This window comes from Massilia sp. 9096 (genome assembly GCF_000745265.1).
In the GTDB taxonomy this organism is placed as follows: domain Bacteria; phylum Pseudomonadota; class Gammaproteobacteria; order Burkholderiales; family Burkholderiaceae_D; genus Telluria.
Map to the genome: position 1 here is coordinate 5,308,243 of NZ_JQNN01000001.1, position 115,343 is coordinate 5,423,585.

Sequence of the window (115,343 nt, forward strand, 5' to 3'; positions counted from 1 at the left end):
GCATGGTCAAGAATACCTATGGCACCGGCTGCTTCATGCTGATGCATGCCGGCGACGCGCCGCCGGTCTCGCATAATCGCCTGCTGGCGACGGTCGGCTGGAAAGTCGATGGCCGCACCGACTATGTGTTGGAAGGCAGCGTCTTCATGGGCGGCGCCACCGTCCAGTGGCTGCGTGACGGCCTGGGCATCATCAAGCAGTCGAGCGACGTCGAGGCGCTGGCCCAGTCCGTGCCCGACAGCGGCGAAGTGATGCTGGTGCCGGCCTTCGTCGGCCTGGGCGCGCCGCACTGGGACGCGTATGCGCGCGGCACCCTCGTCGGCATGACGCGCGGGACCACGGCCGCCCACATCGCGCGCGCCGCGGTCGAGGCGATCGCCTACCAGAGCGCCGAACTGCTGAATGCGATGCAGAGGGACGCCGACTGCGCCGTGCACGAGGTGCGCGCCGACGGCGGCGCCGCGCGGAACGACCTGCTGATGCAGTTCCAGGCCGACCTGCTGGGCGTGCCGGTGATCCGGCCGAAGGTGACGGAAACCACGGCGCTCGGCGCGGCATACCTGGCCGGGCTGGCGGTCGGCTTCTGGGGTTCGCAGGAAGAGATCGCGGCCCAGTGGCAGGCCGAGCGGCGCTTCGATCCGGCGATGTCGCCTGACCAGCGCGAGCGGAAGATGGCGCGTTGGGCGCGCGCGGTCGCGCATGCGCGCGCATGGGCCGAGCCCGATACCGCCGCGCAGCGTTGACGGCAGCCGGGCAGCCGTGCGGCTTGGGCGCGCCAAATCATGCACAATCGATGCGGTCGTATTGACGACCGCTTGCCGACACCCGCTGACCCCACCCCTTGACTGACGCCCGAACCTGCATGTCCATCCTCAAGACCTTTTTCTCGATCGCCCACGCCGTGCTGGCGCTCCTGTTCGTCGGCCTGGCCGTGATGCTGACCGTGTACGCCACCCAGACCGCCTGGAGCGCGATCGGCGAGGGGCCGGAAGGCAGCGAGACCGCGATCGAAGCGATCGGGCTGCTGGCCATCGCCGTGGTGTCGCTGCAGATCTCGCAGACCATCACCGAGGAAGAGGTGATCCGCGACGCCCACATCAGCGCGCCGACACGGGTGCGGCGCTACCTGTCGCGCTTCATGGTGGTGGTCGTGGTCGCGCTGTCGATCGAAGGCCTGGTCGGCACCTTCAAAGCGCTGCACGAAGATCCCGAAATGCTGCCGCATGCCGCTTCGGTGCTGGTCGCCGCCGGCATCCTGTTGTCCGGCTGGGGCGTGTTCATCCGCCTGAACCGCAGCGCCGAGGAGCTCGAGCCGGAAGCGATGAAGGCGGCCAAGGCCGAAGACAAGAAGATCGACGAGTAAAGCCGCAGCGCGCGCTTGCAAACGCTTGCACTTGCCTCTACCGAACTGGTTGCCGGCGCGCGCAGGGTCGATTACATTGAGCGCCAGCCCACCTTGACGGACACTGTGATGCGCCTTTCGACCCTGTGCTTTTCCCTGTGCCTGGCCAGCCTCGGCGCCGCTGGCGCGTCGGCTCAGACTCAGACGGGTCAGACGGGTCAGACGGGTCAGACGGCTCGGAAATCCGTCGCCCTCCAGAGTGGCGAGATCGCGTCGATGACGGCGCTGCCGGCCGAGATCCGCGCCGCGCTCGGCGAGATGTCGGACCGCGGCGGCCCGTTCGCGCCCGGCTGCGTCAGCCTGCACGGCGAGCCGCACAGCCGCTTCGCGGGCGCCCGCGTGGGCGCCGACACGGCCCAGGTCAGGATCGAGCGTGGCGGCATCGCCCATTTCGTCGACACGCGCAACTTCAGGAAGGTCGACGGCCACTGGGTGGCGCTGCCGGACGCCGGCCTCCCCACAGCCCCGCCTGCGCCGCTGGCCGCCAGGAACTAGGCCGGCGCCGGCGTTGCCGCCTGCGTCTTGCGGCGGCCGCGCTCGAGGGCGAAGGCGCGAAAACGTTCCTGCTGCGTCGCCGTCAGGCAGCGCAGCGGAATCGGCATCGCTCCGCTCTCCACGATCACCAGATACCCTTGCCGGCAGCGCCGCACCGCCTCGACCTCGTCCCAGCGGCGCACCAGCTGCCCGCTGCGCGTGGGGCGCACGATTCCGGCGGCGTCGATCTCGAACACGCACAGCGGCATGCGCCGTTTCTTCATATAAAAGACCGGGGTGGCGAGCAGGGCGACCCAGAAGCCGGTCAGCGCCGGCACCCAGGCCAGCGCGAGCGCAGACGCCGCCATCGCCAGGCCGCGCAGCCAGCCGGGGCCGGCAAACCAGGCGAGCAGGGCGGCCAGCGCGGCGATCGCGACCGGCCACATCCACATGCTGCGCCGCTCGCGCGCGGACGCATGGCGCAGCAGGAAGGCCAGGTGGTCGCGCACGAAGCCGCGGTATTCGCCGGCGCTGTAGGCAACCTCGAAACGCAGCGGCGCATCGGCTGGCGGCGGCGCCGCCACGGGGTCGTCCGGCAGCTCGACGGTCAGCTCGGTGGCGCTGAACCGGCGCGCTTCCTGCTGGACGATCTGCATCGCCACTTCCTTGCGGCTGGGCGGACGCGGGTGGGTGAAGCCGAGCATGACGGTCTCCTGCGGTTGCGTTGCCACGCTACATGCGATCCTCTTTTGATATTGCAATAGTGAAAATAAGCGTTGATTGTTGTAAATCGTGAACTTTCTTTGTCAAAACACCACTAATTTATGGATTGCAATAATTCGAGAGAATTTAGGTATCTCAGCCGTGGCATGATCCGCGCTTGTTTGTAATGCATTCAACAAGAGAGAGACAAAACAATCATGAAGAAAACAGCAAGTTTTATTTTGGTAAGTGCAGCGCTTGCTGCTTGCGGCGGTGGCGGTGGGGGCGGCAGCCCTGCTGCGAGCGCGCCGGTCGGCACGACGATACCGGCCGCGCCGACGCCGACGCCAGCGCCAGCGCCAGCGCCACCACCACCGGCGCCCGAGGTCAAGGTGCTGTCGGCGTCGATGGCGCGCGTGGCGGCGCAGAACACTGGCGTCAGCTTCAACGTGCAGATCAAACCCAACAATTTCACGCCGGCCGGGACGCTGTTCGTGACCGCGAGCGATCCATCCAACGTGATCGCCTCTCAGGTCAGCGTCGCACCGAATACGGACGGTAGCTACACGCTGTCGCTGGGCAGCGTTGCCGGCGCCGACGCCGGGCACTACACCGGCAACATCACCCTGAAGCTGTGCGCCGATCAGGCCTGTGCCACACCGCAGGCGGTGTCGTCGGTCACCGTGCCCTATGACCTGACGGTGATGGGATCGGGAACCGCCTGGCCGGGCGATAACCTGACGACCTTGGCGGCGTGGACCGACGCGCCGGAGTGGAGCACCTTCCAGGGCAACGCGGCGCACACGGGTTACGTGCCAGTGACGATCAGCCCCGACCAGATCAAATTGCGCTGGAAATCGGCTGCCATCAGCCAGTCCCAGTCGGCGTTTGGATACGGTTCTCCGGCGACTATGGCTATCGGCAACGGCTTGTTCTACGCCGCCGGCCCCGCCGCGCTCAAGGCCCGCAAGGAATTCGACGGCAGCGTGGTCTGGTCGTACGATGTGAGCGGCCTGCAATTCCCGTCGGTGAATCCGCCTGCTTTCGCCAACGGCTCGGTCTACATGGCTGCCGGGCAGCAGTGGTCCACGTACATGTTCGCTTTCGACGCGGCCACCGGCGCGGTGCAATTCAAGTCGCCGATGGGGTCGCAGTGGGAAAACTACCTGGCACCGGTCGCGCTGAATGACGCCGTGTACACCAGCGGAGGCAGCTACGGCGGCCTGTACGGCTTCAAGCCCAGCGGCGAGCAATTGTTTTTCAAGACTTTGGCGCAAGTGTCGATGTGGAGCCCGGCCGTAGACGCGAACTCGGTCTATGTCTACGACGGCACACTGCACGTGCTGGACCGCAAGACCGGCGTGGTGATTACCGAGATCAAGAACCAGAACGTGCAGTATGCCGTCCAGATGAACGGTGCGGTGGTGTTGGGCGCGGACGGCAACGCGTTTGCCGGCAATTACGCCAGCGGATCCACGTATGCCGGCTCCACAGCCAACGAACTGCTCAAATTCAACACGGCCAAGGGCTATATCGACTGGCGAGTCTCGGGCAACTATCCGCTGACGCCAGCCTATTCAAAGGGCTTGGTGTATGTGCCGAACCTGTCGCCGTACCGCATCGAAGCACGCAATGAGGGCGACGGCTCGCTGGCATGGTCGTGGACGCCCGGTCAGGCGGCAGAGACGAGCTGGGGCGGTGAACCGGTCGTCACCAACAACCTGATCTTCGTCAGCACCAACCTGGCCACGTACGCGATCGACATGACTACCCACAAGCCGGTGTGGAGCTATCCGGCTTCGGGCCGCCTGGCCTTGAGTCGCAGCGGTATCCTGTATATCCAGAACATGGAAGCGGTGGTCGCGATCAATCTCAAGTAATCAAAACCCGATCCGCCCCTTGCCCGGGGTGGGTTTCAAACGGATGTCCTGCGCGCGCACGTGCGCGCGCCCGTCCGCGACCGCGTAACCCAGGCCGTCCAGCAGGGTCTTGCGCAGGTCGCGCGGCGACACCCCCGCCAGCTGATCGAGCACCACGTCGCCCAGCAGCGGGTCGAACCCGGCCAGGTTCAGTTCCTTCAGCAGGCCGCCGTACATGCGCTGGGCGATGCCGGCCGCCTGGTCGGGCGTCGGCGACGGCACGTCGTAGATCGCCATCCGGTTCAGCAGCGGATGCGGGATGCCGTCCAGCGAATTGGCGGTCAGGACCCAGAAGATCTGGCTGGCGTCGATGTCGACGTCGATGAATTCGTCGCGAAAGGCCGAGGCGGTCTCGGGTTCCAGCAACTGGTAGAGCGCAGCCAGCGGGTCGGACTGCGACGAGCCGCTGGCTTTTTCGACTTCGTCCAGCACGATCACCGGATTGGCGTACTGGCCGCGCACCAGGCGTTCGGCGACCTTGCCGCACTTGGCTCCGCGCCAGCTGGCCGAGCTGCCGGTGATGACGAAGCCGGCCGACAGGGCGTTCATGCTGATCAGCTCGCAGTCGGTCTGCAGCACGCGCGCCAGGCGCTTGGCGAAATGGGTCTTGCCGACGCCGGGCCCGCCCAGCAGCAGGATCGGCATGACGTTGAACCCTTTGTCCCCGGCGTGGGACAGGCGCAGGTAGCGCTTCAGGTCGTCCAGCACGTCGTCGAAATTGGGACACTCCTCGAACAGCGGGTCGAGGGCATCGACGGAAGAGGGCGTGGTCACGAAACGCTCGGCGCCGGTCTCGAGCATGCGTTCGTAGAACGCCTCGAGCTCGGGCGAGCGTCCGCGGCTCCGGTCGAGCGCGCCCTGGACCTCGTTCAGGTCGTACACGGCGCGGGTCCGGGCAAAGGCAATGCTGTTCACGGTGTTCTCCTACCAGGATCGAAGCATCGCCCTGCCGCCGACTACGGCTCAAGGCTGGGTGATCGCCTCGGCTTCATCCTAAACCCGTCCGCATGAATCTGCAATTTCACAGGTGCACGTGCAAGCCCAGCCGTGCGCGGCCATGCATGGCGCATGATGTTAGTGAGTACTTGCACGCGGCTAAGACGCCGCTTCGCCTGTGCCTCCGAAGCGACCAACCTCCAGTAAAAAGTTGAGATTAAGCAAGGGTAAAACCCATGTGTGCAGATGAGGTAGCACATGCAGTCTAGGGGCTAAGTACCTAATTTTGCTCAACATTTTCACTTTAACGGTTTTTAAGGAAGTGCGCTAAGTCATTGGTTTCATTAGCAATTTGCCTGTTTTCCAATCGTGAATTCGCTTGACCACAGACAACGCTTCACTTAAAGTGGGAAACGGTGGCAAAAAGTGCAGTTTTGTGGGAGACCGATCCGTTTCCCGGCCTCCAAAAATAACCAGACTGATAACTCTCCAACTAGGTAAATACGTGTTTCAGGGCGCGTCAGCGATCAATCTCGATGCAAAAGGGCGGATGTCAATACCGGCCAAGCATCGCGACGCCTTGAGTCAGCAGTGTGAAGGCCGTATGACGCTCACGAAACATCCACATGGTTGCCTGTTGTTCTTTCCGCGCCCGGTGTGGGAACAGCACCGCGAGCAGATCGCGTCCTGGCCGATGTCGGCGCGCGCCTGGCAGCGCATTTTCCTGGGTAACGCGTGCGATGTCGAGATGGACAGTGCAGGCCGGGTGCTGATTTCGCCCGAGCTGCGCAGCGCAGTAGGACTGGAGAAAGAGGTCATGATGCTCGGGATGGGCACCCATTTCGAGATCTGGGACGCCGCCAAACTTGCAGCCGACGAGGCCCAGGCCGTCGCCGGCGGCATGCCCGACGCCCTTTCCAATTTCTCCTTCTAAGGCACCCAATGAACCAGAGTCCGGTGCCTGATTTGCAGCATCGCACGGTGCTGCTCGATGAAGCGGTCGATGCGCTTGCCCTCGAAGGCGCGCGCGCGGCCGGTACGTATGTCGATGGTACGTTCGGCCGCGGCGGCCACAGCCGGCTGATCCTGTCGAAGCTGGCGCCGCAAGGCCGCCTGATCGCATTCGACAAGGATCCGCAGGCGATCGCCACGGCGGAACAGATTGGCGATCCGCGTTTCGCGATCGTGCACGACAGCTTCGCGACGATGCGCGAAGCGCTGGCGGCCCGCGGGATCGCCCAGGTCGACGGCATCCTGCTCGACCTGGGCATCTCCTCGCCCCAGGTGGACGATGCGAGCCGCGGTTTCAGTTTCCGCAACGATGGTCCCCTGGACATGCGGATGGATACGACACGGGGCATCTCGGCGGCCGAGTGGCTGGCCACGGTGCCGGAACTACAACTGGAAAAGGTGATTCGCGATTATGGGGAAGAACGGTTTGCTTTTCAGATTGCAAAGGCGATTGCTGCTCGCCGGTCAATCGAGCCAATTTCAAGCACACGACAGCTTGCCGCAATCGTGGCAAACGCGGTCAAAACCCGGGAGAAAGGCAAGGATCCGGCAACTCGCACCTTTCAGGCTATCCGGATTTTCATCAATAAAGAGCTTGAGGACCTTGAAGCAGGTTTGAGTGCTGCCTACGAACTGCTCGCGCCCGGCGCGCGCATGTCGATCATCAGCTTCCACTCGCTGGAAGACCGCATGGTCAAGCAGTTCCTGGCATCCAAGGCCAAGGTCGAGCAGCCGGATCGCCGGCTGCCGATCCGCGCCGTCGATTTGCCCCAGCCTTTGATGAAGCTGATCAGCAAGACCAAGCCCTCCGACTTCGAAGTCGAGGCCAACGCGCGCGCGCGTTCGGCAGTGCTGCGCGTGGCCGAACGCCTGGAGACCACCCGATGACCGGCAAGCTCAACGCCGTGCTGACCGTGCTGCTGGTGGGCTGCGCGCTGTCGGTCGTGAACGCGCGCTACCAGCGCAACCGCCTCGTCAACGACCTGGAAAAGCTGGCGACCCAGCAGCGCCAGCTCGAAATCGACTGGTCCCAGCTCCAGCTCGACCAGTCCACCTACGGCAAGAACGAGCGCATCGAACAGATCGCGCGCACCCAGCTGAACATGACGCCGCTCAGCCCGGCGCGTACCCAATATCTGACGGAAGGCGGCAAATGAAGGTCGGCACCAACGGTTCCCGCGTCGCCGCCGCTAAAGGCGTCGCGTTCTCCAAGAGCCCCGTGCTGGCGGTGCGCCTGCCGGACTGGCGCTCGCGCGTCGTGCTGTTCGGCCTGTTCTCCGCGTTCGCGGCGCTGGCCGGACGCGCGCTCTGGCTGCAGGGCGTGTCCGACCAGTTCCTGCAGAAGCAGGGCGCGAGCCGCTACGAGCGCACGCTCGAGCTGCCGGCCACGCGCGGCAAGATCCTCGACCGCAACGGCCTGGTGCTGGCGTCCTCGCTGCCGGTCAAGGCGGTGTGGGCGATTCCGGAAGACGTGAAACAGTCGCCGCCCGAGAAGCTGGCCGAACTGGCGCGCCTGCTCGAGATGCCGCAGGCCGATCTGATGAAGAAGCTCGACTCCGACCGCACCTTCGTCTACCTGAAACGCCAGGTCGAGATGGACGTCATCGCCAAGATCGAGAAGCTCGGCATCGACGGCCTCGACACCCGCAAGGAATACAAGCGCTACTACCCGCAGGGCGATGTGATGGCGCACATGGTCGGCTTCACCAACGTCGAGGACATCGGCCAGGAAGGCATCGAGCTGGCGCAGCAGAAGAACCTGGTCGGCCAGACCGGCAGCCGGCGCGTGATCAAGGACCGCCTGGGCCGCATCGTCGAGGACGTCGGCATGTCGCGCGAGCCGCACGACGGCAAGGACATCACGCTGTCGGTCGACAGCAAGCTGCAGTACATCGCCTACCAGAGCATCAAGGACGCGGTCGCGAAGTTCAACGCCAAGGCCGGCGCGGCCGTGGTGCTGGACGTGCACACCGGCGAGGTGCTGGCGCTGGCCAACTGGCCGACCTACAACCCGAACGACCGCTCGCACCTGACCGGCGAGCAGCTGCGCAACCGCGTCATCACCGACACCTTCGAGCCGGGTTCGACCCTCAAGCCGTTCACCGTCTCGCTGGCGATGGACAAGGGCCTGGTCAAGCCGAGCACGATGATCGACACCGGCAACGGCGTGATCATGATCGGCGGCCACGTGGTGCACGACACCAGCGCGCACGGCGTGATCAACGTCAGCGAAGTCATCCAGCACTCCTCGAACATCGGCACCAGCAAGATCGCGCAGATGCTGACCCCGCAGGAGATGTGGGAGATGTTTACCAAGGTCGGCTTCGGCCAGGCCCCGCGCTTCGGCTTCCCGGGCGCCGCTGCCGGCCGCGTGCGTCCGTATAAAGCTTGGAGCCAGATCGGCCAGGCCAACATGTCGTTCGGCCAGGGCATCTCGATGTCGCTGCTGCAGCTGGCGCGCGGCTGGCTGATCTTCGCGCGCAACGGCGATATCATCCCGCTGTCGTTCCAGAAGGTGACCGAGAAGCCGGTCGGCCAGCAGATCATCTCGCCCAAGACCGCCGCGCAGATGCGCACCATGGTCGAATCGGTGGTCAGCCCGGAGGGTACCGCGCCGCAGGCGCAGATCGCCGGCTACCGCGTGGGCGGCAAGACCGGCACCGCGCAGAAGGTGATCGACGGCCGCTATTCGCAGAGCCACTACATCGGCTCCTTCGCCGGCATCGTGCCGATGTCCAATCCGCGCTTCGTGATCGCGGTGATGATCGACGATCCGGTCGGCGCCGGCCACTGGGGCGGCACGGTCGCGGCGCCGACCTTCGCGACACTGGCGGCAAACGCCTTGCGGGCCGAGAACATACCGCCCGATTCGTCGGTCACCGACATCATCATCCCCGAGCATCCGGTCGAGGAGAGTAATTGATGACCGAGACCAGGGACATCTTCCAGTGGATCGAGGCCGCCGCACCGGGCGGCGCTTTTGCATCTTCGCCTGCATCTCGACTGGCCTCCGACTCGCGCCGCGTGGGCCGTGGCGACGTGTTCTTCGCCTATCCGGGCGAGGCGGCCGACGGACGCAAGTTCATCCAGTCCGCCATCGACAGGGGCGCGGCCGCGGTCGTGTACGATCCGCGCGATTTCGCCTGGCCGGAAGCGCTGGACCTGCCGCATCTGGCCGTGCCCGAGCTGAAGAAGAACGCCGGCCCGATCGCGCACGCCTTTTACGGCATGCCGGATGCGGACATGTTCACCGTCGGCGTGACCGGCACCAACGGCAAGACCTCGATCGCGCTGTGGACCGCGCAGGCGCTGGCTTCGATCGGCGACGCGCCGAGCGCCATCATCGGCACGCTCGGCGTCGGGCTGGTGCGTGGACACGCCGAGCCGGAATTCGACGTCACCGGCTACACCACGCCCGACGCGGTGCTGCTGGCCGGGGAGCTGGCCGGGCTGCGCGACGCGGGTGCGCGCGCGCTGGCGATCGAAGTCTCGTCGATCGGGCTGGTCGAGGCGCGCACCGCCGGCATGCATTTCGACGTCGCCGTGTTTTCCAACCTGACGCGCGACCACCTCGACTACCACGGCGACATGGCCAGCTACGAAGCCGCCAAGCGCCAGCTGTTCGACTGGCCGGGCTTGAAGCATGCCGTGGTCAACCTCGACGACGAGGCCGGCCAGCGCATCGTCGCGCACCTGCGCGCAGCACGCGCGGACGTGCGCGTGACCGGGTACACCCTGCGTCCGCAAGCCGAGCAGCCGGCCATCGAGGGCGTGGCGATCCTGCGCGCCAGCGGCATGCGCAGCCGCTTGGGCGGCACCGAATTCCAGCTCGAGACCGAGCAGGGTAGCGCGCAGGCGCGCACCCGCCTGGTCGGCCACTTCAACGTCAGCAATGCGCTGGCGGTGCTGGGCGCGCTGCTGGCCAAGGGCGTGGTTCTCCCCGCCGCGCTGGACGCCATCGCGACCTTGAGCCCGGCCCCGGGCCGCATGCAGCAGGTCGGCGGCCAGGACGCGCCGATGGTCGTGATCGACTACGCCCACACCCCGGACGCGCTGGAAAAGACCCTGGCCGCGCTGCGCCAGGTGGCCCAGGACCGAGGCGGCGAACTGTGGTGCGTGTTCGGCTGCGGCGGCGACCGCGACCCGGGCAAGCGCCCGCAGATGGGCCGCATCGCGCAAATGGCCGGGCACGTGCTGGTCACCAGCGACAACCCGCGCAGCGAAGAGCCGCGCGCGATCATCGACCAGATCGTGGCCGGCATGGATGCCCGGCATCCGGCGTCCACGACCCAGGCCATCGAAGACCGCGCCGCCGCGATCCTGTCGGCGGTCAAGCATGCCGCCAAGCCGGACGTGATCCTGCTGGCGGGGAAGGGGCATGAGCCCTACCAGGAAATCAAAGGCCGGAAGATTCCCTTTTCCGACGCCGACCATGCCGCGCTGGCCTTGAGCGCGCGGCTCACGATGATGAGGACTGCTTAATGATCCGCGGCTCGCTTTCCCATTTGCTCGCGTCGATCGACGGCGCACACATCACGCGCGACGCGTATTTCCAGGGCGTCTCGACCGACACCCGCCAGGTGGTGCCGGGCGCGCTGTTCGTCGCCCTGCGCGGCGACAGCTTCGACGCCCACGACTTTCTCGACCAGCTGGTCGGCAATCCGGTCGCGGCCGTCGTGGTCGAACGCCTGCCCGAAAATTATCCGCTGCCGGCCCTGGTCGTGCCGGACACGCTGGCGGCGCTGGGGCGCATCGGCCATTTCTGGCGCAGCAAATTCGACATCCCCGTGATCGGCGTCACCGGCAGCAACGGCAAGACCACGGTCAAGGAGATGATCTCCGCCATCCTGGCGGCAGCGTTCGGCGAGGAGGCGCGCCTGGCCACCCAGGGCAACCTGAACAACGAGATCGGCGTGCCGCTGACCGTCACCCGCCTCACCGCCGAGCACAAGGCCGCGGTGGTCGAGCTGGGCATGAACCATCCGGGCGAGATCGCGCGCCTGGCCGCCATCGCCGCGCCCACCGTCGCCCTGGTCAACAACGCCCAGCGCGAGCACCAGGAATTCATGCACACCGTGGAAGCGGTGGCGCGCGAGAACGGCTCGGTGCTGCAGGCGCTGCCGGAAAACGGCGTGGCCGTGTTCCCCGGCGACGACGAGTACACCGCGCTGTGGCGTGGGCTGGCCGCCGGCCAGCGCGTGCTCACGTTCGGCCTGACAAACGATTGCGACGTGCGCGCGACGTACACCGGCAATGGCTTCGGCAGCACGCTGGCCGTGAGCGCCAACGGCGCGCAGTTCACGATCGAACTGGCCGCCGCCGGCGAACACAACGTGCGCAACGCGCTGGCGGCTACCGCCTGCGCGCTGGCCGCCGGCATCGGCCAGGACGCCATCGTGCGCGGCCTGGAAGCGTTCGCGCCGGTCAGCGGCCGCCTGCAGCGCAAGCAGGCCGCCAACGGCGCCACCGTGATCGACGACAGCTACAACGCCAACCCGGATTCGGTGCGCGCCGCCATCGACGTGCTGGCCGCCTATCCGGCGCCGCGCGTGCTGGTGCTGGGCGACATGGGCGAAGTCGGCACGCAGGGACCGGAGTTTCACCAGGAAATCGGCGCCTACGCACGACAGCGCGGCATCGAGACCGTGCTGGTCACCGGCGCACTGGCGCGCCACATGGTGGGCAACGGGGCAACACATTACGAGCAGTTCGACGAATTATTGGCAGCACTGGACAAGCAACTGGGCAGCAAATCTGACGCAACTGTGTTGGTGAAGGGCTCGCGTTTCATGAAGATGGAGCGCGTGGTCCGCCACCTGACCGCAACAACCGACACTGGCAAGGATTCGCACTGATATGCTGCTTTGGCTCGCACAATATTTTCAGGACTACATCGGTCCGCTGCGCGTTTTTAACTACATCACCTTCCGGGCGGTGTTCGCGACCATCACCGCGATCACCATGGGCATGGTGTGCGGTCCGGCCGTGATCCGCAAGCTGACCGAGATGAAGGTCGGCCAGGCCGTCCGTACCTACGGCCCGCAGACCCACCTGTCCAAGCACGGCACCCCGACCATGGGCGGCGTGCTGGTGCTGATCGCGATCGGCGTGTCGACGCTGCTGTGGTGCGATCTGTCGAACCGCCTGATCTGGCCGGTGCTGGTGGTCACGCTCGGCTTCGGCGCCATCGGCTGGGTCGACGACTACCGCAAGGTGGTCTACAAGGACCCGGAAGGCATGCGTTCGGGCGAAAAATACTTCTGGATGTCGCTGATCGGCATCACCTCCTCGCTGTACCTGGCGTTCTCGGTCTCGGCCAAGACGCCGTGGGAAGTGTGGCAGCTGTTCTTCGCCTGGGTGCAGTCGGGCTTTTCGATGGAGCTGCCGCCCAAGGCCGACCTGATCGTCCCGTTCTTCAAGACCGTCAGCTATCCGCTCGGCGTGTGGGGCTTCATCGCGCTGACCTATTGCGTGATCGTGGGCGCGTCGAACGCGGTCAACTTCACCGACGGCCTGGACGGCCTGGCGATCATGCCGACCGTGATGGTGGGCGGGGCGCTGGGCCTGTTCGCTTATCTCACCGGTAACGCGACCTATTCGAAATACCTGTTCATCCCGCACATCCCGGGCGCCGGCGAACTGCTGATCTTCTGCGGTGCGCTCGCGGGGGCCGGCCTGGCCTTCCTGTGGTACAACGCGCATCCGGCGCAGATGTTCATGGGCGACGTCGGCGCGCTGGCGCTGGGCGGCGCGCTCGGCACCATCGCCGTCATCGTGCGCCAGGAGATCGTGCTGTTCATCATGGGCGGCGTGTTCGTCGCCGAGACGCTGTCGGTGATCATCCAGGTCGGCTGGTTCAAGTACACCAAGAAGCGCTACGGCCAGGGCCGCCGCGTCTTCCTGATGGCGCCGCTGCACCACCATTTCGAACAGAAGGGCTGGAAAGAAACCAAGGTCGTGGTCCGCTTCTGGATCGTGACCATGATCCTGGTCCTGGTCGGCTTCTCGACCCTCAAACTGCGCTGACGACGATGAGCTACGAAGGCAAAACCGCACTGGTGCTCGGGCTCGGCGAATCGGGCCTGGCGATGGCGCAATGGCTCGCCCGCGCCGGCGCGCGCGTGCGGGTCGCGGATACGCGCGAGACGCCCGCGCGCCTGGACGCGCTGCGCGCGGCCGTGCCGGATGCGGATTTCGTCGGCGGTCCATTCACGGCCGCGCTGATCGATGGCGTCGATTTCGTCGCCGTTAGCCCGGGCCTGGCGCCGAACCGCGAGCTGGCCGAGATCTCGCCTGCCGCGGCCGAGCGCAATATCCGCGTGTGGGGCGAGATCGAGCTGTTTGCCCAGGCGCTCGCGGCGCTGAAGGTAAGCCGGGACTACAGCCCGAAGGTCATCGCCATCACCGGCACCAACGGCAAGACCACGGTGACCAGCCTGACCGGCCTGCTGTGCCGCCGCGCCGGTTTCACGACGCGCGTGGCCGGCAACATCAGCCCGGCGGCGCTGGACGTGCTGCGCGAAGCGCTCGACAGCGATGAGCTGCCCCAGGTCTGGGTGCTCGAGCTGTCCAGCTTCCAGCTGCACACCACCTTCAGCCTGAACGCCGATGCCGCGACCGTCCTGAACATCACCCAGGACCACCTCGACTGGCACGGCAGCATGGCCGCCTACGCCGCGGACAAGGCGCGCATCTTCGGGGCCGACACGGTGCGCATCCTCAATCGCGACGACGCGACCGTGATGGGCATGGGCTCGCCGACCGCGCAGATGAATACATTCGGCACCGGCGAACCCGATGCGCCGGACAGCTTCGGCCTGGTCAGCGAACGCGGCGTGCTGTGGCTGGCCAATGCCAATCCGGCCGAAGAACCCGAGAAAAAACGCCGCCGTGGCTCATCCTCGGGTGAGACGCCCGAACCGGTCGAGCTCACCATCAACCGCCTGATGCCGGCCGACGCGCTGCACATCCGCGGCCTGCACAACGCCTCGAACGCATTGGCCGCGCTGGCCCTGTGCCGCGCCGCCGGCCTGCCGCTGGCGCCGCTGCTGCACGGCCTGCGCGAATACAAGGGCGAGCCGCACCGCGTCGAGCTGGTCACCAGCATCGACGGCGTCGAGTACTACGACGATTCGAAGGGCACCAACGTCGGCGCCACCGTCGCCGCGCTGGAAGGCCTGGGCAAGTCCTTCGGCGAGGCCGACCGCCAGATCCTCCTGATCGCCGGTGGCGACGGCAAGGGCCAGGACTTCAGCCCGCTCGCGGGCCCATGCGCGCGTTACGTGCGCGCGGCCCTGCTGATCGGACACGACGCCGCACAAGTGCGCGCCGCGATCGAGCCGACCGGCGTGCCGTGCTTCGACCTGGACGACCTGCCGCAGGCGGTGCGCCGCGCCGCCGGCCTGGCGCGCTCGGGCGACGTCGTATTGTTGTCGCCGGCCTGCGCCAGCCTCGACATGTTCACCAATTACGCGCACCGCGCACAGGTCTTCGTCGACGCCGTGCGCGACATCGCCCTGGAAAAAGGGCAGGACATCTGATGGGCTTCCAGATTCCGTTCAAGTTCAGCGGTTCGTCCAGCGATGCGACCATCGCGACCCGCGCACGCCCGTCGCGCATGATGGAATACGACCAGCCGCTGGTGTGGGTCGTGATCCTGATGATGCTGTTCGGGATGGTGATGGTGTACTCGGCCTCGATCGCGCTGCCGGATTCGCCCAAGTACGCCAGCCTGGGCGGCAAGAACAGCTACTTCCTGATGCGCCAGGCGGCCTTCATCGTGGTCTCGGTGCTGGCCGGCGCCTTCGTGTTCCGCTTTCCGGTGGCGACCTGGCAGCGCCTCGCGCCGATCCTGTTCATCGGCACGCTGTTCCTGCTGGCCCTGGTGCTGGTGCCCGGCGTGGGCCACTCGGTCAACGGCGCGCGGCGCTGGATCCCCTTGAAGATCATGCAGCTGCAGCCGTCCGAGATCATGAAGGTGGTGGCGGTGCTGTACGCGGCCGACTTCACCGTGCGCAAGCAGCAGTACATGCACAAGCTGACCAAGGGCTTCATGCCGATGGCCTTCGCGATGGGTCTGGTCGGCGGTTTCCTGATGCTGGAACCCGACCTGGGCGCGTTCGGCGTGGTGGTCTGCATCTCGATGGGCATCCTGTTCCTGGGCGGCTTCAACATGATCTGGTTCGGCGGCATCGGCGCGGTGCTGGTGCTGGTGTTCTCGACGATCATCGCGCTGTCGCCGTTCCGCCGTGCGCGCATGTTCGCCTACATGAACCCGTGGGAAGAGGGCAATGCGCTCGACAAGGCCTACCAGCTGACCCACTCGCTGATCGCCTTCGGACGCGGCGAGATCTTCGGCGTCGGCCTGGGCGGCAGCGTCGAGAAGCTGCACTACCTGCCGGAAGCGCACACCGACTTCATCATGGCCGTGATCGGCGAGGAACTCGGGCTGGTCGGCGTGGTGGTGGTGATCGGCCTGTTCTACTGGCTGGTCAAGCGCGCCTTCGACATCGGCCGCCAGGCGATCGCGCTGGAACAGCACTTCGCCGGCCTGGCCGCGAAGGGCGTCGGCATCTGGCTCGGCGTGCAGGTCTTCATCAACATGGGCGTGAACCTCGGCCTGCTGCCGACCAAGGGCCTGACGCTGCCGCTGATGAGCTACGGCGGCTCGGGCATCCTGTTCAACTGCGTGGGTCTCGCGATCCTGCTGCGCATCGATTACGAAAACCGGGTGCGCATGCGCGGAGGCCGCCAATGACGAAACGATTGATGATCATGGCGGCCGGCACCGGCGGCCACATCTTCCCCGGCATCGCGATCGCGCAGACGATGCGCGCGCGCGGCTGGGAAGTGTCGTGGCTGGGCACCCAGCACGGCATGGAAAAGGACATCGTGCCCAGGCACGACATCCCGATGGACCGCATCGACTTTTCCGGCATGCGCGGCAAGGGCCTGGGGCATACGGTCGGCGGCGCGTTCAAGCTGCTCGCCAGCTTCGCCTCCTGCCGCAAGTACCTCGCGCTGCGAAAGCCCGACGTGGTGCTGGGCATGGGCGGCTACGTGACCGTGCCGGGCGGGATGATGGCGCGTGCGCGCGGCGTGCCGCTGGCGCTGGTCAATGCCGACGCCGCGCTGCTGTTGTCGAACAAGACCCTGACGCCGATCGCCCAGCGCGTGCTGTTCGGCTTCCCGGCCGATTTCGGCAAAGCCGCCGGCAAGGCGGTCGTCACCGGCAACCCGGTGCGCGCGGAGATCCTCGACATGCTGGCGCCGGGCCGCCGCTTCGCCACGCGCAGCGGGCCATTGAACATCCTGGTGGTCGGCGGCAGCCTGGGCGCCAAGGTGCTCAACGACGCCGTGCCGGCCGCGCTGGCGCTCATTCCGGAAGGCCTGCGTCCGAACGTGACCCACCAGTCGGGCAAGAAGAACATCGACGCGCTGCGCGCCGCGTACGCGCAAGCCGGCGTACAGGCCAACGTGGTCGACTTCATCGACGACATGGCGGCCGAATACGCCAACGCCGACCTGGTGATCTGCCGCGCCGGCGCGATCACGGTGTCGGAACTGACCGCGGCCGGCGTGGCGAGCGTGCTGGTGCCGTTCGTGGCCAGCACCACCAGCCACCAGCGCGACAACGCGATCTGGATGCAGGAACAGAAGGCGGCGGTGCATTTGCCGCAGGGCGAACTCAATCCGCAGAAGCTGGCCCAGCTGCTGCAATCGACCACGCGCGACGACTGCCTGCGCATGGCCGAGGCGGCGCAGGCGGTGGGCAGGCGCGACGCCAACGAGGCGATCGCGAAAGTTTTGGAAGAATTGGCGGGCCAATGAAACACAAGATCAAACACATTCACTTCGTCGGCATCGGCGGCAGCGGCATGAGCGGCATCGCCGAGGTGCTGCTGAACCTGGGCTATAAAGTGTCGGGCTCGGACCTGGCCTCGAACGCGGCCAGCCAGCGCCTGGCGGAACTGGGCGCCATCGTCAGGATCGGCCACGCGGCCGAGCACATCCTGGGCGCCGACGCCGTGGTCACCTCGACCGCCGTCAACGAAGCCAATCCGGAAGTGGTGGCGGCGCGCGCCGGCAAGGTGCCGGTGGTGCCGCGCGCGATCATGCTGGGCGAACTCATGCGCCTGAAGCGCGGCATCGCGATCGCCGGCACGCACGGCAAGACCACCACCACCAGCCTGGTCGCTTCGGTGCTGGCCCAGGGCGGCATGGATCCGACTTTTGTCATCGGCGGGCGCCTGAACAGCGCCGGCGCCAACGCCAAGCTGGGCACCGGCGAGTACATCGTGGCCGAAGCCGACGAGTCGGACGCCTCGTTCCTGAACCTGTCGCCAATGATCGAGGTCATCACCAACATCGACGCCGACCACATGGACACCTACGAGCACGACTTCGAAAAGCTCAAGGGCGCGTTCGTCAACTTCACCCACCGCCTGCCGTTTTACGGCCGCGTGATGCTGTGCGTGGACGATCCGCACGTGCGCGCGATCCTGCCACAGGTGACCAAGCCGGTGACGACCTACGGCTTTGCCGAGGATGCCGAAGTGCGCGCCCTGAACGCCGGCGCCGACGGCGTCCAGATGCGCTTTACCGTGCGCCAGGAAGGCTATGCCGACACCGAATTCGTGCTGAACCAGCCGGGCATGCACAACGTGCTCAATGCGCTGTCGGCGATCGCGATCGCGCGCGAGATCGGCGTGCCGGACGAGGCGACCGCCATCGGCCTGCGCGAATTCCGCGGCGTCGGCCGCCGCTTCACGCGCTACGGCGAGATCCCGCTCGAGGGCGGCGGCAGCTTCACCCTGGTCGATGACTACGGCCACCACCCGGTCGAAGCCCAGGTGACGCTGGCCGCCGCGCGCGCCGCCTATCCGGGCCGGCGCCTGCTGCTGGCCTTCCAGCCGCACCGCTACACCCGCACGCGCGACCTGTTCGAAGACTTCGTCAAGGTGCTGGGCGCGCCGGACGTGCTGCTGCTGGCCGAAGTCTACGCCGCCGGCGAGACCCCGATCGTGGCCGCCGACGGGCGCGCGCTCGCGCGTGCGCTGCGCGCGGGCAGCCAGATCGAACCGATCTTCGTCGAAGCCATCGCCGACATGCCGGCGACCATCATGAAGGTGGCGCGCGACGGCGACGTCGTGCTCACCATGGGCGCCGGCTCGATCGGCGGGGTGCCGCATCAACTGACACAGTTTCAAAAGGTAGCATCGTGACCGCGACTCAACTCACCTCGCAAGAAATCGCGGACCTGGGCAAGGTCGGCGTCCTGTTCGGCGGCCGTTCGGCCGAGCGCGAGATCTCGATCCTGTCCGGCACCGGCGTGCTCGAGGCCCTGAAATCGAAAGGCGTCGACGCCCACGCCTTCGATCCGGCCGAGCGTTCGCTGGCCGACCTGGCGGCCGAAAAATTCGACCGCGTGTTCATCGCGCTGCACGGCCGCTACGGCGAAGACGGCAGCCTGCAGGGCGCGCTCGAGCAGCTCGGCATCCCGTACACCGGCAGCGGCGTAATGGCGTCCTCGGTCGGCATGGACAAGATCACCACCAAGATCGTCTGGCTGGCGCACGGCGTGTCGACGCCGAAGTACGCGATCATCGATGACGGCACCGACCTCGATAAGGTGGTGGAAGAGCTGGGCCTGCCGCTGATCGTCAAGGCGCCGCTGGAGGGGTCCAGCATCGGCATCACCAAGGTGACCCGCCGCGAAGAGCTGCAGGCGGCGGTCGAGCTGTCGCGCAGGTACGATGCGCGCGTGCTGGCCGAGCAGTTCATCGTGGGCCGCGAGTTCTCGGTGCCGCTGCTGGGCACCGGCCCGACCGCGCGCGCGCTGCCGATCGTCGAGATCGTCGCCCCGGAAGGCAAGTACGACTACCAGAACAAGTACTTCACCGACGACACCAAGTACTACTGCCCGGCGCCGCTGGATGCCGCTGCTACCATTGCCATCCAGCGCGAGGTCGAGAAGGCCTACCGCGCCCTCGGCTGCGAAGGCTGGAGCCGCATCGACGTGCTGCTGCGCGAATCCGACGGCAAGTTCTTCCTGCTGGAAGTGAACACCTCGCCCGGCATGACCGGGCACTCGCTGGTGCCGATGGCCGCGCGCGCCGAAGGCACCAGCTACGAAGACCTGTGCGTGCAGATCCTGCGCAGCGCCAGCCTGAAGATGAAACAGAACAGCAAGGACAAGGCGTAAGCGATGTGGCATGACGTGCGAGCCTTGAACGCAACCGCCGGCGCGCTGACCGCGCTGTCGGTGCTCGCCTGCGTGGCCTCCGGCGTGTGGTGGATTTCCCAGCGCCCGATGTTCACGCTGCGTTCGGTGCGGGTCGAGAGCATGTACGGGCTGGAACTGCAGCACGTGAACGAACTGACGGTGCGCAACGGCGTGCTGGGCAAGATCAAGGGCAACTTCTTCACCTCGGACCTGGACCAGGTGCGCAACACCTTCGAGGCGGTGCCCTGGGTGCGCAAGGCCAGCGTGCGGCGCGAATGGCCGAACCAGCTGATCGTCCAGGTCGAGGAGCACGAGGCGCTCGGCACCTGGGGCGAGGATGGCCGCCTGTTGTCGGTCAAGGGCGACGTGTTCACCGCCAACCTGGCCGAGGCCGACGAGGACCACCCGCTGCCGGCGTTCGAAGGCCCGGCCGGGAGCGAGAAGGAAGTGCTGTCGCGCTTCGCCCAGCTGCGCGGCTGGTTCGCGCCGGTGCGCCTGGTGCCGACCTCGATCAGCCTGTCGAACCGCTATGCCTGGACCGTCAAGCTGGACAACGGCATGAGCGTCGAGCTGGGCCGCGAGCAGGACAAGAATACGCTGCAGGCGCGCGTACAGCGCCTGGTGAGCATTTATCCGCAGCTGGTGGCGCGCCTGCAGGAAGGCCGGATCGACACGATCGACATGCGTTATCCGAACGGCCTGGCGCTGTCGTCGGCCTCGCTGGCGATCCCGGCCGACGCCACCAAGCCGGTGAAGCCGGTCGTGAAAAAGCCCGTGAAAACGACAAAACATACTTAAAAATTCTGAAAGCAGGCGACAGCTAACATGACAAAAGACGCGAAGAACCTGATCGTCGGTCTGGACATCGGCACCTCGAAGGTGGTGGCGGTGGTGGCCGAGGTGATGGCCGATGGGCGCCATGAGGTAATCGGTCTCGGCCAGCACGAGTCGAAGGGTTTGAAGAAGGGCGTTGTCGTCAACATCGAGGCGACCGTCGAGTCGATCCAGCGCGCGCTCGAAGAAGCCGAGCTGATGGCCGATTGCAAGATCCGTAACGTCTACGCGGGCATCGCCGGCAGCCATATCCGCTCGTTCAACTCGAGCGGCATGGTCGCCATCAAGGACAAGGAAGTCACCTCGACCGACGTCGCGCGCGTGATCGAGACCGCCAAGGCCGTCAACATCCCGACCGACCAGCAGCTGCTGCACACGGTGCCGCAGGAGTTCATCGTCGACAACCAGGAAGACGTGCGCGAGCCGATCGGCATGAGCGGCATCCGCCTCGAGGTGCGCGTGCACATCGTGACCGGCGCGGTGTCGGCGGTGCAGAACATCGTCAAGTGCGTGCGCCGCTGCGGCCTCGAAGTGTCGGACCTGATCCTGCAGCCGATGGCCTCGGCCGACTCGGTGCTGACCAACGACGAGAAGGAACTCGGCGTGGTCATCATCGACATCGGCGGCGGCACGACCGACATTGCGGTGTTCTCCGACGGGGCGATCCGCCACACCGCCGTGATCCCGATCGCCGGCGACCAGATCACCAGCGACATCGCGATGGCGCTGCGCACCCCGACCGGCGAAGCCGAAGAGATCAAGATCCGCTACGGCGTGGCCAAGCAGGTGCTGGCCGATCCGGGCGAGACCCTCGAAGTGCCGGGCCTGGGCGACCGCGGTCCGCGTTCGCTGTCGCGCCAGGCGCTGGCCGCCGTGATCGAGCCGCGCGTGGAAGAGCTGTTCGCGATGGTGCACCAGGTGGTGCGCGAGTCCGGCTACGAAGGCGTGCTGTCGTCGGGCATCGTGCTGACCGGCGGCTCGTCGATCATGCCGGGCATGATCGAAATGGCCGAAGACATCTTTTTGAAACCGGCGCGCCTCGGCACGCCGGAGTACCGCGGCCAGCTGGCCGACGTGGTGCGCAGTCCGCGCTACGCGACCGTGCTCGGCCTGCTGCTGGAAGCGAAGAAGCAGTACCTGCGGGGTCACATCGTCACGCGCCAGGATGGCTCGGTGAAGGCGGTGTGGCAACGCATGAAGGAGTGGTTCCTCGGAAATTTCTAAGTCGCCACGAAGGTTGCCGTACGAACTTGCAGTGTGGAAGTGGTTACAACTAAAAAGCAACGCACGGCGATTATTTCGGGTACAAGTAACAAGCAGTAACGGTTTTTCTTGGTTAAAGAACGCAAACATTTTTAAAATAGAGCGCATTTCCAATCTCCAGGTTTGATGGCGAACCATGAGCTCTGCAGCTTGGACGTGCACTTACAGATTAGGAGTTCATCATGGAGTTTGATATGGTCGATAACGCAGCACTGGGTACCGTCATCAAGGTCGTCGGCGTTGGCGGCGCGGGCGGTAACGCGGTGCAGCACATGATCAACAAGGGCGTGGCCGGCGTCGAGTTCATCGCCGCCAACACCGACGCCCAGGCCCTGGCCGCGTCGAGCGCCCACAACATCATCCAGATCGGCGACTCCGGTCTGGGCGCCGGCATGCGTCCGGAAGTCGGCCGCCAGCTGGCCGAGCAGTCGCGCGCGCGCATCGAGGATGCGCTGCGCGGCGCGCACATGGTCTTCATCGCCGCCGGCATGGGCGGCGGCACCGGCACCGGCGCCGCACCGATCGTGGCCGAAGTGGCCAAGAGCCTGGGCGCGCTGACCGTGGCGGTCGTGTCCAAGCCGTTCTCGTACGAAGGCGGCAAGTGCATGGAAGTGGCCGAGACCGGCCTGAACGAACTGACCAAGCACGTCGACTCCCTGATCGTCATCCTCAACGAAAAGCTGGAAGACATCTACGAAGACGAATCGATGCTGGACTGGATGAAGCACGCCGACGACGTGCTGAACAACGCGGTCGCCGGTATCGCCGAGATCATCAACGTGCCGGGCCACATCAACGTCGACTTCAACGACGTCAAGACCATCATGAGCGAGCAGGGCAAGGCGATGATGGGCACCGCGACCGCCGCCGGCGTCGACCGCGCGCGCATCGCCGCCGAGCAGGCCGTGGCCTCGCCGCTGCTGGACGGTATCGACCTGTCGGGCGCCAAGGGCGTGCTGGTGAACGTCACCGCGTCGCGCGGCCTGAAGGGCAAGGAGATCAAGGAAGTCATGGCCGCCGTGCGCGCTTTCGCGGCGCCCGACGCCGCCATTGCCCAGGGCATCGCCTACGACGACGCGATGGGCGACGAGCTGCGCGTGACCGTGGTCGCGACCGGCCTGGGCAAGAACAAGGCCAATATCTCGCTGGTGCAGCCGCAGCAGGTGCTGCGCACCGGCACTTACGGCAGCCCGGTCATGGGCGCCACCTCGGTGACCCCGGGCGTGGCCGTGGGTTCGGTCGCCGGCGCGCCGGGCATGGACGGCATGAAGCAGCCGGCCGTGTGGCGCCGCGAGCAGGCCTCGGAGCAGGTGCGCGCGATGCAGAACAACGGCGTCGAGACGTACGACATTCCGGCCTTCCTGCGTAAACAGGCTGACTGAGCAAGCGGACTGAACGCCGTTAAAACTCCATGATGAAGGGCCCGGGACGACCAAGCGTCCCGGGCCTTTTGTTTTATACTCGTCGATCTCGTTCCAACCACATGGAGTAGCACAACATGACCATCCAGATCGGCGACCGCCTGCCCGACGCCACCCTGTCCGAATTCATCGAGACCGAAACCGAAGGCTGCGCGCTCGGCCCGAACACCTTCCAGGTCGCCGACCTGGTCCGGGGCAAGACCATCGTCGTGTTCGGCCTGCCGGGCGCCTTCACGCCGGGCTGCTCGATCCAGCACCTGCCCGGCTACATCCAGCACGCCGAGGCGCTGAAAGCCAAGGGCGTCGACGAGATCTGGTGCGTGTCGGTCAACGACGCCTTCGTGATGGGCGCCTGGGGCCGCGACCAGAAGGCGACCGGCATCGTGCGCATGATGGCCGACGGCAGCGCCATGCTCACCCGCGCGCTGGGCCTGGAATTCGACCTGACCGCCAGGGGCCTGGGCGTGCGCAGCCAGCGCTACTCGATGCTGGTGGTCGACGGCGTGGTCAAGCAGCTCAACGTCGAGAACGGCGGCGGCGTCGACGTCTCGTCGGCCGAGAAGATGCTGGCCCAGCTGGCATGATGCACGCAACCGCGCACGCAACCACGCGCGCACACGCGCAGGCATGAGCGCGGAGGCGGGCGCGCGCCTCAAGGGCAACCTGCGCAGCATCCAGGCGATGCTGCTGGCGGTGGTCGCTTTCTCCATCATGGACACGATGATGAAGCTGCTGGCCGCCGAATTCCCGCCGATGCAGGTGGCGGCGCTGCGCGGCCTGTCGTCGCTGCCGCTGGTGTGCGCCTACGTCGCCTGGCGCGGCGCGTTCAAGGGGATCCTGCGCGTCCGCTGGCCGCTGCACATCCTGCGCGGCGTGATCGGCATCGCCATGCTGGCGCTGTTCGCCTACGGCGTGAATACGCTGTCGCTGGCAGAGGCCTACACGATCTATTTCGTCGGACCGATCCTGATCACCGCCTTGTCGGCCCCGGTGCTGGGCGAGCGCGTGAACGGCGCGCGCTGGATCGCGATCGCGATCGGCATGGCCGGCGTGCTGGTGGTGCTGCGCCCGAGCGGGGCGGGTTTTCTTTCCGTCGGCGGGCTGGCGGTGCTGGCCTCGGCGATCGGGTATGCGGTGTCGGCGGTCGCCGGGCGGATCCTGGCGCGCAGCGACCGCGCCGAGCACATGGTGTTCTGGGTGATGCTGATGATGGGGCTGGGGGCGGCCGTGCTGGCGGCGCCGTCGTGGGTGCCCTTGCAGGCCCGGCATGTGCCGCTGCTGGCGGCGCTGGCGGTCTCGGGTTTCGTGGCCCAGCTGGCGTTGACCGAAGCCTTCAGCCACGGCGAAGCCTCGGTGGTCGCGCCGTTCGAATACACGGCCCTGGCCTGGGGCGTGGCGATCGACTGGCTGATGTGGAAAACCCTGCCGGACGGCTTCACCTTGCTGGGTGCGGCGATCATCATCGGCAGCGGCTTGTACCTGATTCGCCACGAAACGGTGCACGCGCAAGCCTGACATCCATGAAACGTGGCGTGCCAACCACCCCCAATGGGCCACTGAGGGGGGCTGTCGGCGCACTGGTGCACGCTACGCTATAATCAAACGATGCTAAAACAAAGAACAATCAAACAGCTGGTGCGCACCACAGGTGTCGGCCTGCACTCCGGCACCAAGGTCGAACTGACCCTGCGCCCGGCTGCAATCGGCACCGGCATCGTGTTCCGCCGCGTCGATCTCGACCCGGTGGTCGAGTTCCCCTCGAACGCGGACATCGTCGGCGACACCCGCATGGCGACGGTGCTCACGCATGGCAATGCGCGCGTCTCGACGGTCGAGCACCTGATGTCGGCCTGCGCCGGACTGGGCATCGACAACCTGTACGTCGACGTCACTGCCGAGGAAATCCCGATCATGGACGGCTCGGCCTCGTCCTTTGTTTTTCTGCTGCAGCAGGCCGGCGTGCAGGAGCAGGGAGCGCCCAAGAAGTTCATCCGCGTGCTCAAGCCGGTCGAGATCCGCCAGGGCAGCGGGGCGGGCGAAAAGTGGGCGCGCCTGTCGCCGTACGACGGCTTCAAGCTCGACTTCTTCATCGAATTCAACCACCCGGCGGTGGACGGCACCATGCAGCGCGCCAGCATCGACTTCGGCAAGGTCTCCTACGTGCACGACGTCTCGCGCGCACGCACGTTCGGCTTCATGCAGGACGTCGAAAGCCTGCGCGGCATGGGCCTGGCGCGTGGCGGCTCGCTCGAAAACGCGATCGTGATGGACGAATACCGCATCCTCAACGCGGACGGCCTGCGCTACGAGGACGAGTTCGTGCGCCACAAGATCCTCGACGCGATCGGCGACCTCTACCTGGTCGGTTACCCTCTGCTGGCCGCGTACGAAGCGCACAAGTCGGGCCATGGCCTGAACAACCAGCTGCTGCGCGAACTGCTGGCCCATCCGGACGCCTACGAGATCGTCACCTTCGAAGAGCAGGCGCGTGCGCCGCAGTCGTACGGCGAGCAGATGGAACGGGAGTGGGCGCTGACCTGAAGTTGCGGGGCGGCGTTCGACCCGGCGCCTAGCCGCGCTGCTTCCTCTTTTCCGCCAGCCGCCGGATCGCCGCGATCAGCTGCGCATTCTGCTTCGTCGCCGGCAAGCTCTCGCCGAGCTCCTCGAATGCATCGACCGCCATCGGCGGCAATTTCAGCCCGCCACCGGCTTTTTTCTCGGCCTGCGCCTGCTGGGCCAGTGCGCGTCCGACCTGGATCTTGATGCGTACCGATTCCACCTGCCATCCCTTCTTTTGCAGCCCGGCCTGCAGCTTCGGCAGCTGTTGCTTGAGCTTGGCCGCGACGGCCGAGGAGGGCACGGCCAGCGTCAACACGCCTTCCTGCAACGACAGCACGTCACAGCCGGCATACATCGGCGGCAGGGTCACCTTGACGTCTTTTTGCAGATTGCCCATGCGCAGGGCGGTCGGCAGCAGGCTGGCGATGCGGTCGTTGGCGCGCAGGAAATCGGTGGCGCCGAACGCCGTGCGGCGGTCGCGCGTACCGTAGATATGGAAGGGGTAGGACTTGGGCGATGGGGACGACATGCGGCCAACATACCACATCTGCCCCCCTCTGCGGACCGGCGCCGGCCTCCTGCGCGCCACCCGACGGCCATTTGTGGGAGAAATGTGCGCCCAAGTGCAATTTGATAACATTTTTTGGCCAGGCACGCTTGTGAACTTCCCACCAGTCCCCAAGTGTGGCCGGATCGCATGATAAAATCGGTGGCTTTTTGCCATAGGCGGTCTTCGGTCGATATAATTTTGATATCACCCCTGGCTTTTCGAAGTCCTTTTAAGAACACAGCATGTCATTCCTGACCAAGATTTTCGGCAGCCGTAACCAGAGGTTGCTCAAGCAATACCAAAAAACCGTGCGCGACATCAACGCGCTCGAGCCGCAGATGGAAAAGCTGTCGGACGCCGAACTGAAGGCGAAGACTCCCGAATTCAAGCAACGCATCGCCGGCGGCGCCTCGCTGGACGACATCCTGCCCGAAGCCTTCGCCGTCTGCCGCGAAGCCGCCAAGCGCGTGATGAAGATGCGCCACTTCGACGTGCAGATGATCGGCGGCATGGTCCTGCACTATGGCAAGATCGCCGAAATGGGCACCGGCGAAGGCAAGACGCTGATGGCGACCCTGCCGGTCTACCTGAACGCGCTGTCCGGCAAGGGCGTGCACGTCGTGACCGTCAACGATTACCTGGCCCAGCGCGACGCCGACCAGATGGGCCGCCTGTACGGCTGGCTCGGCCTCACCACCGGCGTGAACCTGTCGCAGATGGACCACGACAGCAAGCAGCAGGCCTACGGTTCCGACATCACCTATGGCACCAACAACGAATATGGCTTCGACTACCTGCGCGACAACATGGTGTACGACGCCAAGGAACGCGTCCAGCGCAGCCTGAACTTCGCCGTGGTCGACGAGGTCGACTCGATCCTGATCGACGAGGCGCGCACCCCGCTGATCATCTCCGGCCAGGCCGAGAACCACACCGAGCTGTACCACAAGATCAACGAAGTCCCGCCGCTGCTGACGCTGCAGATCGGCGAAGAGACCCCGGACGGCAAGGGCCAGGTCGAAGTCCCGGGCGACTACACCAAGGACGAAAAGGCGCACACGGTCCTCCTGACCGAAGCCGGCCACGAAAAGGCCGAGCAGATCCTGACGCAAATGGGCCTGCTGCCGGAAGGCGCCTCGCTGTACGACGCCGCCAACATCACCCTGATCCACCACCTGTACGCGGCGCTGCGCGCGCACGTGCTGTACCACAAGGACCAGCACTACGTGGTGCAGAACGGCGAAGTCACGATCGTCGACGAATTCACCGGCCGCCTGATGACCGGCCGCCGCTGGTCGGAAGGCCTGCACCAGGCCGTCGAAGCCAAGGAAGGCGTGCGCATCCAGAACGAGAACCAGACCCTGGCCTCGATTACCTTCCAGAACTACTTCCGCATGTACAACAAGCTGTCCGGCATGACCGGCACCGCCGACACGGAAGCCTACGAATTCCAGGAAATCTACGGCCTCGAGACGGTCGTGGTGCCGCCGAACCGCCCGTCGCAGCGCAAGGACCGCCAGGACCAGGTGTACAAGTCGGCCGAGGAAAAGTACGGCGCGATGGTCACCGACATCCGCGATTGCTACGAGCGTGGCCAGCCTGTACTGGTCGGCACCACCTCGATCGAGAACTCCGAGCTGCTGTCGGGCATCCTGACCAAGGCCCAGCTGCCGCACAACGTCCTGAACGCCAAGCAGCACGCGCGCGAAGCGGAAATCATCGCCCAGGCCGGCCGTCCGAAGATGATCACCATCGCGACCAACATGGCCGGCCGCGGTACCGACATCGTCCTGGGCGGCAACGTCGAGAAGCAGATCCAGTTCATCGAAGCCGACGAGGCGCTGGCGCCCGAGCAGAAGGCAGCGCAGGCGCAGACCCTGCGCGACGAATGGCAGTCGCTGCACGACCACGTGGTGGCCCAGGGCGGCCTGCACATCATCGGCACCGAGCGCCACGAGTCGCGCCGCGTCGACAACCAGCTGCGCGGCCGTGCCGGCCGCCAGGGCGATCCGGGTTCCTCGCGCTTCTACCTCTCGCTCGACGATCCGCTGCTGCGCATCTTCGCCGGCGACCGCGTGCGCGCGATCATGGACCGCCTCAAGATGCCGGAAGGCGAACCGATCGAAGCCGGCATCGTGACCCGCTCGATCGAATCGGCCCAGCGCAAGGTCGAGGCGCGCAACTTCGACGTGCGCAAGCAGCTGCTCGAATACGACGACGTCGCCAACGACCAGCGCAAGGTGATCTACACCCAGCGTAACGAACTGCTGGAATCGGTCGACATTTCCGAGCTGATCGTATCGCTGCGCATCGGCGTGTTCACCGACGTGGTGCGTACCCACGTGCCGGCCGAGTCGGTCGAAGAGCAGTGGGACATCCCGGCGCTCGAGCGCGTGCTGGCCGACGAGTGGGCGCTGAAGGTCGATCTGGCCCAGATGCTGCAGGAAGATTCGAGCCTGAACGACGACGACATCCTCGAGCGCGTGCTGGCCGCCGCCGAGGCGTCGTACGACGCCAAGGTCGGGATCGTCGGCAAGGAAGCCTTCGCCGGCTTCGAGCGCAACGTCATGCTGCAGAACATCGACACCAACTGGCGCGAGCACCTGGCGGCGCTGGACCACCTGCGCCAGGGCATCCACCTGCGCGGCTATGCCCAGAAGAACCCGAAGCAGGAGTACAAGCGCGAGGCGTTCGAGCTGTTCGCGGCGATGCTGGACGCGATCAAGAACGAAGTGATCCGCACCATCATGACCGTCCGCATCCAGACCCGCGAGGAAGTCGAAGCGGCCGAAGCGGCGATGCAGGCGGCTGCCGCGCACCTGGAAAACGTCAACTACCAGCACGCCGACTTCGACCCGTCGGCCGCGCCGGAAGACCTGATGGCGCCGACCGCGGTGGCGTCGGCCGACGACGCGCCGACCGGTCCGCGCGTGAATCCGGACGACCCGCAGATCGCGTACCACGGCGTGAAGGTCGGCCGCAACGACCCGTGCCCTTGCGGCAGCGGCAAGAAGTTCAAGGCTTGCCACGGCAAGCTGGCGTAAGCCGCTCAGGTTCCTGAGCAATAACGTTTTGCAGCAATAAAAAAGCGCCCCGCGGGGCGCTTTTTTCATGCCGGTTCCAGGATCACGCGGCCTTCGGCCCCGGCATCGCACGCCGCAGCCAGCCGATCATGGCGTCGTCGAGGCCGGCCCCCATGCGCAGCAAGGGTTCGCTGGCGGTCGCGCGGCGGAAGGCGGCGACCGTGGACGGGTCGGTGCCGACCATGTCGTGGAACAGGTCCATCCAGCGGCGCGCCAGTTCGCTGGCTGCCGGGCTGCGCGCTTCGGGGTCGCGCTCCATCGCGGCCTGCACGTCGGTCATCAGCCCGGTCCATTCGTGCCCGCGCGTGGCGCTGTGGCGGCGCATGCGCGCCAGCGTGTCGGCGGCCAGGTACCTGGCCCAGGTGCCGGCCTTGAGCTCGCCGACCGCGGCCAACACGAAATCCATCAGCGGTTTCGGCACGCCCACCTTGTCGTGCTCGACCATGGCCATGGCGTTGATCTTCGCCACCAGCCGGGCATCGCCCCTGGTGTCGCGCTCGAAGGTCTGCAGCCAGCGCAGCGCGAAGGCCTTGGCGGCGTCCGACGCCGGCGCCACCTGCGAGCGCATCAGGCCTTCGCCCTGTTCGACCAGGCCCTGCCAGTCGGCCTTGGCGGCATCGTCGTGGTACATCGGCAGCTGCTCCAGCTCGTCCGGGGTGAAGTATGTTTCGTAGGTCTGCATGTGAGTCATCATTTCCTCCAACGTGGTCAGCCAGGTGGACATGTCCGGCGTAGCGCCGGCGGCCAGGTCGCCGCGCAGGCGCAGCAACTGGTCGCGCATGCGCGCGGTCTCGTGCAACTGGCGCTCGAGCTCGGCCAGCTGGCGGTCGACCACGGCCAGCGGGCTGCCGGCCGGACTGTCCAGGCAAAGGCCGATGTCGGCCAGGCTCATGCCGAACGAGCGCAGGGCCTGGATGCTTTGCAGGCGCGCCACGTCGTTGCGGTCATAGAGCCGGTAGCCGGCATCGGAACGCGCCGAAGGCGAGAGCAGCCCGATGCTGTCGTAGTGATGCAGCGTGCGTACCGTGAGTTTGGCGAGCGCGGCGAGTTCACCGACTTTCAGCATGGGAGGTTCCTGTGTTCAGCGTGTGACCACTCTCGTCCCTCACGCGGCGTGAGGGTCAAGCGGTTTGTCGACCATGAATCAGGTCGGGCGCACCGGATGCGGCAGGCGCTTTTCCTCGTGCCACAGCGTGACGAACAGCGTCATCGCGACCGGGCCGACGAACAGGCCGATCAGGCCGAGCGTCTCGACCCCGCCCAGGATGCCCAGCAGGACCGCGATGAAGGGCAGCTGGGTGGCGCTGCCGATCATCTTCGGGCGCACGAAGTGGTCGGCCACGAACAGCACCACCATGCCCAATACGGCGATGGCGATGGCGGCGCTGGCCGCGCCCTGGTACAGCAGCAGGGCGGCCACCGCGCCAAACGCGACCGGCGCGCCGAACGGGATGATGGCCAGTATCCCGGTGACCGCGGCCCACAGCACGGCCGAGGGCACGCCGGCGATCTGGTAGCCGATGCCGAGCAGGACGCCTTCGGCCATCCCGACCAGCACCAGCCCGTTGACGGTGGCGCGCACCGCGACCGGCACCTTGAGCGAGTACAGCATCCAGCGCGTTTCGCCGATCAGGTGGGCGCCGAGCGCATTGGTCTGGCGCTGCAGCGCGGCGCCGTCCTTGTAGAAGAAGAACAGGCACACGAAGGCGAACACCACGTCGATCGCGCGGTGCATCAGGCCGCTGCCCACGCGCTTGAGCACTTCGCTGGCGTTCTGCATGCGCCCGACCGAGCCGTCCTGCAGCAGGTGCGCCAGGCCGTGCGGCTGGCCGATCGTGGCTTCCCACCATTTGTAGATCGCGTCGCCGCCCATCGGGATGCGGTGCAGCCATTCGGGCGCGGCCAGGCCCTGGGTGTTGGCGGTGGCGACCAGCTCGGCCAGCGCCGGCGCCTGGCGCGCGGCCTGCGTGACGCCCACCGCCAGCGGCGTGACGAAGACGACGGCGGCCAGCACGGTCACTGCCGCGGCCGCCAGGATCGGGTGACCCTTGAACACGGCCAGCGCGCGCCGGTACAGCGGCCAGGTGGCGATGCACAGGATCACCGCCCACAGCAGCGGCAGCAGGAAGCGCTGGGTCACGAACAGGGCGAACAGGATGATCGCCAGCGAGAAGCACGCGCCGAGCAGGTCGCGTTGGGATTCAGTCATCAAGGACTCCAGGTTGTCCAGCCATCTTACCAAAAGCGCATGATCGGAAGATTACGTCTGCATTCAGGCCAATTCTGTAATGGCAATGTTGCAGATTATTAATCAACATCCTCAGGAAGTCATTAACAGCCTGGGCCGAAGCGGGCACGCTGGGTGGCACTGCATGGAAGCCGCTGGCGGTACAATATTGGATTCTTAATCTTTCTCTTTTTTCACTGGGAACGTCATGGCCGTCAATTCTCCGCTGCCCGTCGCAAGCGAACTGAAACCCGTCAACGGTATCGAACTCGGCTTTGCCGAAGCCGGCATCAAGAAGCCGAACCGCAAGGACCTGCTGGTGATGAAGCTCGCCGAGGGTGCGACCGTCGCCGGCGTGTTCACCAAGAACCGCTTCTGCGCGGCGCCGGTCCAGGTCAGCAAGGCCAACCTGGCCGCGGTGGCCGCCGGCGGCAAGCCGATCCGCGCGCTGGTGATCAACACCGGCAACGCCAACGCCGCCACCGGCGAGCCGGGCCTGGCCAATGCGCGCGCCACCTGCGACGAGGTCGCGCGCCTGCTCGGCATCGATGCGCAGCAGGTGCTGCCGTTCTCGACCGGCGTGATCCTGGAGCCGCTGCCGGTGCAGAAGATCGTCGCCGGCCTGCCGGCCGCGATCGCCAACCTGAAGCTCGATAACTGGTTCAACGCGGCCGAGTCGATCATGACCACCGACACCCAGCCCAAGGCCGCCTCGCTGACCACCGCCATCGGCGGCCACGCGGTGACGATGACCGGCATCAGCAAGGGCGCGGGCATGATCAAGCCGAACATGGCGACCATGCTCGGCTACCTGGCCTTCGACGCCAAGGTCGCCCAGCCGGTGCTGGACGAACTGGTGAAGTACGCGGCCGACCGCTCGTTCAACTCGATCACCATCGACGGCGACACCTCGACCAACGACTCCTTCATTCTCGTTGCGACCGGCGCCGGCGGCCTGGTGGTGGACAGCACCAGCGGCCCGGCATACGAAGCGCTGCGCGACGCCGTCACCGGCATCTCGCGCCACCTGGCCCAGCAGATCATCCGCGACGGCGAGGGCGCGACCAAGTTCATCACCATCGCCGTCGAGCAGGGGCGCGACGTCGAGGAATGCCGCAAGATCGCCTACGCGATCGCGCACTCGCCGCTGGTCAAGACCGCCTTCTTCGCCTCCGACCCGAACCTGGGCCGCATCCTGGCGGCGATCGGCTACGCCGGCGTCGACGACCTCGACACCACCAGGCTGGACCTGTACCTGGACGACGTGCTGGTCGCGAAAGCGGGCGGACGCAATCCGGAGTACAAGGAAGAAGACGGCCAGCGCGTGATGAAGAAGGAAGAGATCGTCGTGCGCGTGTTCCTGGGCCGCGGTACGGCCGAGGCCACGGTCTGGACCTGCGACCTGTCGCACGACTACGTCTCGATCAACGCCGACTACCGTTCCTGAGCGGGGCCCGCGATGAACCAGTTGGACCAGTTTCTGCACCGCGCCGAGGCCTTGCTGGCGCGGGTCGAAGCCTTGCTGCCGCCGGCCGCGCCGCGCACGCCCGACTTCAAGCACAGCTTCGCGTTCCGCTGGCGCCGCCGTGCGGGGCCGGGCGGCGGCGCCTACCTGCAGCCGGTGGCGCACGCCGCCAGCATCCGCCTCCAGGACCTGCATCACATCGGCCGCCAGAAGGGCGAGATCGAGCAGAACACGCGCCAGTTCGTCGAGCGCCGCCCGGCCAACAACGTGCTGCTCACGGGCGCGCGCGGGACGGGTAAATCGTCGCTGATCAAGGCCTGCCTGAACGGCTTCGCGCACCAGGGCCTGCGCCTGATCGAAGTCGACAAGGCCGATCTTGCCGACCTGCCCGACATCGTCGATCTGGTGGCGGGGCGCCCGGAGCGCTTCGTGATCTTTTGCGACGACCTGAGTTTCGAGGAAGGCGAGGCCGGCTACAAGGCGCTGAAGGTGGCGCTGGACGGCAGCATCGCCGCGCAGTCGGACAACGTCCTGATCTACGCGACCTCGAACCGGCGTCACCTGATGCCGGAAAAAATGTCGGACAACCTCGGCGCGACCCACAGCGACGACGGCGACCTGCATCCGGGCGAGGCGATCGAAGAGAAGATCTCGTTGTCCGAGCGCTTCGGGCTGTGGCTGTCGTTCTACCCGTTCAAGCAGGACGACTACCTCGACATCGTCGGCCACTGGCTGGAAAGCTTCGGGTGCACGCCCGCCCAGATCGAAGCGGCGCGCGCCGATGCGCTGCGCTGGGCGCTGGGCCGCGGCTCGCGCTCGGGCCGCGTGGCCTGGCAGTTCGCCAAGGATTACGCGGGCAAGCTGCCGCCTTCGCCGGCGCCGGCGCAGGAGCAGGTCGATGTCTGAGCCGGTCAAGAAAGCCGGCATCGTCGACGTCGCGGTCGGCATCCTGATGCGGCCGAACGGCGACGTGCTGCTCGGCCAGCGGCCCGAAGGCAAGCCCTACGCCGGCTACTGGGAATTCCCGGGCGGGAAAGTCGAGCCGGGCGAGGACATCTTCCACGCGCTGCAGCGCGAGTTCGTCGAGGAACTCGGTATCAAGGTGCTCAGCGCCGAGCCCTGGTGCTGCGTCGAACACGTCTACGAGCACGCCCACGTGCGCCTGTACTTCTACATCAGCCGCGAATGGGACGGCGAGCCGCAAAGCCTGGAAGGCCAGGCGTTCGCGTGGCAGGGCGCGTATGCGGTCAGCCCGCTGCTGCCGGCGACGATTCCCTTGCTGGGGTGGCTGGACAAGGTGCGCTACGCGCAGCCGGACGCCTGAGCTGCGAAAGCGGCGACCGTCATGCGCCGCCCAGCCGGCGCTGCAGCAGGCCGATGCCTCGGCACTATTCCTTGGACACCGACTCGGCGTCGACATCGCCCGGCGGCGCACCGGGAATCGTGTACTTCTCTTCGGCCCAGGCGCCCAGGTCGATTTGTTTGCAGCGTTCGGAACAGAACGGGCGATACTTGTTCGCCGGCGTCCATTCGACCTTCTTGCCGCAGGTGGGGCAGGATACGACGGTCATGAATCTCGTTTCTCAAAAATCGGTTCAGAAATTGCAGAGCGTGAGCTCGAAGGGCACGTCTTCTTCCAGCGGCTTCGGTTTCAGGTCGCCGCCTTGCGTGGTGAAGCGCACCCACAGCATGTATTTGTTGGCCGAGATCTCGGGGATCGCGCCCAGGCTGTCGTCCAGCGACAGGCGCAGCATCTGGTAGACCTTGCCTTGCAACATTTGCTGGTAGCTGCCGCCGACGGCGATCATCTTGACCGCGCCGCCGGAATTGCGCAGCAGGCGCAGCACCAGCGACAGCGCGTCGAACAGCGGCCCCATCGGCGCGAACCAGCCCATGACGTCGGCCTGGCGCTGCTCGCTCGGGCGCTGCTGCCACGCATAGTATGAGGGCAAATCGAATTTGCAGGCGCCGCCCGGGATGATCGTGCGGCCGCGGATGCTCATCAGCCATTCATTGTCGCGCACGTTCTGGCCGGTCTTGCCCTGGGCGCCCACCAGCGCGGTGCTGACGGCGTCGAGTTCGGTCAGGACCGCGTCGAGCATCTCGGGGGCGACATTGGGATTGCTGCGGTAGCTCAGCAGGCTCTGCTTCTGGCGCTCGAGTTCCTGCAGCAGATCGGACTTGAGGTCGGCGCGGCCTGCCACTTCCAGCATGTCGAAGATCGTCGCGAGCGCGACATGGTGCTGCAGAGGGTGGTCCTGATTGACAAAGAACTTGAACTTCTCGTACAGGTCTTCCAGCCGCAACAACGTGCGAATCCGCTCGTTGAATGGGTATTCATAGACGATCAAAGTGGCCTTCCTCTCGACGTGGGCTGGTTGTCGACTCTGTGATTCTGAACCATGCTGGCCAAAATTACAAATCTTAGCCCGGTTGGGCCGCCAATCTTGCCGCTTCGTCAAGATAAAACGCGTGCAGGCGTTCCACTTGCGGCAGCAGGGCGTCGATGCCATCGTCGTTGCGGATCACGTCGTCGGCTTCACGCAGGCGGCGCGCGCGCGGCACTTGGGCCGCCATGATGGCGCGCACCTGGGCCTCGGCCATGTGATTACGCGCCATCACGCGCGCCACCTGCATCTCCTCGGGACAATCGATCGCGAGCACGCGCGCGACGCGCTCGCGCCAGGTGCCGGACTCGATCAGCAGCGGCACCACGAAGATGGTATAAGGGCCGCTGGCCAGCAGCGCGGCGGCATTGGTGGCCTCGCGGATGCGCGGATGCAGGATCGCTTCCAGGCGCGCGCGCGCGTCGGGGTCGGCGAACACCAGCGCACGCATGCGGGCGCGGTCGAGCGCGCCCTCGGGCGTGGCGTAGTCCGGGCCGAACGCGTCGACGATCGCCGGCATCGCCGCGCCGTGCGGGGCGGTCAGGGCATGCGCGATCTGGTCGGTGTCGATGACCGCGGCGCCGCGTGCCGCGAACAGGTCGGCGACCGTGGTCTTGCCGCAGCCGATGCCGCCGGTCAGGCCGACCGCGAAGCGGCTGACGGCCGAGCCTTGTGCTTCCATGCGTCTCCTCGTTGGACAGGTCCGGACTCAGCCCAGCAGCATCCCCTGCACGTAGCGGGTCAGCGGGAGGCCGTACAGGAGTGCGATCATACCAGCGGCCGCGAGGTAGGGGCCGAAGGGAATCGGATTGTCGCGCGCGCGCTTGGCGAACAGGATCAGCGAAATGCCGACCACGGCGCCGACCACCGACGACAGGATGACGATGGTGGGCAGCATCTGCCAGCCGAGCCAGGCGCCCAGCGCCGCCAGCAGCTTGAAGTCGCCGTAGCCCATGCCTTCCTTGCCGGTGACCAGCTTGAACAGCCAGTAGACGGCCCACAGCACGAGGTAGCCGGCGGCCGCGCCGATCACGGCATCGTGCAGCGGCACGAAGGTGTTGTTCAGGTTGACCAGCAGGCCGGCCCACAGCAGCGGGTAGGTCAGGTCGTCGGGCAGCGTCTTGGTGTCGTAGTCGATCAGCGTCATCGCGATCAGCAGCCAGCCGAACACCAGCGTCGAGCCGCCCAGCAGGCCGCCGCCGAAGCGCCACACCAGCAGCGCCGACAGCAATCCGGTGACCAGTTCGACCGCCGGATAGCGCGCCGAGATCGGCGCCTTGCACTGGCTGCACTTGCCGCGCAGCGCCAGCCAGCTGATCACCGGGATGTTTTCCAGCGCCGTGATCTGGTGGCCGCAGTGCGGGCAGCGCGAGCGCGGCACCATCAGGTTGAAGCGGTCCTGGTGCGGCAGTTCGCGGCCGGCTTCGTGCGCGATGTAGTTGTCGAGCTCGCGCTGCGCCATGATCGGCAGGCGGTGCACGACCACGTTCAGGAAGCTGCCGACCAGCAGGCCGAGGACCAGGGCGGCGATGGCAGCGGCGAGCGAGGCGGGCGCGGCGTAGAGCAGGGTATCGAGGGGCATAAAGGCTTTGCTGAGAGCTGGTTTCTGTCAATCAACATATTGTAGGTCTATTTCGGGCCTTTGCGGCATGCGCGTGGGGTTGCACGACGGCAAAATCTCCGAGAGTTGCGTGCGGATCACGCTTGCGGGCGGTCGGGCTGCCTGGCGCCCGCCGGGCAGCCGTCATTCTTCCGCCAGGGCCGCTGCGGTCGCCTGGCTCTTCCCGCGCGCGATCGCTTCCACCCGCGCGCGCTGCGCATTGCCCCAGGCGCACAGGGGCGTCAGCGCCTGCGCCAGCGAATGGCCGAAGTCGGTCATGCGGTACTCGACCCGTGGCGGCACTTCCTGGAAATCGTGGCGGGTGATCAGCCCATCTTCGACCAGTTCGCGCAACTGCTGAATCAACATCTTTTCGCTGACCCCGGCTACCAGCCGCCGCAATTCGCCGAAACGGCGCGGCCCGCCCGCCAGGTGAAAGACGATCAGAGGCTTCCATTTTCCACCGACGACAGCCAATGCGACATCGAGCCCGCAGCGTATATCCATGATTTTTGCCCGGTACTTACTTTTTGGTAGGTACTAGCATAACAGAAATCGCTGGTGAATAATGCGCACGTATCCACACAAAGGAGGTTCATCATGGGCAGGCTCGAAGGAAAAGTTGCACTTATCACCGGTGCGAACAGCGGCATCGGACTGGCCAGCGCCAAGCGCTTCGCGGCCGAAGGTGCGCGCGTATTCATGAGCGGGCGCCGCCAGGCCGAACTCGACACCGCCGTGGCGGCAGTCGGTGTCCAGGCGCGCGGTATCCAGGGCGACGTGTCGAACCTTGGCGACCTGGACCGCATGTTCGCCATCATCCAGGCGGAAGCCGGCCAGCTCGACATCCTGTTTCGCCAATGCCGGCGGCGGCGAATTCGCACCGTTGGGTGAGATCACCGAGGCGCACTTCGACAAGACCTTCGCCACCAACGTGAAGGGCACGCTGTTCACAGTACAGAAGGCGCTGCCCCTGCTGCGCGATGGCGCCTCGGTCATCCTGACCGGTTCCACCGCCGGCGCCGGCGGCACCCCGGCGTTCAGTGTCTACAGCGCCAGCAAGGCGGCAGTGCGCAACTTCGCGCGCAGCTGGATCCTCGACCTGGCGCCGCGCAAGATCCGCGTCAACGTGCTGTCGCCCGGCGCGACCTCGACCCCGGGCTGGCACGGCCTGGCGCCGAACGCCGATGTCAACCAGGCCATGATCGGCGCCGTGGAGACGAGCACGCCGCTAGGCCGCCTCGGCAATCCGGAGGAAACCGCGGCGGCGGCGCTGTTCCTTGCCTCGGACGAGAGCAGTTTCATGACCGGCAGCGAATTGTTCGTCGACGGCGGTTCGGCCCAGATCTGAGGCACGCGGCGGATGCACCGAGGCCGGCTTCGCTAACGGGTTCTGGCGCGCATGAGGGATCTGCAAGCCAATGCGCTTGTGGCAGGTCAGGACGATCGAAAACCTTAGCATGAATACATTTCCAGTTTTTTGGTGTCCCTAGAATCGGGCGGGCCCGGTCATGCCGGGCTGGGCGGCGGCAGCGGCCGGGCTCGGATCAACTGGAGAATGTATGCATCACCTGAAACGCGCATTCGCGGCGGCCGCGCTCTCGGCCGGCATGGCGCCGGCGTTTGCGGACGTCATCACGCTGGACTTCGAAGGGAGCGGCAATCTGAATCCCAACGGCGACTATTACAACGGCGCAGGTGGACCCAACTACGGCATCAGCTTCAGCGGCGCCACCCTGGCCATCGTCGACGAGGATGCGGGCGGGACCGGCAATTTCAGCAACGAGCCGTCGCCGAATACCGTGATGTTTTTCCTCGACGATAACGAGGCTGTCCTGAACACTGCGGTCGGCTTCGATACCGGTTTGTCGTTCCATGACTCGTCGTCTAAGGCGGCCAGCGTGACCGTGTACGACGGCCTGAACGGGACCGGCAAGGTGCTGGCCCGGCTGCCCTTGAGCGCGCCATTCGACGCGGGCTGCAGCGGCGATCCGATTGGAACGTATTGCAACTGGACGCCGGTCGGCGCGACCTCCGCCGGCACCGCCCGTTGGATCAGCTTCGCCGGAACCGCCGACCGGGTCGGCTACGACAACATCACCTTCGGCGCGGTCGTCCCGGTACCCCAGCCGTCGGAGATGCTGATGCTGGCTGCCGGCCTGGCGGCCATCGGCCTGGCAGCGCGCCAGGGCCGGACCGGCTTGCACGGCTGAGCCGCCTCAGACCACCGACCCCAGCTTGAAGATAGGCAGATACATCGCCACCACCAGGCCGCCGATCAGCACGCCCAGAATCACCATGATCAGCGGCTCCATCAGCGAGGCCAGGGCGCCCACGGCCTCGTCGACTTCCTCTTCGAAGAAGTCGGCGACCTTGCCGAGCATGCCGTCGAGCGCGCCGGACTCTTCGCCGATCGATACCATCTGCGTCACCATGTTGGGGAACACGTTGACGTTCTGCATCGCGACCGTCAGGCTGGTGCCGGTGCTGACCTCGTTCTGGATCTTCTTGGTCGCTTCCAGGTAGACGTTGTTGCCGGAGGCGCCGCCGACCGAATCGAGCGCTTCGACCAGCGGCACGCCGGCCGCGAACATGGTCGACAGCGTGCGCGTCCAGCGCGCGATCGTGGCCTTGCGGATCACCTCGCCGAAGATCGGCAGGCGCAGCAGCACGCGGTCCATGGTCTGCTGCATCTTGAGCGAGCGCTTCCAGGACTGGAAGAAGAAGTACAGGCCGCCGAAGATCGAGCCGAAGATGATGTACCACCATTGCACGACGAAGTCGGACATGGCCATCACGATCAGCGTCGGCGCCGGCAGGTCGGCGCCGAAGCTGGCGAACACCGACTTGAACGCCGGCACCACCCAGATCATGATCACGGCGGTGACGATGAAGGCGATCGCCAGGATCGAGCACGGGTACATCAGCGCCGACTTGATCTTGGCTTTGAGGGCGAGCGTTTTTTCCTTGTAGATCGCGAGACGCGTCAACAGGTCTTCCAAGATACCGGCTTGTTCGCCGGCACCGACCAGGTTGCAGAACAGCGGATCGAAGTAAAGCGGATATTTGCGGAAGGCGTTGTTCAGGCTGGTGCCGGTCTCGATGTCGGCGCGCAGGTCCATGATCAGCTTGGACATCGACGGGTTCGCGTGGCCCTTGCCGACGATGTCGAACGATTGCAGCAGCGGCACGCCGGCCTTCATCATCGTGGCGAGCTGGCGCGTAAACAGGGTCAGGTCCTTGTCCTGGATCTTCTTGCCGCTGCGGTAAGCCTTCTTCTTGACCTTGGTCACGACGATGCCCTGGCGGCGCAGCGTCACGTTGACGATGGTCTCGCCGCCGGCGCGCATTTCGCCGCGCACGGTCTTGCCGGTCTTGTCCTTGCCTTCCCAGGCGAAGACGTGTTCCTTGATCTGGGGGCGGGCGGCGCCGCCGCGTACCTGGGCAGAAGTTGCCATGATTTATCCTATTCGTTGGTACAACCGAGCACTTCTTCCAGGCTCGTCAAGCCTGCTTTGACTTTCATCAGGCCCGAGCGCCGCAGCGAATTGACGCCGTCCTGCTCTGCCTGGGCCGCAATCTGCATTGAATTGCCGTTGGCCAGGATCAGGGCCTCGATTGCCGGGCTGATCGGCATGACCTGGTAGATGCCGACCCGGCCCTTGTAGCCGGAACCCAGGCAGCGTTCGCAGCCGATCGGGCCGTAGGGTTTCCATTCGCCGTCCAGGTCGGCGTCGCGGAAACCGGCGGCTTTCAGGGCGTCGCGCTCGATCTCGAGCGGCTGCTTGCAGGTGCACAGGCGGCGCGCCAGGCGCTGGGCCGTGATCAGGATCACCGACGACGCGATATTGAACGGCGCCACGCCCATGTTGACCAGGCGCGTCAGCGTCGACGGCGCATCGTTGGTGTGCAGCGTCGAGAACACCATGTGGCCGGTCTGGGCGGCCTTGATCGCGATGTCGGCGGTTTCCAGGTCGCGGATCTCGCCGACCATGATGATGTCCGGGTCCTGGCGCAGGAAAGCCTTGAGCGCAACCGGGAAGGTCAAGCCGGCCTTTTCGTTGACGTTGACCTGGTTCACACCGGGCAAATTGATCTCGGCCGGGTCTTCCGCGGTCGAGATGTTGATCCCGGGTTTGTTCAGCAGATTCAGGCAGCTGTACAGCGACACGGTCTTGCCCGAGCCGGTCGGGCCGGTCACCAGCACCATGCCGTAGGGGCGGGTGATGGCGTCGACCAGCAGCGCGCGCTGTTCGGCTTCGTAGCCGAGCGAATCGATGCCCATTTGCGCTTGCGTGGCGTCGAGGATACGCATGACGGTCTTTTCGCCGAACAGCGTGGGCAGCGTGCTGACGCGGAAATCGATCGACCTGGTCGGCGACAGCACCAGGCGCAGGCGGCCGTCCTGCGGCACGCGCTTTTCCGAGATGTCGAGCTTGGACAGCACCTTGATGCGCGACACCAGCTTGTCGCGGATCGACACCGGCGGCTGCATGTGGTCGCGCAGCACGCCGTCGACGCGCAGGCGGATGCGGTACTGCTTTTCGTAGGGCTCGAAGTGGATGTCGGAGGCGCCGAGCGTGATCGCATCCATCAGCACCTTGTTGAGGAAGCGCACGATCGGTGCATCTTCGACGTCGGTGGCGGCCGCTTCCTGCACCGTCGTCTGCGCTTCTTCCTCGGCGAACTCGATCTCGGCATCCTCGCCGACCAGGTCGGTGATGGTCTGGTCGGCGCCCTTGGCGAGGCTGGCCAGCAGGGCCAGCAGGGTGTCATGCGGCACGATGACCGGTTCGACCGAGGCTTCGCTCTGGAACTTGATCTGGTCCAGCGCCTGGGTGTTGGTCGGGTCGGACAGCGCGACCGACATCTTGTTGCCGCGTTTGGACAGCGCCACCACGCGCTGGCTCTGCATCAGGCGCGCGTCGATGGCGTTGGCCGGCAGCGCTTCCAGGCTCAGCGCGGACAGGTCGAGCAGCGGGTAGCCGAAGGTCTCGGCGCAAAATACCGCCAGTCCGCGCGAATCGATGAGGCCGGCGCCGAGCAAGGTGTCGATGAAACCGGCCTTGTCGGCGGTGGCCTTCTTTTGCAGGGTCTCGGCCTGCGCAATCGGCAATCGCCCGGCCTGGATCAGGGCGCGCGCCAACCCGGGCAGCGCACTGCCTGTCATGGGGGTGGGAAGGACTGCTGCCATAGTTTACGGTCGGGTGGGCGACAAGAAGCGGGCCGGATTGAGCGGCCCCGGAGGATGAAAGGAATGATGCCTGCAGGCATCAAAATGGTCAAGCGTTTGACATGAGGGAAGAGGCATGCATACCACGTAGACGAAATGACATGCGGCCCTGGACGGGCCCTGGCGTGAACACGAGGACAACATCGGCGCTCCGGTCGGCTTGCGGTGGATGAGGCGCCGATCGAGGCCGGCGCGGCGGTCCGGCAGCCTCGTTCAGGCCGCCAGCCAGCGTTTGACCGCGACCGGGCGCAACAGTTTCACGACCTTGATCGCCTGGTTCTGCACCTGCACGACTTCGATCACGCATTGACCGATTTTCAAGGCGATCGGCGAGTCGGGAATCTCCTGCAGCAGCTCGAGCAGCAAGCCGTTGACGGTCTTGGGCCCGTCCAGCGGCAGGTCGAGGCCGAGCTTTTTGTTGATGTCTCTCAAGGGCGTCGCGCCTTCGAGCAGGCATTCGCCCTTGGCGTTCCAGCCGATGGTTTCGCCGCGCGCCGTGCCCGGCATCGAGGTCGTGAAGTCGCCGATCATCTCTTCGATGATGTCTTCGAGCGTCACCAGGCCCTGCACCTCGCCGTATTCGTCGACGATGATGCCGAGCTTTTCCTTCTTTTCTTGGAAATATTGAAGTTGCTCAAAGACGCCCGTGTCTTCGGGGATGAAGTAGGGCTCGGACAGCAGCGCACGCAGATGGTCGACGCTGATTTCGTCCGATTCGTTGAGCAGGCCGATCGCCTTGCGCACGTGCAGGATGCCGACGATCTTGTTGATCTCGCCTTCGAATACCGGCAGCTTGTTGTGGTAGCAGGTGGTCAGCTCGAGCTTGATCTGCTCGATCGGCGCGTCCAGGTTGAGCGCCTCGACCTGGCTGCGCGGGGTCATGATGTCTTCGACCGAGATCTTTTCCAGATCGAACAGGTTGAGCAGGATGCTCTTGTGCTTTTGCGGAATGAACTGGCCGCCTTCCAGCACCACCGAGCGCAACTCTTCCAGCGACAGGCGATGCTGGTTGTGCGCATTCACGCCACGGATGCGCAGGATTTTCAAGAGCCCGTTGACGAACAGATTGACGAACCAGATCGCCGGCTTGGCCACGCTCATCAGGGGTTTGAGCACCCGGCTGCTCCCCAGCGAAATCCGCTCCGGGTAGGTCGCGCCGATGATTTTCGGCGAAATCTCGGCGAACACGATCAGCAGGAAGGCGACGACCGCGGTGGCGATCGTGATCACGCTTTCCTCATGGCCGAAGAACAGGATGGCGATGGCGGTGACCAGCGCGGTCGCCATGGCATTGATCAAGGTATTCGCAATCAGCACCAGGGAAAGCAGCTTGTCGGTGCGCTCGAGCAGCCAGAGGGTGGTAACGGCGCCGCGGTGGCCGCGCTTGGCCATGTGGCGCAGGCGGTACTTGTTGGCCGCCATCAGCGCGGTTTCGGCCATGGCGAAGAAGGCCGAACAGAGTATCAGGAGGGCGAGTGCAAGGATCAGCACCCAAAGCGGTACGGTTTCCAAGGCTCACCGTGAGAATCGTGCAAGGGAAGCTGACCGGAGCCAGCGCATCAGCCCGATTCTAAGTCAAGGGGAGGGGGCTTGCAAGTTTGGCCAGTCTGGCCAGGGGCGCACATGCCGCCCCCGGCCGCGCTGGTGGTATCAGCGCGCGTTGCCGGCAAGCGCGAGCGACAGCTGCGGGCGGCCGAGCATCGGGGCATCCAGCGCATGGTTCAGTTTGAACACCGCCAGCACCTCGGTCAGCTGGCCGGTCTGCTCGGTCAGCGACACCGCCGCCGCCGAGGCTTCCTCGACCAGCGCCGAGTTCTGCTGCGTCATCTCGTCCATGGCGCCGATCGCGCGCCCGATCTGCTCGATGCCATCGCTCTGGCGCTGGCTGGCTTGCGCGATCTCGGCCATGATGTCGTGCACCGTGCGTACCGAGGTCACGATCTGTTCCATCGTCGAGCCGGCTTCGTCGACCAGTACGGTGCCGGCGTTGATCTTGCTGACCGAGTCGCCGATCAATTGCTTGATCTCCTTGGCGGCGGCGGCCGAGCGCTGCGCCAGCGAGCGCACCTCGCTGGCCACGACCGCGAAACCGCGGCCCTGCTCGCCGGCGCGCGCGGCTTCCACGGCCGCGTTCAAGGCCAGGATATTGGTCTGGAAGGCGATGCCGTCGATGACCGAGATGATCTCGACGATCTGCTTGGCCGAATCGTTGATCGCGCCCATGGTGGCGACCACGTTGCCGACCACTTGGCCGCCGCGGGTGGCGACCTCGCTTGCCGACATGACCAGCTGGTTGGCCTGGCCGGCGCTGGCGGCGTTGGCGCGCACGGTGTCGGTCAGCGATTCCATGGCGCGCGTGGTGTGCTCCAGGCTGCCGGCCTGGGATTCGGTGCGGCTGGCCAGGTCGGCGTTGCCGCTGGCGATTTCGGAGCTGGCGGTGGAGATGGTCTCGGCCGAGGTCTTGATGTCGGCGACCATGCCCGACAGGCGCGCGCGCATGTCCTTCAGCGCAGCCAGCAGGCTGGCGTGGTCGTCGGCGTCGGTGCGGATCTCCATCGACAGGTCGCCGGCGGCGACGGCGCGCGTGATGTCGCGCGCATATTCCGGCTCGCCGCCCAGCTGCTGCCAGATGGTGCGCACCACGAACCACGAGACGATGGCCAGGGTCGCGATCACGATCAGGGCGGTAAGGATGGTGGCGGTGAGCACCCGGCGCACGCTGGTGGCGCTGCTGGCCAGTCCGTCCTTGAACTGGCGCTGGGTCAGTTCGGTGAATTTGGCGACGTCGCCGTTGAGCGTGGTCAGCGCCTTTTGCATGCGCCCGACCACCGCTTGCGGATCGCCCTGCTCGAGGTCGAGCATGATCTTCGCCGCCGACAGCGCCGGCGCGTAGTAATCGTCGAAATCCTTGCCCAGACGGGCGGCGCTGTCCTGCATGCCCTCGAGCTTGCCTATGTCGGCCAGGCGCGCGCGCACCTTGTTGGCCTGCTCGCCGATCTGCGTGACACGGGCCTTGTCGCCTTCGCTGACAGCATCGCGCAGCCCGTCCGTGACCGCCTGGATGTCGCCCGCCAATCCCTTGGCCGCGCTCAGCGCCGGGAAGTCGACGTTTTCGGTCATCTGGATCGAGTTCAAGGCACGTGTCGAAATACTGGCGCTGACCGCAACGCCGAGTCCGAAAATGATGGCCGAAATGACCGGAAGTGCCCAGATCCTGCGCTTGATACTCATGCTGCCTTCTCCTGAATTTGAATGGCAAGACCCCGCACACCCTCTCGAGGCGTGCGGGGCCGTCGCGCCCGTGCGTTACTGGGCGGTGTAGATCACCTTGACCGAGCTGTCGACGGCGCTCTTCTCGATGTAGCCGATGGCTTTCGGATCGTTGGCGACGGCCTTCTTCACGGCAGCGCTGTCGGCGGCTTCCTTCGGCATCGTGGCCTTGCCGGTGAACACCAGCTTGGACCACAGCGACTTCACCTGCGAGGCTTCCTTGTCCGTCACCTTCTTGTAGAACTCGGTGCGGATCGGGGCGCCCTCGGCCTGGTCGACCGGCGTCATCGACGTCGATTTACCGAGGAAGAACTGGGCCACCTGGTCCTTGCTCATGCTGCTTTCGGCGGCTTTCGGGTTGACCACGACGACGACTTCGGCCATGGCCGGCACGGCCAGCGCGAGGATGGCTGCGGCGAGGGAGGTTTTGATCATTGCTTTCATCTCGGGTCTCCTCAGAACACGAAGTCGACGGCGATGGCGCCGACGGTGACCGGGCCATGGAAGGTGGCGGTCGGCTGTGCGAACAGGCCTTTGCCTTGCGGCTTGACGCGGTCGAGCTGGAACTTGATGTCGGCCGAGCTCATGAAGTCCCAACGGACGCCGATCGAGTCGGTGCTCTGCGAGCCGCCCTGGGCGCTGTTGCGCAGCGATTCCACGGTGCCGTACAGGGTGCGCACGGTCGCGCCGCAAGCGGCAGGCGAGCCGGCCGGGCAGGACGTCGGGACGGTATTGGTGAAGTCCGCCGGTACCGACAGCTTGGCGTGGCTGTAGTACGGCAGGAACTTGCCGAAGCGATAGCCGGCCAGCGCGTACCAGGAGTTGGTGTTACCCGAGTAGGTTTCGAGCTTGCGCTTGGCGTATTCGGTCTGGGCGACGACGTTGTTCCAGTCCATGCTCAGGCCGATCGAGGTGAAGCTGCCTTTTTCCTTCGGCTTGTTGATCAGGTTGCCCATGTCGGTCAGCTGCGGGATGCGCAGCGCCGCGCCAGCCTTGGTGAAGGTCGAGGCCAGGTTGATCAGCGACGCCGAGTTCTCGACCGTGATCTTGGCTTCGGTGCGGCCGAAGCGCAGGGTGAACGGACCGTGCTCGGCGCTCAGGTTGAGGGCCTTCAGGCCGGTCGCGTCGGCGTCGGCGCCGCCGGTCAGCGTCGTCTTGCTGTGGCCGAGGCCGAACTGGGCGGTGAAGGTGGTGTCGGCGAATTCCTGCTGCCAGGTGATGTCGGCGCCGTCGAAGCTGTTGATCGGCACCTGCGAGTAGACTTCCGACGGCGGACGCAGGAAGGTGTTGGCATAGCCGACGTTACGGTAGTCGGAGATCATGAAAGCCGGCAGGCCCATGCGGCCGACGCGCACGCTCAGGTTGTCCGACAGCTTGGCCTTGGCAAAGGCCCAGCTCAGCTCGGCGCCGTAGTCGTCTTCACCGTCCTTGCGCACCAGGCCCTGGCCGGTCACCGACAGCCAGCTGTTGACGCTGTAGTCGGCTTGCAGGCCGAGGTTCGAGTCGACGCTCGTCACGGGATTGCGCTTGGCGCCGCTGGGCTGGTTCGGACGCACGAACTGGGCGTCGTCGTTGTTGGTCCAGGTCAGTGCACCGGTGCCGAAGCCGCTGATGCGGACGGCGGAAGTGTCTTGTGCATAAGCGGTAGAGACGGCCAGAGGCAGGGCGAGCATGGTCGCCACGAGAGAGTTTTTCATGGAATGATCTTGCAGTGCTGCGTGATTAAGTTGTCGGAAATGCGGAGGCAAGTGGTGGCGGTTGTTGGGCCACACGATGTATTGCTTGAGTTAATTGTATTGCTGCACCAAATATTTCCACAACGAAAATCAGTAAATATGCGTGTGTATTTTTGCAAATCTAACGAACTGTTGGCAAAAACTCACACTCGGCTTGATCTGGGCGAGGAAAAAATGCGTCATTTATCGATTGGAGACGTGCGTGAGCCGACGCATGACATTAAATTATCAAATTTGCCGATCAGATAATGCCTGGCGTGGAAATGTGTGAGAAAGCCGCGGCCTCGCCAGCCTGGCGGCCGTATCAGTTCCACCAGGGTGCTCAAGGACAGCAAGTCTGGCGATCCGCTAACGTCCGCTTCAACTGCCCCGGTAGGTCGAGTACGACCACGGCGTCACCACCAGCGGCACGTGATAATTCTGGCTCGCATCGGCCACCCCGAAGGCGATCGTCACACGGTCGATGAAGCGCGGGCTGGGCAGGGTGACGCCCTGGTCGGCGAAATAGTCGCCCGCCGCGAACACCAGCTCGTACTGGCCGACCCGCAACTCGTCCCCGGACAGCAGCGGCGCGTCGCAGCGGCCATCGGCATTGGTGGTTTCGCTCTTGAGCAGCGTGCGCTGGCCGTCGTTCATGAAGTAGAGCTCGATGCGCACACGTGCGCCCGGTTTGCCCTGGGTGGTGTCGAGTACGTGGGTGCTGAGTTTGCCCATGCGATGGTCCTATATGTGGGAGGTGAGATCACGTATCGGGACAATCATATAGCGATGTGCTTCTGGCAATATATGATGGTCGATATACCCATCATCAATGTTTCCGTGCATCCATAACCAAGCCATGGCAAATTCGATCGACACGTACGTCAATTACCAGCGCGACCTGATCGGCTACGGCCGTACGCCGCCGCATCCGCAGTGGCCGGACGGCGCCCGCGTCGCCCTGCAGTTCGTGCTGAACTACGAGGAAGGCGCCGAAAACAGCGTACTGCACGGCGACCCGGCGTCCGAAACCTTTTTATCGGAGATCATCGGCGCGCAGGCCTTCAACATGCGTCACATGAGCATGGAGTCGCTGTACGAGTACGGCTCGCGCGCCGGCCTGTGGCGCATCCTGCGCCTGTTCGAGGCGCGCAAGCTGCCATTGACGGTGTTTGGCGTATCGATGGCGCTCAAGCGCAACCCGGAAGCGGTGGCGGCTTTCCGCGAGCTGGGGCACGAGATCGCCTGCCACGGCCTGCGCTGGATCTCCTACCAGCACGTCGACGAAGCCACCGAGCGCGCGCACATGATCGAGGCGGTCGAGATCATCCGCGAACTCACCGGCGCCGCGCCGCTGGGCTGGTACACCGGCCGCGATTCGCCCAACACGCGCCGCCTGGTGGCCGAGCACGGCGGCTTCGCCTACGACGCCGACCATTACGGCGACGACCTGCCGTTCTGGACCCAGGTCGACATCCTGGATGCCGACGGCCGCCCGGACGTCAAGCCGCACCTGGTCGTGCCGTACACGCTCGACACCAACGACATGCGCTTCGCCGCGCCGCAGGGTTTCAATTCGGGCACCCAGTTCTTCGACTACCTGAAGGACGCCTTCGACGTGCTGTATCTCGAAGGCGACCCGAACGGCCTGAACCAGCCGAAGATGCTGTCGATCGGCCTGCATTGCCGCATCGTCGGCCGTCCCGCGCGCGCGGCGGCGCTGGCGCGCTTCTTGGATTACGTGCAGACCCACCAGCACGTGTGGATCGCACGCCGGATCGACATCGCCGACCATTGGCGCCAGCGCCATCCATTCGTGGCACAGGGGCTCGGCAGTATTTGAAAGGGATGATATTAAAAATCATCCTGAAGTTATATGATGTGCAGTCGGCGATGCTAGTCTTGCACGCTGGGTTCAATCCGAGGCCACCATGTCCACACCGATCCGATTCTTTTACCGCGGCGCCGTCCGCGAGGCGGGCAATGTCGCGCCCACGCAGACCGTGCTGCAGCACCTGCGCGAAGACCTGCACTGCACCGGCACCAAGGAAGGCTGCGCCGAGGGCGATTGCGGCGCCTGCACCGTCGTGGTCGGATCGCTCGAAGACGGCGAGCTGAAACTCAAGGCGGTCAATGCCTGCATCCAGTTCACGCCCACATTGGACGGCAAGGCGCTGTTTACCGTGGAAGACCTGCAGCAGGCGGATGGCGCCTTGCATCCGGTGCAGCAGGCGCTGGTCGAATGCCACGGCTCGCAATGCGGCTTCTGCACGCCGGGTTTCGCGATGTCGCTGTGGGCGATGTACCTGAAACAGGAGTCAGATGGCCAACTGCGCGAACCGACCCGCTGCCAGATCGACGACGCCCTGTCCGGCAACCTGTGCCGCTGCACCGGCTACCGCCCGATCATCGACGCGGCCAGACGTATGACGGCGCTGCCGCCGGCCGGGTTCGACCGCGCATCGGTGACCGCGCAGCTGCAGGCGCTGCAGCGCGCGAGGTTGCAAGATCCTGGGGCGGTGTACAGCCACGCCGGCCAGACTTTCCACGCGCCGCGCAGCCTGGACGAACTGGTGGCGGCGCGCGCGGCGCACCCGCAGGCGGTGCTGCTGGCCGGTTCGACCGACGTCGGTCTGTGGGTCACCAAGCAGATGCGGATACTTCCCGACATCATCTACCTCGGCCACGTCGCCGAGCTGAAAACCGTGCGTGAGCTCGGCGGCTTCATCGAGATCGGCGCCGGCGTGTCGCTGGAAGACGCCTACGCCGTCCTGATCCGCCACTACCCGCGCGAGCTGGGCGAGATGCGGCAGCGCTTCGCCTCGCTCCCGATCCGCAATGCCGGCACGCTGGGCGGCAACGTCGCCAACGGCTCGCCGATCGGCGACTCGATGCCGTGGATGATCGCGCTCGGCAGCCAGGTCGTGCTGCGCGGGCCGCAGGGCGAGCGCGCGCTGGCGCTGGAAGACTTCTATCTCGGCTACCAGGTCAAGGATCTGCAGCCGGGCGAGTTCGTGCAGGGGGTGCGCGTGCCGCTGCCGCAGCAGTCTGCAAATTCGGGCGTGGCGTTCCGCACCTATAAACTGGCCAAGCGCTTCGACCAGGACATCTCGGCCGTGTGCGCGGCCTTTGCGCTCACCTTCGATGGCGGCATCGTCAAGGACGCGCGCATCGCCTTTGGCGGCATGGCCGCGACCCCGAAACGCGCCGCGCAGGCCGAACAGGCCCTGATCGGCCGCGCCTGGGACGAAGAGGCGTTAAAAGATGCGATGGCGGCGCTCGCGGCCGACTACGCCCCTTTGAGCGACATGCGCGCCTCCAGCAGCTACCGCATGCAGGCCGCGCAGAACCTGCTGCGCCGCTTCTGGTTCGAGACGCGCAGCGAAAATCCGCTGCCGGCCGAAGCCTTGAACGCATTCGCCGCCGGTTGAACGAACCGAGGCCGAGGAGAACACGATGAACGACGCAGGCACCCCAGCTCTCGAAACCGCCGAGTGGACCCAGGTCGGCCGCTCGCGCCCGCACGAGTCGGCGCGGCTGCACGTGCTCGGCCAGGCCGACTACACCGACGACATCGACGAGGTCCGCGGCACGCTGCATGCGGCGCTCGGCTTGTCCGCCAAGGCGCACGCCAGGGTGCTCGGCATCGACCTGGCGCCGGTCAGGGCCAGCCGCGGCGTGGTCGCGGTCTACACGGCGCGCGACATCCCGGGCACCAACGATTGCGGCCCGATCATCCACGACGATCCGATCTTCGCCGATGGCCTGGTGCAGTACGTGGGCCAGCCGATCTTCATCGTTCTCGCCGACACCCACGACAACGCGCGCCGTGCCGCGCGCCAGGCGCTCGTGTCGTACGAGGAGCTGCCGGCGATCCTGACTCCGCAAGCGGCACGCGCCGCGCAGTCATACGTGCTGCCGCCGATGCGCCTGGCGCGCGGCGACGCCCAGGCCGCTTTCGAGGCCGCGCCGCACCGCGTGGCCGGGGAGTTGTACGTCGGCGGCCAGGAACAGTTTTACCTGGAAGGCCAGATCGCCTACGCCATCCCGCAGGAAAACGACGGCATGCTGGTGCTGTGCTCGACCCAGCACCCGAGCGAGATGCAGCACGTGGTCGCGCACGCGCTCGGCCTGCATTCGCACCACGTGACGGTCGAATGCCGGCGCATGGGCGGGGGCTTCGGCGGCAAGGAATCGCAGTCGGCGCTGTGGGCCGCGGCCGCGGGCGTGGCCGCCAAGCGCAGCGGCCGGCCCGTGAAGCTGCGCGCCGACCGCGACGACGACATGCTGGTCACCGGCAAGCGCCACTGCTTCCACTACGAATACGAAGTCGGCTACGACGATGAGGGCCGCGTCCTGGCTGCGCGCGTCGACATGGTGAGCCGCGCCGGCTACTCGGCCGACTTGTCCGGCCCGGTCGCCACGCGCGCGGTCTGCCACTTCGACAATACCTATTACCTGTCCGACGTCGACATCCGCGCCGCCTGCGGCAAGACCAACACGCAGTCGAACACCGCCTTTCGCGGCTTCGGCGGGCCGCAGGGTGCGATCGCGATGGAGTACGTGCTCGACGAGATCGCGCGCAAGCTCGGCAAGGATGCGCTCGACGTGCGCAAGCTGAACTTCTACGGCAAGACGGACCGCAACGTCACACCCTACGGCCAGGTCATCGTCGACAACGTGATCCACGAACTGGTCGACCAGCTCGAAGCCTCGAGCGAGTACCGCGCCCGCCGCGCCGCGATCCAAGACTTCAACCGCACCAGCCCCGTGCTGAAGAAGGGCCTGGCGCTCACGCCGGTCAAATTCGGCATCGCCTTCAACGTGACCCACCTGAACCAGGCCGGGGCGCTGGTGCACGTGTACGTCGACGGTTCGATCCTGGTGAACCACGGCGGCACCGAGATGGGGCAGGGCGTCAACACCAAGGTGATGCAGGTGGTCGCGCACGAGCTGGGCGTGGACCTGGCGCGCGTGCGCATCACCGCTACGCGCACCGACAAGGTCTCGAACACCTCCGCCACCGCGGCTTCGACCGGCGCCGATCTGAACGGCATGGCGGCCCAGGATGCGGCGCGCCAGATCCGCGAGCGCCTGGCCGGGTACGCCGCGCGCCAGCACGGCGGCGAACCGGGCGACGTGCGCTTCGCCGCCGATACCGTGTTCGTCAATGGCCACGAGATCCCGTTCGGTGAGCTGGTGGCCAAGGCTTACCTGGCGCGCGTGCAGCTGTGGTCGGACGGTTTCTATGCGACCCCGAACCTGCACTGGGACGCCAAGACCATGACCGGCCATCCGTTTTCCTACTATGCCTACGGCGCGGCGGTGGCCGAGGTCGTGGTCGACACGCTCACCGGCGAATGGAAGCTGGCGCGCGCCGACGTGCTGTACGACGCCGGCAACTCGCTCAACCCGGCGCTGGACATCGGCCAGGTCGAAGGCGCATTCATCCAGGGCATGGGCTGGCTGACCACCGAAGAACTCTGGTGGAACGCCGGCGGCAAGCTCATGACGCATGCGCCGTCGACCTACAAGATCCCGGGCGTGTCGGACTGCCCGGAAGACTTCCGCGTGCGCCTGTTCGACAACCGCAACGTCGAGGCGTCGATCCACCGCTCCAAGGCCGTGGGCGAGCCGCCGCTGCTGTTGCCGTTCTCGGTGTTCTTCGCGATCCGCGATGCGGTCTCCAGCGTCGGCGGGCACAAGATCGATCCGCCCTTGAACGCGCCGGCGACCTGCGAGGCGATCCTGGCGGCGGTGAGCGCGGTGCAAAGCGCCGCGTCCACCGCGGCGTCCGGACACACGGCTTGAGCATGGACGATTGGCTGACAGCGGCGCTCGAGCAGGCCGTCTCCGACGATGGCCGCGCGCGCGCCATCCTGGTGACGGTTGCCATCGTCGAAGGCTCGGTGCCGCGCGAACCCGGCACGAAGATGCTGGTCGACGCCGCGCGCCAGTGGGGCACGGTCGGCGGCGGCCACCTCGAGCTGCGCGGCGCCGAAGTCGCGCGCGCGATGCTGGCCTGCGGCGAGCAGCGCCGGCTGGAGCGCTTCCCGCTCGGCCCGAGCCTGGGGCAGTGCTGCGGCGGCGTCGTGCACCTCGCCTTCGAAGCGGTCGACCCTGCACACCTGGCTTTGCTGGCCGCGCGCCGCAGCCAGGACAGCTGGCGCCTGGTCGCCATCGACGGCGACCCGGACCTGGCGCTGTTCGACGCCGATGGCCAGCCGCTGGCGGACGCGCGCCCGGACGTGCGCGCATCCGCGCGAGCGCAGGCGTACGCGCAAGTGCGCGCGCTCGCGCGTGAGGGCGCCGGCGCCCGGGTGCTGCGCGACGAGGACGGCCGGCGCTGGCTGGCCGATCGCATCGACGCCCCGCGCGCCCACCTGATGCTGTTCGGCGCCGGCCACGTCGGCGCGGCCATCGTGCGTGCGCTGGCCGACTTGCCCTGCCGCGTGACCTGGGTCGACGAGCGCGAAGACCTGTTCCCGGCCGCGCTGCCGCATCATGTCGCCGTCGAGGCGACCGACATGCCCGAAGCGCTGGCCGCCAACGCCGCGCCGGGCACGACCTTCCTGGTCATGACCCACAGCCATGCGCTCGACCAGCGCGTGGCCGAAGCGATCCTCAAGCGTCCGTCAGCCGACTGGTTCGGCCTGATCGGATCGAACACCAAACGCAAGCAGTTCGAGCATCGCCTGCGCGAACGTGGCATCCCGGATGCGCGCCTGGACGCCATGGTGTGTCCGATCGGCGTGCCCGGCATCGAGGGCAAGCAGCCCGCCGTGATCGCCGTCGCCGTGGCCGCACAACTGCTGATGGTCTGGGAAGCGCAGGGAGCGCGCCAGGCCGCAACCCATTCCGAAAGAAGCTGATGTCCAACGCCTCCGCCAACCTGCAGGCCTACCGAGCGAGCCTGCTGCACTTCCACGCCGATCCGGCCTCCCATCCCGACGCCCATGCCTGGCATGCGGACGGCCTGCTGGTCGTCGAAGACGGCCGCGTCAAGGCGGCCGGCGACCACGATGCGCTGGTCGGGACGCTCCCGCCCGGGACGCCGCTGATCGACTACCGCGGCAAGATCATCACGCCCGGCTTCATCGACACCCACCTCCATTTTCCGCAGACCGACATGATCGCCTCGCCGGCGCCCGGCCTGCTGCCCTGGCTCGAGACCTACACCTTCCCGACCGAGCGCCAGTTCATGGACCCCGTGCACGCGCGCGCGACCGCCGAGTTTTTCCTGGACGAGCTGCTGAGGAACGGCACCACCACGGCGCTGGTCTACTGCACCGTGCACAAGGAATCGGCCGACGCCTTTTTCGAGGCAAGCGCCGCGCGCAACCTGCGCATGGCCGGCGGCAAAGTACTGATGGATCGTCATTGCCCGGACTTCCTGCGCGACTCGCCCGACATGCGCGACAGCGAAGACCTGATCAAGCGCTGGCATAACAAGGGGAGGGCGCTGTACGCCATCACGCCGCGCTTCGCCCCGACCTCGACCGAGAGCCAGCTGGGCGCGACCGGCGAGCTGGCGAAAGCCTATCCGGACACGTTCATCCAGACCCACGTCTCGGAAAACAAGGATGAAGTGGCCTGGGTCGGCGAACTGTTCCCGCACCAGCGCAGCTACCTGCACGTCTACGACCATTACGGCCTGATGCGTCCGCGCGCCATGTTCGGCCACTGCATCTGGCTGGACGACACGGATTTTGCGCGCATGGCGGAAACCGGCTCGGCGATCGCGCATTGCCCGACCTCGAACCTGTTCCTGGGCAGCGGCCTGTTCGACATGGCCAAGGCCGACTCCTTCCGTGCGCTGGTCTCGCTCGGCACCGATGTCGGCGCCGGTACCTCGTTCTCGATGTTGCAAACCATGAATGAAGCGTATAAAGTTGCGCGATTGAAAGGCAGTTACCTCCCGGCCCTGCGCATGTTTTACCTGGCCACGCTGGGCGCCGCACGCAGCATGCAGCTCGAGGGTACGATCGGCAACTTCGTCCCTGGCGCCGAGGCCGATTTCATCGTGCTCGACCCGAAGGCGACCCCGCTGCTGGCGCGCCGTACGGCGAACAGCGATACGCTCGAGGAAACCCTGTTCGCGCTGGCCCTGCTGGGCGACGACCGTGCCGTCTGCGCCACCTACGCGGCCGGGCAGCGGGTGCATCAGCGGGAGGCGGCGAGCCATTAACGCGCATCACCGACCACCGAAAGAATGTATGCAGAAGAGATTGACCAGCAGCCTGCTGAGCGCCGCAGTCGCCGCCTCCATCGCCGCCATCGCAGCAGCGCCGGCCGCCAACGCCCGTCCCACCGCGCAAAACGCGACGCGTAACGCCAACGAGGCCGCCACCGCGCGTCATTACGCCGCGCTGATCGCGGGCGCCGAACCGAAGACGGCCGAGCTGACCCTGTTCTTCACGCAGATGCCCAAGGGCGGCGACCTGCACCACCATTATTCCGGCGCGCTGTATGCCGAGACCTACGTCAACTGGCTCGACAAGCAGGGCTGGTGCGTCGACAAGACCAGCTACAAGATCGTGACCGACAAGGCGGCCGTGGCCGCCGAAAAAGCCAAGCCGCTGGAGGGGCGCAGCTGCCTGTCGAGCGCCGACGTCTACGCCGACGACTACACCTGGCGCGAGCTGCTGCAACGCTGGTCGAGCAAGGATTTCAACAACCACAGCGAAACCCAGGCGCCGCCAGACCGCCAGTTCTTCCAGACCTTCCTGTACTTCGGCCCGGTCTCGAACACCAATTTCCATGAAGGCCTGCTGGAGATCAAGAACCGCGCCATCCAGGAAAACGTCGGCTACATCGAGACCATGTTCAAGATGTCGCCGTTCGTCGCCAACCCGCAGTTCGATGCCGACGCCTGGAACAACGCGCGTGACGACGCCGCGCTGGATGCGCAGATGCGCGCCTGGATGCAGCAGCTCGACGGCGACGCCAAGTTCAACGGAGCCATCGCCGACTTCACCGCCAGGATCGACGAGGCCGCCGCCGGCATCGACGACGAGCAGTTCACCATGCGCTACCAGACCTACGTGCTGCGCCTGCTGAACCCGTCGCAGGTGTTCTCGTCGATGCTGGCCGGCTTCAAGGCGGCGACCAAGGACAGCAAGATCGTCGGCGTCAACATCGTCGGCCAGGAGAGCCAGAAGGTCTCGATGCGCGACTACACGCTGCACATGAAGATGTTCCGCTTCCTGAAGTCGATCTACCCGAACGTCAAGATCGACCTGCACGCGGGCGAGCTGGCGCTGGGCGACGTGCCGCCGGAAGACCTGCAGTTCCACATCGACCAGGCGCTGAACATCGCCGGCGCCAACCGCATCGGCCACGGCGTCGACCTGGCGCACGAAACCAATGTGGTCGGCATCATGAAGGAAATGCACGACAAGGACATCGCGATCGAGATCAATCTGACATCGAACGCGTTCATCAACGGCGTGCAGGGCCAGAACCACCCGGTCACGCTGGTGCGCCGCTACGGCGTGCCGTACGTGATCTCGACCGACGACGCCGGCGTCACCCGTCACAACTTGTCGAACGAATACGTGCTGTTCGCCAGCCGCTACAAGCCCAGCTATGCCGAGCTGAAGAAGGCGTCGTACAACAGCATCCGCTACAGCTTCCTGCCGGAAGCCGACAAATCGCGCCTGATGCGCCAGCTCGACGGGCGTTTCGCAAAGTTCGAAGCCGAGATCGCCGGGCTCGACCATATGCGCCCGGCAAATAACTGAAACCCCTCGCCCGCCCGGCATCCGCCCGGGCGCCCTCCCGTCATCATCGGCGGCGCTGTTATGACAACCGCAAATCTGTCGCCTCGGCGCGACAAATTCCTGTGGATATCTGTGACTTTTTGGAATTTTCCACCTTTTGGATTTCCATCAAGCATGCCTCCCTTATAATCCGGTCCGTCGACTTTTACCTATAACGACGCGGTATTTTCGGCGAGCCAAGGTAGTTCTTTCCTGACTATTTATACGGTGAACGAATAAATATCTAAGGGAAATGATATTTGCCACGTAATGACGAGCTCATGCATGATCGGAATGACCAGTGGAAATAATTGCAAGAAAAACGGTGAGAATTGCATCATTGTTTAATGTCTCTAAATAACACCTTGTCATCGTTCTGACACATCCATTCGTCATACTGCCGTGCTCCGTAGAGAAGGCATGAGCCTTCCAAAGATTTGTTTGCAGGTGTCGCCTGCCATCGTCGCCTTTATATAAACCCCCAGGGAGTTCTGAATGCAATCCGTTTTGAAGCAACAACCCAAGCTGCGCCTGAGCTTGATCGCTGTGGCATGCCATCTGGCGTGCCTGGGCGTTGCCCACGCACAAACCGCGCAGGAACAGGCCGAAACCGACGCCGGCCAGACGCGCTCGGTCGTGATCACCGGCAAGAAGACCAACATGGGTTTGATGGTTCAGGAAGATGCGCCGAAAGCGCGTTCGACCATCACCGCTGCGGAACTGGAGCGCCAACGCCCGACCGGCAATGCCTTCCAGGCCCTGGAACTGATGCCTTCGGTTAACAGCTATAACTACGATGCGACCGGCCTGTTCGGCGGCGGCCTGACCCTCCGCGGCTTCAACAGCGACCAGATCGGCGCCACCATCAACGGCGTGCCGGTCAACGACTCGGGTTCGTTCGCCGTCTACCCGCAGGAATACGTCGACCAGGAAAACACCTGCTCGGAATTCGTGACCCAGGGTTCGACCGACGTCGATTCTCCGCAAGTGGGCGCATCGGGCGGTAACTTCGGCATCGTCACTTGCAACCCGGAAGACAATCGCCGCATCCGTTACATGCAGACCCTCGGTCAGCTGAACATGTACAAGAGCTACGTGCGTTACGACACGGGCAGGCTGTGGGATCCGCGCGCCAAGGCCTTCATCTCGCTGTCGCACGCGAAGACGGACAAGTGGAAAGGCGACGGCACCGCCAACCGTACCCACGTGGACGCCGGCTTCAACTGGGATTGGGATCGCTTCAACTACATCCACGCGACCGTGCTGTGGAACGATGCGCACACCAACAGCATCGGCAACCTGACGATGGCTTCGCTGAACCAGTTCGGTTACTACTATGACTACTCGTCGACCTTCCCTGGTCACCTGACCCCGGGCAAGGGCGTGCAGGACGAGTCGAAAATCGCCCCGTCGCCGGCGTACTACCAGCTGGCCAACAACCCGTTCAAGAACGCGATTGCTTCGGCAACCGCCAAGTTCCGCCTGGCCGACAATCTCGACCTGAAACTGGTGCCGTACTACTGGTATGGCTTCGGTACCGGCGGTACCCAGCAGCAGGTGTTTGCGGAAAATGCTTTCCTGGTCAACCGCCCGGTCAACGGGGTCTACCCGACCAACGGCACGGTCGACCTGAACGGCGACGGCGATACCGTCGACAAGATCATCGTGGCAGAATCGAGCGTGACCCGTACCAGCCGTCCGGGCCTGACCACCTCGCTGACTTACAGCCTGGGCGTCAACACCATCCTGGCTGGTTTCTGGTGGGAGCGTGCCAAACACGAGCAGACCGCACCGGGCGTGCCGGTTGACAACGCCGGCCACATCCAGGACGTGTTCCTGCAGGACAACCAGATCCACCGCGCGGACGGTTCGCTGTACGAGTACCGCGACTGGTCGACCGTCTCGACCGCTTACCAGGGCTTCATCCAGGACACCGTGTCGCTGATGGACGACCGCCTGACCCTGAACATCGGTCTGCGCACCCCGCACATCAAGCGTGATTTCAACAACTACGCCAACGAAACCGCGCCGGTCAACTACAACGTGTCGCGCACCTACAGCAGCGTGCTGCCGCAGTTCGGCATCCGTTACAAGCTGACCAACGACGACCAACTGTATGCCTCGATCGCCAAGAACTTCAAGGCGCCGGGTAACTTCGTGTATGCAACCACGAACGGCAACGTGTTCTTCAACAAGACCAACGGCGCTGTGACGGTTGTCAACGATGTCCGTCCGGAAACTTCGTACAGCCTGGACGCCGGTATCCGCCACCAGACCAGCGCCTGGAACGGTACCTTCGACATCTACGGCACCGACTTCCGTGACCGCATGGCCACCGCCTACGATCCGATTTCGGCCACCAGCTCGACCACCAACGTCGGCAAGGTGCGTAACTACGGCTTCGAGATCGAAGCGGGCAACACCCCGATCAACGGCTGGTCCGCCTACGCTTCGTACGGCTTCAACAAGAGCGAGATCAAGTCGGACCTGCAGATGGGCACCGCTGCCTTCCTGCCGACCGCCGGCAAGAGCTTCCCGCTGACGCCGAAGAACAAGTTCGGCCTGTCGCTGATGTACCAGACCGGCGCGGCATGGGCTCGCCTGAGCGCCAAGTCGACCAGCCGACAGGCAGCGACGCTGACCAACGACCAGTGGGCGCCGGGTTACACCACCTTCGGCCTGGACGGTGGCTACACCTTCCCGGACCAGGACTTCGGCTACCTGAAGAACCCGAAGCTGACCATCAACGTCAGCAACCTGACCAGCAAGCAGTTCCTGAACCCGTCCTCGCAGAGCGCGACCAACGCCCTGGCATACGGCACCCTGGGTCAGCCGAACTACGTCAAGCCGGCCAACGTGTTCTACTACCTGGGCGCGCCACGCTTCATCTCGGCAACCCTGTCGCTCGACTTCTAAGTTGATCGATGTAAAATTGCAGTAAGCAAGAACGGGCCTTCGGGCCCGTTTTCCATTCCGACTTCAGAAAGTATTTACCGCATGTTTCCTCGCACCCTTGCGGCCGGCGCCGCGCTTGCCTTTCTCCTGGCCGGCTGCGCCAGCCCGACGTCCCGGACCAGCGCCCCGGTCGAGATCAACCTGGTCGCGATCAACGACTTCCACGGCAACCTCGAAGCGAACCGCTACGTCCTTAGGCATGGCAAGGATGACAAGGGCACGGAGATGAAAGCCGGCGGCATCGCCACCCTGGGCGGCGCGCTCGATGCCTGGCGCAAGGAAGACAAGGACCTGCTGTTCGTCGCGGCCGGGGACCTGGTCGGCGCCAGCCCGGCGCTATCGTCGATGTGGGCCGACGAGCCGAGCATCGAAGCGATGAACCGCATGGGCCTGGTCGCCAGCTCGATCGGCAACCACGAGTTCGACCAGGGCGCCAAGGAGCTGCTGCGCCAGCAGCAGGGCGGCTGCGACTCGCCGCGGCCGAACAAGGCCTGCCAGCTCAATCCCGACTTCAAGGGCGCGCAATTTACCTACCTGGGCGCCAACGTGATCGACGACCGCACCGGCAAGACCCTGGTGGCGCCGTGGCGCATCGTCGAGGTCAAGGGCGTCAAGGTCGGCCTGGTCGGCAGCGTGCTGCACGACCTGGCCTCGGTGACGGTCGGCTCGGCCATCAAAGGCCTCACGGTCGAAGACGAAGCCGCCACCATCAACCAGTCGGTGGCCGAGATGCGCGCGGCCGGCGCCAAGGTGTTCGTCGTCCTGATCCACGAGGGCGGCCATACCGACGAAGCCTTCGACAAGACCGACTGCTCCGAGCTGAAAGGGCCGATCGTCGACATCGCCGGGAAACTCGACCCGGCGGTCCGCCTGATCATTTCCGGCCACTCGCATACCGGCTACCTGTGCAAGGTCGATGGCCGCACGGTGACCCAGGCCGACGCCATGGGTCACCTGCTGTCGCGCATCCGCATGACGGTCGATCCGGTCTCGGGCCGGGTCGAAGACATCAACGTGCGCAACGTCGTCATGGACCCGGCGACGATCGCCCCGGACGCGCAGCTGGCCGACTACCTCGCGGGCGTGCGCTCGCGCAGCGACGCCGTGCTGGCCCAGCCGGTCGGCAAGATCGGCATGCCGACGCTGGCGCGCAAGGAAAACGAGGCCGGCGAGTCGCCGCTGGGCGACCTGATCGCCGATGCCGCGGTCGCCGCCACGCGCGATCAAGGCGCCCAGGTCGGCTTCATGAACCCGGGCGGCATCCGCCGCGACCTGGATTCGGGCGCGGGCGGCGTGGTCAGCTTCGGCCAGGCCCAGGCCGTGCTCCCGTTCGGGAACACGCTGGTGCTGCAGGACCTGAGCGGCGCTCAGCTGCGCGAGGTGCTCGAGCAGCAGTGGGACCGTCCGGGCGACGGCCGCAACATGCTGCAGGTGTCGCAGGGCCTGAGCTACCAGTGGGACAGCACCCGGCCGAAGGGATCGCGCCTGGTGCCGGGCAGCGTCAAGGTGAACGGTGCGCCGCTCGTCGACACGAAGACTTACCGTGTGGTCGCCAACAACTTCCTGGCCGACGGCGGCGACAACTTCCCGGCGCTGGGCAAGGGCGCCAACAAGGTCGATACCGGCGTGCGCGATCTCGATGCCCTGATCGCCTACATGAAGCAGCATCCGGAAGTCGGTGCCTCAGGTTCAACGGCAACGCTGGCTGCGCAGCCGCGCATCCAGAAAGTGCGCTGATTTTTACGACAGAACGGTCCAAACAAGAAAACTTGAAGGAAACCCTGATGAAGAAACTGACTTGTGTTCTGGCGCTGGCCAGCGCTTTCGTGGCGCAGGCCGCCTACGCCTGGGGCCACGACGGCCACGCAGCAGTCGGCGCCATCGCCGACAAACTGCTCAAGGGCACGCACGCCGAGCAGCAGATCAAGGCCTTGCTGCTGCCGGGCGAGTCGCTCGAATCGATCGCCAGCTGGCCCGACTGTGTCAAGGGCAACTACTGCGGCCCGCAGACCCAGGAGATGATCGACTACGTCAACGCCAACCCGAAGCACAGCGAGTACCACTACACCGACGTACCGTTCCAGATCGACCACTACCATGACGGCGCCGCCGGCACGACCGACGTCGACATCGTGCAGACGCTGAAGGAAGCGATCTCGGTCCTGCAGGGCAAGGACACGCCGGACACCAACCCGCACCACTTCACCAGACGCCAGGCGCTGATCCTGCTGGTGCACATGACCGGCGACATCCACCAGCCGCTGCACGTCGGCGCGGCCTACGTCGACAAGGCCGGCAAGTTCGTCGTCCCGAAAACCAAGGCGGAGATCGACGAGACGGTCGTCTTCGATACGCGCGGCGGCAACAACTTCCTGCTGGACGAGGCCAAGACCGAACAGCGCGCCGCCGCCGTCGCCGACGTGATCCCGCCGGGCGACGCGGTGCCGGTGAAAGAGGGCGTGCCGAAGGCGCTGACCAAGCCGTTCCACTCGTACTGGGACACCACCGTGGTCAACTACGCCTTCCGCCGCGTGAAGACCAAGACCCCGGACGCGTTCGCGCAAGTCACCATCGACGGCAAGCCGCAGGTGGTGGCCAACAGCGGCGACCCGGTCACCTGGCCGTACCAGTGGGCCGACGACACGCTGGCCGTGGCCAAGCAGGCTTTCGAGGGCGTACGCGCCGGCGAAATCACCAAGCAGACCGGCAAGAAGGGCGACACCTATTACACCTGGACGCTCGAAGTGCCGAACAACTACCCGGTGCCGAGCTCGGCGATCGCCAAGACCCAGCTGGCCAAGGGCGGGTATCACCTGGCGCAGGTGTTGCAGGCGATCTGGCCGTGATGCTTTCTTGAGTCTCGTCTGAACGTTGTCGCCCCGGCCCCGGTCGGGGCGCCGTCTTTTGGGCGCCGTCTTTATGGCGCGCCGCGTATGGACGGGCGCCGCTAGAATCGCTCCCATGCCGATTCCAAAGCCCGCCATGCTCGCGTATCAATCCACCCGTCCCGCACGCCTGCGCGCGCGTGCCTGCGCTCTCGCATGCGTGTGCGCACTCACGGCCGCGTGCGCGCACGCGAGCGCCGCTGAACCCATCGCTGGACCCGCCGCCGAACCGGCACCGGATGCATCCGTCTCCGCCCCGGCCGCTCAGGTCAGCGCCGCCACGCCGCCTGGCGAGCGCGTCGAACCCAGCGAAGCCGGCCTGCCGCTGTGGGAAGCCGGCGCCGGCGCAGCCGTGTTCAGCTCGCCCGCCTATCCGGCCGCCGAACAGCACACGACGCGCGCCCTGGCGCTGCCGTTCATCCTTTACCGCGGCAAGGTGCTGCGCGCCGACCAGCAAGGCGTCGGCGCGCGCCTGGTCAACACCGATCGCATCGAATTCGACGTCGGCTTCGCCGCCGCGCTACCCTCGCACTCCGACGACGTGAGCGCGCGGCGCGGCATGCCGGACCTGGGCACGCTGGTCGAGTTCGGGCCGCGCGTGAAGGTGCATCTGGCGGACCTGGGCGAGCAGGGCAGGGTGCGCTTCGAGCTGCCGCTGCGCACCGTGATCGAGGCGCGCGGCGGGCTGCGGCGCCAGGGCTGGACGGGCGAGCCGCGCCTGGTCTGGCAAAAGATCGGAGCGGACCGTACCTGGACGGTCGAGGGCCAGCTCGGCGCGCTGTTCGGCGACCGCCGCATCCAGCGCTACTTCTACGACGTGGCGCCGCAGTACGCCACCGTCGACCGCCCCGAATACCACGCCGATGCCGGCCTGCTGCTGGTGCGCACCGGCCTGTTCGGCACGTATCGATTGAATCCGGACTGGCGCCTGTTCGGCTTCGTGCGCCTGGAAAGCTACGCCGGCGCGGCCAACAAGGACAGCCCGCTGTTCAAAAAAAATGCCGGCGCAGCGGCCGGCATCGGATTTGCGTGGACTTTCGCGCGCTCGGGGGTAAGGGCAACGGAATGATCGATGTTGAGGCATCGGTCCCGCATGAGCGCGCTCTTACGGCATCAACGTTTTGTTGGCGGCTTCTTCATTGCGTCAAAAAAGTAACCGGACCAAAACACCACGATCTTCCCTTTGCCTTTCAAGACTGCTTCAGTGCAGTCGAGGTCGATCACTGTGATGGTTTCCGGCAGCCCCAAATAACCAACGCGCGCATGGTAGCCCTCGCGCATGTACTTGGCTGCATCCTCACGGTGGCGTGTCAGCTCCGGCTCGCGGCAGGGTTCTCCATTGAATACGACACCGTCGCGCCTGACGAGCATCGTCTTGCCGACCAGAGCCGCAGCCTGCTCGTCAGTCAGCGACGCGATATCGGCCGAGTCGAGAACTTTCGTCAGCGTCCACGTGCCGAGGATGTCGGCGTCTTTGTCAGGATGAGCGGTCTGTGCTGAATGAGCGGCAAGCGTCGTCAGTGCGGTCAAGGCTATCCGTTGCTTCCAAATACGTAAAAAGCACATTATTCGCTCCTTTCGCTTATTTGCCGGCCACGGCAGCGGCTTTTGCAGCCGTCTGGAACGGGGCGCTTTCTTCTGCCCGGCGTGGAATCAGTCCGCGCGCCAGCACCTTTTTGCCGTTCACGTGCGTTGACGTCATCGTTCGAATTTCGGCGGCGGCCTCCGTCAGGTGGCCGGTGTCGACGAGCATATAGACTTGTCGAGAGCCCTTCACGCCCGCATTGAAAGTCAGGCTGACCAAGGCATCGAACTGGTCCTGCGGCAGCTTTTGCTTGCGTACCTGGCGGATGACGCCCGCCTCGGCCGCAGCGACCCTGCGCGAAAACTCGGCTTCGATCGAGGCCGCGCTGACCGGCGTCGCCAACTCTTGCTTGGTACAAGGGCCTTTGTAGGCCAGGATGCCAACGCCCCAGGTGCAGCTGCCTTGCCGGGTCCCATGTCATCATAGTAATGAAGCACTTCCTTCTCGCGCCGGCGCATCCGGTTGCGCGCTTCGGGACTCATCTTCATCCCTTCGTTGGCCGACGATGTGGCCGCTGCAGATGCCTGTTTGGTCATGCGTCTCCATTGCGTGAAGGCACCAATTTATAGGCGGTTGGAAATCGATTCGTTGCGGCGCCACAAGCAGGCTGGCCTGGATGGATCGAATGCACGGAAGTGCATTGGTCCGTCGTGCAGCCGCGCAGTGCGACCGCGTCCACCAGCGGCGGGCATACCGCTGAGCGGGCGGAACACGAAGACGTGGTATTCGCGAAGATCGCCGATCTGGCCTCGCCGATCCTGCTGCAAACCTGCGCTACGGGCAAGACGCTCCCCAGGGCCAGGTTCGAGTTCATGCGTGCCGATGGCGATGGCAAGCCAGTCAAGTATTTCGAGATCCAGCTTGAGAACGTGCTGATCAGCGGCGTCGCACCGTCGCTTGTTGAAGGTACGCTGCTGGCCGAACACGTCAGCCTGAAATACTCGAAAATCAAATGGGCTTACACCCGGCAGGGTATCGGCGGGGGCGCCAGGGGCAGCACGGTCGGCGGCTGGGATCTGGCAGCGAACCGGATCGCGGTATGACTCCAAAAAAAGAAACCGCCGCGCGCTTGAACGGCGTGCGGCGGTTTTTTCATGCATGCGCGCGTGCGCGCGTGACGGTCAGCGGGATTTGACGAACGGCTTGCCCGCCGCCTTCGGCGCCACCGACTTGGCCATCAGGCCGGCCAGCACGACCACGGTGACCACGTACGGAATCATCTGGATCAGCGATCCCGGTATGCGGCCCACCACCGGCAGGTCGACGCCTTCGAGCTGGATCTGGATCGCGCCGAACAGGCCGAACATCAGGCAGCCCAGCACCGTGAAGGTCGGGCGCCAGTTGCCGAACACCAGCGCGGTCAGCGCCAGGTAGCCGGCGCCGGCCGACATGTCGCGCAGGAAGAAGCCGCTCTGGACGATGGCCAGATAGGCGCCCGAGAACGAGCACAGCACGCCGGCCACGAACATGGCCAGGTAGCGGGTGCGCTCGACCGAGACGCCGGCGGCGTCGGCCGCGTGCGGGTTCTCGCCGCAGGCGCGCAGGCGCAGGCCGAAGCGGCTGTGGTAGATCACCCAGTGCACGACCGGCAGCAGCAGGAAAGCCAGGTAGACCAGGATCGACTGGCCGCCGATCACGTGGCCGTACAGCCAGCCGACGAAGGGCACGTTGTCGAGCGCCGCGGTGCCGGGGAACACGATGTCGGTGAAGCGCGCGTCGCCCAGGTCCGGCGTGCGGCCGCCCTGCTGAAAGAAGAACTGGGCCAGCACGAAGGTCAGGCCGCTCATGGCGATGTTGATGGCGATGCCGGCCACCAGCTGGTTGCCCTTCTGCGTGATCGAGACGAAGGCCTGGACCATGGCCAGCGCCACCGAGACGGCGATGCCGGCGGCCACGCCCCACCATGGGCTGTGGGTGGCGTAGGCGACCGCTGCGGACGCGAAGGCCGAGGCCAGGATCTTGCCCTCCAGGCCGATGTCGACCACGCCGGAGCGCTCGGCGAACAGGCCGGCCATCGCGGCGAACATCAGCACCGGGGCGTTGCGGATCGTGGAGACCACGATGCTGGCGATGTGGAAGTCTTCCATGTCAGGCCTCTTTGCGGGTACGGGTCAGGTTGATGATCTTCATGAGCGCCGGCGCGTAGAAATTCTCCATCGCGCCGCAGAACAGGATGATCAAACCTTGGATGAAGATGAAGGTCTCCTGGGGGATGTTGGGCTTCTCAAGCGATAAATCGAAGCCGCCCTGGATCAGCGCGCCGAACAGCACCGACGACAGGAAGATGCCGACCGGGTTCTGGCGGCCCATCAGCGCGATCGCGATACCGACGAAACCGGCGCCGGCCGGGAAGTTCAGCGACAGGTAGTGGGTCGAGCCGAGCACCGAGTTGACCGAACCGAGGCCGGCCAGCGCGCCCGAGACCAGCATCGCCACGATGATGGTGCGGCTGATCTTCACGCCGGCATAGTGCGCCGCGTGCGCGTTCAAGCCGGTCGCGCGCAGCTTGTAGCCCCAGGACGAGCGCCACACGGCGACGCCATACAGGGCCAGCGCCACGATCGCCAGCAGGAAGGTGATGTTCAGCGGCGTGTCGCCCAGCACCGGCATGATCTTGTTCAGCAGCGGCAGCGCGGCGGCGTCGGAGAACACGCGCGAAGCCGGGTTCTGCTGGCCGGCCGGGATCATGTACTCGACGATCAGGAAGTTCATCAGGTTGGCGGCGATGAAGTTGAACATGATGGTCGTGACCACCACGTGGCTGCCGCGCCTGGCCTGCAGGTAGCCGGGCAGGAAGGCCCACAGCGCGCCGAACAGCATCGAGCCGATCATGCCGGCCGGGATCAGCAGCCAGGCCGGCAGGTGGGCGTCGAAGGCCAGCATGGCCAGCGTCAGGCCGAGGCCGCCGACGTACATCTGGCCTTCGGCGCCGATGTTGAACAGGCCGGCCTGCATCGCGATCGACACGGCCAGGCCGGCGAAGATGAAGGTGGTGGCGTAGAACAGCGTGTAGGCGAGGCCTTCCGGATCGACGATCGCGCTGTTGACCAGGATCTGCAGCGATTCCGACGGGCTCTCGCCCAGCAGGTGGATCACCAGGCCCGCCACCAGCAGCGCCGACAGCAGGTTCAGGATGGGTAAGGCAAAGCCCGTGGCCCAGCGTGGGAGTTCAGTTTTCATATGCGCTCAAGACTTGTGCATGCCGCCCATCAGCAGGCCGATGCGGGTGGTGTCGAATTCGTCGACCGGCAGGATGCCGGTGATGCGTCCGCCCGACATCACGATGATGCGGTCGGCCAGCGCGCGCACTTCTTCCAGCTCGACCGAGGAGAGCAGGATCGCGACGCCTTCGTCGCGCAGGCGCAGCAGCTGGGTGTGGATGCTTTCGATGGTGCCGATGTCGACGCCGCGGGTCGGCTGGCCTACCAGCATCAGCTTCGGCTTGGCGGCGACTTCGCGCGCGATCACGACCTTCTGCTGGTTGCCGCCCGAGAGCAGGCCGATGCGCAGGTTCGGATTGTTCGGGCGTACGTCGAACGATTTCATCAGGCCGGCGCAGCGTGCGGCGATGGCCTTGAAGTCGAACAGGCCCCAACGGTTTTTCACATGGTCCTGGTAGCCGAACACGGTGTTTTGCATCACCGAGAAATCCTTGATCACGCCGTCGCGCAGGCGGTCTTCCGGCACGTGGCCGATGCCCAGTTCGCGGAAGGCGGCGGGCAGGCCGTCGGCGTTGCCGCGGCCGTTGAAGGGCAGGGCGCGGCCGAGGAATTCGACCGAGCCGCTGCTCGGCAGGCGCATGCCCGACAGGATCTCGAGCAGCTCGCTCTGGCCGTTGCCGGACACGCCGGCGATCGCGACGATCTCGCCGGCGCGCAGCGAGAACTCGATGTCCGACAGCAGCGCCACGCCGTTCGCGTCTTTCAACTGGATGTCGGCGACCTTGAGCACCTCGGCGCCCGGATTGAACGGCGCGCGCGGCAGCACGATCTGGATCGGCCGGCCGACCATCATGCCGGCCAGCTGCTCCTTGGACGTCTCGCGGGTCTGCACGGCGCCGACCACGCGGCCGGCGCGCATCACGGTCACCTCGTCGGTGATGTCCATGATCTCCTGCAGCTTGTGGGTGATCAGGATGATGGTCTTGCCCTGCTCCTTGAACAGGCGCAGGATCGCGAACAGCGACGCGGTCTCCTGGGCGGTCAGCACGGCGGTCGGCTCGTCCAGGATCAGGATCTCGGCGCTGCGGTAGATCTGCTTGAGGATCTCGACGCGCTGCTGGGCGCCGACCGACAGGTCCTGCACGACCGCCAGCGGATCGACCTCGAGGCGGTAGCGGTCGCAGATCTCGCGCAGTTTCGCTTCGACGCCGGCGCGCTGCCCGGCCAGCTTGAAGCCGCCTTCGTTGCCGAGCATGACGTTGTCGAGCACGGTCATGTTATCGACCAGCATGAAGTGCTGGTGGACCATGCCGATGCCGAGCGCGATCGCCTCGTGGCTGGTGCGGATGTCGCGCGGCTGGCCGTCGATCAGGACCTGGCCGCTGTCGGCGTTGTAGTAGCCGTACAGGATACTCATCAAGGTCGACTTGCCCGCGCCATTTTCGCCGATCACACCGTGGATCGAGCCCTTGGCGATCGAGAAGCTGACGTCGGCATTCGCCTGCACCGCCCCGAAGGCTTTGCTGATATTGCGAAATTCTACGGCTGGCTGCATAGCGATCGTGTAGTTGATTGGATAGGAAGCATTCATTCAAAAGCGCGCCGCGCCGGTCGTGCCGGCGCGGCGCGCTCTTCTCGAAACTAAAATTAAACGGTCCTGCTTACTGCGGGCACGAGCCGCTCGTACGGTAATCGACGACCTTGATCTTGCCGCTGATGATGTCGGCGCGCGCCTGGTTGACGCGCTTTTCCATCTCGCTCGACACCACCATGCGGTTGTCCTTGTCCAGCGCCCAATCGACACCGCCTTCCTTCAGGCCTTCGTAGGTGATGCCCGGCGTGAACTGGCCTTTCTGGGCTTTCATGAAGGCTTCGTAGGTCGCGTTGTCGACGTGCTTGACCATCGAGGTCAGCATCGTGCCCGGGTGCAGGTAGTTCTGGTTGGAGTCGACGCCGATCGCCAGCTTGCCCTTGGCCTTGGCCATCTGCAGGGCGCCCATGCCCGAGCCGCCGGCCACGGCGAAGACCACGTCGGCGCCGCGGTCGAACTGCGCGCGCGCCAGCTCGCCGCCCTTGGCCGGGTCGTTCCAGGCCGTGCTGGTGGTGCCGACCATGTTCTGCAGCACCTGCACGTTGGGCAGGATCGCCTTCGCGCCCTGCACGTAGCCGCAGGCGAAGGCGCGGATCAGCGGAATGTCCATGCCGCCGACGAAACCGAGCGTCTTGGTCTTGGATGCCATCGCGGCGGCCACGCCGACCAGGTAGGAACCTTCCTGCTCCTTGAACAGCACCGAGTTGACGTTCTTGCCCTCGGCGTTGCCGTCGATGATGACGAAGTGGGTATTCGGGTATTCGGCCGCGATCTTCTGGACCGGCTGGGTCTGGGAAAAGCCGATCGACACGATCAGCTGCAATTTCTTGCGCGCGAGCGCGCGCAGCACCTGTTCGGCCTGGGTGTCGTAGTTGGCCTGGGCTTCAAACACCTTGACGCCGGTTTCCTTCGTAAAACGCATTACGCCTTCCGAGGCGGACTGGTTGAAGGACTTGTCGAACTTGCCGCCGGCGTCGTAGACGATGGCGAGCTTGGTCCCGGCGATGTCGGCCGAGGCGCTCGCGCAGGCGCACAGCGCCGCGATCGTCATACAGAGTTGCTTGAATTTCATCTATTGGCTCCTGGAATCCCGTAATTGTACCGGCGCAACGCGCGCGTTGCGAGGCCGGATAGCGCCATCGCGCCGGCGGATTCTGGCAAACCTGCTGACATCCTGGGGGTACGACTGACTCTGGACAAGGCTGGCGCAGGCTGATCGCATCGCTGCGATTCGAACTTCATCGACCTGCGCAGCTGATCTGACAACTATGCATCAGCCCGTTTATACGTGGCAAATACGATTTTACTTCGCAATTTATTTAGTGGAAATATAAATAGAGACAACTTTTACGGCTTTCTCTCAGAAAACCACAGTTCTCCAAGACAGCCGCGCGCCGCCGTATTTGCAGCGGGCGCGTTCCAATGTGCCCCGTTGTGCGGCTATTTGCCGGCGGCGGGCAGAGATGGGGCAGTCGCATTCAGCAGTGGGACGGGCACATTGGCCGGCGCGGCTGCGGACGGATCGGCCGGCTGCACGACGGCCTGGACGGGCGCGGCCGCCACCGGCAGGGCGGCGGCCAGGACCGGTGCTGCCGCCAGAACTTGCGCCACGGCCGACGTCGGGGCCGTGGTTTGTGGCGCCGTTGCCGGTGGCTGGGCCGCTGGGGCAAGCGGCAGCGGCGCCGCGGCGGCGGCGGCATCGGCGATGACGGCCGCGGCGGTCTCGGCGGCCACGGTCGCGATCGGCTTGGCGAACTGCGCGCTCAGGAAGTCGGCGATGCGACTCTGGGTCGCTTCCAGATACGGAATGTTGAGGTGGTCGGAACCGGGAATGATATCGTCGCCGCACAGCTGGGCCAGCTTGGCGACCAGCTGGTCGGTGTGCGAATGCGGCACGACGTCGTCGCTGGTGGCGCGCAGCACGTAGGTCGGCGCCTTGAGGGAGGGCGCGAACTTGATCGATTCGAAGCGGTGGCGCAGCAGGTATTCGATCGGCATCACGCGGAACTTGCGCTTGGCTAGGGCCAGGATCGAATCGTAGGGCGTGATCAGCACCACCGAATGCGCCGACCGTTCCTTGGCGACCTGCACAGCGACGCCGGAACCCAGGCTGCGCCCGACCACGGCGATGCGGCGCGGATCGACATGGGGCCGCGCAGCGAGCCAGTCGAACAGCATGCAGCCGTCCTCGACCATGAAGATTTCGGCCGGCTCGCCGTGCGATTCGCCATAGCCGCGGTAATTCACGGCCAGCACCGTCATGTCGGGAAACAGCTTGCCGGCATCGCGCACGACCCAGGACACTTCTTCCGAGCGTCCGCCGAAGTACACGACGGCCGGATGCGGGCCGCGCGTCATCGGGGTCATCAGCCAGCCGGACAGGCGGGTGCCGTCGGCGGCGCGCAGCACCACCGGGCGCGTGCGGTGGGCGCTGCTGCGCGGGCTTTGGACTTCGCGCTCGACCGTGGGGTTGAACACCAGCCGGCGCTGGTTGGCCGCCACCGCCGCCGTGAGGCCCAGCCATACCATGCTGGCAAAGCCAGCCATTCCCGCCGCTATTTTCTTACGTGTATCCATGGCCCTAGTCTACCTCTGCCTTTTGATTATTGCTGTGTGTTGCTCAGCAATTCGTGCGCAGATGCGCGGCGCGGCAGAAAAGTGGCGCTAAAGCAACATGTTCAAGAGGGTCAGGCAGGGAGCTGGCGCCGTGCCCGGCAGCGCCAGCGCAGTGTCGGTGCGGCGTCGGCGCAGACTCAGTACAGCGTCGGCCCGAACGAAGGGGCGTAACGCTCGACGCGCTGCATCGCCTTGCCGATGAGCGAATCGGGCTGCGCCACGTCGAGGTCGGGCGCCTTCCCGGCAGGACCGGCGCCGGGCGCATGCGCGTTCTGCTCGTGCGCCGTGCGCGCGCCGAACAGGCCCGACACCGCAATCCCGAGTGCGCCGAGCGCCGACAGGATCAGCGACCCAGTGCCGGGCCCGGCATCCCTGCTGCGCAGCGCCAGGTTGGCGACGGTAACCGCCATTACGCCGCCGTTGAGCATCGCGTGCACGTTGGCGGTGCGCTTGACCTCGCTATCGGACTCGATCTCGAGATAATCCCTGGCGCCGGCCACGGCCGCCACCGTTCCGCCGATCAGGCCGCCGGCCAGGCTGGCATACGCGGCCTTGGCGTAGGCCTCGTTGTCGGTCGCGCGGTGCAGCGCATCGAAGATGAAACCGAGGGGAATCAGCGCAGCCGGCGCCACGATCAGCAGCGGATGCAGCGAGCGGTGCGCGGCAGTGGATTCTGACATGGCATTCTCCAGAGATCGATCTGGTGTCTAGTGTGGCACAGCCCGGCCGTTGGCTTTCGCACGGTACGGCAAGGAACGCCAGCGCCGTCTTCCAAGTTAAGATATTGTTTTATAAACACAAGCAGAACCCGAGGAGATGCCGTGCACTACCTGCTGACCTACGACCTGGCGCCCGACTACCTGGAGCGCCGCGGCGAATTCCGCAACGAACACTTGCAGCTGGCCTGGGACGCCCAGGAGTGCGGCGAGATGCTGATCGCCGGTGCGCTCACCGACCCGGCCGACACTGCGCTGCTGCTGTTTTCCGGCGACACGCCCGAGCCCGCCGAACGCTTCGCCCAGGCCGATCCGTACGTGACCCACGGCCTGGTCAAAAACTGGCGCGTGCGGGCATGGAATACGGTCGTCGGCAAGGATGCGTGCAATCCGGTGCGGCCGGAATGATGCTGCGCCCAACCATGAAGATCGTCCTGTCGTGCATCGCGCTGGCGCTCACGGCCTGCACTGTGGCGCCGACGCAGGCGCAAAAGGAAACGCAGATGCCGACGCAAACGCGGGTGCAGATGCAAACGCCGACGCAGCAGGAAGCCTTGTTCGTCGCACGCGTCGAGCGCATCAGCCTGGCGCCGCGCGGCGGCATGGCGTGTCCGGAGTTGTGCCCGTCGAAGTTCACCCGCAACGAGGATGGCTCGACCGAGGTCTGCATCGCCGACGATGGCGGTTGCCAGAAAACCGAGGTGCAGGTGGAGCGGGTGTTGCTCGGCACCGTCCAGCCGGGTCCGTACAGCTTCGACGGCCGCATCGGCGAGTGGAGCGGCAGCGCGCATTTCCCGGTGACCCATACGCCGATCCTGGTGCACGTCAGGCCGGGCCTGGTCGAATGGGCGCCGGTGACCAGCAAGGACGGCCAGCAGCAGGTGCGGCTCAAGGCGTTCCGCTTTGGCGTCGTCGCGGGCGTGGACCTGGGCGCGCTCGCGCGCGACGAAGGCGACGCGGTGACGCTGGATGCGGTGGCCCAGCGTCTGGCTGCTGCGCCGCACTGAGCCGCACCGAGCCGCACTGAGAAGGACTGAACCGCGCCGGCAGATGCGGCGTTCAATTCGCCACCAGCAGCTTGACCAGCAGGTTGTGCGTGGTCAGCGCCAGCGCGCCGTCCGGCGTCAGCACGATGCCGACCGGGTGATCGAGCCCGCCCGGCAGGGCATTGAGCAGGATGCCCTGCCTGCCGCTCACGCCGGCCACCGTGCTGGTCACATTGTCCAGGTTGATGCGGCGGATCAGCGCGTTGTCGGTGTCGGCGATGTACAGGTCGTTGCCGTCGACCGCGATGCCGGACGGCGCGCACAGGCGCGACACCGTCGGGCTGCCGTCGACCGCGCCGCATTGCCCGGCCTGGCCGGCCAGCGTCGAGACGTCGCCGTTCGGCTTGAGCATGCGGATGGTCGAGTTGCCGGTGTCGACCACGTACACGTTGTCCCACTGGTCGACCGCGATGTCCTGCGGATTGCAGAAGCGCGCCGCGCCGCCGCGGCCGTCGGCGCTGCCGCATACGCCGGGGCTGCCGGCGACCGTGGTCACGTTGCCCTTGAGGTCGATGCGGCGCACCGTGTGGTTGCCGGTGTCGGCCACCCACAGGTTGCCCGAGCGGTCCAGCGCGATGCCCTTGGGATTGCAGAAGCGTGCCAGTGCGCCGTTGCCGTCGCCGGCGCCGCAGCTGCCGTTGCCGGCCACGGTGGCGACCGCGCCGCCCGGGGTGACCGAGCGGATCGCCGAGTTGCCGGTGTCGGTGACGTAGAGATTGCCGGCGGCGTCGCTGGCGATGCGGCTGGGGGCGTTCAAGCGCGCCGCCGCGCCGGCGCCGTCGACGTAGCCGGCCACGCCGCGGCTGCCGGCCAGCGTCGTGACGACGCCCTGCGGCGTGACCAGGCGCACCGTGTGGCTGGCCGGCTCGACCGTGTACAGCTTGCCGGCGGCGTCGGTCGCGATGCCTTCCGGATGATTGAAGCGGGCCGCGGCGCCGGTGCCATCCAGCGAGCCGGTGCAGGACCCGCAGATGTCGCCGGCAATCGGGAACAGGCCGGTCGCGCCCTGCGGCCGGTCGGGCCAGCTGGGCCAGTCGGGATGGTCGGGCCACGGATGGTCGTGCTCCGAATACCAGCCGAAGCCGACGCCGACGTCGACGCCGCCGCCGCAACCGGTCACGGTGGCGCCGAGCAGCGAAGCCAGCAAGAGGGCGCACCAGGTCGCAAAGCGCCACCGGCGCCCGTGCGCGAAAGCCATGGTCGGATTCTTCATGGGATCCTCGGGGTTGAAGACGCCCCGAGCTTACCCGGCGCGGCTATTCGCACCGTGCGTGCGCTCAATCCGATTCTCGGCGGATTGTGCAGGTTCCGACCCGAGCGGCATAAAAGCCACGTGTCCGCCGACCGGGCACAATGCCTGCATCGACTCGGGTAATATCAGGCAAACTCATCTGCTGGAGAACCATGCACACTGCAGTCAATTTGTGGCCCCTGCTCGGCATCGCCGTCGTCGTGGCCGGCTTCCTGATCCGCGCCAATCCGGTGCTGGTCGTGATCGCGGCCTGCGGCGTCACCGGGGCGTGCGCCTTCATGTCGCCGGTCCAGATCCTCGAGTCGCTCGGCGCGGCCTTCATCAAGACGCGCAACCTGGCGCTGATCCTGCTGCTGCCGCTGGCGGCGATCGGCCTGCTCGAGCGCGCCGGCCTGAAGGAGCACGCCCAGGCCAGCATCGCCAAGATCCGCTCGGCCACCAGCGGGCGCCTGCTGACGGTCTACCTGCTGGTGCGCGAGCTGACCGCGGCCTTCGGCCTGACCAGCATCGGCGGGCAGCCGAACATGGTGCGCCCCTTGATCGCGCCGATGGCCGAAGCGGCCGCCGAGACGCGCATCGCGGCCGCCGGCGGCGCCATCGACGACGCCCTGCGCCAGCGCATCCGCGCGCTCAGCGCCGCCACCGACAACGTCGGCCTGTTCTTCGGCGAGGACGTGTTCGTGGCCTTCGGCGCCATCGTGCTGATGCAGACCATCCTGCGCGCCGAGGGGCTGGAAGTCGATCCGCTCAAGATGGCGCTGTGGGGCTTGCCGACCGCCGTCACGGCCTTCGTCGTGCATGCCTGGAACCTGCGCCGGCTCGACGTGCAGATCGCGCGCGCGGCGCATACGGCAACGCGCTCAGGAGCGCCGCAGTGATCGTTTCCGTCGACTTTTTCTACCTGCTGGTCGGCCTGCTGTTCGCGGCGACGGCCATCATGAACCTGCGCGACCGCGCCAATCCGAGCCGCGTCGCCACCTTCCTGTTCTGGGGCCTGTACGCGCTGGTCTACCTGCTGGGCGAACGCATCCCGCCGCTGTGGGGCGGGGTGCTGATGGTGGCGATGGCGCTGCTGGGCGGCTTGAACCTGGTGCGCGCGGGCCGGAGCAGCGTGCCCGACGAGTCCACGCGCCGCGCCAGCGGCATGCGCCTGGGCCATCGCCTCCTGATCCCGGCGCTGGCGATTCCCGTCGTGACGATGATCGGCTCGACCCTGCTGAAAGACGTCAAGCTCGACCTGGGCGTGCTGGCCGGCCCCTTGCTCGACCCGAAGAACCTGACGGTCGTGAGCATGGGCTGCGGTTCGATCGCCGCGCTGGCGCTGGCCTGCTGGCTCACGCGCGCCACCCCGCTGCAGGGCGTGCGCGAGGCGCGCCGGCTGATCGACGCGATGAGCTGGGCGGTGGTGCTGCCGCACATGCTGGCCGTGCTCGGACTGCTGTTTTCCGAGGCCGGCGTCGGCAAGGCGGTGGCGCACGTCACCACGTCGTATGTGAACATGGACTCGCGCCTGGTGGCCTGCGCCGCGTTTTGCATCGGCATGGCAGTATTTACGGTCGTGATGGGCAACGGCTTCGCCGCGTTTCCCGTGATCGCGGGCGGGATCGGCATCCCGGTGCTGGTCGGGGTGTATCATGCGAATCCGGCCGTGATGGCGGCGATCGGGATGTTCAGCGCCTACTGCGGCACCCTGATGACGCCGATGGCGGCGAACTTCAACATCGTGCCGGCGGCGCTGCTCGAGCTGCCCGACAAGAACGCCGTGATCAAGGCCCAGCTGCCGACGGCGCTGCCGGTGCTGCTGGCAAACATCCTGCTGCTGTACTTTTTAATGTACCAATAAGGGACCCCGCATAACCTGCTGCGCGTTGCATTGCTGGCTTGCGATGCTCGCTGTACGCAAGGTACAGCTGCGCTTCTCATCCAGCACTGCCGCCGCTCGCGATGGTTCTGCGAGGTCCCCGTTAAGTGAGAAAAATCATGACCAAGACCGTCCTGCTGACCGGATTCGAACCCTTCAACGGCGCCGCAATCAACCCGTCCTGGGAGGCGGTGCGTGCGCTCGACGGCTGGAGCGGCCCCGATTTCCAGGTCGTCGCGCGCCAGCTGCCGTGCGTGTTCGGCGGCGCCAACCTGGCGCTGCTGGAGGCCATCGACGCGCTCAAGCCCGACATCGTGATCGCGGTGGGCCAGGCCGGCGGGCGCCCGGACATTTCGGTCGAGCGGGTGGCGATCAACGTCGACGACGCCTCGATCCTCGACAACGCCGGCCAGCAGCCGGTCGACGCGGCGATCGCCGCCGGCGGCCCGGCCGCCTATTTCAGCACGTTGCCGATCAAGGCCATCGTGCGCGCGCTGCGCGTGCGCGGGCTGAAGTCGAGCGTGTCGCAAACCGCCGGCACCTTCGTGTGCAACCACGTGTTCTATGGCCTGATGCACCACGTGGCCGGCCGTTCGGACGACGAGCCGGCGATCAAGGCCGGCTTCATCCACGTGCCGTTCCTGCCCGAGCAGGCGGCCGACCGCCCGGAGCGTCCGCCTTCGATGGCGCTGGACGAGATCATCGACGGGCTGCGCATCGCGGTCGAGCTGGCGCTGTCCGAACAGGCCGACATCGCCGAGGCGGGCGGCGCGACCCACTGACGGAGCGTTCTGGCCGGTCAGCCGATTGTCTTGCGCATCAGCGTCAGCGGCACCGCCACCCGTCCGTCCGCGAGCGACAGATTCACGCCGTGCACCGGTGCGAAGCCATGCGCGGTGTACAGCGGCACGCCCGGCATGGTCGCCGTCAGTTCGAGTACAGTGAACCCGGCTGCCAGCGCCTGGGCGCTGCAGTGGCGCATCAGCATCGAGCCCAGACCCTGGCGCGCCATGCCCGGATCGACGAAAAAGGCACGGATCCTGGCCGCGTCGAGCGCCGGGTCGAGCAGGCGGTCCGGCGCCGACTTGTGCTGGTCGCCGCCGAATGCAGTGGAACGCTTGCTCCAGCCGCCGCAGGCGACGATGCGCGCATCGGCTTCGATGGCAAAGTAAGTGCCGTCTTCGATCAACTGGCTGTCGACCCCGAACACCTCGCGCGTGATCGCCTGCGCCTGTTCCGGCGTGTAGAAGCCGTTCGACAAGCCGATGCCGGAGCGCGCGATCAGCGCTTGCAGCGCGGGGATGTCGGCCGTCGTGGCGGCCCGCAAGCTGAAATCGGTGCGCATCGTCATTCGCGTTCCGGATTGAGGATCTTCAGGAAAGCCCGCACCACCGGCGCGTCGTCCTGCGTGGGATAGGTGATGTACAGGTTGGCCGACGGCGCATTCGTCCTGATCGGCAGGAAGCGCACGCCCGGCCAGCCGATGCGGCTGGTGGTCTGCGGCATCAGCGCCACGCCCAGGCCGGCGCCGACCATGGCCAGCAAGGTCTGCGGCTCGGCCGCTTGCTGGAAGATGGTCGGCTGGAAGCCGGCGTCGACGCAGCACTGGATCAGGTAGCGCGGCTCGGCCGACTGGTCCAGGTGCAGCGTCAGCATCGGCTCGGTCCCGATGTCGGTCAGTTCGATGCCGTCCTGCCGGGCCAGCGGGTGATTGGCGTTGATCGCCACGCACACGTTCTCGCGGAAGCACAGCTCCTGGCGCAGGTTGGCGTGGCGCAGCACGTCCTCGTCGAGCTTGGGCTCGCGCCAGAAGCCGACGTCGATCTGCCGGGCGCGCAGCGCGTCCCACTGGTCGTTGGGCCCGAGTTCGTGGATGGTCCAGGTCACGCGCGGGAACTGGCTCTGGAACTGTTCGAGCAGGCCGGGAATCGGTCCCCACATCGCCGAGCCGACGATGCCCACGCGCAGGCGCCCGACCTCGCCGCGGTCGATCTGGCGGATGGTGTCGATCGTCATGCGCATGCGCCCGAGCAGGTCGGCCGCCTCGTGCATCAGCGCCTTGCCGGCCACGGTCAGCTCGAAGCTGCGCGTGGTGCGCGCGAACAGGCGCACCCCGAGTTCGCTCTCGAGCTTCATGATCTGCTGCGACAACGGCGGCTGCGAAATGTGCAGGCGCTCGGCGGCGCGGCTGAAGCTTTTTTCTTCGGCCACGGCCAGGAAGTATTTCAGCTGCTTCAGGTCGATCGACATGGGATCCCGTGCAGGTTATGCCTCGTTTGCCAGCGCCACCGCCAGGCGCGCGCCGACCAGCGCGTTGTGCTTGACCAGCGCGATGTTGGTCGCCAGGCTGCGCCCGCCGGTCAGCTCCTTGATGCGCGCCAGCAGGAAGGGCGTGACCGCCTTGCCTTTCACGCCTTGCTGGCCGGCCTCGCCCAGCGCCTGCGCGATGATGCCGTCGATCTCGTCGTTGCGCATCGCCGATTCCGCCGGCACCGGATTGCTGACCACCACGCCGCCCTTCAGGCCGAGCTGCCACTTGGTGCGGATGAAGCGCGCCTGTTCCTGCGCGGTGTCGAGCTGGAAGTCGGCGTCGAAGCCGGATTCGCGCGTGAAGAAGGCCGGGAAGCCCGGCTGGCCGACGCTCACCACCGGCACGCCGTGGGTCTCGAGGTATTCCAGCGTCAGGCCGATGTCGAGGATGGATTTGACGCCCGCGCACACCACGGCGACCGAGGTCGAAGCCAGTTCCTGCAGGTCGGCCGAGATGTCGAAGCTGGTCTCGGCGCCGCGGTGCACGCCGCCGATGCCGCCGGTGACGAACACCTCGATGCCGGCCAGCTCGGCGCAGATCATGGTCGCCGCCACCGTGGTCGCGCCCAGCTTGCCGGTCGCCAGCACGTAGGCCAGGTCGCGCCGGCTGACCTTCATGGCGTCCTTCGATTGGCCCAGCAGCTCGAGCTGCTCGTTCGACAGGCCGACGCAGATGCGGCCGTCGATGATGGCGATGGTGGCCGGCACGGCGCCGGCGTCGCGGATCACCGCTTCGACCTCGCGCGCGGTCTGCACGTTCTGCGGGTAGGGCATGCCGTGCGAGATGATGGTCGACTCGAGCGCGACGATGGGTTTGCCGGCGGCGCGCGCCGCGTCGACTTCGGGAGAAAACTGGAGAAAGCTTTGCATGTTCATGGTTGTCCTGCGATGTGATTCAAGTTCAGATTACGTCAGCCAAAGTCTGCGGGCCGATGCCCGGATACACCGTCTCGGCTGCGCCCAGCGTCAGCTTCGATAGCGCCAGGCCGCGCCGGCAGGCCAATTCGAGGGCGCTGCCACCGGCATCCTCGCGCTCGGCCGGCGCTTGCAGCAGCGACCAGCAGACCGCCGCCGCGAACGCGTCGCCGGCGCCGGTCACGTCGACCACCTGCGCATCCGGCGCGGCCAGGCGCTTGACGTCGCCGGGCGTGGTCAACATGACGCCGTCGGCGCCGCGCGTGACCACCAGGTCGCGCACGCCCTGCGCTTGTACCTCGCGCATCGCGGCTTCGATCTCCGCCTCGCGCGCGAGCGTGCGCCCGACACGCGCGCCCAGCTCGCCGGCGTTCAGGATCAGTAAGCCCGCGCCGCGCAGGTCGCGCGGCAAGCGCGCCATCTTCGGCTCGGACACCGCCACCAGCACCAGTTCCATGCCACCGCGCCGAACTTCCTGCACCAGCGCGTCGACCGTCGCCAGCGGCAGGTTCAAATCCGCCACCACCAGCGCCGCGCTGGCCAGCTGGGCCTGGCGGCTGGCGACGAAAGCCGCGTCGACACGGTCGTACAGCGCCATGTCGGCCAGCGCCACGACCATGTCGCCATCCTGGTCCAGCACGGCGGTGTAGGTGCCGCTGGCGGCATCCTCGAACCGCAAGGCGCCGCGCGTGTCGATGCCGAGCGATTCGGCATGGGCGAGCAGGGCGGCGCCCGAGCTGTCGTTGCCGATCGCAGTCAATAAAGCAACCTGCGTGCCTAGCCGCGCCAGGTTCTCGGCGATGTTGCGCGCCACTCCGCCGAACGATTCGACGGCGCTGGCCGGGTTCGAAGTGCGCAGCGTGAGCGGACCGGTGGAGCGCAGCTTGCGGTCGAGGTTGGCGGCGCCGACGCAGGCCACCGGCCGGCGCTCCCGCTCGGCCGGCAGCACATAGGCGCGGCCGAGCAGCTTGCGTTCGCGGATCAGTCCGGCGATATGGCCGGCCACCGCGGAGCGCGACAAACCGAGCTGGACGGCGAGGTCCTGCTGCGAGATGAAGGGATTGGACCGTATCAGCTCGAGCAGTTGTTGTTTTTTAGTCTGTTCCGTCACGATAGGATGGGTGTCAACAATTGTCTGCAAGATTAGACATATGTTTAGGCAGAGTCAACGTCGAGCATGAATGGCAAACATTTCCAGCATTGCATGCAGGCATGACAAGCTTATTGGCGCCCAAAACATGGTAGCTCGGATTTATACATTCCACATATAAATCGGCCAGAAAAATGGTATTTGCCATACCAATTCGCGATAATGCATAGTTAGAACATTTTGGTGCGTCGCCTGCCCGCAAAGCGTGCGCGAAGCAGCGCCAGGCACTGCACCCAGCGTCATCCATCCCATACCGCCGATCTCAAAAGGAACATCGTCCATGTCCAGCAACACCCCATTCGAAGCCGCCGACGTCATCCGCGCCCGCAAACCCGGCTTTACTCCGCGCGTCGCCCTGATCCTCGGCTCCGGCCTGGGCGTGCTGGCCGAGCAGATGCTGGACGCGGTGTCGATCAGCTACGCCGAGCTGCCGGGCTTCCCGATCAGCACCGTGCATGGCCACGCCGGCGAACTGGTGCTGGGTACCCTGGCCGGCGTGCCGGTCGCCTGCATGAAGGGCCGCGGCCACTTTTACGAAGGCTACGGCGCCAGCGTGATGACCTCGGCGGTGCGCACGTTCAAGCTGCTGGGCTGCGAGATGCTGTTCGTGACCAACGCGGCCGGCTCGCTGCGTCCGGAAGTCGACGCCGGCAGCGTCGTCGTGCTGACCGACCACATCAACCTGCTGCCGGGCAGCCCGATGGCCGGCCCGAACGACGACCGCTTCGGCCCGCGCTTCTTCAGCATGGCCAACGCCTACGACGCCGGGATCCGCGACCTGATCAAGACCGTGGCAAGCGAAAAGAGCATCACGCTGCACGAGGGCGTCTACCTGTCCTGCCCGGGTCCGCACTTCGAGACCCCGGCCGAAATCCGCGCCTTCAAGACGCTGGGCGCCGACGTGGTCGGCATGTCGGTGGTGCCGGAAGTGATCGCCGCGCGCCACTGCGGCCTGAAGGTCGCCGGCGTGTCGGCCATCACCAACCTGGCCGAAGGCCTGAGCCCGTTCCCGCTGTCGCACGAGCAGACCCTGAAATACGCGGCGATCGCGGCCAAGGACCTGGTCCAGCTGATCCACGCCTTCATCGAGCGCCTGGGCGCCACGCCGAGCGCAACCACCGCTGCCTGAACAGGAGAACGCCATGTCACGCGCATTCATCCTCCTGCTTGACTCCTTCGGCCTCGGCGCGCTGCCGGACGCGGAGAAGTACGGCGATCTAGGGGCCAACACCCTCGGCCACATCGCCAAGTGGGCGGCGGACAGCGGCGCGCCGCTGCACCTGCCCAATCTCGAAAAGATCGGCCTGGGCGCCGCCGCGCACAAGGCCAGCGGCGAGTGGCCGGTGGGCTTCCAGAAACGCGAAGGCTTTTCGGGCGCCTGGGGCGTCGCACGCGAGCAGTCGACCGGCAAGGACACGCAGAGCGGCCACTGGGAAATCGCCGGCGTGCCGGTCCGCTTCGACTGGGGCTACTTCCCGAAGACCGTGCCGAGCTTCCCGCAAGAGCTGACCGATAAACTGAAGGAAGTGACGGGCGTGCCGGGCTGGCTGGGCGACTGCCACGCCTCCGGCACCACCATCATCGCCGAACTCGGCGACGAGCACGTCGCCACCGGCAAACCGATCCTCTACACCTCGGCCGACTCGGTGCTGCAGATCGCCGCGCACGAGGAGCACTTCGGCCTCGAGCGCCTGTACGCAGTGTGCGAAGCCGCCTACGAGCTGGTCAAGCCGTACAACATCGGCCGCGTGATCGCGCGTCCGTTCACAGGCAGCAGCGGCAGCTACAAGCGCACCAGCAACCGCCACGACTATGCCGTGCCGCCGGTCGCGCCGACCCTGCTCGACCACGTCAAGAACGATGGCGGCGAGGTCATCGCGCTGGGCAAGATCAGCGACATCTTCGCGGGGCAGGGCGTCACGCAACTGATCAAGGGCGCCGACAACATGGCCCTGTTCGACCGCCTGCTGGAAGTGGCCGACACGGCCGGCGACAAGTCGCTGACCTTCGTGAACTTCGTCGACTTCGACATGCACTTCGGCCACCGCCGCGACGTCGCCGGCTATGCCGACGCGCTGCGCGAGCTGGACGCGCGCCTGCCCGAATTCACCGCCAAGCTGCGCGAGGGCGACCTGGTCGTGATCACCGCCGACCACGGCTGCGACCCGACCTGGGCCGGCTCGGACCACACGCGCGAGCACATCCCGATGCTGTTCTTCGGCCCGGCAGCGCCCGCGCGCGAGCTGGCCGTGTCCGACACCTTCAGCGACATCGGCGCGACCCTCGCGCACCACCTCGGCGTCAAACCCCTTGCTAACGGAACTGCCCTGCTATGAGCCCGAACCTGGATTTCAAACGTAACACGGCCATCGACCTGGACCTGGGCTGGATCAACCACCTGAAGGTCAACCGCAACGCCGCCGACCGCCGCGCCGCCAGCCTGGCCAACCGCCGCACGGTCAAGAAGGAATACCAGGCCGCCTGGCTGGTCCGCGCGATCGAGTGCATCGACCTGACCACGCTCTCCGGCGACGACACCCCGGGCCGCGTCGAGCGCCTGTGCCGCAAGGCCATGCGTCCACTGCGCGCCGACCTGATGGAGGCGCTCGGCCTGGACCATCTCACCACCGGCGCCGTCTGCGTGTACCACGAGATGATCGGGCCGGCCGTGCAGATACTGCAGGGCCGCTTGCCGATCGCGGCGGTGTCGACCGCCTTCCCGGCGGGCCTGTCGTCGCTGGAAACCAAGCTGCGCGAGATCGAACTGTCGGTCGCCGCGGGCGCCACCGAGATCGACATCGTGATCACGCGCCAGCACGTCCTGACCGGCAACTGGCAGGCGCTGTACGACGAGATGGTCGCCTACCGCAAGGCTTGCGGCGACGCGCACGTGAAAGCCATCCTCGCGACCGGCGAACTGGTCACGCTCGACAACGTGGCCAAGGCCTCGTGGGTGTGCATGATGGCCGGCGCCGACTTCATCAAGACCTCGACCGGCAAGGAAGGCGTGAACGCGACGATTCCGGTGTCGCTGACGATGGTGCGCGCGATCCGCGACTACTACGAGCAGACCGGCTTCAAGGTCGGCTACAAGCCGGCCGGCGGCGTCGGCACCGCCAAGGCGGCGCTGCAATACCTGACGGTGATGAAGGAAGAGCTGGGCAACGAATGGCTGCAGCCGCACCTGTTCCGCATCGGCGCCTCGAGCCTGCTGACCGACATCGAGCGCCAGCTCGAGCACTACGTCACCGGGAACTACTCGGCCGCCTATCGCCACGCGCAACCTTGAATCAGGATTCGTCATGCCAACAATTAAAGAGATTCTTCAGACTATGGATTACGGTCCCGCACCCGAGAGCACCAAGGAAGCGCAAGCGTGGCTGGACCAGCATGGCCGCCGTTTCGGCCTGTTCATCGACGGCGCCTGGAGCGAGGCGGCTGAGACCTTTGGCTCGTTCAACCCGGCCGACGGCGGCGAACTGGCGCAGGTGACCCAGGCGACCGGCGACGACGTCGAACGCGCCGTCGCGGCGGCGCGCAAGGCCCAGCCGGGCTGGGTGGCCCTGGGCGGTCACGGCCGCGCGCGCGTGCTGTACGCGCTCGCGCGCCTGCTGCAAAAGCATGCGCGCCTGTTCGCCGTGCTCGAGACCCTGGACAACGGCAAGACCATCCGCGAAACCCGCGACGCCGACCTGCCGCTGGCCGCACGTCACTTTTATCACCACGCCGGCTGGGCCCAGCTGCAGTCGGAAGAGTTCGCGGACTACCGCGCCGTCGGCGTGGTCGGCCAGATCGTGCCGTGGAACTTCCCGCTCCTGATGCTGGCATGGAAGATCGCCCCGGCGCTGGCGGCCGGTAACACGGTCGTGTTCAAGCCGGCCGAGTTCACCTCGCTCACCGCGCTGCTGTTCGCCGAGATCTGCCAGCAGGCCGGCGTGCCGGCCGGCGTGGTCAACATCGTCACCGGCGACGGCCGTGTCGGCGAAGCGATCGTCAACCATCCGGGCATCGACAAGCTGGCCTTCACCGGCTCGACCGAAGTCGGACGCATCATCCGCAAAGCCACCGCCGGCAGCGGCAAGAAGCTGTCGCTGGAACTGGGCGGCAAGTCGCCGTTCATCGTGTTCGACGACGCCGATCTCGACGCCGCGGTCGAAGGCCTGGTCGACTCGATCTGGTTCAACCAGGGCCAGGTCTGCTGCGCCGGTTCGCGCCTGCTGGTGCAGGAATCGATCTACCCGCGCTTCATCGCCAAGGTCAAGGCACGCATGCAGAACCTGCGCGTCGGCTCGCCGCTGGACAAGTCGAACGACATCGGCGCGCTGGTCGATCCGGTGCAGCAGCAGCGCATCCACGGCCTGGTCGAATCGGCCAGGGCCGAGGGTTGCGAGATCTGGCAGCCGACCGCCGAGACCCCGACCGCCGGCGCCTGGTACCTGCCGACCCTGATCACCGGCGCCTCGACCACGGCGACCGTGGCGCAGGCCGAGATCTTCGGCCCGGTGCTGGTGGCGTCGAGCTTCCGCACGCCGGGCGAGGCGGTCCAGCTGGCCAACAACACGGTGTATGGTCTGGCCGCCTGCGTCTGGACCGAGTCGATCAGCCTGGCGCTGGACGTCGCGCCGCAGATCAAGGCCGGCGTGGTGTGGATCAACAGCGCCAACCAGTTCGATGCCGCCTGCGGCTTCGGCGGCTACAAGGAATCGGGCTACGGCCGCGAAGGCGGCAAAGAGGGCATGTACGAGTACCTCACCCCGCTGGCCGAAGACCGCCGTCCGGCCGCGCCGGTGATGGCCGAACAGGGCAAGGTCAAGCAGTCGGAACAGGGCAACCCGTTCGCCGTCGACCGCACCGCCAAGATGTACATCGGCGGCAAGCAGGCGCGCCCGGACGGCGCCTACAGCCGCGCGATCCTGGACGCCGACGGCGCCTTCCTGGCCGACATCGGCGAAGGCAGCCGCAAGGACATCCGCAACGCCGTCGAAGCCGCGCACAAGGCGGCCGGCTGGTCGAAGGCGACCGCGCACAACCGCGCCCAGGTGCTGTACTACATCGCCGAGAACCTGGCGGTGCGCGCCGGTGAATTCGCCGCGCGCATCGCCGCGCAGACCGGCTCGAAGACCGCGGAACAAGAGGTGCAGGCCTCGATCGAGCGCCTGTTCTACTGGGCCGCCTGGGCCGACAAGTACGACGGCCTGGCGCACCAGCCGCCGATGCACGGCATTACGGTGGCGCTGAACGAGCCGGTCGGCGTGATCGGCATCGTCTGCCCGAACGAGAACCCGCTGCTGGGCTTCATCTCGCTGGTGGCGCCGGCCCTGGCGCTGGGCAACCGCGTGGTGGCGGTGCCGTCGGAAGCGCATCCGCTGTCCGCGCTCGACCTGTACCAGGTGCTCGACACCTCGGACCTGCCGGGCGGCGCCCTGAACATCGTCACCGGCAGCCACGACGAGCTGGCGCGCACGCTGGCCTCGCACTTCGACGTCGATGCGGTGTGGCGCCACGACGGTTCTGCCGGGGGTTGTGCCGAAGTCGAGCGCCTGTCGGCCGATTCGCTCAAGCGCACCTGGACCGGCGGCGCCAAGGGGCGCGACTGGTTCGATGCGAAGCAGGCGTGCGGCCGCACTGTTCTCCAGCATGCGTCGCAGGTGAAAAACGTCTGGATTCCGTACGGCGTCTGATTGAACGTGTGGCGTGATGAGCGCCCAGGTGGGGTGGGCACGGCGTGTCCACCCCACGGTTATTTTTAAGAGAGTGAAACGCTTATGTTCCTCCCCCAAGAAATCGTCCGCAAAAAGCGCGACGGCGGCGCCCTGAGCGCTGAAGAGATCAAATTCTTCGTCGCCGGCATTCCCGACGGCCGCACCACCGAAGGCCAGATCGCCGCGCTGGCGATGGCGGTCTACTTCAAGGACATGACGATGGACGAACGCGTCGCCTTCACACTGGCGATGCGCGATTCCGGCCAGGTCATGGAATGGAAATCGCTCGACCTGCCGGGTCCGGTGCTCGACAAGCACTCGACCGGCGGCGTCGGCGACGTGGTCTCGCTGATGCTGGGGCCGATGGTCGCCGCCTGCGGCGGCTTCGTGCCGATGATCTCGGGCCGCGGCCTGGGCCACACCGGCGGTACGCTCGACAAATTCGATTCGATCCCGGGCTATTCGACCGTGCCCGATCCCGCGCTGTTCAAGAAAGTGGTGAAGGAAGTCGGCGTCGCCATCATCGGCCAGACCGCCCAGCTGGCGCCGGCCGACAAGCGCTTCTACAGCATCCGCGACACCACGGCCACCGTCGAATCGGTGGCGATGATCACCGGCTCGATCCTGTCCAAGAAACTGGCGGCCGGGCTGGATGCGCTCGTGATGGACGTGAAGGTCGGCAGTGGCGCCTTCATGCCGACCTACGAGAAATCGGTCGAACTGGCCGACTCGATCGTCCAGGTCGGCAACGGCGCCGGCACCAGGACCTCGGCGATCCTGACCGGCATGAACGAGTCGCTGTGCCCGGCCGCCGGCAACGCGGTCGAAGTGCGCGTCGCGATCGACTACCTGACCGGACGATCGCGCCCGGCGCGCCTGCACGAAGTCACGATGGCGCTGTGCGCCGAAATGCTGGTCATCTCGGGCCTGGCCGCCACCCACGAGGAAGCCAACGCCAGGCTGCAGCACGCCCTCGATTCGGGCGAAGCCGCCGAGCGTTTCGCGCGCATGGTGAGCGTGCTGGGCGGCCCGGCCGACCTGATGGAGCGTCCGGATGCCTACCTGGCCGCCGCGCCGATCGTGCTGCCGGTCCCGGCGCTGGAGTCCGGCTACGCCTACGCGACCGATTGCCGCAGCCTCGGCCTGGCCGTGGTCGGCCTGGGCGGCGGGCGCGTACGTCCGCAGGATGCGATCGACTTCGCGGTCGGCCTGACCGGCCTGGTCGAGCTGGGCGCGAAGGTCGAGGCGGGCCAGCCGCTGGCGCTGGTGCATGCGCGCACGCAGGAAGGCGCCGAGCGCGCCGTGCGCGAGGTGCAGGCCGCCTACCGCATCGCCGAGGTGGCGCCGGCCGTCGCGCCGACGATCTACAAGACGATCCGCCCATAAGGAGGTGCTCATGCAATACGAAAAACTCATCGGCGAGGCCCGCGCCGCACGCGAACTGGCCTACACGCCGTACTCGAACTTCAAGGTCGGCGCCGCGCTGGAATGCAAGGACGGTCGGGTGTTCCGCGGCTGTAACGTCGAAAACGCCTCCTACGGCCTGTGCAACTGCGCCGAACGCACCGCGTTCTTCTCGGCCATCGCCCATGGCTACAAGCCGGGCGACTTCACGGCGCTGGCCGTGATCGGCGACACCGAAGATCCGATCGCCCCCTGCGGCGCCTGCCGGCAGGTGGTGCTGGAACTGGGCGGCAACGAACTGCCCGTGGTGCTGACCAACCTGAAGGGCGACCTGATGGAAACCACGGCCGCCGCGCAATTGCCGAACGCCTTCGGCGGGCGCGACCTGCAAAAGTAGGCGCTCTCACGGGCACACCCGCGCGCGCCCGCGTACGTACGTGGGCATGCGTGCGCGCGTGCGGGCGATTTGCTGACAAACTTGAAATCCATGCAGTCCCCACAACATGGGAGACAAGCCGAATTTTTCAGTTAGGAGCAGATATGAGCCCGCAAGACGAGCACAAGTTGACCGATTTCCTGACGCAGCTGATCCAGGCGCGCGGCATCCAGAAAGACCAGGAAGCCGACGCGCTGATCCAGCGTGCGGTCGCCCAGCAGCCCGACGCCGCCTACCTGCTGGTGCAGCGTGCGCTGCTGCTGGAGCAGGGCTTGAACAATGCCCGTACCCAGATCAGCGCGCTGCAGAACCAGCTGCGCAGCCTGCAGGATGGCCGGCAGGACCAGCAAGGCCAGCAGGGTGACGGCCGCTACCCGGACGCGAACAGCTGGGGCAACAGCGGCAACGCCCGCATGGCGCCGCCTCCGACCCAGCAATACCAGCCGACCAACCAGCAGCCGTATCAGCCGCCTTACCAGCCGGGCTACCAGAGCGCACCCGGCCCGATGGGCATGGGCGCGCCCGGCGGCTTCTTCGGCGGCGGCGGCGGCCTGCGTGGCACGCTGGGTTCGATCGCGACCACGGCCGCCGGCGTCGCGGCCGGCGGCTTCCTGTTCCAGGGCCTGGAGAACATGTTCTCGCACCATGGCGGCAGCGGCGGCAACCACCTGCTCAACAGCGACGACCCGGCCAACAATCTGTTCAACGACCAGTCGGGCAGCGGCCTGGCCGACCAGGCAGGCCTGGGCGACGTCGACAGCTCGATCGGCCAGCCGGCCGAAGGCTTGTTCGACAGCAGCGCCGACATCGGCAGCCTGGACGATGGCGGCGGCCAGGGTTTCTTCGACGGCGACGGTTCGGACGACGGGCTGTTCAGCTAACTTCAGCTGAACGGCGCTTCGGGCTTCCACGGATCGTAGGTGCCGACGCCTGCGCCTGGATCGACAAGGTCTACGACCAGACCTACAGCCCGGCGACCTTCGAGGCCTCGATCGCCGCCGCGCAGGCCGAAGCATATCCGGTCGTGGTGGCGCTGACCGTGGTCGACTGCCATCGCTATGCGCGCCTGGCGCGTGCGATCAGCCCGGACGGTTTCGTGGTCGGCCTGACCAAGCCGGCCGAGCGCTGGCGGCACGCGCTGTCGCGCCATGTTGCCTACCGCAAGCTGGACGCCTCGCCGCCGGTCTACACCCCGGTCACGCGCGGCGAGCGCCACATCAGCGACATCTATGCTGGCTGGTTCGAGCGCTGCTTCGGCCTGGCGGTGGCGCCCGCACGGCGTCTTCCTGCGCTCGACATTCCCGAGACCTGGCTGCGGTGGGCGCTGGGGCAACTGACGCATTGGGGCTTTGCCGGCACGCTCCCGGTGGTGTTCCTGAACGCATGGTCGAAGTCGCCGGACCGCACCTGGCCGCTCGAGCGCGTGCTGGCGCAACGCCGGATTTGTCATCAACACCGTGCCGGAAGCACGCGCCGACACCGAGCGCCTGCTGGCGCGCTGCGAGGACCCGGCGCTGGCGCGCGTGCGCCTGTTCAGCGCCGACGACCACTTCTATCAGCTGCCGGCGATAATGGCGCTGTGCAGCCTGGTGATTTCGGTCGAGACGGCGGTGATGCACCTGGCGAACGCGATGCAGGTGCCGGTGATCGCGCTGATGCGCCGCAACCATCCGGAATGGGCGCCGATCGACCGCGACAACAGCACCGTGATCATGGCCGAGCACGAGGAGGATTGGGTCACGGCGATCGGCGTGGACGAGGTGCTGGAAGTGCTGGATCGCGACGCGCGCTTCGAGTCCGGGTTCAGCCACTTCCCGGCAGACGCGTCAGCCTGATTAATCGTTCAGCCAGGGTTCAAAACGCACCGATGCGAATGGTTTGCCATCGGCGGTGCATGTCCGAATCGGCGACGACGGTATTCGATCGGGATTTCCCGTGGCTCGGCTGTTATGGCGATGGATTTCGAAATGGAGTGCGCTGATCGGATGGGCAAATCGGTAATCGACCGCATCGCCGATGTGTCGGTGTGCGCAGAGAAGGATGCAACGAGGACGCAGCACGCGGGCATCGCCACGAATCCGGATATCGGATCGTGGCGGTTTCATTGTCGGACAGGCGCGGCATTCGACACGGGCCCATTCAAAAGGCTTCGGACCATCACGCCGCGGCCTCCTGATATTGCGGGTCTTTCCGCTGTCCGGCCCGATCAGGCTTTCAGGTCGTCCATCGATTTACCGTTCGACAAAGCGTCCAGCACCCATTTCGGCTTGCGGCCGCGGCCGGTCCAGGTTTGCGCCTCGTCTTGAGGATTGCGGAACTGGGCCGCCGAATTCGATTGGCCGGATTTACGCGATTTCGATGCCTTGGCCGCGAGCAATTCCTCAACCGGCAAGCCGACGTCTTGGGCGATTGCGAGAATCTGTTCGCGCGCTTTTTTGACTTCGTCATGCTGGCGATTCTTGATCTCTTTTTCCACGTCAAATTGAAGACCTTTGAGTTCGCTGAGGTTGTAATTCGACAGGTCGATGGTGGCCATTTCGTTTTATCCTTATAAGGTTTCAGTGATCGGGAGGGTATCACGGCTTTGGATATTGCGCGATTCAATTATCCAAAAGTGTGCGTCTTTATCGCCGATTCGACCTAAAATGCATGAGGATCATAATTCAATTTGGCTGCGCGCCAGAGTTATTGAGAAAGAATAAGGCGTGGCAGATCCGAATGACCTTAATAAGAAGTGGGCGAAAGCGGCATCGCGATCGGGCTTCCGATCGCCGATCCGAATGAATCGCAGCTACATCTGCTGGAACAGAGAGGTGTGGTTGCGGCTGATCTCGAGTTCGCCTGCGTAATTGCGCAGCCTGAGCATGTGGCGTCCGCGCAGGTCGCGCGTGACTTCCGCGATCGCGTCCACGCGCACCAGCGTCGAGCGGTGGATGCGCCAGAACTCGTCCGGGTCGAGCTCGTCCAGCAATTCCTTGAGCGTCTTGCGGATCAGGTATTCGGCGCCCGCGGTCTGCACCCGCGTGTACTTTTCGTCGGACTGGAAGAACAGCACCTCGCGCGTGCTGATCATGCGCAGGCTGCTGCCGACCTGGGCCTGGATCCAGCGCAGGTAGCCGGTTTTTGCCGGCGCCTTATTCTCGATCAGCTCGGTCAGGCGCGCCAGCTGGGCGCCGATGTCCCGGGATGACGAGGGCTGGCCGATCTCGGATACGGGCGCGGACGCCCCTGTCCGGGCGCGGATGCGCGCACAGGTGGCCGCCAGGCGCTCCGCGCTCACCGGTTTGAGCAGGTAGTCGAGCGCGCCCTGCTCGAAGGCGTCCAGCGCGTACTGGTCGTAAGCGGTGGCGAACACGATGTGCGACTGGCGGTACAGCTGGCGCGCCGCCTCGATCCCGCTCAGGCCCGGCATGCGGATGTCCAAAAAGGCGATGTCGGGACGGTGCTGCTTCCCGAACTCGACCGCCTCGACGCCGTTGGCGGCTTCGGCGACGATGCGCAGCTCGGGCCAGACCGTCTGCAAACGCGCGCGCAGCAGGTCGCGCATCGGCGCCTCGTCGTCGGCGATCAGCGCGGTGACCACGCGCTCTTCGGCCATGCTCATGCCCCCTCCATCATCTTGTACGGCAGGCGGATGGTGGCGCAGGCGCCGCCTTCGAGCGGGGCGTGGACGATCAGCTCGGCCTGCTCGCCGTACAGCAGCTGCAGGCGTTCGCGGATGTTGGCCAGGCCCACGCCCTCGTCGGCGTGCAGGTCGATGCCGACGCCGTCGTCGCACACCTCGACGTGCAGGATCGCGCCCAGCACGAAAGCGCGCACGACCACCGTGCCGCCCGCGATCTTCGGTTCCAGGCCATGCTTGATCGCGTTCTCGATCAGGGTCTGCAGCATCATCGGCGGGAAGGGCGAGCTGTGCAGGTACATCGGCACTTCGAAGCGCACCTGCAGCCGTTCCTTCATGCGCGCCTGCATGATCGCCAGGTAGGCGCGCGACAGCTCGACCTGCTTGCCGAGCGTGCCGTTGTCGCGCGCGCGCATCTGCGGCAGCGTCGAGCGCAGGTACTCGATCAGGTGGGCGTGCACGCGCGCCGCCTCCGGTGGATCGGTCTCGATCAGCTGGCCGATCAGCGCCAGCGTGTTGAACAGGAAGTGCGGCTCGATCTGGGCCTGCAGGGCGGCCATGCGTGCTTCCATCAGGCGCTGCTCGAGCGTGGCGACGTCGGCCTTGTGGGTGGCTTCCCGGGCCAGCAGCTCGGCCTTGCGCTTGCCGCCGGCGAGCGTCTTGATCGCCAGCGAGCCGAAGATGTACCAGACCGCCGGTTCGGGCGTGTGCAGCAAGCCGAGGAACACGATCACGAAGAACCAGGTAAGCATGAGCTGGCGCCATTCGACCACGGCGACCCAGTCGAAGAAACGCCACCACAGCTTGCTGGCTTCGTCGAAGGCGTCGCGCAGGAAGTCGACGGTACGGTTGATCTGGCTGGCGCGCATCGTCATGCCTCGTCCGTGCCGCGCTTGCGCAGCGAGGTGCGGCGGTCGACGTAGAAGGCGCCGGCGATCAATTTGACGCCGAGGAACAGCACGAACAGGCAGAACGCCAGCGGCAGGATGCTGATGATCAGGGCGAACACGACGCACCAGCCGAGCACCGTCGGCCAGGGCATGGTATCGAGCTCGCGCACGGCGCGGCGGCAGGCGCGCATGATGTCGCGCGCCAGGGATTCGAAGGCGGCTTCGAAGTCACGGAAAGTCGAGTGGGTCATGGCAGTGCTCCTGTCGCAATGAAGTTGACAGGATCACTGTACGCCCGGCAGTGCAGGGGCGCCAGAGCGGACCGACGAAGTGCCGAAAACGGGGGACGACCGGTATGCCGGCTGGATCGGCGGCGCCGGCCGTCCCCGGGCTCAGGCCTGCTTGGCCTGCGGCACCGGCGCGTTCTGCTCGATCAGGCCCTGGCGTTTCAGCTCGGCCCAGAAGGCCGGCGGCACCGTGTCCTTCATCGAGCTGGCGTTGGCCAGCGCCTGCGCCTCGGTGTGGGCGCCGACGATCAGCGCATAGGCCAGGTCGGGCGCCGCCGAGAACTGCAGCGCGGCGGTGCGCAGGTCGACGCCGAACTGGTTGGCCACCGCGCGCAGCTTGTCGCGCTTGGCGATGTGCTCGGGCGGGATCTTCCAGCGCTCGTCGCCGTAGTTGTAGCGCGGGCTGCCGGAGATGAAGCCGGCGTTCAGCGCGGAGCCGACCACGAAGCCGACGCCATGCTGGCGCGCCACCGGGAACACCTTGTCGAGCGCGGTCTTGTGGTCGATCAGCGAGTACTGCGAGGCCAGCAGGCAGACGTCCGGGTCCGATTCCTGGATCACGCGGATGATCGGCTCGGGCGTGTTCACGCCGATGCCCCAGGCCTTGATGATGCGTTCGTCGCGCATCCTGGAGAGCGCCGGGAAGGCGCCTTTCTTGGCGATCTCGAATTCCTCCTGCCACGGCCGCGGCAGGTATTTGTTGTCGGGCGAGATGTCGTGCACGAACACCACGTCGATGTGGTCGACACCCAGGCGCTGCAGGCTGTCCTCGATCGAGCGGCGCACGCCGTCGGCGGTGTAATCGAAAACCAGGTTGTTGGGGGAGTTCGCGAACGGGAACAATTCTTTGGATTTGTTGTTCGGCGAGGCTTTCAGCAGCTTGCCCACCTTGCTCGAGAGCAGGTAGCTGTCGCGCGGCTGGTTGTGCAGAAAATTGCCGAAGCGCCGTTCGGCGCTGCCCAGGCCATACCACGGCGAGACGTCGTAGTAGCGCACCCCGGCCGCCCACGACGCTTCCAGCGTCTTGTAGGCGTCGGCGTCGGTGACGACTTCGAACTCGTTGCCGATCGGGACGCCGCCCAGGCCGAAGCGGTATTCCGGCTTGAACAGCTGCTTGGCACGGCCGGCCTGGCGCGGACTGCTGCCGGCGCCGCTTCCCTGGCCTTCGGCGGCGCCCGCGGCCGGCGCTGCGGCGCCGAGCGATGGCAGCATCCCGGCGCCGGCGCTGGTGGCCGCCATGGCGAGGAAGTCGCGGCGATTTTTTATTCCTTGAGGCATGACATGTCCTTTCCTGATTCGTGGCGGATGCAATCAGTATGCAAGAGCCCTTCCGTCCGAAGCGCACGCGAGCTGTCAGGAAACGTGTCGTGCCCTACGGTCAGAGGGCTGGCTGCTTGCGCGGCTCCCAGTAGCTGCGCAGCAGGCCGTAGAAGGCGGTGTCGGCGCTCACGCCATCGACGATCCAGCGTTCCGGCATAGAGCCCTCTTTGCGAAAGCCGAGCCTTTCCAGTACCCGCTGCGAGCCGGTGTTGTGCGGGTCGATGTCGGCTTCGATGCGGTTCAGGCCGAGCGTATCGAAGCCGTACGCGAGCAGCGCTTCCAGCGCCTCGGGCGCGTAGCCGCGGCCCCAATGCGCACGCGCCAGCGAGTAGCCGACGTCGCAGCGGCGGTTGGCGTCGTCGATGCGCCACAGGCCGGCGTCGCCGATCAGCGAACCCGTTGCCCGCAGTTCGACGCCCAGGCGCATGGCTTCGCCGCTGGCGTAGTGTGCCAGCACTTTATCGATCGCCTCGACGGCCTGGGCACGCTCGGTCCAGGCCGGGCGGCCGAGGTAGCGCGTCACCTGCGGGTCCGAAAACAGGGCGAAGTGGGCGTCGACGTCGGCCTGGGTCATCCAGCGCAGCTTCAGGCGTGGCGTGAGCAGTTCGACCGGTGCGAGTACGGGCATGGCTGGGTTCCTCGTGTCAGCTGCTTGCAGGCGCCAGCCCGACCGCGGCCAGCACCATGTTGGTAATCAGGCGTTCGGCCTGGTCGAAGTCGTCCCCGCCGAGCTGCGGGCGGTCGAGCACCAGCTGCATCTGCGCGGCGAAGTCGGCGTACGACTGCGTCATCGCCCACACCGCGAACAGCAGGTGGGTGGCGTTGACCGGCGCGATCCGGCCTTGCGCGATCCAGCGCTCGAACACGGCGATGTCGGCGCGCAGCAGCGGCACCACGCGGCGGCGGATCTGTTCGCCGTAGATCTTGGCGCCGCCGATCACCTCGAGCGCGTACACGCGCGAGGCCAGCGGCTGCTCGCGCGAAAAGCGCAGCTTGGCGCGCACGTACGCGCGCAGGACCGCGCCGGGCTCGCTCGCTGCGCCAGTGTCGGCGTCGCCGTCGGCCAGGCTCGCCATGCGCGCCAGCCAGTCGTCCAGCACGTCGTCCAGCACGCGCGTGTACAAGGCCTGCTTGGTGGGGAAGTAGTACATCAGGTTCTGCTTGGACAGGCCGGCGCCGTCGGCCACGTCGGCGATGGCCGTGCCGTCGTAGCCGCGCTCGGCGAACAGGCGCACGGCCTCGAGCAGGATCGTGCTTTCGAGCTGGTCACGCCGGGCTTCTCGGCGCGTGCTGCGGGGATGCGAAACGGCGCTGTCCATGCGGACTCCTTGAGCGGATCAAATCAGCGGATCGAATGCAGGAAGCCGAGCAGCGCATCGTGCGCGGCGTAGGCGGCGTTGAAGCGGAACCAGGTGCTGGACGGCGTCTCGAGCGAGAAGAAGTCGCCCGGGGCCAGCAGGATGCCGGCGCGCAGCGCGCGTTCGGCGACCCGCTTGCCGTTGCGTTCGGGCGTGCTGGGACCCGGCCAGCCGGCGCTGACGAACATGCCGCCGCGCGGGCGTGCGAGCGGCGCCAGGCCGGCGCCCGCGAGACGGTCGATGGCGCGCCGGCGCGCTTCGTCGAGCTGCTGCACCAGGCGCTCGACCTGGCGCCGGTAGGCCCGGTTCTTGACCGCATCCAGCACCGCGCGCTCGTTGATCTCGGAGGTCGTCAGGCCGGTCAGCATCTTCACGCGCACCAGTTCCGGAATCAGCGAGCTCGACGCGCAGATCGAGCCGACCCGCAGCACCGGCGACAGCGTCTTGGAAAAGCTGCCGACACGGATCACGCGGCGCAGCCCGTCCAGCGCGGCCAGCGACGCCTCGCCGCGCGCGGCCAGTTCGCGGTAGATGTCGTCCTCGACCAGCCAGAAGTCGAACTGTTCGGCCAGGCCCAGCAGCCGGTGCGCCTGGGCCGGCGACAGCGAGGTGCCGAGCGGATTTTGCAGCACCGTGTTGACGAACATGAGCTTGGGCTGGCGCGCCGCGGCCGCGCGCGCGAGAAAGTCCAGGTCCAGCCCGGCCGCGTCGCGCGGGATGCCCACCGGGATGCAGCCGTGATGGCGCACCAGGGCCAGCAGGTTGCCGTAGCCGGGGTCTTCGACCAGCACCACGTCGCCGGGGCGGGTGAGGGTGCGCAGCACCAGGTCGAAGGCGTGGGTGGCGCCGTGGGTGAGCAGCACCTGCTCGGGTTCGAGCGCGAACAATTCGTCGGACAGGCTGCTCGCCACGTGCTGGCGCAGGGCCGGGAAGCCGAGCGGGTGGCCATAGCCGCGCAGGCGTCCGGCCGGGATCTTCATCGCATGGCGTACCGCGTCCAGGATCGCCGATTCGCCGTACCACTCGGGCGGCAGCCAGCCCGACCCGACCGGGAGCGCCTCGGACTGGCCGGAGTACAGGTCGGCGGTCAGGGCGTCGACGGTGCCGGGGGGCGCCGGCGCCTGCACCGGCTGGGCCGCGTCGCCGCAGGCGTCGGCGCTCCCATCGGCAACCGAGCGGGCCACGAAAAAGCCGGAACCGCGGCGCGAGGACAGGAGTCCCATATGCAGCAGGCGGTCATACGACTCGACCACCGTGAAAGTGCTCACGCCGTTGGACTTTGCGAATTGTCGAACCGACGGCATCTTGGTCCCGACCGGCAGGGCACGCCGATTTACCATCTCGGCGATGGCTGCCACGATCTGGTCGACCAGGCTGCCGCGCCGCTGGCGGTCGATCGCCAGCACCGGCCATTCCGGATCACTGCGTGCATCCATCGCGTTCCCCTTGGTGGTCACGATCCCGTCGCGGCAACTGTACAGTTGATGTCACCAGTACGGTTGGTAAATTTTGCCGATTGTGTATATGTGCCGCCCTTGCTCTGCTGTCTATTATTGCACCATGATTTTGCCAGTTGGTAAATTATTTGACAGCAGTCATTGAACCTTCAGGAGTTTGTCAATGAACGAAGCTCGCCCCCGGTCGATGTCGTCCTTCTGGATGCCATTTACCAACAACCGCGATTTCAAGGCCCAGCCGCGCCTGCTGGTGTCGGCCAAGGGCATGTACTACCAGGACGTCGACGGCAACCAGGTGCTCGACGGTACCGCCGGCCTGTGGTGCGTGCCGTGCGGGCACGCCCAGCCCAGGATCGTCGAGGCCGTGAGCACGATGGTCGGCCAGCTCGACTTCGCGCCGACCTTCCAGATGGGCCACCCGGCCGCCTTCGACCTGGCCGAACAGCTGATGGACTACACCGGCCACAAGTTCGGCCACGTGTTCTATACGAATTCGGGTTCTGAAGCGGTCGACACGGCGCTCAAAATCGCGCTGGCCTACCACCGCGCGCGCGGCGAGGGCAGCCGCACCCGCCTGATCGGGCGCGAGCGCGGCTACCACGGGGTCGGCTTCGGCGGCCTGTCGGTCGGCGGCATCGGCCCCAACCGCAAGAATTTCGGCCCGCTGCTGCCGGGCGTCGACCATCTGCCGCACACCCACGACCTGCTGAAGAACGCGTTTTCGCGCGGCGAACCGGACTTCGGCGTCGAGCTGGCCGACGAGCTGGAACGCATCGTCGCGCTGCACGACGCCTCGACCATCGCCGCCGTCATCATCGAGCCGGTATCGGGCTCGACCGGCGTGCTGGTGCCGCCGAAAGGCTACCTGAAGCGCCTGCGCGAGATCTGCAGCAAGCACGGCATCCTGCTGATCTTCGACGAGGTCATCACCGGCTTCGGCCGGCTCACCACGCCGTTCGCCGCCGATTATTTCGACGTCGAGCCGGACATGATCACCACCGCCAAGGGCATCACCAACGGCACGGTGCCGATGGGTGCGGTGTTCTCGAAACGCTTCATCCACGACGCCTTCATGGACGCGCCGCCGGGCATCGAACTGGCGCACGGCTACACCTATTCCGGCCACCCGCTGGCTTGCGCGGCCGGCATCGCCACGCTGCAGGTGTTCAAGGAAGAGGGCGTGCTGGAAAACGCCAGGGCGATCCAGCCCTACTGGGAAGACGCGGTGCACTCGCTCAGGGGATTGCCGTACGTGATCGACATCCGCACGGTCGGGCTGGTGGCCGGCATCGAACTCGAACCGATCGCCGGCAAGCCGGGCGCACGCGCGTATGCCGCGTTCAAGAAGGCGTTCGCGGACGGCGTCCTGATCCGCGTGACCGGCGACATCATCGCGCTGTCGCCGCCGCTGGTGCTGGAAAAAGCGCACATCGACCAGCTGTTCGGCAAACTGAGCGACGTACTCAAGAACCTGGACTGAGGCCATGACAACGCACACTGGGATCATCCATCACTACATCGGCGGACGCGTGGTCGAAGGCGTGTCCGGGCGCCATGCCGACGTCTACAACCCGGCGCTGGGCGAGCCGTGCGCGCGCGTGGCGCTGGCCTCGGACGAGGAAGTGAACGCGGCGGTGCAAGCGGCCAGCGCGGCCTTCCCGGCCTGGTCCGCCACGCCGCCGCTGGCGCGCGCACGCGTGCTGTTCAAGTACCTGGAACTGTGCCAGCAGCACACGGACGACTTCGCGGCCATGGTCACGCTCGAACATGGCAAGACCTTCAGCGACGCGCAGGGCGAGGTGGCGCGCGGCATCGAGGTGGTCGAGTTCGCGGTCGGCATTCCGCACATGCTCAAGGGAGAATTCACCGACCAGATCGCGCGCGGCATCGACGCCTGGTCGATGCGCCAGCCGCTCGGCGTGGTGGCCGGCATCACGCCGTTCAACTTCCCAGTGATGGTGCCGATGTGGATGTTCCCGGTCGCCATCGCCTGCGGCAATACCTTCGTGCTGAAACCCTCGGAGCGCGATCCGTCCGCCTCGCTGCTGCATGCGCGCCTGCTGGAGGAAGCCGGGCTGCCGGACGGCGTGTTCAACGTGGTGCAGGGCGACAAGGCGGCGGTCGATGCGATCCTCGACCATCCGGACATCGAGGCCGTCAGCTTCGTCGGCTCGACCCCGATCGCCGAACATATCTACGCACGCGGCAGCGCCAGGGGCAAGCGCGTGCAGGCGCTGGGCGGCGCCAAGAACCACATGGTCGTGATGCCGGACGCCGACATGGAGATGGCCGTCGACGCCCTGGTCGGCGCGGCCTACGGCTCGGCCGGCGAGCGCTGCATGGCGATCTCGGTCGCGGTGGCGGTCGGCGATGCCGGCGACGCGCTGGTGGCCAAGCTGGCCGAGCGCACCCGGGCGCTCAAGATCGACGACGGCGCCGTTGCCGGCGCCGAGATGGGGCCGGTGGTGACGCTGGCCGCCAAGCAGCGCATCGAACGGCTGATCGGCGAGGGCGTGGAGCAGGGCGCCGAGCTGGTCGTCGACGGCCGCGGCTTCAAGGTGCCGGGGCGCGAGAACGGCTTCTTTGTCGGCGGCACGCTGTTCGACCATGTGCAGCCGTCGATGAGCATCTACCGGGAAGAGATCTTCGGCCCGGTGCTGTGCGTGGTGCGCCTGCCGGACATCGGCAGCGCGCTGGCGCTGATCAACCGGAACGAGTACGGCAACGGCGTCGCCGTGTTCACGCGCGATGGCGGCGTGGCGCGCGAGTTCGTGCGGCAGGTACAAGTCGGCATGGTCGGCGTGAACGTGCCCTTGCCGGTGCCGAGGGCGTTCAACAGCTTCGGCGGCTGGAAAAAGAGCCTGTTCGGCGACCATCACGCCTATGGACCGGAGGGCGTGCGCTTTTATACGCGGCACAAGGCGGTGATGCAGCGCTGGCCCGCATCGGGCACCGGCGCCGCCAGCGGCGGGGCGGAGTTCGCGTTCCCGCAGATGAAATAAACGAACAAGGGATGTTTCCATGATCGAGACGCTGCTTCACCTTCCGCTGGCCGAGGGCACGCATTCCGCGCTGTCCGACCGCTTTTCCGACCTGGCCGCGCCGCTGACCCTGCGCCAGGCCGCCATCGAAAGCGCGCGCTGCCTGTACTGCTACGACGCGCCCTGCACGCGCGCCTGCCCGACCGGCATCGACGTCGCGAGTTTCATCCGCAATATCCACGACGGCAACGTCGACGGCGCGGCGATGACCATCCTCAAGCAGAACATTTTCGGCGGCGCGTGCGCGCGCGTGTGCCCCACCGAGATCCTGTGCGAGGATGCCTGCGTGCGCAACGACGACGCCGAGGCCCAGCCTGTGAAAATCGGCCTGCTGCAGCGCCACGCGATCGACCACGCTTGTTTCGAGGGTCATCCATTCAAGCGCGCCGCCGGCACGGGTAAAACCATTGCCGTGGTCGGGGCCGGCCCGGCCGGGCTGTCGTGCGCCCACCGCCTGGCGATGCTGGGCCACGACGTGGTCGTGTTCGAGGCGCGCGCAAAAGCCGGCGGCCTGAACGAGTACGGCATCGCCAAGTACAAGCTGCCGGGCGATTTTGCCCAGCGCGAAGTCGAGTTCCTGCTGTCGATCGGGGGGATCGAGATCCGCCATGGCTACACGCTCGGCGTGAACCTGCGCCTGGCCGACCTGCATGCGCGCTACGACGCGGTGTTCCTCGGCATCGGCCTGGCCGCCAGCCGCCAGCTCGGCCTGACGGGGGAAGACGCACCGGGCCTGGCGGCCGCCGTCGACTACATCGCGACCCTGCGCCAGGCCGGCGACCTGGCCGCGCTGCCGGTGCCGCGCCGCGCCATCGTGATCGGCGCCGGCAACACCGCGATCGACATGGCCGTGCAGCTCAAGCGCCTCGGCGCCGAAGAGGTGACGATGGTCTACCGGCGCGGCTTCGAATCGATGAGCGCCACCGGCCACGAGATCGAGATCGCCAAGACCCATTTCGTGCGCATCCGCACCTGGGCCGCGCCGCTCGAGGTGCTGCTCGACGATGCCGGGCGCGTATGCGGCATGCGCTTCGAACAGACGCGCATGCAGGACGGGCGCCTGGTCGCAAGCGGCGGCATCATCGAGATCGCGGCCGACGCCGTGTTCAAGGCGATCGGCCAGGGCATGGGCCCGGGCGCGCTGGTCGATCCGCTGGCAATGGAGCTCGAACGCAGCGGCGATAAGATCATCGTGGACGCCTGCCTGCGCACCGCGCTGCCGGGCGTGTACGCCGGCGGCGACTGCATCGCGCCGGGCCAGGACCTGACCGTGCAGGCGGTCCAGCACGGCAAGCTGGCCGCGCTGGCGATCCACGACGACATCCAATCCAAAGCGGAGGCAGCATGGCCGACCTGAGCATCGATTTCTGCGGCATCAAGTCGCCGAATCCCTTCTGGCTGGCCTCGGCGCCGCCGACCGACAAGGCCTACAACGTCATCCGCGCCTTCGAGGCCGGCTGGGGCGGCGTGGTGTGGAAGACGCTGGGCGAGGACCCGCCGGCGGTCAACGTGTCCTCGCGCTACTCGGCGCTGCACGGCAGGAACCGCGAGGTCATCGGCTTCAACAACATCGAACTGATCACCGACCGCAGCCTGGAGGTCAACCTGCGCGAGATCGCTGCCGTGAAGAAGGCCTGGCCGGATCGCGCCATGATCGTCTCGATGATGCTGCCGTGCGAGGAAGCGCCGTGGCGCGAGATCCTGCCGCTGGTGGAGGCCACCGGCGCCGACGGCATCGAGCTGAATTTCGGCTGCCCGCACGGCATGCCCGAGCGCGGCATGGGCGCGGCCGTGGGCCAGCAGCCCGACCTGATCGAACTGGTCACGCGCTGGTGCAAGACTTATACGCGCCTGCCGGTGATCGTGAAACTCACGCCCAACATCACCGACGTGCGCGCGCCCGCGCGCGCCGCGCTCGCGGGCGGGGCCGACGCGGTCTCGCTGATCAACACCGTCAACTCGATCACCCACCTGGACCTCGACCGCATGGTTGCGTATCCGATCGTCGGCGGCGCCAGTACCCATGGCGGCTACTGCGGCGCGGCGGTCAAGCCGATCGCGCTGAACATGGTGGCCGAGATCGCGCGCGATCCCGCCACCGGCGCGCTGCCGATCTCGGGCATCGGCGGCATCGGCAACTGGCGCGATGCGGCCGAATTCATCGCGCTGGGCGCCGGTTCGGTGCAGGTCTGCACCGCCGCGATGCTGCACGGTTTCCGTATCGTCGAAGAGATGAAGGACGGCTTGTCGCGCTGGATGGATTCGAAGGGGTACGAGAATATCCCGGCTTTCTCGCGCAAGGCGGTGCCCAACACGACCGACTGGAAATACCTGGACATGAACTACCAGGTGATCGCCAGCATCGACCAGGAAAAATGCATCGCCTGCGGCCGCTGCTACGTCGCCTGCGAAGACACCTCGCACCAGGCGATCGCCAGGATGATCACGGCCGGTCCCAAGGGCGAAGGGCGGCGCTACGAGGTCAAGGCGCCGGACTGCGTGGGCTGCAACCTGTGCGAGATCACCTGTCCGGTCGAGGGCTGCATCACGATGGTCCCTCAGCCGACCGGCCGGCCGACCATGAACTGGACGCAGGATCCGCGCAACCCGCGGGCACAGGCCGTGGCGGCGGTGGAGTAGTATCGGACGATGCGAACGAGGCCGAAGCGCGGTCGCCACACGCATGGCATCGCTCTTGCTAACGTTTGTCAACGATACGCATCGCCACCCATGTAGACCGCCCGATGGAGACCGCCCGATGAGCCAAGTTCCAGCCGACCAGCCAGCCGCCCACCCAGCCGTCGCCGCAAGCGCCCATGGCGCGCACCCCGATCTCTGGAACGGAGACCTGGCGCCGACCATCCTCGCGCAGCGCACCTGGCGCTGGTACCACTTCGCCGCGCTGTGGGTCGGCATGGTGATGTGCATCCCGGCCTACACGCTGTCGGCCAGCCTGGTCGAGGGCGGCATGTCGGCCTACCAGGCGGTGTTCACGGTATTCCTCGCCAACGCCATCGTGCTGCTGCCGATGCTGGCCATCGGCCACGCCGGCACCAAGTACGGCATCCCGTACGCGGTGCTGGCGCGCGCGGCCTTCGGCACGCGCGGCGCCAGGCTGCCGGCGCTGATGCGCGCGATCGTCGCCTGCGGCTGGTACGGCATCCAGACCTGGTTCGGCGGCAGCATGATCTACACGCTGCTGGGCGTGCTGGCCGGGCATCCGATCGGCGGCGACAAGATCGGCGGGCTGGGCATCAACGGCGCGCAGTTCGGCTGCTTCCTGGCGTTCTGGGCGGTCCAGTTCTATTTCATCGTGCATGGCATCGACTCGATCAGGAAGCTGGAAACCTGGACCGCGCCTCTCAAGATTGCGATCTGCTTCGTGCTGCTCGGCTGGGTGTACCAGAAAGCCGGCGGCTTCGGGCCGCTGCTCGACAAGCCCTCGGCGTTCGTGGCGGGCGGCGCCAAGGCCGGGCAGTTCTGGACCACGTTCTGGCCCTCGCTGACCGCCATGGTCGGGTTCTGGGCCACGCTCGCGCTCAACATCCCCGACTTCACCCGCTTCGCGCGCAGCCAGCGCGACCAGGTGCTGGGCCAGTCGATCGGCCTGCCGGTGCCGATGGGCCTGCTGGCCGCGCTGGCCGTCATCGTCACGTCGGCCACCGTGGTCCTGTACGGCAAGGCGTTGTGGGACCCGGTCGACCTGGCCAGCCGCATGACCGGCGCCGCGGTGCTGGTGGCGCTGATCGTCCTGCTGGCCGACCAGGTCAGCGTCAACCTGGCGGCCAACCTGGTCGGCCCGGCCTACGATTTTTCCGCGCTGGCGCCGCGCGCGATTTCCTACCGCACCGGCGGCTATATCACCGCCGGCATCGCCATCCTGATGATGCCGTGGAAGATCCTGGAATCGACCCAGGGCTACATCTTCACCTGGCTGATCGGCTACTCGGCGCTGCTGGGACCCATCGCCGGCGTCCTGATCGTCGACTATTACCTGATCCGCCGCACCGAGCTCGCGCTCGACCAGCTGTACCGCGACGATGGCATCTACGGCTACGTGCGCGGCTGGAACCCGGCCGCGGTCGTGGCCTTCCTGGCAGGCGTGCTGCCGAACATCCCGGGTTTCCTGAATGCCGCCTTTCCGGAATCGTTCCCGGACGTCGGTACGGGCTTGAAGACCTTGTACACCTATGCCTGGTTCGTGGGCATCGCGATTTCGGCCGTCGTCTACGGCCTGATGATGAAGGGCAGGGCAAGGGAGGGCGGGGCGGCACTGCGGCCGGCCCGCTCCATCGATTGAGCTGGTCCATCTGGGAGAGAACAACATGACAGTCCTGATCCGTGGCGGCACCGTGGTGAACGCCGACCGGGCCTTCCGCGCCGACGTGCTGTGCTCTGGCGACAAGATCGTCGCCGTCGGCGAGAACCTCGAGGTTCCACCTCACGCCGCCGTGATCGACGCCGGCGGCCAGTACGTGATGCCGGGCGGGATCGACCCGCACACGCACATGCAGCTGCCTTTCATGGGGACGGTCACCAGCGACGACTTCTATACCGGTACCGCGGCCGCGCTGGCCGGCGGCACCACCAGCATCATCGACTTCGTGATTCCGAACCCGAAGCAACCGCTGATGGAGGCCTTCCACACCTGGCGCGGCTGGGCCGAGAAGGCGGCGGCCGACTACAGCTTCCACGTGGCGATTACCTGGTGGGACGATTCGGTGCACGCCGACATGGGCACGCTGGTGCGCGAGCACGGCGTGAACAGCTTCAAGCACTTCATGGCTTACAAAAACGCGATCATGGCCGACGACGAGACGCTGGTCAAAAGCTTCCGCCGTTCGCTCGAACTGGGCGCGATCCCGACCGTGCACGCCGAGAACGGCGAACTGGTCTACCAGCTGCAGCGCGAGCTGCTGGCCAAGGGCATCCGCGGACCGGAGGCGCATCCGCTGTCGCGCCCGCCCGCGGTCGAGGCCGAGGCGGCCAACCGCGCGATCGCGATCGCCGGCGTGCTCGGCACCCCGGTCTACATCGTGCACGTGTCCTGCGCCGAGTCGCTGGAAGCGATTCAACGCGCACGCGCGCACGGGCAGCGCGTGTACGGCGAGGCGCTGGCCGGCCACCTGGTCATCGACGACAGCGTCTACCGCAACCCCGATGCGGCCTACGCGCGCGCTTTCGTGATGAGCCCGCCGTTCCGCTCGCGCGAGCACCAGACCGCGCTGTGGCACGGCCTGCAGGGCGGCAGCCTGCACACCACCGCGACCGACCACTGCACCTTCTGCGCCGAGCAGAAGGCGATGGGCGCCGACGACTTCACGCGCATCCCGAACGGCTGCGGCGGCGTCGAGGAGCGCATGGCGGTGATCTGGGATGCGGGCGTGAACAGCGGCCGCCTCACGCCGTCCGAGTTCGTGCGCGTGACCTCGACCAATGCGGCGCAGATCTTCAACGTCTACCCGCGCAAGGGCAGCATCTCGGCCGGGGCCGACGCCGACCTGGTCGTGTGGGACCCGCAAGGCACGAAAACCTTGTCCGCCGCGACCCAGCACTCGAAAGGCGGCTTCAACGTGTTCGAGGGCCGCACGGTGCGTGGCATCCCGAGCCACACGGTGGCGGCGGGCAAGCTGGTGTACGTGCAAGGCGACCTGCGTGCGGAACCAGGCGCGGGACGGTACGTGGAACGGCCGGCGTTCGTGGGCACGAACGCCGCCACCATCTGAACAGGAGAGGACAACCATGAACGACCTGCGCATCGACGGCCAGCGCCTGTGGCATTCCCTGATGGACCTGGCGCGGATCGGCGCCACCGACAAGGGCGGGGTCAAGCGCCTCGCCCTGACCGACCTCGACCGACAGGGCCGCGACCTGGTGGTGCAATGGGCGCAGCAAGAGGGCCTGAGCATCACGGTGGACAAGATCGGCAACGTCTTCATGCGCCGCGAAGGCGCCAACCCGGCGCTGCCGCCCATCGTCACCGGCAGCCACATCGACACCCAGCCCACCGGCGGCAAGTTCGACGGCAACTACGGCGTGCTGGCCGGGCTGGAGGTGGTGCGCACGCTCAACCAGCACGGCGTCGCCACCGTTGCCCCGATCGAGGTCGCGTTCTGGACCAACGAGGAAGGCTCGCGCTTCGTGCCCGTGATGATGGGCTCGGGCGTGTTCTGCGGCGCCTTCAGCCTGGAGACGGCCTACGCGGCGCGCGACGTCGACGGCAAGTCGGTCGGCGAGGAACTGGCGCGCATCGGCTACCAGGGCGCGCAGACGCCGGGCGAGCATCCGATCGGCGCCTATTTCGAGACGCACATCGAGCAGGGGCCGGTACTGGAAGACGCCGACAAGGTCATCGGCCTGGTGCCGGCCGTGATGGGCCTGTCCTGGTACGATTGCACGGTCACCGGCATGGAAGCGCACGCCGGACCGACGCCGATGCATCTGCGCCGCGACGCGCTGCAGGTGGCCACGGCCATCATGCAGGAGACGGTGGCGATTGCCAACCGCTACCCGCCGTACGGCCGCGGCACGGTCGGCATGGTGCAGGTGTTCCCGAACAGCCGCAACGTGATCCCCGGCCAGGTCAAGTTCAGCATCGACCTGCGCAACGTGAACGACGCGCTGCTCGACACCATGCACGGCGAGATCACGGCCTTCGTGCAGCGCATGGCGCGCGAGACCGGCCTGGACGTCCAGCTCGAGCGCGTGTCCTACTACCCGCCTTGCCCGTTCCACCCGGACTGCGTGGGCGCGGTGCGCGCCGCCACCGAAAAGCTCGGCTACTCGAGCATGGACGTGGTCTCGGGCGCCGGCCACGACGCCATCTATATCGCGCGCCTCGCCCCGGCCGGCATGATCTTCGTGCCCTGCAAGGACGGGATCAGCCACAACGAGATCGAGGACGCCAGGCCCGAGCACCTGGAAGCCGGCTGCAACGTGCTGCTGCATGCGATGCTGGAACGCGCCGGGGTGGCCGGACAGGCGTATGCCGCGCCGGAAGCGGTATCGGAAGCCGCATCGGCAGCATGACCAGCGCCGTTCCTCGATAGCAACATTAACGGATTGTTACGATAAATCCGGCCGTCGCGTGTTTACAGGCAAGCCACGGCTGGTAGCATGGTGCGGTCATGGCGCCACCCGGCGCCGCCTTGCATGAAGCCGCCGATGCTGAACGGGTATTACGAGACACCGCTGGTGCTGATTTCGATCCTCGTGGCGATCGCGGCGTCCTATTGCGCACTCAGCCTGGCCGGCCGGGTCGCCCAGTCGCGCGGGCGCGCCATGCTGGCCTGGACCGTGGGCGGCGCCATCGCCATGGGTTCGGGCATCTGGGCCATGCACTTCATCGGGATGCTGGCGTTCCGGCTGCCGATTCCGACCGCATTCGACCTGCCGATCACCTTCGTCTCGCTGCTGCTGCCGATCGCCGCCTCGATGCTGGCGCTGTGGCAGGTCAGCCGCTTCGAGCTCGGGCGCACCCGGCTGGCCGTCAGCGCGCTCCTGATGGGCATCGGCATCGCCGCCATGCACTACACCGGCATGGCGGCGATGCGCATGGCGCCGGGCATCGTCTACGATCCGTGGCTGTTCGCGCTGTCGGTGCTGATCGCGATCGGCGCCTCGGCGCTGGCGCTGTGGATCGCGTTCCGCCTGCGCCGCAATACCCCGCGCGTGTGGCTGATGCGTCTGGGCGCCGCGGTCGTGATGGGCGCGGCCATCGTCGGCATGCACTACACCGGCATGGCGGCTGCCATCTTCCCAGTTGGCAGCGTCTGCCTGGCGGCGCGCGCCGGCGTAGAGCACGAGGGCCTGGCGACGCTGGTCGTGATCGCCAGCTTCGGCGTGCTCGGGCTGGCCTTGCTGGCCTCGCTGTTCGAGGCGCGCATGCAAGCCAGCGCGCGCATGCTGGCCGCGACCGAAGCCAGTGCGCGCGAGCGTGACGCCCTGCTTGCGCGCGAGCGCGCGGCGCGCGACGAGGCCGAACGATTGTCGGCGATGAAGGACGAATTCCTGGCCACGCTGTCGCACGAGCTGCGCACGCCGCTCAACGCGATGCTGGGCTGGGCCGGCATGCTCCAGCGCGGCGTGCGCGACGACGCCACGCTCAAGCGCGGCCTGGAAGCGATCGAACGCAACGCGCGCGCCCAGGGCCAGCTGATCGAAGACCTGCTCGACATGAGCCGCATCGTGGCCGGCACCGTGCGCCTGGACGTGCGCCCCCTCGAGCCGGCGCGCGTGATCGAGGCGGCGCTCGCCACCGTGCATCCGGCGCTGCTGGCCAAGCGCATCGAGCTGCGCTGTGCGCTGCCGGACATCGGCGAGGTGCGCGCCGACCCCGGCCGGCTGCAGCAGGTGCTGTGGAACCTGCTGTCTAACGCGGTCAAGTTCACGCCGAGGGGCGGCAAGGTCGAGGTGACGCTCGCGCGCGAGAACGACCAGGCCGCGATCCGCGTGATCGACTCCGGCATCGGCATCTCGGCCGACTTCCTGCCTTACGTGTTCGACCGTTTCCGTCAGCAGGACGCGTCGATCACGCGCAAGCACGGCGGCCTGGGCCTGGGCCTGTCGATCGTCAAGCAGCTGGTCGAGCTGCACGGCGGGACCATCGCGGTCGACAGCGCCGGAGAAGGCGCCGGGGCCGTGTTCACGGTGCGCCTGCCGCTGGCCGAGCCGCAGGCAGGCGCGCCCGCGCGCGCTACGCCCACGCGTGCGGGCGCGGCGCTGGACGAGGGTGCGCGCGCGGCGCTCGCGCAGGCGCAGGCGGTCGACCTGTCCGGCGTGGAGGTACTGGTGGTCGACGACGCGCTCGACACGCTCGACGTGCTGGAGCAGATCCTGCGCCACAGCGGCGCCGGGGTCGTCTGCGCGGGCGGGGCGCTGCAGGCGCTCGAACTGATCGAGCGCACACGGCCGGACGTGATCGTCAGCGACGTCGGCATGCCCGACGTCGACGGCATGGAGATGGTGCGGCGCATCCGCCGGCGCGCGGCGGCCGACGGCGGCGCGACGCCGGTGAACGCGCTGACGGCGCTGACGCGCCAGGACGACCGCGACAAGGCCTTCCAGGCCGGCTTTACGGACTACCTGGCCAAGCCCGTGGATCCGGACGCGCTGGTCGCGAGCATCGCGCGCGCGGCCCGGCGCAGCGTGGCGCCGTTCGACAAGGACGCTTGACGCTGAAGTCCAAGGACGGTCACTGGAAGGTGGTCTCGCGCTCCGGCGTTGCGCTGATGCGGTGGATCGACAGGTCGGCGCCGTCGAATTCCTGCTCGGGGTCGAGGCGCAAGCCGACTGTTTTCTTCAGCACGCCGTACACGATCCAGCTGCCCACAGCGGCGATGACGATGCCAGTCAACGTGCCGAGCAGTTGCGACACGAAGGACACGCCGCCCAGTCCGCCCAGCGTGCGCGTGCCGAAGATGCCGGCCGCGATGCCGCCCCAGGCGCCGCACAGGCCGTGCAGCGGCCACACGCCGAGCACGTCGTCGATCTTCCAGCGGTTCTGCGCCAGCGTGAACATCAGCACGAAGATGGCGCCCGCGACCGCACCGGTGACCAGCGCGCCCAGCGGGTGCATCAGGTCCGAGCCCGCGCACACGGCGACCAGGCCGGCCAGCGGACCGTTGTAGACGAAGCCCGGGTCGTTCTTGCCCATCACGAACGCGATGAGCGTGCCGCCGACCAGCGCCATCAGCGAATTGACGGCGACCAGGCCGTTCATCTTGTCCAGTGTCTGCGCGCTCATCACGTTGAAGCCGAACCAGCCGACGGTCAGGATCCACGCGCCCAGCGCCAGAAAGGGGATGTCGGACGGAGGGTGCGCCGAAACGCGGCCATCCCTGGTGTAGCGTCCGCGCCGTGCGCCCAGCAGCAGCACGGCCGGCAGCGCGGCCCAGCCGCCGACCGCGTGCACCACGACCGAGCCGGCGAAATCATGGAAGGGCGCGCCGAATGCGGCTTGCAGCCAGTCCTGGAGACCAAAGCGATTGTTCCAGGCGATGCCTTCGAACAAGGGATAGACGAGGCCGACCAGCAGGGCGGTGGCGGCCATCTGCGGATGGAACTTGGCGCGCTCGGCGATGCCGCCGGAGATGATCGCAGGGATCGCCGCGGCAAAGGTGAGCAGGAAGAAGAACTTCACCAGTTCGTAGCCGTTCCTGGCGACCAGGGTCTCGGTCGCGCTGAAAAAGTGGATCCCGTAGGCGATGCCGTAGCCGACGAAGAAATAGGCGATGGTCGACACGGCGAAGTCGATCAGGATTTTCACCAGGGCGTTGACCTGGTTCTTGCGGCGCACCGTGCCCAGCTCGAGGAAGGCGAAACCCGCGTGCATCGCCAGGATCATGATCCCGCCGAGCAGGATGAAGAGCGCATCGGCCCCGCTTTTCAAGACATCCATTGCAATCACTACTCCAAAAAAGTGCAGATTGATTCCGAATTGAATCAATGAGCACTCCTGAGTAGCAATTTGCGTTCCAATTTGGTGAAGGCGCGCACCCGAGGTGTGCATGTGCACAAAGACGCGCCGTTTGCGTGCGCAGGCACTTCTACGGTGCGCCGCCGCGCCAAAATGGTGAATCGGCAGCGCCGATTGCGAATGGCAGTGCTACGTCTTCGTGTCGAGTTGACAAACAAATCATCCTTGGCGATCTTGGGTGCACAGGAGAGCGGTCGCCAATGGCGGTCAAGGCGCACTCAGTGACAATACGGCAGCAACACAGGCATGGGCGTCACGCCCGGACTGAGGTATCCTTTTAGAAATCATTCTGACCAGGATACGCATGAAACCTGTCGCTTCGCCGCTGCGCGCGTTGCTCGCCGCCGCTTGCCTCATCAGCCTCGTCCCGGCGCTGCCGGCGCTGGCCGCCGCGCCCAAGATCGCCGGCCCCTCGGCGGCGATCCGCCAGGCCGGCCAGCTCAAACAGATCGAAGAGCGCTTCTACGACGCGCGCGCACGCTTCGAGCCGCTGCTGTACGCCACCGCCAACGGCGACAGCCGCTACGACGACCAGCTCGGCCTGTCGATCGCGCCGCAGGTACGCGCGCGCTACTTCGCGCTGAACCATGCGTTCCTTAGTGATCTGTCCAAGGTCGACCGCAGGCAGCTCGCGCCCGCGAACCAGCTCGACTACGACATCCTGGTCTCGGAAATCCACAGCCAGCTCGACCTGGAAGCCTTCCCCGAGCACCTGCTGCCGCTGAACCAGTTCGACAACGTGCCCAGCACGCTGGCCAACTATGCCGGCGGCACCGGCTCCCAGCCGCTGGCGACGCCGGCGCAGTACCGCGCCTACCTGAGCCGCCTGCAGCAGCTGCCGGCCTGGATCGACCAGGCGGTGGCCAACATGAAGGAGGGCATCCGCACGCAGGTGGTCCAGCCGCGGCCGATCACGCTCAAGATGCTGGCCCAGTTCAAGCAGATGCGCGCCGCCACGCCGGAGGCCAGCGTCTTTTACACGCCGGTGAAGAACATGCCGGCCGGGTTCGGCGACGTGGATAAACGCGCCCTGGGCGACGGCTACCGCAAGGCCGCCGTCGACATCGACGCCGCGCTCGACCGCCTCAACGCTTTCCTCGAAAAAAGCTACCTGCCGGCCAGCCGCAGCAGCGCCGGCTACGGCGCGCTGCCCAACGGCCAGGCCTGGTACCGCGCGCGCATCCGCAACAACACCAATCTCGACCAGGCGCCGGACGCGATCCACGCGCTCGGCCTGAAGGAAGTCGCGCGCATCCAGGGCGAGATCGCCAAGCTGGCGCCGAAGATGGGCTACACCGGGCCGCTGAACCGTTTCCCGCAATGGGTCGCCGGGCAGCGCAAGTACAAGCCCTTCACCAGCGAGCAGCAGGTGCTGGAGCGCTACCGCCAGATCTACGCGCAGGTCGAGGCCAAGCTGCCCGAGTACTTCACGCTGCTGCCGAAGGCCAGGCTCGACATCCAGCTCGAGCCCGAGCTGACCCGCGCCACCGCGTCCGACCACTACACGCCGGTCGCTGCGGACGGCTCGCACCCGGGCGTGTTCTGGGCCGTGGTCAACGATCCGAAGGAATACGACACGGTCGGCATGACCACGCTGCTGCTGCACGAGGGCGTGCCCGGCCACCACCTGCACGCGGCGCTGCTCAAGGAACTGCCGCTGCCGGACTTCCGCAAGTTCTTCACGGAACACCCGAGCGCGGCCGCCTACACCGAAGGCTGGGCGCTGTACTGCGAGACGCTGGGGCGCGAATTCGGCTTCTACGACGACCCGGCCGCCTACTACGGCCACCTGAACGACGAGCTGCTGCGCGCCGTGCGCCTGGTGGTCGACACCGGCATGCATGCCCAGGGCTGGTCGGAACAGAAGGCGGTGAAGTACACGATGGACACGCTCGGCTACAGCGAGGACCAGGCCACCAACCAGATCGAACGCTACATGGTCTGGCCGGGCCAGGCGCTGGCCTATAAGACCGGGGCGCTGAAGATCCTCGAGCTGCGCGCGCGCGCGCAACAGGCGCTCGGGCCGAAATTCAGCTACGCCAGGTTCCACGCGATCGTGCTCGGCGACGGTACGCTGCCGCTGCCGATCCTGCAGGCCCAGGTCGAACGCTGGATCGCCAACGCAGGCAAGGACTGAACATCATGAGCACCGACATCGACGACCACGCCACTGCCGCGACCGCCGCGGCGGGCGGCGCGCCCCAGTTGGGCAAGCACCGCATCGAAGCCCTGGTCGACGGCATCTTCGCGGTGGCGATGACGCTGCTCGTGATCGACCTGCGCCTGCCCGAGCACGCCCACCTGGCCACTTCCGAACAGTTGCGCGACGCGTTGGTCGAGCTGGTCCCCAACCTGTACTCCTGGCTGGTCAGCTTCGTCGTGCTGGCGATCTTCTGGATGGCGAACCACCGCCTGTACAGCCACGTGCGCCACGTCGACGGCGCGCTGCTGTGGTCGACGATCCTGATGCTGGGCGGGGTCAGCCTGCTGCCGTTCGCCTCGGCGGTGAACAGCACGATGGCGTCGCAATTGGCGCAGCTGGTGTACTCGAGCGTGATGATCGTGATCGCGCTCGGGGCGCTGCTGGTGTCGCACCATATCTACCGCCACCCCGAGCTGTGCGCGCATCCGATGGACCGCGCGACCTGGCGCGGGGCGACGGTGCGCACCGGCGGCCTGATCGTGATCGCCGCGCTGGCGGTGCCGCTGGCCGGCTGGCTGCCGGGCTACGCCAACTTTGCCTACCTGCTGATCTTCGCGTTGCGCCCGCTGGCCGGGCTGCTGGGACGCGCCGCGCCTAACCGCCCGGCGTAATTATCCTGGGGTAAAATCTCCGGTGTATGCACGCGCTGTCCCGGCGCCCGATCGACAAAGGTTTCGATGGATTCAGCCCCGTTGTTCACCGCTACCGATGAGCTCAGCCTGCGCATGGCGCGCCATGACTGGGGCGCCTCCGTGCTTGGCGTCCCGGGCGCGTGGCCGGCTGCGATCCGGACCGTGGTGCGGCTCATGCTGGACGCCAAGAATGCGATGTTCGTGTTCTGGGGGGCCGAGCTCGGCCTGATCTACAACCAACCCTATGTCCAGTTCTTGCAGGACAAGCATCCGCAGGCGCTGGGCCGGCCGTTTCGCGACGTGTGGCCCGAGCTGTGGCCGCAGCTCGCCCCCCTGATCGAGCGTGCGCTCGCCGGCGAGTCGATCCATGTCGAGGACATGCCCCTGGTCATGTTCAGGAACGGCCGCCACGAGCAGACCTGGTTCACCTTTTCGTATTCCCCGATCTACGACGACGGCGGCGCCATCGTCGGCCTGTACGGCACCGGCACCGATACCACGCGGCGCGTGACCACCGAGCGCCGCCTCGCGTTCCAGGTGCGCATGGCGGACCAGCTGCGCGGCCTGGCCGACCCGTACGAGATCGTGCGCCGCGCCAGCCGCCTGCTGGGCGAAGAGCTCGGTGTCAGCCGCGTGCTGTTCAGCGAGATGATGAACGATGGCGAGCAGGGCGTGTTCCATTCGAATTACACCGACGGCACGGTCGAGGAATTGCACGGCCGCTTCGAGGCCGCCGATTTCGGCGCCGGGCTGTTCGCCACCTTGCGCGCCGGCCGCACCAGCGTGTGCAAGGATATCGGCGCGCAGCTCGGCAGCGCCGATCCGGAGGTGGCGCGCCACTTCCAGGCGCTCGGCGTGGGCGCCGAGATCAGCGTGCCGGTCTTGCGCGAAGGGCGGCTCAGCAGCATCCTGATCGTCAACCACCGCCGCAAGCGCAACTGGACGCAGTACGAGATCGAACTGGCCGAAGACATGGCCGAGCGCATCTGGAACGTGGTCGAACGCGCGCGCGCCGAGGCCGCGCTGCGCGAGGCCAACGAGCAGCTGGCGGCCATGCTCAGCGTGCGCACCGCGGAGCGCGACCGCCTGTGGGACATGGCGCAGGAGATCCTCGCGATCGCGTCCATCGATGGCTACTTCATCAGCTGCAATCCGGCCATGACCGAGGCCCTCGGCTGGACCGAGCACGAACTGCAGGTGACGCCCTTCGCCGATTTCGCGCATCCCGACCAGCGCGCCGAACTGGCCGGCGTGATGGCCCAGCTGGCGGCGGGCAAGACCGTGACCCGTCACGAGATCCGCAGCCGCCATCGCGACGGCAGCTACCGCTGGCTGTCCTGGACCGTGGTCGCGCAAGGCAAACTGCTGTACATGGCGGGCCGCGACGTGACCGAGGAGAAGCAGCGCCGCGCCGACCTGCGCCAGGCCGAGGAT

The 115,343-nt window shown here is 66.4% G+C and carries 100 protein-coding genes and 3 pseudogenes (2 of these 103 only partly in view); 63 read left to right on the forward strand and 40 right to left on the reverse strand.

Features of this window, described 5'->3' with window-relative positions; all coding sequences use genetic code 11:
- The 3 genes from glpK to FA90_RS23205 form a co-directional block, all read left to right on the forward strand.
- Window positions 1-743 carry the end of a glycerol kinase GlpK gene (gene glpK, locus FA90_RS23195; RefSeq protein ID WP_036173006.1) on the forward strand. It extends 760 nt beyond the left edge of the window, so 743 of the gene's 1,503 nt are visible here — the last part of the coding sequence; the start codon falls outside the window, past its left edge; the stop codon is at window positions 741-743.
- A gap of 119 nt (window positions 744-862) precedes the next feature.
- Window positions 863-1,363, forward strand: a complete 501-nt coding sequence (locus tag FA90_RS23200) for a hypothetical protein (RefSeq protein ID WP_036173008.1) — start codon at window positions 863-865, stop codon at window positions 1,361-1,363.
- Between the two features lie 255 nt (window positions 1,364-1,618).
- A complete protein-coding gene (locus FA90_RS23205) occupies window positions 1,619-1,897 on the forward strand; it encodes a hypothetical protein (RefSeq protein WP_036173011.1) in 279 nt (92 codons plus the stop codon).
- Here the strand turns inward: FA90_RS23205 and FA90_RS23210 are convergent.
- Window positions 1,894-2,607 carry a YcxB family protein gene (locus tag FA90_RS23210; RefSeq protein WP_036173014.1) on the reverse strand — a complete coding sequence of 238 codons (714 nt, stop codon included), beginning with the start codon at window positions 2,605-2,607 and terminating at the stop codon, window positions 1,894-1,896. The two genes, FA90_RS23205 and FA90_RS23210, sit on opposite strands and share 4 nt — an antisense overlap.
- A 189-nt stretch (window positions 2,608-2,796) precedes the next feature.
- Between FA90_RS23210 and FA90_RS23215 the strand changes: the two genes are divergently transcribed.
- A complete protein-coding gene (locus tag FA90_RS23215) occupies window positions 2,797-4,458 on the forward strand; it encodes a PQQ-binding-like beta-propeller repeat protein (RefSeq protein WP_081934002.1) in 1,662 nt (553 codons plus the stop codon).
- On the opposite strand, the gene FA90_RS23220 is transcribed toward FA90_RS23215, so the two are convergent.
- A complete protein-coding gene (locus FA90_RS23220) occupies window positions 4,459-5,412 on the reverse strand; it encodes an AAA family ATPase (RefSeq protein ID WP_036173017.1) in 954 nt (317 codons plus the stop codon).
- A gap of 526 nt (window positions 5,413-5,938) precedes the next feature.
- Here FA90_RS23220 and mraZ point away from each other — a divergent pair.
- From mraZ to lpxC, 18 genes are all read left to right on the forward strand, one after another.
- Window positions 5,939-6,367, forward strand: a complete 429-nt coding sequence (gene mraZ, locus FA90_RS23225) for a division/cell wall cluster transcriptional repressor MraZ (RefSeq protein ID WP_036173020.1) — start codon at window positions 5,939-5,941, stop codon at window positions 6,365-6,367.
- Window positions 6,368-6,375: 8 nt separating this feature from the next.
- Entirely contained in the window at window positions 6,376-7,332 is a 957-nt protein-coding gene (gene rsmH / locus FA90_RS23230; RefSeq protein WP_036173022.1) for a 16S rRNA (cytosine(1402)-N(4))-methyltransferase RsmH, read from the forward strand.
- Window positions 7,329-7,601, forward strand: a complete 273-nt coding sequence (gene ftsL / locus FA90_RS23235) for a cell division protein FtsL (protein WP_036173025.1) — start codon at window positions 7,329-7,331, stop codon at window positions 7,599-7,601. The genes rsmH and ftsL overlap by 4 nt, the downstream gene beginning before the upstream one ends.
- Entirely contained in the window at window positions 7,598-9,367 is a 1,770-nt protein-coding gene (locus tag FA90_RS23240; RefSeq protein WP_036173028.1) for a penicillin-binding protein 2, read from the forward strand. Before ftsL ends, FA90_RS23240 begins: the two co-directional genes overlap by 4 nt.
- A complete protein-coding gene (locus FA90_RS23245; protein ID WP_036173030.1) occupies window positions 9,367-10,926 on the forward strand; it encodes a UDP-N-acetylmuramoyl-L-alanyl-D-glutamate--2,6-diaminopimelate ligase in 1,560 nt (519 codons plus the stop codon). The genes FA90_RS23240 and FA90_RS23245 overlap by 1 nt, the downstream gene beginning before the upstream one ends.
- 2 nt (window positions 10,927-10,928) lie before the next feature.
- Window positions 10,929-12,299 (forward strand): UDP-N-acetylmuramoyl-tripeptide--D-alanyl-D-alanine ligase, encoded by a 1,371-nt coding sequence (gene murF / locus FA90_RS23250; RefSeq protein ID WP_036176844.1) that lies wholly within the window; start codon window positions 10,929-10,931, stop codon window positions 12,297-12,299.
- Between the two features lies 1 nt (window position 12,300).
- Window positions 12,301-13,470: a phospho-N-acetylmuramoyl-pentapeptide-transferase gene (mraY, locus tag FA90_RS23255; RefSeq protein ID WP_036173033.1), complete on the forward strand. Its 1,170-nt coding sequence runs from the start codon at window positions 12,301-12,303 to the stop codon at window positions 13,468-13,470.
- A gap of 5 nt (window positions 13,471-13,475) precedes the next feature.
- A complete protein-coding gene (gene murD / locus FA90_RS23260) occupies window positions 13,476-14,984 on the forward strand; it encodes a UDP-N-acetylmuramoyl-L-alanine--D-glutamate ligase (protein ID WP_036173036.1) in 1,509 nt (502 codons plus the stop codon).
- Complete coding sequence (gene ftsW / locus FA90_RS23265) at window positions 14,984-16,201, forward strand: putative lipid II flippase FtsW (protein ID WP_036173039.1); 1,218 nt, start codon at window positions 14,984-14,986, stop codon at window positions 16,199-16,201. The genes murD and ftsW overlap by 1 nt, the downstream gene beginning before the upstream one ends.
- Window positions 16,198-17,274, forward strand: a complete 1,077-nt coding sequence (gene murG / locus FA90_RS23270) for an undecaprenyldiphospho-muramoylpentapeptide beta-N-acetylglucosaminyltransferase (protein ID WP_239700922.1) — start codon at window positions 16,198-16,200, stop codon at window positions 17,272-17,274. Before ftsW ends, murG begins: the two co-directional genes overlap by 4 nt.
- Entirely contained in the window at window positions 17,271-18,668 is a 1,398-nt protein-coding gene (murC, locus tag FA90_RS23275; protein WP_036173043.1) for a UDP-N-acetylmuramate--L-alanine ligase, read from the forward strand. Before murG ends, murC begins: the two co-directional genes overlap by 4 nt.
- Window positions 18,665-19,648 carry a D-alanine--D-alanine ligase gene (locus FA90_RS23280; protein ID WP_239700925.1) on the forward strand — a complete coding sequence of 328 codons (984 nt, stop codon included), beginning with the start codon at window positions 18,665-18,667 and terminating at the stop codon, window positions 19,646-19,648. Before murC ends, FA90_RS23280 begins: the two co-directional genes overlap by 4 nt.
- 3 nt (window positions 19,649-19,651) lie before the next feature.
- Window positions 19,652-20,467, forward strand: coding sequence for a cell division protein FtsQ/DivIB (locus FA90_RS23285; RefSeq protein ID WP_036173046.1), 816 nt, complete (start codon window positions 19,652-19,654; stop codon window positions 20,465-20,467).
- 27 nt (window positions 20,468-20,494) lie between these two features.
- The gene (gene ftsA / locus FA90_RS23290; RefSeq protein WP_036173049.1) at window positions 20,495-21,727 is read left to right on the forward strand and encodes a cell division protein FtsA; all 1,233 of its coding nucleotides are present in this window, start codon (window positions 20,495-20,497) and stop codon (window positions 21,725-21,727) included.
- Between the two features lie 221 nt (window positions 21,728-21,948).
- The gene (gene ftsZ, locus FA90_RS23295) at window positions 21,949-23,148 is read left to right on the forward strand and encodes a cell division protein FtsZ (protein WP_036173051.1); all 1,200 of its coding nucleotides are present in this window, start codon (window positions 21,949-21,951) and stop codon (window positions 23,146-23,148) included.
- Between the two features lie 116 nt (window positions 23,149-23,264).
- Entirely contained in the window at window positions 23,265-23,771 is a 507-nt protein-coding gene (locus FA90_RS23300; protein WP_036173054.1) for a peroxiredoxin, read from the forward strand.
- Between the two features lie 43 nt (window positions 23,772-23,814).
- Complete coding sequence (locus FA90_RS23305) at window positions 23,815-24,702, forward strand: DMT family transporter (protein WP_239700927.1); 888 nt, start codon at window positions 23,815-23,817, stop codon at window positions 24,700-24,702.
- Window positions 24,703-24,792: 90 nt separating this feature from the next.
- On the forward strand, window positions 24,793-25,728 hold the full coding sequence (gene lpxC / locus FA90_RS23310; RefSeq protein ID WP_036173057.1) for a UDP-3-O-acyl-N-acetylglucosamine deacetylase: 936 nt from the start codon (window positions 24,793-24,795) through the stop codon (window positions 25,726-25,728).
- 28 nt (window positions 25,729-25,756) lie between these two features.
- Here the strand turns inward: lpxC and FA90_RS23315 are convergent, their stop codons facing one another.
- Window positions 25,757-26,275, reverse strand: coding sequence for a DciA family protein (locus FA90_RS23315; protein WP_051972035.1), 519 nt, complete (start codon window positions 26,273-26,275; stop codon window positions 25,757-25,759).
- 263 nt (window positions 26,276-26,538) lie between these two features.
- On the opposite strand from FA90_RS23315, the gene secA reads away from it, so the two are divergent.
- Window positions 26,539-29,340 (forward strand): preprotein translocase subunit SecA, encoded by a 2,802-nt coding sequence (secA, locus tag FA90_RS23320; RefSeq protein WP_036173059.1) that lies wholly within the window; start codon window positions 26,539-26,541, stop codon window positions 29,338-29,340.
- An 82-nt stretch (window positions 29,341-29,422) separates the two neighbouring features.
- Here the strand turns inward: secA and FA90_RS23325 are convergent, their stop codons facing one another.
- Both FA90_RS23325 and FA90_RS23330 read right to left on the reverse strand, forming a co-directional pair.
- Complete coding sequence (locus FA90_RS23325; protein ID WP_036173062.1) at window positions 29,423-30,445, reverse strand: MerR family transcriptional regulator; 1,023 nt, start codon at window positions 30,443-30,445, stop codon at window positions 29,423-29,425.
- Window positions 30,446-30,523: 78 nt separating this feature from the next.
- Window positions 30,524-31,588: an AI-2E family transporter gene (locus FA90_RS23330; protein WP_036173066.1), complete on the reverse strand. Its 1,065-nt coding sequence runs from the start codon at window positions 31,586-31,588 to the stop codon at window positions 30,524-30,526.
- Between the two features lie 226 nt (window positions 31,589-31,814).
- Here FA90_RS23330 and argJ point away from each other — a divergent pair, with 226 nt between their 5' ends.
- The 3 genes from argJ to FA90_RS23345 are packed head-to-tail and all read left to right on the forward strand — an operon-like array spanning window position 31,815 to window position 34,395.
- Window positions 31,815-33,053, forward strand: coding sequence for a bifunctional glutamate N-acetyltransferase/amino-acid acetyltransferase ArgJ (gene argJ, locus FA90_RS23335; RefSeq protein WP_036173069.1), 1,239 nt, complete (start codon window positions 31,815-31,817; stop codon window positions 33,051-33,053).
- Between the two features lie 12 nt (window positions 33,054-33,065).
- The gene (locus tag FA90_RS23340) at window positions 33,066-33,977 is read left to right on the forward strand and encodes an ATP-binding protein (protein ID WP_036173072.1); all 912 of its coding nucleotides are present in this window, start codon (window positions 33,066-33,068) and stop codon (window positions 33,975-33,977) included.
- On the forward strand, window positions 33,970-34,395 hold the full coding sequence (locus FA90_RS23345; protein ID WP_036173075.1) for an NUDIX domain-containing protein: 426 nt from the start codon (window positions 33,970-33,972) through the stop codon (window positions 34,393-34,395). The genes FA90_RS23340 and FA90_RS23345 overlap by 8 nt, the downstream gene beginning before the upstream one ends.
- A gap of 64 nt (window positions 34,396-34,459) precedes the next feature.
- On the opposite strand, the gene yacG is transcribed toward FA90_RS23345, so the two are convergent.
- From yacG to FA90_RS23370, 5 genes are all read right to left on the reverse strand, one after another.
- The gene (gene yacG / locus FA90_RS23350; RefSeq protein ID WP_036173078.1) at window positions 34,460-34,642 is read right to left on the reverse strand and encodes a DNA gyrase inhibitor YacG; all 183 of its coding nucleotides are present in this window, start codon (window positions 34,640-34,642) and stop codon (window positions 34,460-34,462) included.
- 24 nt (window positions 34,643-34,666) lie between these two features.
- Window positions 34,667-35,422, reverse strand: a complete 756-nt coding sequence (gene zapD, locus FA90_RS23355) for a cell division protein ZapD (RefSeq protein WP_036173081.1) — start codon at window positions 35,420-35,422, stop codon at window positions 34,667-34,669.
- A gap of 73 nt (window positions 35,423-35,495) precedes the next feature.
- On the reverse strand, window positions 35,496-36,140 hold the full coding sequence (coaE, locus tag FA90_RS23360; protein WP_036173084.1) for a dephospho-CoA kinase: 645 nt from the start codon (window positions 36,138-36,140) through the stop codon (window positions 35,496-35,498).
- 27 nt (window positions 36,141-36,167) lie between these two features.
- Complete coding sequence (locus tag FA90_RS23365; RefSeq protein WP_036173086.1) at window positions 36,168-37,040, reverse strand: A24 family peptidase; 873 nt, start codon at window positions 37,038-37,040, stop codon at window positions 36,168-36,170.
- 162 nt (window positions 37,041-37,202) lie between these two features.
- A complete protein-coding gene (locus tag FA90_RS23370) occupies window positions 37,203-37,565 on the reverse strand; it encodes a helix-turn-helix domain-containing protein (protein ID WP_036173089.1) in 363 nt (120 codons plus the stop codon).
- A 90-nt stretch (window positions 37,566-37,655) separates the two neighbouring features.
- Between FA90_RS23370 and FA90_RS23375 the strand changes: the two are divergent.
- A pseudogene (locus tag FA90_RS23375) lies at window positions 37,656-38,409 on the forward strand (SDR family NAD(P)-dependent oxidoreductase).
- Window positions 38,410-38,620: 211 nt separating this feature from the next.
- Window positions 38,621-39,271: a hypothetical protein gene (locus FA90_RS23380; protein WP_036173092.1), complete on the forward strand. Its 651-nt coding sequence runs from the start codon at window positions 38,621-38,623 to the stop codon at window positions 39,269-39,271.
- A 6-nt stretch (window positions 39,272-39,277) separates the two neighbouring features.
- Here FA90_RS23380 and FA90_RS23385 read toward each other — a convergent pair whose 3' ends face one another.
- The 7 genes from FA90_RS23385 to uraH form a co-directional block, all read right to left on the reverse strand.
- Complete coding sequence (locus tag FA90_RS23385) at window positions 39,278-40,516, reverse strand: type II secretion system F family protein (protein WP_036173095.1); 1,239 nt, start codon at window positions 40,514-40,516, stop codon at window positions 39,278-39,280.
- A gap of 8 nt (window positions 40,517-40,524) precedes the next feature.
- A complete protein-coding gene (pilB, locus tag FA90_RS23390) occupies window positions 40,525-42,252 on the reverse strand; it encodes a type IV-A pilus assembly ATPase PilB (RefSeq protein ID WP_036173098.1) in 1,728 nt (575 codons plus the stop codon).
- A gap of 252 nt (window positions 42,253-42,504) precedes the next feature.
- Window positions 42,505-43,803: an HlyC/CorC family transporter gene (locus tag FA90_RS23395; RefSeq protein WP_036173101.1), complete on the reverse strand. Its 1,299-nt coding sequence runs from the start codon at window positions 43,801-43,803 to the stop codon at window positions 42,505-42,507.
- A 138-nt stretch (window positions 43,804-43,941) separates the two neighbouring features.
- On the reverse strand, window positions 43,942-45,522 hold the full coding sequence (locus FA90_RS23400) for a methyl-accepting chemotaxis protein (protein ID WP_081934003.1): 1,581 nt from the start codon (window positions 45,520-45,522) through the stop codon (window positions 43,942-43,944).
- Between the two features lie 75 nt (window positions 45,523-45,597).
- Window positions 45,598-46,005 (reverse strand): hypothetical protein, encoded by a 408-nt coding sequence (locus FA90_RS23405; protein ID WP_036173104.1) that lies wholly within the window; start codon window positions 46,003-46,005, stop codon window positions 45,598-45,600.
- 11 nt (window positions 46,006-46,016) lie between these two features.
- Window positions 46,017-47,258: a hypothetical protein gene (locus FA90_RS23410; RefSeq protein WP_036173107.1), complete on the reverse strand. Its 1,242-nt coding sequence runs from the start codon at window positions 47,256-47,258 to the stop codon at window positions 46,017-46,019.
- A gap of 399 nt (window positions 47,259-47,657) precedes the next feature.
- The gene (gene uraH, locus FA90_RS23415; protein WP_036173109.1) at window positions 47,658-48,011 is read right to left on the reverse strand and encodes a hydroxyisourate hydrolase; all 354 of its coding nucleotides are present in this window, start codon (window positions 48,009-48,011) and stop codon (window positions 47,658-47,660) included.
- 124 nt (window positions 48,012-48,135) lie between these two features.
- Here uraH and puuE point away from each other — a divergent pair, with 124 nt between their 5' ends.
- From puuE to FA90_RS23465, 10 genes are all read left to right on the forward strand, one after another.
- Window positions 48,136-49,119, forward strand: a complete 984-nt coding sequence (gene puuE / locus FA90_RS23420) for an allantoinase PuuE (RefSeq protein WP_373994623.1) — start codon at window positions 48,136-48,138, stop codon at window positions 49,117-49,119.
- 88 nt (window positions 49,120-49,207) lie between these two features.
- The gene (gene xdhA, locus FA90_RS23425) at window positions 49,208-50,707 is read left to right on the forward strand and encodes a xanthine dehydrogenase small subunit (RefSeq protein WP_036173112.1); all 1,500 of its coding nucleotides are present in this window, start codon (window positions 49,208-49,210) and stop codon (window positions 50,705-50,707) included.
- Window positions 50,708-50,732: 25 nt separating this feature from the next.
- Window positions 50,733-53,087 carry a xanthine dehydrogenase molybdopterin binding subunit gene (gene xdhB / locus FA90_RS23430; RefSeq protein WP_036173115.1) on the forward strand — a complete coding sequence of 785 codons (2,355 nt, stop codon included), beginning with the start codon at window positions 50,733-50,735 and terminating at the stop codon, window positions 53,085-53,087.
- Between the two features lie 2 nt (window positions 53,088-53,089).
- Complete coding sequence (gene xdhC / locus FA90_RS23435) at window positions 53,090-54,148, forward strand: xanthine dehydrogenase accessory protein XdhC (RefSeq protein ID WP_036173118.1); 1,059 nt, start codon at window positions 53,090-53,092, stop codon at window positions 54,146-54,148.
- A complete protein-coding gene (guaD, locus tag FA90_RS23440) occupies window positions 54,148-55,464 on the forward strand; it encodes a guanine deaminase (protein ID WP_036173121.1) in 1,317 nt (438 codons plus the stop codon). Before xdhC ends, guaD begins: the two co-directional genes overlap by 1 nt.
- A 28-nt stretch (window positions 55,465-55,492) precedes the next feature.
- Window positions 55,493-57,019 carry an adenosine deaminase gene (locus FA90_RS23445; RefSeq protein ID WP_036173124.1) on the forward strand — a complete coding sequence of 509 codons (1,527 nt, stop codon included), beginning with the start codon at window positions 55,493-55,495 and terminating at the stop codon, window positions 57,017-57,019.
- Between the two features lie 513 nt (window positions 57,020-57,532).
- Window positions 57,533-59,953, forward strand: a complete 2,421-nt coding sequence (locus tag FA90_RS23450) for a TonB-dependent receptor (RefSeq protein WP_036173127.1) — start codon at window positions 57,533-57,535, stop codon at window positions 59,951-59,953.
- 81 nt (window positions 59,954-60,034) lie between these two features.
- Window positions 60,035-61,729 carry a bifunctional UDP-sugar hydrolase/5'-nucleotidase gene (locus FA90_RS23455; protein ID WP_036173130.1) on the forward strand — a complete coding sequence of 565 codons (1,695 nt, stop codon included), beginning with the start codon at window positions 60,035-60,037 and terminating at the stop codon, window positions 61,727-61,729.
- A 47-nt stretch (window positions 61,730-61,776) separates the two neighbouring features.
- Window positions 61,777-62,838 carry a S1/P1 nuclease gene (locus FA90_RS23460; RefSeq protein ID WP_036176861.1) on the forward strand — a complete coding sequence of 354 codons (1,062 nt, stop codon included), beginning with the start codon at window positions 61,777-61,779 and terminating at the stop codon, window positions 62,836-62,838.
- Window positions 62,839-62,953: 115 nt separating this feature from the next.
- The gene (locus FA90_RS23465; RefSeq protein WP_239700930.1) at window positions 62,954-63,946 is read left to right on the forward strand and encodes a MipA/OmpV family protein; all 993 of its coding nucleotides are present in this window, start codon (window positions 62,954-62,956) and stop codon (window positions 63,944-63,946) included.
- A 44-nt stretch (window positions 63,947-63,990) separates the two neighbouring features.
- On the opposite strand, the gene FA90_RS23470 is transcribed toward FA90_RS23465, so the two are convergent.
- Both FA90_RS23470 and FA90_RS23475 read right to left on the reverse strand, forming a co-directional pair.
- Window positions 63,991-64,407, reverse strand: coding sequence for a hypothetical protein (locus tag FA90_RS23470; protein ID WP_036173132.1), 417 nt, complete (start codon window positions 64,405-64,407; stop codon window positions 63,991-63,993).
- A gap of 52 nt (window positions 64,408-64,459) precedes the next feature.
- A pseudogene (locus tag FA90_RS23475) lies at window positions 64,460-64,855 on the reverse strand (glycoside hydrolase family protein); the annotation flags it as partial.
- A 209-nt stretch (window positions 64,856-65,064) separates the two neighbouring features.
- On the opposite strand from FA90_RS23475, the pseudogene FA90_RS23480 reads away from it, so the two are divergent.
- Window positions 65,065-65,505, forward strand: a pseudogene (locus FA90_RS23480) (Hcp family type VI secretion system effector); the annotation flags it as partial.
- Window positions 65,506-65,583: 78 nt separating this feature from the next.
- On the opposite strand, the gene FA90_RS23485 reads toward FA90_RS23480, so the two are convergent.
- The 6 genes from FA90_RS23485 to FA90_RS23510 all read right to left on the reverse strand — a co-directional run bounded on the left by FA90_RS23485 (window position 65,584) and on the right by FA90_RS23510 (window position 72,510).
- Window positions 65,584-66,549 carry an ABC transporter permease gene (locus FA90_RS23485; protein WP_036173134.1) on the reverse strand — a complete coding sequence of 322 codons (966 nt, stop codon included), beginning with the start codon at window positions 66,547-66,549 and terminating at the stop codon, window positions 65,584-65,586.
- 1 nt (window position 66,550) lies between these two features.
- Window positions 66,551-67,642 carry an ABC transporter permease gene (locus tag FA90_RS23490; RefSeq protein ID WP_036173136.1) on the reverse strand — a complete coding sequence of 364 codons (1,092 nt, stop codon included), beginning with the start codon at window positions 67,640-67,642 and terminating at the stop codon, window positions 66,551-66,553.
- A gap of 6 nt (window positions 67,643-67,648) precedes the next feature.
- Window positions 67,649-69,178, reverse strand: coding sequence for an ABC transporter ATP-binding protein (locus FA90_RS23495; protein ID WP_036176871.1), 1,530 nt, complete (start codon window positions 69,176-69,178; stop codon window positions 67,649-67,651).
- A gap of 106 nt (window positions 69,179-69,284) precedes the next feature.
- A complete protein-coding gene (locus FA90_RS23500) occupies window positions 69,285-70,286 on the reverse strand; it encodes a BMP family protein (RefSeq protein ID WP_036173137.1) in 1,002 nt (333 codons plus the stop codon).
- Window positions 70,287-70,654: 368 nt separating this feature from the next.
- Window positions 70,655-71,761, reverse strand: coding sequence for an alpha/beta hydrolase (locus FA90_RS23505; protein ID WP_307172287.1), 1,107 nt, complete (start codon window positions 71,759-71,761; stop codon window positions 70,655-70,657).
- A 206-nt stretch (window positions 71,762-71,967) separates the two neighbouring features.
- Window positions 71,968-72,510 carry a DUF2231 domain-containing protein gene (locus FA90_RS23510; protein WP_036173139.1) on the reverse strand — a complete coding sequence of 181 codons (543 nt, stop codon included), beginning with the start codon at window positions 72,508-72,510 and terminating at the stop codon, window positions 71,968-71,970.
- A gap of 141 nt (window positions 72,511-72,651) precedes the next feature.
- Between FA90_RS23510 and FA90_RS23515 the strand changes: the two genes are divergently transcribed.
- Window positions 72,652-72,954: a YciI-like protein gene (locus FA90_RS23515; RefSeq protein WP_036173141.1), complete on the forward strand. Its 303-nt coding sequence runs from the start codon at window positions 72,652-72,654 to the stop codon at window positions 72,952-72,954.
- Window positions 72,951-73,553 (forward strand): hypothetical protein, encoded by a 603-nt coding sequence (locus FA90_RS23520; RefSeq protein WP_036173143.1) that lies wholly within the window; start codon window positions 72,951-72,953, stop codon window positions 73,551-73,553. The genes FA90_RS23515 and FA90_RS23520 overlap by 4 nt, the downstream gene beginning before the upstream one ends.
- Before the next feature lie 52 nt (window positions 73,554-73,605).
- On the opposite strand, the gene FA90_RS23525 is transcribed toward FA90_RS23520, so the two are convergent.
- Window positions 73,606-74,805 carry a hypothetical protein gene (locus tag FA90_RS23525; protein WP_051972037.1) on the reverse strand — a complete coding sequence of 400 codons (1,200 nt, stop codon included), beginning with the start codon at window positions 74,803-74,805 and terminating at the stop codon, window positions 73,606-73,608.
- 191 nt (window positions 74,806-74,996) lie between these two features.
- On the opposite strand from FA90_RS23525, the gene FA90_RS23530 reads away from it, so the two are divergent.
- The 3 genes from FA90_RS23530 (at window position 74,997) to pcp (ending at window position 77,487) form a co-directional block, all read left to right on the forward strand.
- Complete coding sequence (locus FA90_RS23530; RefSeq protein ID WP_036173146.1) at window positions 74,997-75,722, forward strand: DUF969 domain-containing protein; 726 nt, start codon at window positions 74,997-74,999, stop codon at window positions 75,720-75,722.
- Window positions 75,719-76,687, forward strand: a complete 969-nt coding sequence (locus tag FA90_RS23535) for a DUF979 domain-containing protein (protein WP_036173149.1) — start codon at window positions 75,719-75,721, stop codon at window positions 76,685-76,687. The genes FA90_RS23530 and FA90_RS23535 overlap by 4 nt, the downstream gene beginning before the upstream one ends.
- A gap of 137 nt (window positions 76,688-76,824) precedes the next feature.
- Window positions 76,825-77,487: a pyroglutamyl-peptidase I gene (gene pcp / locus FA90_RS23540; protein WP_036173152.1), complete on the forward strand. Its 663-nt coding sequence runs from the start codon at window positions 76,825-76,827 to the stop codon at window positions 77,485-77,487.
- Window positions 77,488-77,504: 17 nt separating this feature from the next.
- On the opposite strand, the gene FA90_RS23545 is transcribed toward pcp, so the two are convergent.
- From FA90_RS23545 to FA90_RS23560, 4 genes are read right to left on the reverse strand one after another with little or no spacing between them, the layout of a single operon-like run.
- Window positions 77,505-78,056, reverse strand: a complete 552-nt coding sequence (locus FA90_RS23545) for a GNAT family N-acetyltransferase (RefSeq protein WP_307172291.1) — start codon at window positions 78,054-78,056, stop codon at window positions 77,505-77,507.
- Entirely contained in the window at window positions 78,053-78,955 is a 903-nt protein-coding gene (locus tag FA90_RS23550; RefSeq protein ID WP_036173155.1) for a LysR family transcriptional regulator, read from the reverse strand. Before FA90_RS23550 ends, FA90_RS23545 begins: the two co-directional genes overlap by 4 nt.
- Window positions 78,956-78,970: 15 nt before the next feature.
- A complete protein-coding gene (locus FA90_RS23555; protein WP_036176883.1) occupies window positions 78,971-79,885 on the reverse strand; it encodes a pseudouridine-5'-phosphate glycosidase in 915 nt (304 codons plus the stop codon).
- Between the two features lie 31 nt (window positions 79,886-79,916).
- A complete protein-coding gene (locus FA90_RS23560) occupies window positions 79,917-81,041 on the reverse strand; it encodes a carbohydrate kinase (RefSeq protein ID WP_036173157.1) in 1,125 nt (374 codons plus the stop codon).
- A 319-nt stretch (window positions 81,042-81,360) separates the two neighbouring features.
- On the opposite strand from FA90_RS23560, the gene xapA reads away from it, so the two are divergent.
- From xapA to FA90_RS23595, 7 genes are all read left to right on the forward strand, one after another.
- On the forward strand, window positions 81,361-82,209 hold the full coding sequence (gene xapA / locus FA90_RS23565; protein ID WP_036173160.1) for a xanthosine phosphorylase: 849 nt from the start codon (window positions 81,361-81,363) through the stop codon (window positions 82,207-82,209).
- A gap of 13 nt (window positions 82,210-82,222) precedes the next feature.
- The gene (locus tag FA90_RS23570; protein WP_036173163.1) at window positions 82,223-83,416 is read left to right on the forward strand and encodes a phosphopentomutase; all 1,194 of its coding nucleotides are present in this window, start codon (window positions 82,223-82,225) and stop codon (window positions 83,414-83,416) included.
- Complete coding sequence (gene deoC / locus FA90_RS23575) at window positions 83,413-84,369, forward strand: deoxyribose-phosphate aldolase (protein WP_036173166.1); 957 nt, start codon at window positions 83,413-83,415, stop codon at window positions 84,367-84,369. Before FA90_RS23570 ends, deoC begins: the two co-directional genes overlap by 4 nt.
- 13 nt (window positions 84,370-84,382) lie before the next feature.
- Complete coding sequence (locus FA90_RS23580; protein ID WP_373994624.1) at window positions 84,383-86,761, forward strand: aldehyde dehydrogenase family protein; 2,379 nt, start codon at window positions 84,383-84,385, stop codon at window positions 86,759-86,761.
- A gap of 84 nt (window positions 86,762-86,845) precedes the next feature.
- Window positions 86,846-88,168 (forward strand): thymidine phosphorylase, encoded by a 1,323-nt coding sequence (gene deoA, locus FA90_RS23585; protein ID WP_036173172.1) that lies wholly within the window; start codon window positions 86,846-86,848, stop codon window positions 88,166-88,168.
- Window positions 88,169-88,178: 10 nt separating this feature from the next.
- Complete coding sequence (locus tag FA90_RS23590; RefSeq protein WP_036173175.1) at window positions 88,179-88,583, forward strand: cytidine deaminase; 405 nt, start codon at window positions 88,179-88,181, stop codon at window positions 88,581-88,583.
- 143 nt (window positions 88,584-88,726) lie between these two features.
- Window positions 88,727-89,503 (forward strand): DUF2076 family protein, encoded by a 777-nt coding sequence (locus tag FA90_RS23595; RefSeq protein WP_051972038.1) that lies wholly within the window; start codon window positions 88,727-88,729, stop codon window positions 89,501-89,503.
- A gap of 2 nt (window positions 89,504-89,505) precedes the next feature.
- Here the strand turns inward: FA90_RS23595 and FA90_RS27415 are convergent, their stop codons facing one another.
- Window positions 89,506-89,964 carry a hypothetical protein gene (locus FA90_RS27415; RefSeq protein WP_239700933.1) on the reverse strand — a complete coding sequence of 153 codons (459 nt, stop codon included), beginning with the start codon at window positions 89,962-89,964 and terminating at the stop codon, window positions 89,506-89,508.
- 115 nt (window positions 89,965-90,079) lie between these two features.
- Between FA90_RS27415 and FA90_RS25290 the strand changes: the two genes are divergently transcribed.
- On the forward strand, window positions 90,080-90,457 hold the full coding sequence (locus FA90_RS25290; protein WP_051972039.1) for a glycosyltransferase family 9 protein: 378 nt from the start codon (window positions 90,080-90,082) through the stop codon (window positions 90,455-90,457).
- A gap of 371 nt (window positions 90,458-90,828) precedes the next feature.
- Here FA90_RS25290 and FA90_RS23605 read toward each other — a convergent pair whose 3' ends face one another.
- The 8 genes from FA90_RS23605 to FA90_RS23640 all read right to left on the reverse strand — a co-directional run bounded on the left by FA90_RS23605 (window position 90,829) and on the right by FA90_RS23640 (window position 97,535).
- Entirely contained in the window at window positions 90,829-91,158 is a 330-nt protein-coding gene (locus FA90_RS23605) for an H-NS family nucleoid-associated regulatory protein (RefSeq protein WP_036173177.1), read from the reverse strand.
- A 255-nt stretch (window positions 91,159-91,413) separates the two neighbouring features.
- Window positions 91,414-92,220 (reverse strand): LytR/AlgR family response regulator transcription factor, encoded by an 807-nt coding sequence (locus tag FA90_RS23610; protein ID WP_373994643.1) that lies wholly within the window; start codon window positions 92,218-92,220, stop codon window positions 91,414-91,416.
- 2 nt (window positions 92,221-92,222) lie between these two features.
- Window positions 92,223-93,119 (reverse strand): sensor histidine kinase, encoded by an 897-nt coding sequence (locus FA90_RS23615; RefSeq protein WP_307172299.1) that lies wholly within the window; start codon window positions 93,117-93,119, stop codon window positions 92,223-92,225.
- The gene (locus tag FA90_RS23620; protein ID WP_036173187.1) at window positions 93,116-93,385 is read right to left on the reverse strand and encodes a hypothetical protein; all 270 of its coding nucleotides are present in this window, start codon (window positions 93,383-93,385) and stop codon (window positions 93,116-93,118) included. The genes FA90_RS23615 and FA90_RS23620 overlap by 4 nt, the downstream gene beginning before the upstream one ends.
- 141 nt (window positions 93,386-93,526) lie before the next feature.
- Window positions 93,527-94,699, reverse strand: a complete 1,173-nt coding sequence (locus FA90_RS23625) for an aldo/keto reductase (RefSeq protein WP_197065345.1) — start codon at window positions 94,697-94,699, stop codon at window positions 93,527-93,529.
- Between the two features lie 100 nt (window positions 94,700-94,799).
- On the reverse strand, window positions 94,800-95,369 hold the full coding sequence (locus tag FA90_RS23630) for a GNAT family N-acetyltransferase (protein WP_036173190.1): 570 nt from the start codon (window positions 95,367-95,369) through the stop codon (window positions 94,800-94,802).
- Window positions 95,370-95,385: 16 nt separating this feature from the next.
- Window positions 95,386-96,060: a TetR/AcrR family transcriptional regulator gene (locus FA90_RS23635; protein ID WP_036173193.1), complete on the reverse strand. Its 675-nt coding sequence runs from the start codon at window positions 96,058-96,060 to the stop codon at window positions 95,386-95,388.
- 23 nt (window positions 96,061-96,083) lie between these two features.
- The gene (locus FA90_RS23640; RefSeq protein ID WP_036176892.1) at window positions 96,084-97,535 is read right to left on the reverse strand and encodes a PLP-dependent aminotransferase family protein; all 1,452 of its coding nucleotides are present in this window, start codon (window positions 97,533-97,535) and stop codon (window positions 96,084-96,086) included.
- 184 nt (window positions 97,536-97,719) lie between these two features.
- Here FA90_RS23640 and FA90_RS23645 point away from each other — a divergent pair, with 184 nt between their 5' ends.
- The 8 genes from FA90_RS23645 to FA90_RS25295 all read left to right on the forward strand — a co-directional run bounded on the left by FA90_RS23645 (window position 97,720) and on the right by FA90_RS25295 (window position 109,771).
- Window positions 97,720-99,036: an aspartate aminotransferase family protein gene (locus FA90_RS23645; protein WP_036173196.1), complete on the forward strand. Its 1,317-nt coding sequence runs from the start codon at window positions 97,720-97,722 to the stop codon at window positions 99,034-99,036.
- A gap of 4 nt (window positions 99,037-99,040) precedes the next feature.
- Entirely contained in the window at window positions 99,041-100,558 is a 1,518-nt protein-coding gene (locus FA90_RS23650) for a CoA-acylating methylmalonate-semialdehyde dehydrogenase (RefSeq protein ID WP_036173199.1), read from the forward strand.
- A gap of 19 nt (window positions 100,559-100,577) precedes the next feature.
- Complete coding sequence (locus FA90_RS23655) at window positions 100,578-101,954, forward strand: NAD(P)-dependent oxidoreductase (RefSeq protein WP_036173202.1); 1,377 nt, start codon at window positions 100,578-100,580, stop codon at window positions 101,952-101,954.
- Window positions 101,942-103,237, forward strand: a complete 1,296-nt coding sequence (gene preA / locus FA90_RS23660; protein WP_036173204.1) for an NAD-dependent dihydropyrimidine dehydrogenase subunit PreA — start codon at window positions 101,942-101,944, stop codon at window positions 103,235-103,237. The genes FA90_RS23655 and preA overlap by 13 nt, the downstream gene beginning before the upstream one ends.
- A gap of 118 nt (window positions 103,238-103,355) precedes the next feature.
- A complete protein-coding gene (locus FA90_RS23665) occupies window positions 103,356-104,897 on the forward strand; it encodes an NCS1 family nucleobase:cation symporter-1 (protein ID WP_081934007.1) in 1,542 nt (513 codons plus the stop codon).
- A 25-nt stretch (window positions 104,898-104,922) separates the two neighbouring features.
- Window positions 104,923-106,323, forward strand: coding sequence for a dihydropyrimidinase (hydA, locus tag FA90_RS23670; RefSeq protein WP_036173208.1), 1,401 nt, complete (start codon window positions 104,923-104,925; stop codon window positions 106,321-106,323).
- Window positions 106,324-106,339: 16 nt separating this feature from the next.
- Window positions 106,340-107,626, forward strand: a complete 1,287-nt coding sequence (locus tag FA90_RS23675) for a Zn-dependent hydrolase (protein ID WP_051972040.1) — start codon at window positions 106,340-106,342, stop codon at window positions 107,624-107,626.
- A gap of 123 nt (window positions 107,627-107,749) precedes the next feature.
- On the forward strand, window positions 107,750-109,771 hold the full coding sequence (locus FA90_RS25295; RefSeq protein WP_051972041.1) for an MHYT domain-containing protein: 2,022 nt from the start codon (window positions 107,750-107,752) through the stop codon (window positions 109,769-109,771).
- A 19-nt stretch (window positions 109,772-109,790) separates the two neighbouring features.
- On the opposite strand, the gene FA90_RS23685 is transcribed toward FA90_RS25295, so the two are convergent.
- Window positions 109,791-110,996: an ammonium transporter gene (locus tag FA90_RS23685; protein ID WP_036173211.1), complete on the reverse strand. Its 1,206-nt coding sequence runs from the start codon at window positions 110,994-110,996 to the stop codon at window positions 109,791-109,793.
- A 382-nt stretch (window positions 110,997-111,378) separates the two neighbouring features.
- On the opposite strand from FA90_RS23685, the gene FA90_RS23690 reads away from it, so the two are divergent.
- From FA90_RS23690 to FA90_RS25305, 3 genes are all read left to right on the forward strand, one after another.
- Window positions 111,379-113,211, forward strand: a complete 1,833-nt coding sequence (locus FA90_RS23690) for a DUF885 family protein (RefSeq protein ID WP_036173214.1) — start codon at window positions 111,379-111,381, stop codon at window positions 113,209-113,211.
- Between the two features lie 5 nt (window positions 113,212-113,216).
- Complete coding sequence (locus FA90_RS25300; RefSeq protein ID WP_051972042.1) at window positions 113,217-113,888, forward strand: TMEM175 family protein; 672 nt, start codon at window positions 113,217-113,219, stop codon at window positions 113,886-113,888.
- 66 nt (window positions 113,889-113,954) lie between these two features.
- Window positions 113,955-115,343 carry the 5' portion of a PAS domain-containing protein gene (locus FA90_RS25305; protein WP_081934009.1) on the forward strand. Its footprint extends 1,164 nt past the window's final position, so only the first 1,389 of its 2,553 coding nucleotides appear in the window; the start codon lies at window positions 113,955-113,957; its stop codon lies off the right edge, out of view.

Excerpts from the sequence above, each read along its gene's own strand:
- FA90_RS23240 (WP_036173028.1), top strand. The coding sequence starts at position 7,598 with ATGAAGGTCGGCACCAACGGTTCCCGCGTCGCCGCCGCTAAAGGCGTC.
- argJ (WP_036173069.1), top strand. The coding sequence starts at position 31,815 with ATGGCCGTCAATTCTCCGCTGCCCGTCGCAAGCGAACTGAAACCCGTC.
- FA90_RS23465 (WP_239700930.1), top strand. The coding sequence starts at position 62,954 with ATGCCGATTCCAAAGCCCGCCATGCTCGCGTATCAATCCACCCGTCCC.
- deoA (WP_036173172.1), top strand. The coding sequence starts at position 86,846 with ATGTTCCTCCCCCAAGAAATCGTCCGCAAAAAGCGCGACGGCGGCGCC.
- FA90_RS23505 (WP_307172287.1), bottom strand. The coding sequence starts at position 71,761 with ATGGCTGGCTTTGCCAGCATGGTATGGCTGGGCCTCACGGCGGCGGTG.
- FA90_RS25300 (WP_051972042.1), top strand. The coding sequence starts at position 113,217 with ATGAGCACCGACATCGACGACCACGCCACTGCCGCGACCGCCGCGGCG.
- FA90_RS23655 (WP_036173202.1), top strand. The coding sequence starts at position 100,578 with ATGATCGAGACGCTGCTTCACCTTCCGCTGGCCGAGGGCACGCATTCC.
- xdhB (WP_036173115.1), top strand. The coding sequence starts at position 50,733 with ATGAACGACGCAGGCACCCCAGCTCTCGAAACCGCCGAGTGGACCCAG.
- FA90_RS23545 (WP_307172291.1), bottom strand. The coding sequence starts at position 78,056 with ATGACGATGCGCACCGATTTCAGCTTGCGGGCCGCCACGACGGCCGAC.
- ftsA (WP_036173049.1), top strand. The coding sequence starts at position 20,495 with ATGACAAAAGACGCGAAGAACCTGATCGTCGGTCTGGACATCGGCACC.
- lpxC (WP_036173057.1), top strand. The coding sequence starts at position 24,793 with ATGCTAAAACAAAGAACAATCAAACAGCTGGTGCGCACCACAGGTGTC.
- FA90_RS23410 (WP_036173107.1), bottom strand. The coding sequence starts at position 47,258 with ATGAAAAACTCTCTCGTGGCGACCATGCTCGCCCTGCCTCTGGCCGTC.
- murD (WP_036173036.1), top strand. The coding sequence starts at position 13,476 with ATGAGCTACGAAGGCAAAACCGCACTGGTGCTCGGGCTCGGCGAATCG.
- ftsW (WP_036173039.1), top strand. The coding sequence starts at position 14,984 with ATGGGCTTCCAGATTCCGTTCAAGTTCAGCGGTTCGTCCAGCGATGCG.
- xdhC (WP_036173118.1), top strand. The coding sequence starts at position 53,090 with ATGGACGATTGGCTGACAGCGGCGCTCGAGCAGGCCGTCTCCGACGAT.
- FA90_RS23615 (WP_307172299.1), bottom strand. The coding sequence starts at position 93,119 with ATGACGATGCGCGCCAGCCAGATCAACCGTACCGTCGACTTCCTGCGC.
- FA90_RS23405 (WP_036173104.1), bottom strand. The coding sequence starts at position 46,005 with ATGAAAGCAATGATCAAAACCTCCCTCGCCGCAGCCATCCTCGCGCTG.
- secA (WP_036173059.1), top strand. The coding sequence starts at position 26,539 with ATGTCATTCCTGACCAAGATTTTCGGCAGCCGTAACCAGAGGTTGCTC.
- ftsZ (WP_036173051.1), top strand. The coding sequence starts at position 21,949 with ATGGAGTTTGATATGGTCGATAACGCAGCACTGGGTACCGTCATCAAG.
- rsmH (WP_036173022.1), top strand. The coding sequence starts at position 6,376 with ATGAACCAGAGTCCGGTGCCTGATTTGCAGCATCGCACGGTGCTGCTC.
- FA90_RS23200 (WP_036173008.1), top strand. The coding sequence starts at position 863 with ATGTCCATCCTCAAGACCTTTTTCTCGATCGCCCACGCCGTGCTGGCG.
- FA90_RS23450 (WP_036173127.1), top strand. The coding sequence starts at position 57,533 with ATGCAATCCGTTTTGAAGCAACAACCCAAGCTGCGCCTGAGCTTGATC.
- FA90_RS23625 (WP_197065345.1), bottom strand. The coding sequence starts at position 94,699 with ATGCCTCAAGGAATAAAAAATCGCCGCGACTTCCTCGCCATGGCGGCC.
- FA90_RS23635 (WP_036173193.1), bottom strand. The coding sequence starts at position 96,060 with ATGGACAGCGCCGTTTCGCATCCCCGCAGCACGCGCCGAGAAGCCCGG.
- pcp (WP_036173152.1), top strand. The coding sequence starts at position 76,825 with ATGACCAAGACCGTCCTGCTGACCGGATTCGAACCCTTCAACGGCGCC.
- FA90_RS23285 (WP_036173046.1), top strand. The coding sequence starts at position 19,652 with ATGTGGCATGACGTGCGAGCCTTGAACGCAACCGCCGGCGCGCTGACC.
- FA90_RS23445 (WP_036173124.1), top strand. The coding sequence starts at position 55,493 with ATGCAGAAGAGATTGACCAGCAGCCTGCTGAGCGCCGCAGTCGCCGCC.
- FA90_RS23555 (WP_036176883.1), bottom strand. The coding sequence starts at position 79,885 with ATGCAAAGCTTTCTCCAGTTTTCTCCCGAAGTCGACGCGGCGCGCGCC.
- FA90_RS23645 (WP_036173196.1), top strand. The coding sequence starts at position 97,720 with ATGAACGAAGCTCGCCCCCGGTCGATGTCGTCCTTCTGGATGCCATTT.
- FA90_RS23495 (WP_036176871.1), bottom strand. The coding sequence starts at position 69,178 with ATGCAGCCAGCCGTAGAATTTCGCAATATCAGCAAAGCCTTCGGGGCG.
- FA90_RS23640 (WP_036176892.1), bottom strand. The coding sequence starts at position 97,535 with ATGGATGCACGCAGTGATCCGGAATGGCCGGTGCTGGCGATCGACCGC.
- FA90_RS23325 (WP_036173062.1), bottom strand. The coding sequence starts at position 30,445 with ATGCTGAAAGTCGGTGAACTCGCCGCGCTCGCCAAACTCACGGTACGC.
- FA90_RS23590 (WP_036173175.1), top strand. The coding sequence starts at position 88,179 with ATGCAATACGAAAAACTCATCGGCGAGGCCCGCGCCGCACGCGAACTG.
- FA90_RS23205 (WP_036173011.1), top strand. The coding sequence starts at position 1,619 with ATGACGGCGCTGCCGGCCGAGATCCGCGCCGCGCTCGGCGAGATGTCG.
- FA90_RS23245 (WP_036173030.1), top strand. The coding sequence starts at position 9,367 with ATGACCGAGACCAGGGACATCTTCCAGTGGATCGAGGCCGCCGCACCG.
- FA90_RS23595 (WP_051972038.1), top strand. The coding sequence starts at position 88,727 with ATGAGCCCGCAAGACGAGCACAAGTTGACCGATTTCCTGACGCAGCTG.
- pilB (WP_036173098.1), bottom strand. The coding sequence starts at position 42,252 with ATGGCAGCAGTCCTTCCCACCCCCATGACAGGCAGTGCGCTGCCCGGG.
- FA90_RS23500 (WP_036173137.1), bottom strand. The coding sequence starts at position 70,286 with ATGAAATTCAAGCAACTCTGTATGACGATCGCGGCGCTGTGCGCCTGC.
- FA90_RS23570 (WP_036173163.1), top strand. The coding sequence starts at position 82,223 with ATGTCACGCGCATTCATCCTCCTGCTTGACTCCTTCGGCCTCGGCGCG.
- FA90_RS23485 (WP_036173134.1), bottom strand. The coding sequence starts at position 66,549 with ATGGAAGACTTCCACATCGCCAGCATCGTGGTCTCCACGATCCGCAAC.
- FA90_RS23605 (WP_036173177.1), bottom strand. The coding sequence starts at position 91,158 with ATGGCCACCATCGACCTGTCGAATTACAACCTCAGCGAACTCAAAGGT.
- FA90_RS23520 (WP_036173143.1), top strand. The coding sequence starts at position 72,951 with ATGATGCTGCGCCCAACCATGAAGATCGTCCTGTCGTGCATCGCGCTG.
- FA90_RS23345 (WP_036173075.1), top strand. The coding sequence starts at position 33,970 with ATGTCTGAGCCGGTCAAGAAAGCCGGCATCGTCGACGTCGCGGTCGGC.
- FA90_RS23650 (WP_036173199.1), top strand. The coding sequence starts at position 99,041 with ATGACAACGCACACTGGGATCATCCATCACTACATCGGCGGACGCGTG.
- FA90_RS23530 (WP_036173146.1), top strand. The coding sequence starts at position 74,997 with ATGCACACTGCAGTCAATTTGTGGCCCCTGCTCGGCATCGCCGTCGTC.
- FA90_RS23665 (WP_081934007.1), top strand. The coding sequence starts at position 103,356 with ATGAGCCAAGTTCCAGCCGACCAGCCAGCCGCCCACCCAGCCGTCGCC.
- murG (WP_239700922.1), top strand. The coding sequence starts at position 16,198 with ATGACGAAACGATTGATGATCATGGCGGCCGGCACCGGCGGCCACATC.
- preA (WP_036173204.1), top strand. The coding sequence starts at position 101,942 with ATGGCCGACCTGAGCATCGATTTCTGCGGCATCAAGTCGCCGAATCCC.
- FA90_RS23675 (WP_051972040.1), top strand. The coding sequence starts at position 106,340 with ATGAACGACCTGCGCATCGACGGCCAGCGCCTGTGGCATTCCCTGATG.
- FA90_RS23455 (WP_036173130.1), top strand. The coding sequence starts at position 60,035 with ATGTTTCCTCGCACCCTTGCGGCCGGCGCCGCGCTTGCCTTTCTCCTG.
- FA90_RS23300 (WP_036173054.1), top strand. The coding sequence starts at position 23,265 with ATGACCATCCAGATCGGCGACCGCCTGCCCGACGCCACCCTGTCCGAA.
- FA90_RS23685 (WP_036173211.1), bottom strand. The coding sequence starts at position 110,996 with ATGGATGTCTTGAAAAGCGGGGCCGATGCGCTCTTCATCCTGCTCGGC.
- FA90_RS23630 (WP_036173190.1), bottom strand. The coding sequence starts at position 95,369 with ATGCCCGTACTCGCACCGGTCGAACTGCTCACGCCACGCCTGAAGCTG.
- mraY (WP_036173033.1), top strand. The coding sequence starts at position 12,301 with ATGCTGCTTTGGCTCGCACAATATTTTCAGGACTACATCGGTCCGCTG.
- FA90_RS23525 (WP_051972037.1), bottom strand. The coding sequence starts at position 74,805 with ATGAAGAATCCGACCATGGCTTTCGCGCACGGGCGCCGGTGGCGCTTT.
- coaE (WP_036173084.1), bottom strand. The coding sequence starts at position 36,140 with ATGGAAGCACAAGGCTCGGCCGTCAGCCGCTTCGCGGTCGGCCTGACC.
- FA90_RS23305 (WP_239700927.1), top strand. The coding sequence starts at position 23,815 with ATGAGCGCGGAGGCGGGCGCGCGCCTCAAGGGCAACCTGCGCAGCATC.
- FA90_RS23385 (WP_036173095.1), bottom strand. The coding sequence starts at position 40,516 with ATGGCAACTTCTGCCCAGGTACGCGGCGGCGCCGCCCGCCCCCAGATC.
- xdhA (WP_036173112.1), top strand. The coding sequence starts at position 49,208 with ATGTCCACACCGATCCGATTCTTTTACCGCGGCGCCGTCCGCGAGGCG.
- FA90_RS27415 (WP_239700933.1), bottom strand. The coding sequence starts at position 89,964 with ATGCGTCAGTTGCCCCAGCGCCCACCGCAGCCAGGTCTCGGGAATGTC.
- FA90_RS23620 (WP_036173187.1), bottom strand. The coding sequence starts at position 93,385 with ATGACCCACTCGACTTTCCGTGACTTCGAAGCCGCCTTCGAATCCCTG.
- FA90_RS23690 (WP_036173214.1), top strand. The coding sequence starts at position 111,379 with ATGAAACCTGTCGCTTCGCCGCTGCGCGCGTTGCTCGCCGCCGCTTGC.
- FA90_RS23340 (WP_036173072.1), top strand. The coding sequence starts at position 33,066 with ATGAACCAGTTGGACCAGTTTCTGCACCGCGCCGAGGCCTTGCTGGCG.
- FA90_RS23330 (WP_036173066.1), bottom strand. The coding sequence starts at position 31,588 with ATGACTGAATCCCAACGCGACCTGCTCGGCGCGTGCTTCTCGCTGGCG.
- murC (WP_036173043.1), top strand. The coding sequence starts at position 17,271 with ATGAAACACAAGATCAAACACATTCACTTCGTCGGCATCGGCGGCAGC.
- yacG (WP_036173078.1), bottom strand. The coding sequence starts at position 34,642 with ATGACCGTCGTATCCTGCCCCACCTGCGGCAAGAAGGTCGAATGGACG.
- xapA (WP_036173160.1), top strand. The coding sequence starts at position 81,361 with ATGTCCAGCAACACCCCATTCGAAGCCGCCGACGTCATCCGCGCCCGC.
- hydA (WP_036173208.1), top strand. The coding sequence starts at position 104,923 with ATGACAGTCCTGATCCGTGGCGGCACCGTGGTGAACGCCGACCGGGCC.
- FA90_RS23315 (WP_051972035.1), bottom strand. The coding sequence starts at position 26,275 with ATGTCGTCCCCATCGCCCAAGTCCTACCCCTTCCATATCTACGGTACG.
- FA90_RS23610 (WP_373994643.1), bottom strand. The coding sequence starts at position 92,220 with ATGGCCGAAGAGCGCGTGGTCACCGCGCTGATCGCCGACGACGAGGCG.
- ftsL (WP_036173025.1), top strand. The coding sequence starts at position 7,329 with ATGACCGGCAAGCTCAACGCCGTGCTGACCGTGCTGCTGGTGGGCTGC.
- FA90_RS25295 (WP_051972041.1), top strand. The coding sequence starts at position 107,750 with ATGAAGCCGCCGATGCTGAACGGGTATTACGAGACACCGCTGGTGCTG.
- FA90_RS23215 (WP_081934002.1), top strand. The coding sequence starts at position 2,797 with ATGAAGAAAACAGCAAGTTTTATTTTGGTAAGTGCAGCGCTTGCTGCT.
- FA90_RS23510 (WP_036173139.1), bottom strand. The coding sequence starts at position 72,510 with ATGTCAGAATCCACTGCCGCGCACCGCTCGCTGCATCCGCTGCTGATC.
- FA90_RS23400 (WP_081934003.1), bottom strand. The coding sequence starts at position 45,522 with ATGAGTATCAAGCGCAGGATCTGGGCACTTCCGGTCATTTCGGCCATC.
- FA90_RS23370 (WP_036173089.1), bottom strand. The coding sequence starts at position 37,565 with ATGGATATACGCTGCGGGCTCGATGTCGCATTGGCTGTCGTCGGTGGA.
- uraH (WP_036173109.1), bottom strand. The coding sequence starts at position 48,011 with ATGGGCAAACTCAGCACCCACGTACTCGACACCACCCAGGGCAAACCG.
- deoC (WP_036173166.1), top strand. The coding sequence starts at position 83,413 with ATGAGCCCGAACCTGGATTTCAAACGTAACACGGCCATCGACCTGGAC.
- FA90_RS23365 (WP_036173086.1), bottom strand. The coding sequence starts at position 37,040 with ATGCCCCTCGATACCCTGCTCTACGCCGCGCCCGCCTCGCTCGCCGCT.
- guaD (WP_036173121.1), top strand. The coding sequence starts at position 54,148 with ATGTCCAACGCCTCCGCCAACCTGCAGGCCTACCGAGCGAGCCTGCTG.
- FA90_RS23380 (WP_036173092.1), top strand. The coding sequence starts at position 38,621 with ATGCATCACCTGAAACGCGCATTCGCGGCGGCCGCGCTCTCGGCCGGC.
- puuE (WP_373994623.1), top strand. The coding sequence starts at position 48,136 with ATGGCAAATTCGATCGACACGTACGTCAATTACCAGCGCGACCTGATC.
- FA90_RS23460 (WP_036176861.1), top strand. The coding sequence starts at position 61,777 with ATGAAGAAACTGACTTGTGTTCTGGCGCTGGCCAGCGCTTTCGTGGCG.
- FA90_RS23490 (WP_036173136.1), bottom strand. The coding sequence starts at position 67,642 with ATGAAAACTGAACTCCCACGCTGGGCCACGGGCTTTGCCTTACCCATC.
- FA90_RS23550 (WP_036173155.1), bottom strand. The coding sequence starts at position 78,955 with ATGTCGATCGACCTGAAGCAGCTGAAATACTTCCTGGCCGTGGCCGAA.
- FA90_RS23580 (WP_373994624.1), top strand. The coding sequence starts at position 84,383 with ATGCCAACAATTAAAGAGATTCTTCAGACTATGGATTACGGTCCCGCA.